Source organism: Clostridium sp. HCS.1 (assembly GCF_047900555.1).
Lineage (GTDB): Bacteria > Bacillota > Clostridia > Clostridiales > Clostridiaceae > Clostridium.
This window is the reverse complement of the sequence record NZ_CP170704.1, coordinates 653,700-769,042: the sequence shown is the minus strand read 5'-3', so window position 1 is coordinate 769,042 and position 115,343 is coordinate 653,700. Positions and strand designations below refer to the sequence as shown.

General features: G+C 27.5%; 98 protein-coding genes and 1 pseudogene (2 of these 99 cut by a window edge). 18 read left to right on the top strand and 81 right to left on the bottom strand.

Going from position 1 to position 115,343, the window contains the following annotated elements; all coding sequences use genetic code 11:
- From dprA to ACFYH6_RS03590, 7 genes are all read right to left on the bottom strand, one after another.
- On the bottom strand, positions 1–690 hold the 5' portion of the coding sequence (dprA, locus tag ACFYH6_RS03620) for a DNA-processing protein DprA (protein WP_416179056.1). The gene continues 393 nt to the left of window position 1, outside the view; 690 of the gene's 1,083 nt are visible here — the first part of the coding sequence; the start codon lies at positions 688–690; the stop codon falls past the left edge of the window.
- A 12-nt stretch (positions 691–702) separates the two neighbouring features.
- On the bottom strand, positions 703–2,250 hold the full coding sequence (locus ACFYH6_RS03615; RefSeq protein WP_416246473.1) for a YifB family Mg chelatase-like AAA ATPase: 1,548 nt from the start codon (positions 2,248–2,250) through the stop codon (positions 703–705).
- Positions 2,228–2,818: an REP-associated tyrosine transposase gene (locus ACFYH6_RS03610; protein WP_416179058.1), complete on the bottom strand. Its 591-nt coding sequence runs from the start codon at positions 2,816–2,818 to the stop codon at positions 2,228–2,230. Before ACFYH6_RS03610 ends, ACFYH6_RS03615 begins: the two co-directional genes overlap by 23 nt.
- Positions 2,819–2,838: 20 nt before the next feature.
- Positions 2,839–3,171, bottom strand: a complete 333-nt coding sequence (locus ACFYH6_RS03605; RefSeq protein WP_416179059.1) for a single-stranded DNA-binding protein — start codon at positions 3,169–3,171, stop codon at positions 2,839–2,841.
- A gap of 246 nt (positions 3,172–3,417) precedes the next feature.
- Positions 3,418–4,128: a Fic family protein gene (locus tag ACFYH6_RS03600; protein WP_416179060.1), complete on the bottom strand. Its 711-nt coding sequence runs from the start codon at positions 4,126–4,128 to the stop codon at positions 3,418–3,420.
- 233 nt (positions 4,129–4,361) lie between these two features.
- Positions 4,362–4,742, bottom strand: coding sequence for a hypothetical protein (locus ACFYH6_RS03595; protein ID WP_416179061.1), 381 nt, complete (start codon positions 4,740–4,742; stop codon positions 4,362–4,364).
- The gene (locus ACFYH6_RS03590) at positions 4,729–5,304 is read right to left on the bottom strand and encodes a hypothetical protein (RefSeq protein ID WP_416179062.1); all 576 of its coding nucleotides are present in this window, start codon (positions 5,302–5,304) and stop codon (positions 4,729–4,731) included. Before ACFYH6_RS03590 ends, ACFYH6_RS03595 begins: the two co-directional genes overlap by 14 nt.
- 175 nt (positions 5,305–5,479) lie before the next feature.
- Here ACFYH6_RS03590 and ACFYH6_RS03585 point away from each other — a divergent pair.
- Positions 5,480–6,022: pseudogene (locus tag ACFYH6_RS03585) on the top strand (IS3 family transposase); the annotation flags it as partial.
- 59 nt (positions 6,023–6,081) lie between these two features.
- On the opposite strand, the gene ACFYH6_RS03580 reads toward ACFYH6_RS03585, so the two are convergent.
- From ACFYH6_RS03580 to ACFYH6_RS03505, 16 genes are all read right to left on the bottom strand, one after another.
- The gene (locus ACFYH6_RS03580) at positions 6,082–7,527 is read right to left on the bottom strand and encodes a flippase (protein WP_416179063.1); all 1,446 of its coding nucleotides are present in this window, start codon (positions 7,525–7,527) and stop codon (positions 6,082–6,084) included.
- Between the two features lie 90 nt (positions 7,528–7,617).
- A complete protein-coding gene (locus ACFYH6_RS03575; protein ID WP_416179064.1) occupies positions 7,618–8,907 on the bottom strand; it encodes a nucleotide sugar dehydrogenase in 1,290 nt (429 codons plus the stop codon).
- Positions 8,908–8,970: 63 nt separating this feature from the next.
- The gene (locus ACFYH6_RS03570) at positions 8,971–10,239 is read right to left on the bottom strand and encodes an O-antigen ligase family protein (RefSeq protein ID WP_416179065.1); all 1,269 of its coding nucleotides are present in this window, start codon (positions 10,237–10,239) and stop codon (positions 8,971–8,973) included.
- The gene (locus ACFYH6_RS03565; RefSeq protein ID WP_416179066.1) at positions 10,223–11,137 is read right to left on the bottom strand and encodes a glycosyltransferase; all 915 of its coding nucleotides are present in this window, start codon (positions 11,135–11,137) and stop codon (positions 10,223–10,225) included. The genes ACFYH6_RS03570 and ACFYH6_RS03565 overlap by 17 nt, the downstream gene beginning before the upstream one ends.
- Positions 11,138–11,240: 103 nt before the next feature.
- A complete protein-coding gene (locus tag ACFYH6_RS03560) occupies positions 11,241–12,092 on the bottom strand; it encodes a glycosyltransferase family 2 protein (RefSeq protein WP_416179067.1) in 852 nt (283 codons plus the stop codon).
- Positions 12,093–12,118: 26 nt separating this feature from the next.
- Positions 12,119–13,123 (bottom strand): glycosyltransferase family 2 protein, encoded by a 1,005-nt coding sequence (locus ACFYH6_RS03555; RefSeq protein WP_416179068.1) that lies wholly within the window; start codon positions 13,121–13,123, stop codon positions 12,119–12,121.
- Between the two features lie 11 nt (positions 13,124–13,134).
- Positions 13,135–14,190, bottom strand: a complete 1,056-nt coding sequence (gene rfbB, locus ACFYH6_RS03550) for a dTDP-glucose 4,6-dehydratase (RefSeq protein ID WP_416179069.1) — start codon at positions 14,188–14,190, stop codon at positions 13,135–13,137.
- A gap of 32 nt (positions 14,191–14,222) precedes the next feature.
- On the bottom strand, positions 14,223–15,116 hold the full coding sequence (rfbD, locus tag ACFYH6_RS03545; RefSeq protein WP_416179070.1) for a dTDP-4-dehydrorhamnose reductase: 894 nt from the start codon (positions 15,114–15,116) through the stop codon (positions 14,223–14,225).
- Positions 15,117–15,127: 11 nt separating this feature from the next.
- Complete coding sequence (gene rfbC, locus ACFYH6_RS03540) at positions 15,128–15,694, bottom strand: dTDP-4-dehydrorhamnose 3,5-epimerase (protein WP_416179071.1); 567 nt, start codon at positions 15,692–15,694, stop codon at positions 15,128–15,130.
- On the bottom strand, positions 15,695–16,606 hold the full coding sequence (gene rfbA / locus ACFYH6_RS03535) for a glucose-1-phosphate thymidylyltransferase RfbA (protein WP_416179072.1): 912 nt from the start codon (positions 16,604–16,606) through the stop codon (positions 15,695–15,697).
- Positions 16,603–17,475, bottom strand: coding sequence for a glycosyltransferase (locus tag ACFYH6_RS03530; protein ID WP_416179073.1), 873 nt, complete (start codon positions 17,473–17,475; stop codon positions 16,603–16,605). Before ACFYH6_RS03530 ends, rfbA begins: the two co-directional genes overlap by 4 nt.
- 2 nt (positions 17,476–17,477) lie before the next feature.
- A complete protein-coding gene (locus ACFYH6_RS03525; RefSeq protein ID WP_416179074.1) occupies positions 17,478–18,143 on the bottom strand; it encodes a sugar transferase in 666 nt (221 codons plus the stop codon).
- Between the two features lie 28 nt (positions 18,144–18,171).
- Entirely contained in the window at positions 18,172–18,939 is a 768-nt protein-coding gene (locus tag ACFYH6_RS03520) for a tyrosine-protein phosphatase (RefSeq protein WP_416179075.1), read from the bottom strand.
- 344 nt (positions 18,940–19,283) lie between these two features.
- On the bottom strand, positions 19,284–19,937 hold the full coding sequence (locus tag ACFYH6_RS03515; RefSeq protein WP_416179076.1) for a CpsD/CapB family tyrosine-protein kinase: 654 nt from the start codon (positions 19,935–19,937) through the stop codon (positions 19,284–19,286).
- Between the two features lie 8 nt (positions 19,938–19,945).
- A complete protein-coding gene (locus tag ACFYH6_RS03510) occupies positions 19,946–20,623 on the bottom strand; it encodes a YveK family protein (RefSeq protein WP_416179077.1) in 678 nt (225 codons plus the stop codon).
- 354 nt (positions 20,624–20,977) lie between these two features.
- Positions 20,978–21,688: a CpsB/CapC family capsule biosynthesis tyrosine phosphatase gene (locus tag ACFYH6_RS03505; RefSeq protein ID WP_416179078.1), complete on the bottom strand. Its 711-nt coding sequence runs from the start codon at positions 21,686–21,688 to the stop codon at positions 20,978–20,980.
- Positions 21,689–22,026: 338 nt separating this feature from the next.
- Between ACFYH6_RS03505 and ACFYH6_RS03500 the strand changes: the two genes are divergently transcribed.
- Entirely contained in the window at positions 22,027–22,605 is a 579-nt protein-coding gene (locus ACFYH6_RS03500) for a sigma-70 family RNA polymerase sigma factor (RefSeq protein ID WP_416179079.1), read from the top strand.
- Positions 22,606–22,718: 113 nt separating this feature from the next.
- Here ACFYH6_RS03500 and ACFYH6_RS03495 read toward each other — a convergent pair whose 3' ends face one another.
- Both ACFYH6_RS03495 and ACFYH6_RS03490 read right to left on the bottom strand, forming a co-directional pair.
- Positions 22,719–24,020 (bottom strand): hypothetical protein, encoded by a 1,302-nt coding sequence (locus tag ACFYH6_RS03495; protein ID WP_416179080.1) that lies wholly within the window; start codon positions 24,018–24,020, stop codon positions 22,719–22,721.
- Positions 24,021–24,248: 228 nt separating this feature from the next.
- Positions 24,249–24,806 carry a sigma-70 family RNA polymerase sigma factor gene (locus ACFYH6_RS03490; protein WP_316343271.1) on the bottom strand — a complete coding sequence of 186 codons (558 nt, stop codon included), beginning with the start codon at positions 24,804–24,806 and terminating at the stop codon, positions 24,249–24,251.
- Positions 24,807–24,999: 193 nt separating this feature from the next.
- On the opposite strand from ACFYH6_RS03490, the gene ACFYH6_RS03485 reads away from it, so the two are divergent.
- On the top strand, positions 25,000–25,866 hold the full coding sequence (locus tag ACFYH6_RS03485; protein ID WP_416179081.1) for a Cof-type HAD-IIB family hydrolase: 867 nt from the start codon (positions 25,000–25,002) through the stop codon (positions 25,864–25,866).
- Positions 25,867–26,151: 285 nt separating this feature from the next.
- Here the strand turns inward: ACFYH6_RS03485 and ACFYH6_RS03480 are convergent, their stop codons facing one another.
- The 11 genes from ACFYH6_RS03480 to ACFYH6_RS03430 all read right to left on the bottom strand — a co-directional run bounded on the left by ACFYH6_RS03480 (position 26,152) and on the right by ACFYH6_RS03430 (position 41,788).
- Positions 26,152–27,093, bottom strand: a complete 942-nt coding sequence (locus ACFYH6_RS03480; protein ID WP_416179082.1) for a glycosyltransferase family 2 protein — start codon at positions 27,091–27,093, stop codon at positions 26,152–26,154.
- Positions 27,094–27,097: 4 nt separating this feature from the next.
- The gene (locus tag ACFYH6_RS03475) at positions 27,098–29,533 is read right to left on the bottom strand and encodes a YfhO family protein (protein ID WP_416179083.1); all 2,436 of its coding nucleotides are present in this window, start codon (positions 29,531–29,533) and stop codon (positions 27,098–27,100) included.
- 24 nt (positions 29,534–29,557) lie between these two features.
- Positions 29,558–29,935 carry a GtrA family protein gene (locus tag ACFYH6_RS03470; RefSeq protein ID WP_416179084.1) on the bottom strand — a complete coding sequence of 126 codons (378 nt, stop codon included), beginning with the start codon at positions 29,933–29,935 and terminating at the stop codon, positions 29,558–29,560.
- A gap of 129 nt (positions 29,936–30,064) precedes the next feature.
- Positions 30,065–31,660 (bottom strand): peptide chain release factor 3, encoded by a 1,596-nt coding sequence (locus ACFYH6_RS03465; RefSeq protein WP_316342617.1) that lies wholly within the window; start codon positions 31,658–31,660, stop codon positions 30,065–30,067.
- Between the two features lie 147 nt (positions 31,661–31,807).
- On the bottom strand, positions 31,808–34,222 hold the full coding sequence (locus tag ACFYH6_RS03460) for an O-antigen ligase family protein (RefSeq protein WP_416179085.1): 2,415 nt from the start codon (positions 34,220–34,222) through the stop codon (positions 31,808–31,810).
- A gap of 74 nt (positions 34,223–34,296) precedes the next feature.
- On the bottom strand, positions 34,297–36,420 hold the full coding sequence (locus ACFYH6_RS03455) for an LPXTG cell wall anchor domain-containing protein (protein WP_416179086.1): 2,124 nt from the start codon (positions 36,418–36,420) through the stop codon (positions 34,297–34,299).
- Positions 36,421–36,801: 381 nt separating this feature from the next.
- On the bottom strand, positions 36,802–38,058 hold the full coding sequence (locus tag ACFYH6_RS03450) for an MFS transporter (RefSeq protein WP_416179087.1): 1,257 nt from the start codon (positions 38,056–38,058) through the stop codon (positions 36,802–36,804).
- The gene (locus tag ACFYH6_RS03445; RefSeq protein WP_416179088.1) at positions 38,055–38,849 is read right to left on the bottom strand and encodes an ABC transporter ATP-binding protein; all 795 of its coding nucleotides are present in this window, start codon (positions 38,847–38,849) and stop codon (positions 38,055–38,057) included. Before ACFYH6_RS03445 ends, ACFYH6_RS03450 begins: the two co-directional genes overlap by 4 nt.
- 2 nt (positions 38,850–38,851) lie before the next feature.
- Entirely contained in the window at positions 38,852–39,859 is a 1,008-nt protein-coding gene (locus tag ACFYH6_RS03440) for a FecCD family ABC transporter permease (RefSeq protein ID WP_416179089.1), read from the bottom strand.
- Complete coding sequence (locus ACFYH6_RS03435) at positions 39,859–40,851, bottom strand: FecCD family ABC transporter permease (protein ID WP_416179090.1); 993 nt, start codon at positions 40,849–40,851, stop codon at positions 39,859–39,861. The genes ACFYH6_RS03440 and ACFYH6_RS03435 overlap by 1 nt, the downstream gene beginning before the upstream one ends.
- The gene (locus tag ACFYH6_RS03430) at positions 40,838–41,788 is read right to left on the bottom strand and encodes an iron-hydroxamate ABC transporter substrate-binding protein (protein WP_416179091.1); all 951 of its coding nucleotides are present in this window, start codon (positions 41,786–41,788) and stop codon (positions 40,838–40,840) included. The genes ACFYH6_RS03435 and ACFYH6_RS03430 overlap by 14 nt, the downstream gene beginning before the upstream one ends.
- 241 nt (positions 41,789–42,029) lie before the next feature.
- Between ACFYH6_RS03430 and ACFYH6_RS03425 the strand changes: the two genes are divergently transcribed.
- The 4 genes from ACFYH6_RS03425 (at position 42,030) to ACFYH6_RS03410 (ending at position 45,192) form a co-directional block, all read left to right on the top strand.
- The gene (locus ACFYH6_RS03425) at positions 42,030–43,034 is read left to right on the top strand and encodes a helix-turn-helix domain-containing protein (RefSeq protein WP_416179092.1); all 1,005 of its coding nucleotides are present in this window, start codon (positions 42,030–42,032) and stop codon (positions 43,032–43,034) included.
- A 76-nt stretch (positions 43,035–43,110) separates the two neighbouring features.
- Positions 43,111–43,668 carry a TetR/AcrR family transcriptional regulator gene (locus ACFYH6_RS03420; protein WP_416179093.1) on the top strand — a complete coding sequence of 186 codons (558 nt, stop codon included), beginning with the start codon at positions 43,111–43,113 and terminating at the stop codon, positions 43,666–43,668.
- Between the two features lie 25 nt (positions 43,669–43,693).
- Positions 43,694–44,539 carry an ABC transporter ATP-binding protein gene (locus tag ACFYH6_RS03415; protein WP_416179094.1) on the top strand — a complete coding sequence of 282 codons (846 nt, stop codon included), beginning with the start codon at positions 43,694–43,696 and terminating at the stop codon, positions 44,537–44,539.
- Positions 44,539–45,192 (top strand): ABC-2 transporter permease, encoded by a 654-nt coding sequence (locus ACFYH6_RS03410; protein WP_416179095.1) that lies wholly within the window; start codon positions 44,539–44,541, stop codon positions 45,190–45,192. The genes ACFYH6_RS03415 and ACFYH6_RS03410 overlap by 1 nt, the downstream gene beginning before the upstream one ends.
- Before the next feature lie 500 nt (positions 45,193–45,692).
- Here the strand turns inward: ACFYH6_RS03410 and ACFYH6_RS03405 are convergent, their stop codons facing one another.
- Positions 45,693–46,334 carry a histidine phosphatase family protein gene (locus ACFYH6_RS03405; protein WP_416179096.1) on the bottom strand — a complete coding sequence of 214 codons (642 nt, stop codon included), beginning with the start codon at positions 46,332–46,334 and terminating at the stop codon, positions 45,693–45,695.
- A 148-nt stretch (positions 46,335–46,482) separates the two neighbouring features.
- On the opposite strand from ACFYH6_RS03405, the gene ACFYH6_RS03400 reads away from it, so the two are divergent.
- Positions 46,483–46,881: an HI0074 family nucleotidyltransferase substrate-binding subunit gene (locus ACFYH6_RS03400; protein WP_416179097.1), complete on the top strand. Its 399-nt coding sequence runs from the start codon at positions 46,483–46,485 to the stop codon at positions 46,879–46,881.
- Positions 46,882–47,056: 175 nt separating this feature from the next.
- Here the strand turns inward: ACFYH6_RS03400 and ACFYH6_RS03395 are convergent, their stop codons facing one another.
- The 11 genes from ACFYH6_RS03395 to ACFYH6_RS03345 form a co-directional block, all read right to left on the bottom strand.
- On the bottom strand, positions 47,057–47,653 hold the full coding sequence (locus ACFYH6_RS03395; protein ID WP_416179098.1) for an AAA family ATPase: 597 nt from the start codon (positions 47,651–47,653) through the stop codon (positions 47,057–47,059).
- 447 nt (positions 47,654–48,100) lie between these two features.
- Entirely contained in the window at positions 48,101–49,687 is a 1,587-nt protein-coding gene (locus ACFYH6_RS03390) for a glycine betaine ABC transporter substrate-binding protein (protein WP_416179099.1), read from the bottom strand.
- Positions 49,687–50,814, bottom strand: a complete 1,128-nt coding sequence (locus tag ACFYH6_RS03385) for an ABC transporter ATP-binding protein (protein ID WP_416179100.1) — start codon at positions 50,812–50,814, stop codon at positions 49,687–49,689. The genes ACFYH6_RS03390 and ACFYH6_RS03385 overlap by 1 nt, the downstream gene beginning before the upstream one ends.
- Before the next feature lie 263 nt (positions 50,815–51,077).
- Entirely contained in the window at positions 51,078–51,470 is a 393-nt protein-coding gene (locus ACFYH6_RS03380) for a PTS sugar transporter subunit IIA (RefSeq protein ID WP_316342605.1), read from the bottom strand.
- A gap of 93 nt (positions 51,471–51,563) precedes the next feature.
- Positions 51,564–52,514 carry a class I mannose-6-phosphate isomerase gene (locus ACFYH6_RS03375; protein ID WP_416179101.1) on the bottom strand — a complete coding sequence of 317 codons (951 nt, stop codon included), beginning with the start codon at positions 52,512–52,514 and terminating at the stop codon, positions 51,564–51,566.
- A gap of 116 nt (positions 52,515–52,630) precedes the next feature.
- A complete protein-coding gene (locus ACFYH6_RS03370) occupies positions 52,631–53,473 on the bottom strand; it encodes a MurR/RpiR family transcriptional regulator (RefSeq protein WP_416179102.1) in 843 nt (280 codons plus the stop codon).
- 48 nt (positions 53,474–53,521) lie between these two features.
- Positions 53,522–55,348: a class I mannose-6-phosphate isomerase gene (locus tag ACFYH6_RS03365; RefSeq protein WP_416179103.1), complete on the bottom strand. Its 1,827-nt coding sequence runs from the start codon at positions 55,346–55,348 to the stop codon at positions 53,522–53,524.
- A gap of 27 nt (positions 55,349–55,375) precedes the next feature.
- Positions 55,376–56,971 (bottom strand): PTS system mannose/fructose/sorbose family transporter subunit IID, encoded by a 1,596-nt coding sequence (locus tag ACFYH6_RS03360; protein ID WP_416179104.1) that lies wholly within the window; start codon positions 56,969–56,971, stop codon positions 55,376–55,378.
- A gap of 15 nt (positions 56,972–56,986) precedes the next feature.
- On the bottom strand, positions 56,987–57,451 hold the full coding sequence (locus ACFYH6_RS03355; protein ID WP_416179105.1) for a PTS system mannose/fructose/N-acetylgalactosamine-transporter subunit IIB: 465 nt from the start codon (positions 57,449–57,451) through the stop codon (positions 56,987–56,989).
- Positions 57,452–57,902: 451 nt separating this feature from the next.
- Positions 57,903–58,808, bottom strand: coding sequence for a Gfo/Idh/MocA family protein (locus ACFYH6_RS03350; protein WP_416179106.1), 906 nt, complete (start codon positions 58,806–58,808; stop codon positions 57,903–57,905).
- Positions 58,809–59,021: 213 nt separating this feature from the next.
- Positions 59,022–59,825 (bottom strand): HAD family hydrolase, encoded by an 804-nt coding sequence (locus ACFYH6_RS03345; RefSeq protein ID WP_416179107.1) that lies wholly within the window; start codon positions 59,823–59,825, stop codon positions 59,022–59,024.
- Positions 59,826–60,069: 244 nt separating this feature from the next.
- Between ACFYH6_RS03345 and ACFYH6_RS03340 the strand changes: the two genes are divergently transcribed.
- Complete coding sequence (locus ACFYH6_RS03340; RefSeq protein WP_416179108.1) at positions 60,070–61,707, top strand: glycoside hydrolase family 43 protein; 1,638 nt, start codon at positions 60,070–60,072, stop codon at positions 61,705–61,707.
- A gap of 68 nt (positions 61,708–61,775) precedes the next feature.
- Here the strand turns inward: ACFYH6_RS03340 and ACFYH6_RS03335 are convergent, their stop codons facing one another.
- The 6 genes from ACFYH6_RS03335 to ACFYH6_RS03310 all read right to left on the bottom strand — a co-directional run bounded on the left by ACFYH6_RS03335 (position 61,776) and on the right by ACFYH6_RS03310 (position 70,110).
- Positions 61,776–63,446, bottom strand: a complete 1,671-nt coding sequence (locus tag ACFYH6_RS03335) for an ABC transporter substrate-binding protein (protein WP_416179109.1) — start codon at positions 63,444–63,446, stop codon at positions 61,776–61,778.
- A 287-nt stretch (positions 63,447–63,733) separates the two neighbouring features.
- Positions 63,734–64,564 carry a carbohydrate ABC transporter permease gene (locus ACFYH6_RS03330; protein WP_416179235.1) on the bottom strand — a complete coding sequence of 277 codons (831 nt, stop codon included), beginning with the start codon at positions 64,562–64,564 and terminating at the stop codon, positions 63,734–63,736.
- An 87-nt stretch (positions 64,565–64,651) separates the two neighbouring features.
- Positions 64,652–65,626, bottom strand: a complete 975-nt coding sequence (locus ACFYH6_RS03325; protein ID WP_416179110.1) for an ABC transporter permease — start codon at positions 65,624–65,626, stop codon at positions 64,652–64,654.
- Between the two features lie 267 nt (positions 65,627–65,893).
- A complete protein-coding gene (locus tag ACFYH6_RS03320; RefSeq protein WP_416179111.1) occupies positions 65,894–66,769 on the bottom strand; it encodes a DUF624 domain-containing protein in 876 nt (291 codons plus the stop codon).
- A gap of 13 nt (positions 66,770–66,782) precedes the next feature.
- Positions 66,783–68,315, bottom strand: a complete 1,533-nt coding sequence (locus tag ACFYH6_RS03315) for a response regulator transcription factor (RefSeq protein ID WP_416179112.1) — start codon at positions 68,313–68,315, stop codon at positions 66,783–66,785.
- Positions 68,308–70,110 carry a cache domain-containing sensor histidine kinase gene (locus tag ACFYH6_RS03310; protein ID WP_316342592.1) on the bottom strand — a complete coding sequence of 601 codons (1,803 nt, stop codon included), beginning with the start codon at positions 70,108–70,110 and terminating at the stop codon, positions 68,308–68,310. Before ACFYH6_RS03310 ends, ACFYH6_RS03315 begins: the two co-directional genes overlap by 8 nt.
- A gap of 179 nt (positions 70,111–70,289) precedes the next feature.
- On the opposite strand from ACFYH6_RS03310, the gene ACFYH6_RS03305 reads away from it, so the two are divergent.
- Positions 70,290–72,371: a beta-galactosidase gene (locus ACFYH6_RS03305; RefSeq protein WP_416179113.1), complete on the top strand. Its 2,082-nt coding sequence runs from the start codon at positions 70,290–70,292 to the stop codon at positions 72,369–72,371.
- Positions 72,372–72,913: 542 nt separating this feature from the next.
- Here ACFYH6_RS03305 and ACFYH6_RS03300 read toward each other — a convergent pair.
- From ACFYH6_RS03300 to yicI, 4 genes are all read right to left on the bottom strand, one after another.
- The gene (locus tag ACFYH6_RS03300) at positions 72,914–73,084 is read right to left on the bottom strand and encodes a hypothetical protein (protein ID WP_416179114.1); all 171 of its coding nucleotides are present in this window, start codon (positions 73,082–73,084) and stop codon (positions 72,914–72,916) included.
- 312 nt (positions 73,085–73,396) lie between these two features.
- Positions 73,397–75,943 carry a glycosyl hydrolase family 95 catalytic domain-containing protein gene (locus tag ACFYH6_RS03295; RefSeq protein ID WP_416179115.1) on the bottom strand — a complete coding sequence of 849 codons (2,547 nt, stop codon included), beginning with the start codon at positions 75,941–75,943 and terminating at the stop codon, positions 73,397–73,399.
- Positions 75,944–75,949: 6 nt separating this feature from the next.
- Entirely contained in the window at positions 75,950–78,073 is a 2,124-nt protein-coding gene (locus ACFYH6_RS03290) for a beta-glucosidase (RefSeq protein ID WP_416179116.1), read from the bottom strand.
- A gap of 64 nt (positions 78,074–78,137) precedes the next feature.
- Entirely contained in the window at positions 78,138–80,471 is a 2,334-nt protein-coding gene (gene yicI, locus ACFYH6_RS03285; protein WP_416179117.1) for an alpha-xylosidase, read from the bottom strand.
- Positions 80,472–80,707: 236 nt separating this feature from the next.
- Between yicI and ACFYH6_RS03280 the strand changes: the two genes are divergently transcribed.
- The 3 genes from ACFYH6_RS03280 (at position 80,708) to ACFYH6_RS03270 (ending at position 82,905) form a co-directional block, all read left to right on the top strand.
- Complete coding sequence (locus ACFYH6_RS03280; RefSeq protein WP_416179118.1) at positions 80,708–81,211, top strand: hypothetical protein; 504 nt, start codon at positions 80,708–80,710, stop codon at positions 81,209–81,211.
- Positions 81,211–82,236 (top strand): hypothetical protein, encoded by a 1,026-nt coding sequence (locus tag ACFYH6_RS03275; protein WP_416179119.1) that lies wholly within the window; start codon positions 81,211–81,213, stop codon positions 82,234–82,236. Before ACFYH6_RS03280 ends, ACFYH6_RS03275 begins: the two co-directional genes overlap by 1 nt.
- An 87-nt stretch (positions 82,237–82,323) precedes the next feature.
- Positions 82,324–82,905 (top strand): hypothetical protein, encoded by a 582-nt coding sequence (locus tag ACFYH6_RS03270; protein WP_416179120.1) that lies wholly within the window; start codon positions 82,324–82,326, stop codon positions 82,903–82,905.
- A gap of 31 nt (positions 82,906–82,936) precedes the next feature.
- On the opposite strand, the gene ACFYH6_RS03265 is transcribed toward ACFYH6_RS03270, so the two are convergent.
- From ACFYH6_RS03265 to ACFYH6_RS03230, 8 genes are all read right to left on the bottom strand, one after another.
- Positions 82,937–84,118 carry an MFS transporter gene (locus ACFYH6_RS03265; RefSeq protein ID WP_416179121.1) on the bottom strand — a complete coding sequence of 394 codons (1,182 nt, stop codon included), beginning with the start codon at positions 84,116–84,118 and terminating at the stop codon, positions 82,937–82,939.
- A gap of 6 nt (positions 84,119–84,124) precedes the next feature.
- Positions 84,125–85,717 (bottom strand): alpha-glucosidase, encoded by a 1,593-nt coding sequence (locus ACFYH6_RS03260; protein ID WP_416179122.1) that lies wholly within the window; start codon positions 85,715–85,717, stop codon positions 84,125–84,127.
- A gap of 11 nt (positions 85,718–85,728) precedes the next feature.
- Positions 85,729–86,646 carry a DUF1861 family protein gene (locus ACFYH6_RS03255; RefSeq protein ID WP_416179123.1) on the bottom strand — a complete coding sequence of 306 codons (918 nt, stop codon included), beginning with the start codon at positions 86,644–86,646 and terminating at the stop codon, positions 85,729–85,731.
- Between the two features lie 31 nt (positions 86,647–86,677).
- The gene (locus ACFYH6_RS03250) at positions 86,678–87,718 is read right to left on the bottom strand and encodes a LacI family DNA-binding transcriptional regulator (protein ID WP_416179124.1); all 1,041 of its coding nucleotides are present in this window, start codon (positions 87,716–87,718) and stop codon (positions 86,678–86,680) included.
- A 225-nt stretch (positions 87,719–87,943) separates the two neighbouring features.
- Complete coding sequence (locus tag ACFYH6_RS03245) at positions 87,944–89,029, bottom strand: glycoside hydrolase family 130 protein (protein WP_416179125.1); 1,086 nt, start codon at positions 89,027–89,029, stop codon at positions 87,944–87,946.
- 14 nt (positions 89,030–89,043) lie between these two features.
- Positions 89,044–89,871 (bottom strand): carbohydrate ABC transporter permease, encoded by an 828-nt coding sequence (locus tag ACFYH6_RS03240; protein ID WP_416179126.1) that lies wholly within the window; start codon positions 89,869–89,871, stop codon positions 89,044–89,046.
- A gap of 22 nt (positions 89,872–89,893) precedes the next feature.
- On the bottom strand, positions 89,894–90,790 hold the full coding sequence (locus ACFYH6_RS03235; RefSeq protein ID WP_416179127.1) for a carbohydrate ABC transporter permease: 897 nt from the start codon (positions 90,788–90,790) through the stop codon (positions 89,894–89,896).
- Positions 90,791–90,855: 65 nt separating this feature from the next.
- Entirely contained in the window at positions 90,856–92,241 is a 1,386-nt protein-coding gene (locus tag ACFYH6_RS03230; RefSeq protein ID WP_416179128.1) for an ABC transporter substrate-binding protein, read from the bottom strand.
- A gap of 659 nt (positions 92,242–92,900) precedes the next feature.
- Between ACFYH6_RS03230 and ACFYH6_RS03225 the strand changes: the two genes are divergently transcribed.
- Together ACFYH6_RS03225 and ACFYH6_RS03220 are read left to right on the top strand one after the other, a co-directional pair.
- A complete protein-coding gene (locus ACFYH6_RS03225) occupies positions 92,901–94,202 on the top strand; it encodes an NlpC/P60 family protein (protein WP_416179129.1) in 1,302 nt (433 codons plus the stop codon).
- Positions 94,203–94,368: 166 nt separating this feature from the next.
- Complete coding sequence (locus tag ACFYH6_RS03220; RefSeq protein ID WP_416179130.1) at positions 94,369–94,809, top strand: hypothetical protein; 441 nt, start codon at positions 94,369–94,371, stop codon at positions 94,807–94,809.
- Between the two features lie 204 nt (positions 94,810–95,013).
- Here ACFYH6_RS03220 and ACFYH6_RS03215 read toward each other — a convergent pair whose 3' ends face one another.
- The 7 genes from ACFYH6_RS03215 to ACFYH6_RS03185 all read right to left on the bottom strand — a co-directional run bounded on the left by ACFYH6_RS03215 (position 95,014) and on the right by ACFYH6_RS03185 (position 104,526).
- Positions 95,014–96,183, bottom strand: a complete 1,170-nt coding sequence (locus ACFYH6_RS03215; RefSeq protein ID WP_416179131.1) for a M20 metallopeptidase family protein — start codon at positions 96,181–96,183, stop codon at positions 95,014–95,016.
- Between the two features lie 69 nt (positions 96,184–96,252).
- Positions 96,253–97,074, bottom strand: a complete 822-nt coding sequence (locus tag ACFYH6_RS03210) for a MetQ/NlpA family ABC transporter substrate-binding protein (RefSeq protein WP_416179132.1) — start codon at positions 97,072–97,074, stop codon at positions 96,253–96,255.
- A gap of 111 nt (positions 97,075–97,185) precedes the next feature.
- On the bottom strand, positions 97,186–97,866 hold the full coding sequence (locus tag ACFYH6_RS03205; RefSeq protein ID WP_416179133.1) for a methionine ABC transporter permease: 681 nt from the start codon (positions 97,864–97,866) through the stop codon (positions 97,186–97,188).
- Positions 97,835–98,893 carry a methionine ABC transporter ATP-binding protein gene (locus ACFYH6_RS03200; RefSeq protein WP_416179134.1) on the bottom strand — a complete coding sequence of 353 codons (1,059 nt, stop codon included), beginning with the start codon at positions 98,891–98,893 and terminating at the stop codon, positions 97,835–97,837. Before ACFYH6_RS03200 ends, ACFYH6_RS03205 begins: the two co-directional genes overlap by 32 nt.
- Before the next feature lie 641 nt (positions 98,894–99,534).
- A complete protein-coding gene (locus ACFYH6_RS03195; protein ID WP_416179135.1) occupies positions 99,535–100,716 on the bottom strand; it encodes an MFS transporter in 1,182 nt (393 codons plus the stop codon).
- A gap of 297 nt (positions 100,717–101,013) precedes the next feature.
- On the bottom strand, positions 101,014–102,783 hold the full coding sequence (locus ACFYH6_RS03190; protein WP_416179136.1) for an ABC transporter ATP-binding protein: 1,770 nt from the start codon (positions 102,781–102,783) through the stop codon (positions 101,014–101,016).
- The gene (locus ACFYH6_RS03185) at positions 102,784–104,526 is read right to left on the bottom strand and encodes an ABC transporter ATP-binding protein (protein ID WP_416179137.1); all 1,743 of its coding nucleotides are present in this window, start codon (positions 104,524–104,526) and stop codon (positions 102,784–102,786) included.
- A gap of 206 nt (positions 104,527–104,732) precedes the next feature.
- Between ACFYH6_RS03185 and ACFYH6_RS03180 the strand changes: the two genes are divergently transcribed.
- Positions 104,733–105,590 carry an AraC family transcriptional regulator gene (locus ACFYH6_RS03180; protein ID WP_416179138.1) on the top strand — a complete coding sequence of 286 codons (858 nt, stop codon included), beginning with the start codon at positions 104,733–104,735 and terminating at the stop codon, positions 105,588–105,590.
- 359 nt (positions 105,591–105,949) lie between these two features.
- Here ACFYH6_RS03180 and ACFYH6_RS03175 read toward each other — a convergent pair whose 3' ends face one another.
- Entirely contained in the window at positions 105,950–106,939 is a 990-nt protein-coding gene (locus ACFYH6_RS03175) for a DUF4179 domain-containing protein (protein WP_416179139.1), read from the bottom strand.
- On the bottom strand, positions 106,932–107,498 hold the full coding sequence (locus ACFYH6_RS03170) for a sigma-70 family RNA polymerase sigma factor (RefSeq protein WP_416179140.1): 567 nt from the start codon (positions 107,496–107,498) through the stop codon (positions 106,932–106,934). Before ACFYH6_RS03170 ends, ACFYH6_RS03175 begins: the two co-directional genes overlap by 8 nt.
- A 450-nt stretch (positions 107,499–107,948) precedes the next feature.
- Here ACFYH6_RS03170 and ACFYH6_RS03165 point away from each other — a divergent pair, with 450 nt between their 5' ends.
- The gene (locus tag ACFYH6_RS03165) at positions 107,949–108,647 is read left to right on the top strand and encodes a hypothetical protein (protein ID WP_416179141.1); all 699 of its coding nucleotides are present in this window, start codon (positions 107,949–107,951) and stop codon (positions 108,645–108,647) included.
- A 230-nt stretch (positions 108,648–108,877) separates the two neighbouring features.
- Positions 108,878–109,408: a hypothetical protein gene (locus ACFYH6_RS03160; RefSeq protein WP_416179142.1), complete on the top strand. Its 531-nt coding sequence runs from the start codon at positions 108,878–108,880 to the stop codon at positions 109,406–109,408.
- Between the two features lie 110 nt (positions 109,409–109,518).
- Here ACFYH6_RS03160 and ACFYH6_RS03155 read toward each other — a convergent pair whose 3' ends face one another.
- The 6 genes from ACFYH6_RS03155 to ACFYH6_RS03130 form a co-directional block, all read right to left on the bottom strand.
- Entirely contained in the window at positions 109,519–109,722 is a 204-nt protein-coding gene (locus ACFYH6_RS03155; protein ID WP_416179143.1) for a hypothetical protein, read from the bottom strand.
- A gap of 362 nt (positions 109,723–110,084) precedes the next feature.
- Positions 110,085–110,978 carry an ROK family protein gene (locus ACFYH6_RS03150; RefSeq protein WP_416179144.1) on the bottom strand — a complete coding sequence of 298 codons (894 nt, stop codon included), beginning with the start codon at positions 110,976–110,978 and terminating at the stop codon, positions 110,085–110,087.
- Positions 110,979–111,009: 31 nt separating this feature from the next.
- Positions 111,010–112,002 carry an SGNH/GDSL hydrolase family protein gene (locus ACFYH6_RS03145; protein WP_416179145.1) on the bottom strand — a complete coding sequence of 331 codons (993 nt, stop codon included), beginning with the start codon at positions 112,000–112,002 and terminating at the stop codon, positions 111,010–111,012.
- 12 nt (positions 112,003–112,014) lie between these two features.
- Entirely contained in the window at positions 112,015–113,007 is a 993-nt protein-coding gene (gene mgrA / locus ACFYH6_RS03140) for an L-glyceraldehyde 3-phosphate reductase (protein ID WP_416179146.1), read from the bottom strand.
- A gap of 154 nt (positions 113,008–113,161) precedes the next feature.
- On the bottom strand, positions 113,162–115,039 hold the full coding sequence (locus tag ACFYH6_RS03135; RefSeq protein WP_416179147.1) for a beta-N-acetylhexosaminidase: 1,878 nt from the start codon (positions 115,037–115,039) through the stop codon (positions 113,162–113,164).
- Positions 115,040–115,170: 131 nt separating this feature from the next.
- On the bottom strand, positions 115,171–115,343 hold the 3' end of the coding sequence (locus tag ACFYH6_RS03130) for an alpha-mannosidase (RefSeq protein ID WP_416179148.1). Its footprint extends 2,959 nt past the window's final position; 173 of the gene's 3,132 nt are visible here — the last part of the coding sequence; its start codon lies off the right edge, out of view; its stop codon occupies positions 115,171–115,173.

The window sequence follows — 115,343 nt, the reverse complement described above, 5'->3', positions numbered from 1 at the left end:
TTCTACTATTAATATCTTTTCAGAAATAGCACTTATTAATCTATTTCTTTTAGGAAAATTATGATTTATAGGAGCTGTTCCTGGTGGATACTCAGAAATAACTAATCCATCCTCTATTATCATATCCATCAGTAAACTGTGTTCTCTTGGATAACATATATCTAGACCACAACCTAAAACTGCAACTGTATATCCATTTTCTCTTATTGCAGTTGTATGTGCATAACTATCTATTCCTTTTGCCATACCACTTATTACAGGAATATTATTTTTAACTAAAAACTTAGCTGCTTCTACTGTTACCTTCTTTCCATAGTCACTACATCTTCTTGTTCCAATTATTGAAACCCCATTTAAAGAGCTATTAATCTTTCCTTTATAGTAAATTAATATTGGCATATTATTATGTTTTTTAATGTTTTCAGGAAATTTATCATTATACATACTTATTATTTCTATATTCTTTTTATAACAGTTTTCTATTATTACCTTGCTTCCCTCTAGATCTTTATTACTAACAATATTACTTGATATAGCTTCTCCAACTCCTTCAATATATTTTAAATTTTCTTTTGAAGCTTTATAAATATTTTCCGGTGTCTTAAATTTACTTAATAATCTTTTAGATGTTACAGGTCCTATTCCATTTATTTGACTCAACCAAATCCAATATAAGTTTTCATCTATCATATAACCTCTTCTTTATACAACTATCATTTTAGATTCTTCATTATCTAAATCTCTACTCATAAGAGCTTTTAATATATCCTGTTTTCTTATATTTTTAGCTCCCTCAATATCAGCAAAAGTTCTAGCTACCTTTAAATACTTATAATAAGATCTTGCACTAAATTGAAATCTGTCATAAGCCATTTGAATAATATTTTTACATTCATTATCCAAAGTACAGAATTCTCTTATCATGGCTGGAGTCATTTCTGAATTAGAATTTATCTTTTCAATACTTTTATATCTTTCTCTTTGTACACGTCTAGCTTTTTCAACGATTTCTCTTAAATCACTAGAATTCTTCCCCTTTTTATATAGTGATAAATCCATAAAATCTACGGATTGTGCATATTTTTGAATATCTATCCTATCTAATATTGGCCCAGATAATTTTTGTCTATATTTCAAAACTTCGTAATCTGTACATCTACACTTACTTTCTCCATAATATCCACAAGGACAAGGATTCATAGCTGCAACAACCATAAAATTTGCTGGATATGTATTAGTACTCTTAACCCTAGATACAGTAACAATATTATCTTCCATAGGCTGCCTCAAAGCATCTAAAGTTCTTTTATTAAATTCTGCTATTTCATCAAGAAATAAAACTCCATTATGTGCTAGTGATATTTCCCCAGGCATAGCATTATTACCTCCACCTATTAAAGCATTCATTGATGCATTATGATGTGGAGCTCTAAATGGTCTTTGAGTTATTAAACTTCCTTTATTTTTTAGCAATCCTGCAACACTATAAATTTTTGTAACCTCTAAAGCTTCTTTCTCTGTCATATTAGGTAAAATTGTAGGTATTCTCTTTGCAATCATTGATTTTCCACATCCCGGTGAACCTGACATTATGATGTTATGCCCTCCAGCTGAAGCTATAACCATATACTCTATTACCGAATCTTGTCCTTGTACATCTTCAAAATCCAATAAATATTCTCTTGTTATTTTATGTTCTTCCTTATAATCATCTAATTTTATATTATACTTACTTTTATCTTCTAAAAAGTTTAATACATCTTTCAAATTATCAAAGGCAAAAACATTTATTCCACTTACTAATGCAGCTTCTAACAAATTATCCTTAGGCACAATTATATTGTTTATTCCATTTCTTTTTGCTTCTATAACCATTGGTAGCACCCCTGAACATGGCCTTAATTCTCCATTTAAAGATAACTCTCCTATAAATCCAAAGCTATTTACTTCATCAACCTGTATTTGTAATGTTTGAATTAAGATTCCTATAGCCATTCCTAAATCAAAGTGAGATCCACTCTTTTTAATATCTCCAGGTGCTAAATTAATAACTACCTTCATTTTAGGAAAATCATATTTTTCGTGATTTATCGCTGCTTCTAATCTTTGCCTAGCCTCTTTTACCGCTGCATCTCCAAGGCCTACTATAGTAACAGAAGGCTGACCATATATAGTATCACTTTCAATATTTACTACATAAGCATCAATTCCTGATATAGCAAAACTTTTAACTACTGATGCCAACTTCATTTTCCTCCTCAGATAAATTATTTTTTATTAAACTTTCTACAAAAGTTCTATATAATAATCTAGATTCTTCGCCCTTAAAATAATTTAATATTTTTTCATACTTTAGCGCTTTTTCTTCTTTTACTCCTATAGTAATACTATAGCTACTCCACTGATAATCTTCTGGTTTTTTAACCATCTTTGCTTTTATTGGATTTAAATGTATGTATCTACAGGTTTCTAAGAATTGTGAATCATTTTCAATCACTTCTGTATAATATCTATTTTGAAAAAGATATCCTATATATCTATATTTCTTATTAAATATCTTTGCATATAAGCTATGAATCCTTGATATAAATAAAGATATATGTTTTTCATTACATTTTATAAGTAAATGAACGTGATTATCCATTAAACAATATGCATAAACTTCAAAATCTCCATTATAAAATTCTATAGCTTCTTTTATTAAACCTAAATATATTTGAAAATCTTCTTCATCTCTAAAAATATCATTTCTATGATTTCCTCTAGCAGTTATATGTAAGACTATTCCTGGCCACCATTCTCTTTTTTTATAAGTCATACCTTAACTCCACTTAGTACTTAAATGACTTCTTCTTTTTTACTATCTAAAAACTGAAATTCATCTAAAATTACATTTAAACTATGTTTCTTTTCACCTTTACTATTTACATAATTTACATTATTCAATTTTCCTTCTACTGCTATTCTTCTTCCTTTAGATAAATACTTTGCTAGTATTTCTGCTTGCTTTCCAAAAGAAACCACATTTATAAAAATAGCTTCTTTCTCTTTATTTCTATAATCATTTATTGCTAAAGTAAACTGTACATAGCTTCCTTTTTCATCTAAATTACTATAGTTTTTCAATTCCAACTCCCTAACAACATTTCCAATTAAAGTTACTCTATTCATTATTTTTACCTCCAATTAATAATCTATCTAGATTATTAACAAGAACATACATTCTTATTCAATGATAAAATAAAAAAGGAGATAAATATTATATTCTTTGCGACCTCGCAGGCTCCAAGTCGCCAGAATATAATATCTATCTCCTCATATACTGAAGGAAAGGAATTTACAAAAAATTATTTACAGGGTAATATTTTTATAAATTCCTCGTATAATAAAAAACAGGTGACTTTTTACTTTCACCTGCTAAAACAATTTTTCATTCTCTTTTATAAAATCCTTTTGCATTTCTATATAATCAACTAATGGTTTTATATTATCAAATGTTGATTCTTCTAAGGCCCTTTTATATTCATCTGAAGATTCACCATTCATATATTTTAAATCTAACCTATTATCTAATAATTGTTTTAAATATATAAATCTGCCTATTCTACCATTCCCATCTTGAAATGGATGTATACATTCAAATTCAAAATGGAATTTTGCTATATCGTAAATTGTAACTTCCTTTAAACTATAAAAATTTTCTATAAGCGCATTTAACTTATCTTCAACTTCCCAAGGATTCGCAGTATCAAATTTAGCTCCAAGTATTCTATTTTGATATTTTTTAAATACTCCTGCTAATCCCATATCATACAATCTTGTTCTATACATTAAACTAGCATGCCATTCTTTTATCATTTCTAAAGTGAGATTTTCATCTATTTTATCTAATACCATATCAAAAGTATAGAAAGAATTAACAGTTTCTTGAACATCATCTAAAGTATGAACTCCCATTACTATATTTTTTTCAAATAAAAGTTGAAGTGCTTCTATTGTAAATGTACTTCCCTCTATTTTATTTGAATTATATATAAAATCGTATTTCAAAATTTCATTTAAAGAATTGTGAATTCCTTTTGTCTCCCTTAATACCCTTAAAAATCTATCATACTGTTCGCTCTCCATTTTTCTATATACACCTCATTACCTAATATATTTTCTTATATCTTCTATATTAAATTCCATTATATTTCTCACATTAAATATTAAGTTCTCTATTTATTATATCCTCTTTAAATTTTTTATAAAATAAAAACAGATGAATTTTTGCCTTCATCTGCTCTATTCTTGTTATGCAAAATATAATAAATACAAATTTAACTAAGAACTGATTTTTCCCGTGGTGCTTGTGAGGTGCTTTATATTCTTACTATTGAATTTAAATCAAAGTACACGTTTCTTAATCTAAAAGGACTTGGGTTAGTAAATAATAATTTTACTTTTTCAAAGTCACTTAATCTCCTATTATAGTAATATGGGAAGGTAAAACTTAATCTTTCATCCCTTATCCAATTTGGCACATCTAAATTATATATTTGTAGAAAATGATCAATTAAACTTACTGATATAATCACAAATTCTTTTTCTTTTTCATTTAATAAATCTATATTTACTTCTTCTTCATATAAACTATTAATGAAATCTTTATCTTTAAATTTTAAAATTTCCAACAATTGATTTATACTTGTATCTCTATCATTATAATTATAAAGTTCTTTTAAATACTTATTTCCAATCATAACCTAAATCCTCTCCTAAATACATAATGAATGTTCTTTGTCTTTCTCCTATTAATGATAAAGGTATATACTGAGAGACTATATTTATTAATTCCTCTTTTGTTTTAATATTTAAATCTTTACAAAGTATATAACAATCAACAAAATCTTTTGCAGGCTCTGGTCTTGCAGCTAATACTTTCATTGCTAATAATTGTTTAGCATTAGGCTTTAGAATTTGTAAATTTGAATATTGTTTAAATATCTCTTTTTCTTCTTTTATTATATACTTTAGAGGTTCTTTAATCTCTTCGTTAATCCAGTTATCTGATAAATTAAATACAAATTTTGTATCATCTAATATATTATTTAAAATACTTATGTTTATTTCACTAAATACACAGTCTATATCTCTTGTTGCTGGTCTATTATCATAAACCATTGTCATTACTGTTCCACCATAAATTGTTATTTCTAATTGTAATTGATTATCTCTTAACCTGCTATTTAAGTATTCAAAAATATCATTCAACTTTTCTTTATTAAGCAAACTAATATTAGAGAATAAATTTAAACTATCCAAACTTTTTTTCCTCCTACTAAATAACTCTATATCTATATTATACCCTAAAATATTAATCTTTTTATATTAACTTTTACCAAATAAAAAAACAGATGATTTTCCCTTTCATCTGCTTACACTATCTTATTCGCTAAACACAAATTTAACGAAGAATTTTTTTTGCCCGGGGGTGCTTGTGGGGTGCCTTGCATCCCACTTGGTTTTAAAACGTGATTTTAAGGTGGATAAGCCAAATTTAAAATGGGTAACGGATATTACAGAATTCAATCTGTTCGGTCAAAAAGTATATTTATCCCCTATTTTAGATTTGTTTAATGGAGAAATAGTAAGTTACAATATTGGATATAGACCAACTTTTGATTTAGTATCTAGTATGCTAACAAAAGCATTTGAAAATTTACCAAATAACACAAAACTAATACTTCATTCAGATCAAGGTTGGCATTATCAAATTAAGCCATATCAAAGGATGCTGAAGAAAAAAGGTATTACTCAAAGTATGTCAGGAAAAGGTAATTGCTTGGATAATGCTGTTATAGAAAATTTCTTTGGTCATTTGAAATCTGAGTTGCTATATTTACAAAAATTTCAGAGCTTAGAGCATTTTATTGAAGAACTTCATGAATATATTTATTATTACAATAATAATAGAATCAAAGCAAAGTTAAAAGGACTTAGTCCTGTAGAGTACAGAAATCAAGTCCTTCTAAATTATTAAACTTAATAATGTCTAACTTTTTGGGAGCAGTTCACTTGCATCCCACTTGCTACTTGCTCCTACTTTCTTAAAATTCTTCTATTTATTATGCTTAATACCATCTTTAACATTTCATTTTGCACCCTATCTTTTGTCATTGCAATTATACCAATATAAATTATCATACCAATTATAACTTGAATCAAGTTTGCTAATACCTTATTTTCAATTATATTCCCAATAGGCATTATTATCATTATCATTATTAATCCTGCTATAATATATTTAACTGTACTTAAGAGCATATTAGTAATCTTTAATTGTTTTCTTACTAAAATCAATTGAATTATACTTCCACTAAATTCAGCTACAATAAGTGATATAACTGCTCCTAACGCACCTAATTTAGGAATAACAATTATATTTGTTAATATACTTAGTACAGAGGATATTATAACTGATAAAGTATATTTATTTTCCTGCCTTGTAGCAACCAAATATTGAATTCCTATTATATTTGCCCAACTCACTGCAATTATTATTATAGAACTTATTGAAGCTAATTTTCCAACCTCAAAATATTCTTTTCCCAAAAACCAAGAAATTAAATTTTCAGAAACTCCCATTAACCCGAAAGCCATTGGTACTGAGATATATGAAATAAAAATGAATGCTTTTGATACAAAATTATTAATTTCTTCTTTTTTCCCATTTGAATTTAAATTAGATACTCTAGGCATCAATACTGTTCCTACTGAAGTTATTAATGCCAATACTATTCTCACTATTTTTTGTGAATAATCATAGAAAGAAACTTGATCTGTAGTTGAAAAAATTCCAATTAATGTTCTGGATAACACTGTATAAACCTGAGAAGATATTTGAGGTAAAAATAAAACTAATAATGGTATTAATGTTTTTTTCATTAATTTTATATCAATTTTAATATTATAAACATATTTAGGAACATATCTCCACATAACTAGCATTCCTAAAATACTAACTAAATTATTAATAAAAATATATAGCACTAAATCCTCTGAAGTTCTTACAAATAAAAATATTCCAATTAATCCACTTAATTTCACAATCATATTTCTTATAGACACTTTTTTAAAATCCTCGAGCCCCATAAAAAACCATGAAATATCCATTACGCTACTTATTAAAGCTAAACCTTGAACTAAATATATATTTCTATATTCTTTTATAAATATGAATGAAAAAAGTAAATATGCAACAACAGATAGTATTGTTGTTGTTAATTGAATTAAATATAAACTCCAAAAAGTCTCAGTTAATTTTTCTTTGCTATCTCTTACATAAGCAATTTGCCTATTTCCATACATTTGTATTCCTAATAAACCAAATAACATAAAATAAGTTACTATTGATGAAGTATATGCATTTAATCCTGTTTGATTTGGAGAAAATATTCTTGTTAAATATGGCATCGTAATTAACGGAACTATTAATAGCATTATTTGATATATAGTATTATATATATAATTTTTCAATATACTCATATTTAACTCCTTCTATCGACTAGCTATTTATTAATCTATAAATCCGACATTTAATAAATTATAAGATATAAAATATATTTATATAAAATTTTATAAAGACCAATATTTAATATCTTTCTCTACTAATTCAATCTTATTAAATATGCCCTTAATATCCACAAAAAGTTTCCCTTTATCTTGTGAATATAACTCAATCAAGTTTTCTAATTTTATACTTCTATATTCTGAATGAGAAACTGCTACTACTATTGCATCTAAATCGCTTAATTTATTTAATTTTACTAATTCTATTCCATACTCATTATAAACCTCGTCCCTGTCTGCAACTGGATCTGAAACTAGGCATTCTATATCATACTCTTTAAGATTATTTATAATATCTATAACTTTAGTATTTCTTACGTCAGGGCAATCTTCCTTAAAAGTTATACCTAAGATAGCAACCTTTGAACCTTTGACTTTTTTATCTAATTTGATCAAATTCTTTACTATATTATCAGCTACAAACTCTCCCATTCTATCATTAATTTTTCTTCCAGATAATATTACTTTAGAATCATATCCTACTTGAGATGCTTTATATGTTAAATAATATGGATCTACACCTATACAATGGCCTCCCACTAATCCTGGATTAAATTTAAGAAAATTCCACTTTGTTCCTGCTGCTTTAAGTACAGCTTGCGTATTAATTCCTAACTTATTAAAAATTATAGAAATCTCATTTACAAATGCTATATTTATATCTCTTTGTGAATTTTCAATAACTTTAGCTGCTTCAGCAACTTTTATACTTTCAGCTCTATAAACACCTGCTTCTATGATTAATTCATAGGTAGCTGCTATTATATCTAAACTTTCCTTATCCATCCCCGATACAATTTTAGTAATAGTAGTTAATCTATGAATTTTATCACCTGGATTTATTCTTTCTGGAGAGTAGCCTACTTTAAAATCTTGTCCACATTTTAATCCTGAAAATTTCTCTAATATAGCTACGCATACCTCTTCTGTTACACCTGGATAAACAGTTGATTCATAAACAACTATAGATCCCTTACTTAAATTTCTTCCAACAATTTCACTTGCTCCAATAACTGGTGATAAATCTGGCGTACAATCTTCTTTAACTGGAGTCGGTACTGCAATAATATGAAAATTACAATTTTTCAATTTACTTTCATCTCTTGTAAAATAAACTTTTGTATTTTTTATTGCTTCATCACCAACTTCATTAGTAACATCAATACCATTTTTATATTTTTCTATTTTTGACTCATTTACATCAAACCCAACAACTGGTATTTTTTTAGCAAACTCTATTGCTAATGGCATTCCTACATATCCTAATCCTACTACTGAAACTTTTATATCATTCATTTTATTACTCCTTTATTCAAATTCACGCCTGATATTATATTAAATTAGTCCCATTATAATAACTTATATTTCTTTATCCTTATAAAATTCATTGTTAAAAATTGCTAATATAAACGGTAAAAGTATTATCCTTTGTTTATCCATAACTATTAGTGTTCCAGAACTAAATACTAGAAAAATAAACATTCCAATTAACTCTATACAATAATTAATTCTTTTAGTTACTATTAATTTCTTTATTATCTTCATTAATTTCAAAATTAATGATATATATAATAATAATCCTAGTATTCCAAAAGAGGAATAATAACCAATTATTCCAACATCTGTAGTGCTATAAATACCATATTCACCTCTAGCAATATAAAATAGTTCACTATCTTGATTAGAACCTATAAACCCACTCCCAAAAACAATATTTTCACTACCTTTTTTTATAAAATACTCTATTGCTCCTTTTCTAGCAATTGTACTTATACTGTTATCTGTATCATTAAAAGTATTAATATATTCTTTTGTTATACTTAAATTTAAAATTACAATAATTACTGATACTAATAATAAAAAACTAATTAGCAATCTTTTTATATTTCGTCCATTTCTAAATATAAACATAATTATAATGCTAATAAAAATATAAACTATTAATGCACGTGTTTGAGAAACATATACTATATATATACATCCCAAAATTACATTTAGAATATCAATTATTTTATATAAATCTTTCTTTTCTTCTCTCTTATTCAATATCCTACCAGCAGATAAAATTATAGAAAAGCTTATTATTGTTGAAGGATAAGTTAACCTAATTCTTCCCAATCTACTTTCAATTCCATTAAGTGATAATTCAGATATTTTAACTATTAATAATCCATCACTATTATATAAAATTGATTGAACTATGAAAATTATTGATAATATAAGTGAGAATATTGTTATAATTCTTTTATAACTATCATCATTAAACTTTATGTCTAAATATACTAATATATAATATAACAAAATTATATAAAAGTAATAACTCATCCATATTGTATCCATAACCGTTTGTCCATACTGTGAATAATTAATATAGCTAAGAATAGTTTCAAAAAATACTAAAATTAAAAATAGAATTATATTATTTGAAAATAAAGTTTTATCTTTTATATACTTATATCTTCTTGTTATTAAAAAGAATATTATAGTAACTATAGTGATTATAAATATAATTATTTTCACATGATATGTATTATATTTATCTATAATATCTGGAAACTTAAATAAATAAAAAAATCTAGCTTCAAGTAATAAAATAAGTAATATAATCAGTTTATAAATTCTCTTCATTATTACTCCTCAATTTATTGGTTAACATTATTCTTTTTAATATAACCATAGATTCTTTTCCATTTTTCATAACAAATAATCTTTTTTTTATTTCATTATTTAGTACATAGTTAGTACTTACATCTTCTTTATGAAAAATTTTTATTTTAGGATCAAATATTATTTTATAGTTATTAATTTTGCATAAATAGAAAAGTATGTCTTCTTCTCCATACATATAAGTTTCTGGATAAAATGCATAATCAAGATTCATAATATATAATGGAGAAAATATAATACATGAACCATGTAATTGAACATTATCCATAACTTTATTTTCATATATAACATTTTCTTTTGTTTGAATATTGTTATTTTTACCCATTGTTTTTTTTATTCTTACTCCTAAGCTATGAATCTTAAAAATATCAATAATCTTATTTTTCAAATATTGCTTAGTATAAAATTGTATTAAATTTTCTACTTCTTCTAACTTCATTCCTTCAAGTCGTTGTGGATTTTGATGAATTCCGTCAGCAGATAATATATCTGGTCCTAATAAATAAAATCTACTTTCTTTATATTGTTCTATTATTAGATTTAAAAATTCCTTTTGTTCAATTATAGTGTCATTGTTTATAGCTACTATAAATTCTGCATTATATTTTTCTTTTGCAATCTTATACCCTATATTATTGCCTTTTGCAAATCCTAAATTTTTATTATTTATTATTATTTCTACTAAATCATTCAAAGTATATCTATTAATAAGCTTCTTTCCTGAGTCATTACTCGAATTATTATCAACTACTATAATATTATAATTATTATAATTAACATTATTTAATATTGATTCAACACATTCAACAGTATCTTTATAAGACATGTAATGTAATATAACAAAACATATTTTTTCCATATAACTTATTCCCTTTTCTTATTAAATATTTGAATATAAAAATTTACTTTTTATACTATAATTACAAATTAAAATCTATTATTAAAATCTTGTATGAATTTCACTAATTATGTATCCTTTTTAACAATGATTTGAAGTGAAATAATGATAATATATAATCTATTATAGACTTAATGCTTTTATTAGCTTTTATAGCTTCATAAAAATATTTATGATAGTCATTTGTTTCTAAGGAATATACCCCTATCCTACGATAATAACTTTCTAGAAGAACCTTATTACAAGAGATTTCCTCCATATTTTTCTTCAAAATAATTTTTAATGCTTGTGCTCCATCTAAAACCTTTTTAGATATACTATTTTCTTGAACATAAGCATTAACTAGAGGCTCATTCAAAAAATATACTTTGTATTTCTTTGATAACCTAATCATCAATTCCCAATCTTGAAATCTTGGCATACTAGAATCAAACATATTACTTTTAAAACATTCTTTTTTACCAAATATAGTTGGAGTTCCTATAAAGTTTTCTTTTAGCAACTCTTTATAAATATCTTCAGACTCAATATCTCGTCCTATATAAGTTACATTATCATTATAATATTTATTAAATCCTGAGCAAACTATATCTACTTTTTTATTCTTTAATATATTAATTTGCTTTTCTATCTTACCTTGGCACCAAATATCATCACTATCATGAAACGCAATATAATCATAACTACTTAAATTTATGCCAATATTTCTTGCATTGCATGCTCCAACAGATTTATTTAGTTTTTTATAAATTATTCTAGAATCATTTAATGATTTTACTATTTTCTCAGTACAATCACTGGAGTTATCATCAATTATTATTATTTCATTTATATAATCCCCTTGATTTATTACACTTACTATAGATTCTTTTAACGTATCTGCTCTGTTATATGTTGGAATAATTACACTTACCATAAAACTACACCTCTTAAAATAATTAATCACTTAATTATTTTTTCTATATCTGTTTTGAAATTTTGACTTTTTGATATCCTTATAAATTCTTCTCTTTTCCTAATAATTTTAAATTTTAACTTTCTCGCCTGGATATAATATTTAATATTAAATCTTTCATATATAAGCATATAAACTATTAATAAAATTTGTCTTTTTAAAATATACAATTTATATTTATTCAGAAAATCATTCACATTGTTTTTCCATAGCATCATTATATGATTTCTATTTGATATACCTCTTAGAAATTCTGATTGACTTTTTCTATTCCTTATAAAATTTAATATTCCGCCATTACTACTTCCTAATCCTCTACCATGATACGCTATTGCTTTAGGATAATACATATTTTTATATCCCGCTAAATTTAATCTCCAAGATAGGTCTATATCTTCCTTATATGCAAAAAAATCCTCATCAAAATATTCATCAAAAATCTTTACTTTTTCTAATGCACTTCTTCTATACATTGGTGCTGCACCACAGACACCGAAAACTTGTTCTATCTTATCATATTGACCTAAATCCTCTTCATTTTGTCCTCTGTCTACACATCTAGTACTTTTAAACATTATTATTCCTGTACTATCTATATAATTAAGTTTTTTATCATTTTTAAAATCATACTTTAGTAATTTTCCTGACAATGCTCCAATTCTTTCATCAGATTCTATAAATCCATACATTTTTTCTATAAAATCCTCTTCCATAATAATATCTGGATTTAAAATCATAACATATTTACCTTTTGATAATTTTATTCCTTGATTTGCTGCACCTGAATATCCATTATTAATACTATTACTAATTAGAATAATATTTTCATTAGAATATTCTTCTTGCATAAAATCATATGACCCATCTTTTGATTCATTATCAATAAAAATTATCTCTAGATTTTTATAAGTTTGATTTAAAATTGAGTTTAAACATCTTCTTAAATAAGATTTATTGTTATAATTTATTATTACTAAACTTATTAAATCCATATCGTAATTCCTTATTTATTTTCATACATTTTTTCATAATAATTTTTGTAACTACCTGATGTTACGTTATTTATCCATTTTTTATTATCTAAATACCACTTAATGGTTTTAACTATTCCAACTTCAAAAGTAGTTTCTGGATACCATCCAAGTTCTTCTTTTATCTTACTTGGGTCTATTCCATATCTTCTATCATGACCTTTTCTATCTTCAACAAATTTCTTTAAGTTCTCAGTTACTTTACTATCTACATTCTCATTTATATAATTAATAACTGTATCTACTATTTGGATATTAGTTCTTTCATTATGTCCACCAACATTATAAACTTCACCAAGTCTTCCATTATTAATAACCATATCTATTGCTTTAGCATGATCTTCAACATATAACCAGTCTCTTATATTAAGTCCATCACCATATATAGGTAGGTCCTTTAATTGAAGACAATTATTAATAAGAAGTGGTATTAATTTTTCTGGGAATTGGAATGGTCCGTAGTTATTAGAACATCTTGTTATATTAACTGGCATTTTATAAGTATCTCCATATGCCTTAACCATCATATCTGATCCAGCTTTACTTGCTGAATATGGGCTATGAGGATCTAATGGAGTAGTTTCCATAAAGTATCCTGTTTCTCCAAGTGAACCATATACTTCATCCGTTGAAACATGTAAGAACTTAACTCCTTCTTTCCATCCATCTTCAGTTTCCCATGCATTTTTCGCGCAGTTTAATAAGTTTACTGTACCTAAAACATTAGTCTTCGCAAATATTTCTGGTTCCTTTATACTTCTATCAACATGAGATTCAGCTGCAAAGTGAGCTACATAATCAATTTCATATTTTTCAAATAGTGAAGATACTAATTCTGCATCACATATATCTCCTTGAACAAATATATGTCTTGAATCTCCTTCAATACTCTTTAAATTCTCTAGATTACCTGCATAAGTTAATTTATCTAAGTTTATAATTCTTATATCTTTATATTTCTTAAGCATATATAAAACAAAGTTTGAGCCTATAAAACCGGCTCCACCAGTTACTAAATAAGTTTTCATACTTCTATCTCCATTTCAAATAAGTTATAATATTATTTTTCTATATTATTCATAAAAGTTATTAAGGCATCTCGCCAATCTCTCATCTCATCACCAACAGTGCATCTTAACATCATATTATCTAAAGATGAATACTCTGGTCTCTTAGCTGAATTTGGATACATATTCTTATATTCTTCTGAAGTACATGAATTTACTTTGCAATCTCTTCCAGAAAGATTCATTATTTCTGATGCAAAGTCATACCAACTACACTCGCCTTTTCCTGTACAGTGATATACTCCATACTCTTCAGTTTCTATAAGTTTTAATATGTGATATGCTAAATCATTAGCATTTGTTGGATTTCCAAGTTGATCATTTACTACGCTTAAAGACTCTTTTTGAGCTCCTAAGTTCATCATAGTATATACAAAGTTCTTTCCTACATAGCCATAAAGCCATGCTGTTCTTACTATATAATACTTTGAAGAAAACTCTCTAACATACTCTTCACCCTTAAGCTTAGTTTTTCCATAAACACTATATGGTGCTGTTAAATCAAATTCAGTTAAAGGTGTTTCACCAACTCCACTAAATACATAATCTGTTGAAACCTGAACTAATTTTGATCCTATTTCTTCAGAAGCAATTGCTAAATTTCTAGGTCCAATAGCATTTATTTTAAAAGCTAAATCTTGATTGCTTTCACAACCATCTACATTAGTTGCTGCTGCACAGTTTATAACTACATTTGGCTTAATTTCATTTAAAACTCTTTTAACATCTTCTAATTTAGTTATATCTAATTCTTCTACATCTAAAGCAAAAACTTCAGAGTTTTTTATATTTTCATTAACTTTTCCTATTTCAGCATCACCAGTTTTAATTATCCTTTGAAGCTCATTTCCTAATTGTCCCTTAGATCCTGTTATTAATATCTTCATAGAAATTCTCCTTACTTATATTCAAAAGGTAAATCTAATTCTTTTAAAGTTTTTTGTTTTTTATCTTTTTCTGATAAAAGAATTTCTTCAATTCCTTCTAATGGCCACTCTATTCCTACCTCTGGATCATTCCAAAGGAGCCCGCTATCATATTTTGGTGCATAAAAATCGGTGCATTTATAATTAAAAGTAGCTGTTTCTGAAACAACTAAAAAACCATGAGCAAAGCCTTCTGGAACATAAAATTGCTTTTTATTTTCAGAAGTTAATAAAACTCCTTCCCACATTCCGAAGGTAGGAGAGCCTTTTCTTAAGTCTACAGCAAAATCATAAACAGCTCCTTCAGTTACCCTAACAAGTTTTCCTTGAGTATGCTTAGTTTGGAAATGCATTCCTCTAAGCACTCCTTTTTTAGACTTAGATTCATTATCTTGTACAAAATCCATTGTTAAACCAGCTTCTTCAAAAGCTTTTTTATTATAACTTTCCATAAAATAGCCCCTATTATCTCCAAATACCTTAGGTTCTATTATGTATAAGTCTTTTATTTTTGTTTCTATGAAATTAAAATTACTCATTTACCTATACTCCCTTGTAGCTGCAACCTCTGATTTTATTTTTTCTAATTCATCAACAATATCAACTAGATACTTTCCATATCCAGTTTTCATTAATGGTTTTGCAAGTTGTATTACTTCTTCCGTGCTTATCCATTTTTGTCTATAAGCTATTTCTTCTAAGCAAGCTATATAAGTTCCTTGAGTATTTTGAACCGCTTCTACAAAATTAGATGCCTGTAACATTGATGCATGAGTTCCTGTATCAAGCCAAGCCATTCCACGCCCTAACAAATTAACTTTTAAATTTCCTTCTTCCATATACACTTTATTTAAATCAGTTATTTCAAGTTCTCCTCTATCTGATGGTGCTAATTCCTTAGCTTTTTTAACTACAGAATTATCATAGAAATAAAGTCCTGGAACTGCATATTTAGATTTTGGTTTTTCAGGTTTTTCCTCTAAAGAAAGCACATTATTATTTTCATCAAATTCAACTACTCCAAAGGATCTTGGATCTTGAACATAATATCCAAATATCATTGCCCCTTTTTCCAAAGATGCTGCTTCTTTTAAATGATTAGAAAAGCTTTGTCCATAAAATATATTATCTCCTAAAATCATAGCAACATTATCATCACCAATAAAATCTTCACCGATAATAAATGCTTCTGCTAAACCATTTGGTTGTTCTTGAATTGCATATTCAATTTTAATTCCTAATTCTGACCCATCCTTAAATAATTCTTTGAAATTAACTATATCTCTAGGTGTCGAAATAATCAGTATTTCTCTAATTCCAGCCAACATCAATATAGACATTGGATAATATATCATTGGCTTATCATATAATGGTACCATTTGCTTTGACATTGCCTTTGTTACTGGATATAACCTTGTTCCAGAACCACCAGCTAAAATAATTCCCTTCAAACTAAACTCTCCTCTCCACGTCCTTTATATTTACCAATTTTCATCCCTATAAATCTAGCAAAAAAGTTTAAAAATATCTTTGGTATTAAGAATACTCTCTTCTCTTCAACTATTCTTCTTAGAATATAAAATAATACATCAAACCCTCGCTCATTAGTCCCAAATTGATTTAAATAATCATTTTCTCTAAAGAATATTCCTATATCTTTATATCTACAAAAGGTTTCTTTAAAAGTTAACTCATGAGAATGTATAACTTCAGAATCTGATGCATATTTAATCTTATAATTATTCATGATTAATTTGTAAGCAAAATACATATCCTCATTTGTAGATAAGTTCTTACCATCATATCCATTTAAATCAATAAATGTTTTCTTTAATATTGCTGATGAAGCATCTGAGAAGAAAAATGCCATTAATCCTAATCTTTCTACATCTTTCTTTGCTACTACTCTCGATTCTTTAGGATAGTTAATCTCTCTTGTATATTTTTCAATGGTATGATTACCATATGCTATTTGCCTACTGAAACTTGCTTCACATTCTCCATTTTCTATTCCTTCAACTAAATTATATAGCCAAAGTTTATTGGATATTTTAATGTCTTGTGTAATAAATACTATAATTTCTCCAATGGCTTCTAAAGCTTCTCTCTCTCTAATAATGCTGTGGGAAAAACTACTCTTATCTATTTTTTTATAATTTATATTATTATTTATTAACTTTTTCTCTGTATTATCAGAACTATCTGTAAGAATAAACTTTATCTCTACTATATTTACATTTTCTTGTTGCTGTATTTTCTCATATAAATCTTCTATATAAGCTTCTGCATTATACAAAGGACATATTATAGAAATATTCATATTTACATTGCTCCTTCTTTTCTTATAACTGAAACCACAGTATCAAGTACAATTTTAAAATCCATAATTAATGATCTATTGTCTATATAATACATATCCATTTGAACTCTTTCATCATAAGTAGTATCACTTCTTCCATTGGCCTGCCAGTATCCAGTAACACCAGGTATTACAGAGAAAAATTTATCTGCATATTGTCCATATTTTATGACTTCATCTTCAACTATTGGTCTAGGTCCAACTAAGCTCATATCACCCTTAATAACATTTATTAATTGTGGTAATTCATCTATACTAGTTTTTCTTATAAAATTTCCTATTTTAGTTACCCTAGGATCATTTTCAAGTTTAAAATTTTCATAGTACTCTTTCTTTTGTTCTTCAGTAAATGTTTCAAAAATCTCTTTAGAATTTTCATGCATTGATCTAAATTTGTATAGATTAATATACTCTCTATTTTTTCCTAATCTTTTATGAGAATAAAAAGCTGGTCCCTTAGATTCTAATTTTATTAAAATAGCCACAATTAATAATACTGGGCTTAAAATTACTAATCCTATTGAAGACAAAACTATGTCTAAAAACCTTTTTAATAATCTATATATTGCACTGTCATCTTTAGATATGATCTCAATATTGCTTTCATCATCTAACTGAAGTCTTTCCATACTCATTCCCCCTTAACTCTCATAATTATTATTTAAATATTCCTAATAATCCCTTTTTCTCTTTTATTAAATTCCCCACAAATTTAATTTCTTTATTATCTAAAAGTTCTTCTCCTGATATTCTTAAGTAATTAAAATACTTTTTATTTATAGCTTTTAAAATTTCAATTCCCTCTACCATATTAGGATTTCTCTTTTCATCCCTATGGGCATCAGAACCAAAAAAGCTATAAATTCTATTCTTCAAGAAAAGCTCTGCTGTTTTCTTAACCTCTTTTCCAAACTCTCCAGTTATACTTCCTATATTCAATTGAAAAAGAAAACCTTCCCTAACAAACTCATTTATTAAAGAAGGATTTTTTATAAACTTAATATATCTTTCTGGATGTGCAATAACAGGCACAATTCCTTTTATCTGTAGCTCATATAAAATCTCAGTAACTTCTTTAATAGAAAAGCTTCTCATATTAAACTCAATTAGCATATATCTAGAATCATTAATTGTGCCAATAAGCTTATCTTCAAAGTTATCTAAAATTTTTTCATTAAAATAAACTTCTTGTCCACAATAAATCTCTAGGTCTAAATCAAGCTCTTTAACTAAAAGCTCTATATCTTTCTTTCTTTCCTTTACTTTAATATTAGGTACTTCATAATGTCCTGGCATGTAATGTGGTGTCAGCACTAATTTCTTAGTGCCACCCTCTACTGCCTGCCTTAACATATTAATTGTCATCTCCCTAGACTTAGAACCATCATCAATGGCCCAAATCAAATGAGAATGCAGATCTACCATAGCACCACCCACTCTTTCGTTTAATTTATATTTAATTTACACATTTTAAATTCTATTATTACCTAAATTTGATATATTTTTACTGTTAATACTTAAAACTATCCTTTAATCAATGAATAATTCATAATTGATAATGCACTTTAATTAATGCATAATTGATAATTGATAATGCATAATTGTTGAAATAATTCAGGCAAGCTGAATTATGAAAATTTCTAAATTCCAAAGGAATTTAATCCTTCATTCTTTCATGCTGATTTTGCTTCAGCAAAGAAGCTCTTCATTCTTTAATTTTACAAAACTCTGTAAGAGTTTTAACCTTAATTATGCATTGTGCATTGATGTTACTTTTCCCCGTAATAGTAGTAGTATTTATTTCTACTTACGTCTATTCCATTTAAAACTGTTCCTATAATATTTGCATTTACCTTTTTTAAGAGATTAACTGCATTTTCAACTGAATCTTTTTTTGTTCTTTCTGCTCTAACTACTAATATAGTTCCATCTGATTTAGTAGATAAAATTTGTGAATCTGTAACTGCTTGTACTGGTGGAGTATCTAAAATAATATAATCAAAGGTATCTTTTAAAGATTCTAATAGATTTTCCATTGCCTTTGATGAAAGCATTTCAGATGGATTTGGAGGTATTTTACCTGATGTAAGTAAAACTAAATTTTTATTATACCTATGCATAGCAGTTGCTAAATCCGATTTACCTATAATTACATCTGATAACCCAACTAGATTTGAAACCTTAAACTTTTTATGTAAGCTTGGCTTTCTTAAATCACAATCTATTAAAATAACTTTTTTATCTCCTTGAGCCATACATAAAGCTAAATTTCCTGATGTAGTAGATTTACCTTCTCCTGGCTCTGAGCTTGTTACAACTATTACTCTATATTCTTTATCAAAAGATGAGTACTGTATATTTGTTCTTAATGTTCTATAGCTTTCTGCTGCTATAGACTTAGGTTCCTTTTCAACTATAAACATAATTTCTCCTAAGACTCCTTTACTGTAGGTATTGATCCTATTACAGGAATTTGGAATTCTCTTTCTAATTGGTCCTTATTTTTAAAGGTATTATCTAAGAATTCTAATAAAAATGCTAATCCAACTCCAACCATTAATCCTAATAAAAAGGCTATTGCAATATTCATCTTTTTATTTGGACTAACTGGATTTTGGGGAAGTTCTACTTTTTCTATTACTTTTATATTCCCATTAGGAACTAATTCCTTAGAGGTTTTTATAAATTCATCTGAAACCCCTTCTATAATAGCCTTAGCTTCTTGCGGATTCCTACTCTTATATTTAATTTGTAATATTTGAGTATCTGCTACTGTTACTACTGTTAAATTATTTAAAACTTCATTAGCTTCTAAATTAATACTAGTCCCTCTTAATCCCCTAGAAATTAAATCTTTTGTTTTTATTGCTTCAGAATATGTCTTCATAAGTTTTTGATACATAAGTACATCATTTTGACTATAAGCTTGACTATCACTTTCATCCTTACCAATAAAAACTTTTGTACTTGCTTCATATTGAGGCTTGATTACAAAAAAACTTAATGCTGCTGATAATATTGTTGCTATTAATGTAATTGAAAGTATCATTAGCCACCTTTTTTTGAGAGCTTCAAATAACTCATCTAACCTTATCACTTGCTCTTCCAACTTTTTTCCTCCTATCAAATACTAATAATGTCCAATAAGCCTTAGTTAAAAAATTAAATATATAGTTTCATAGTTATATATATTTAATATGAACATTTTGTTCTATAATAATTACTATTGCTTTTAATTATATAAAACATTATATCACAATATTTTAATAATTTTTCAAAATTTATCGGCATAATGTGACAATTTAGCATTGTGTAACAATTAAAATTACTACTATTTCTATAAACAAGGTGATATTTAAATATAAATTTTAATTGAATTAACATTTGTATAATATTAACTAAATAAAAAATTTATTTTTTTTAATATATATATATTCTGATACTATAATTTTTTAGTTTTAGGCTAAAATCTTCCAAATATCTTCTTTTTAACCTTTATTCTTTTGCTAACTTCCCCATTTTTAGTTAATGCGAATAGTCCCTTTTTACTAATCCATTCAACCTCTTTGTTAATATACTCTTTCTTTACATCATCTTCAAAACCTATAAAGCTATAAACATCTTTTTTCTTTAAATCTTTAGCTGTTTTTAATACCTTTTTCCCATACTCCCCATTTATACTTCCTAAATCTAACTGTAATAAGCAATTTTCCTTTAATAATTTATTTATGTTTTTGCTATCATCTGTTATTTCTTTAATTTTTTCTGGTCCAAATATAATTGGAGTATAATCTCTTAGGTTAAATTCATATATGATTTCTACTAATTCTTTTATTGTATTGCTTTCATCTGGGCTTAATAAAACGTATTTATTATCATTTATACTGCCTATTTTCCCCTCAACAAAATCTTTAATATTATCAAAGTTGTCCCTTATTATATTTGCAGGATAAAGCTTTAAATTTAAGGCTTTTTCACTTAAATATAAATTTAAATCTTCTACTACTAATTTAACTTCCTCTATAGAACTTTTAGATTCTTCATCATAATAAAATGGAGCAATTATTAATCGTGTAATTCCATATTTACTTAGTCTTTCAACTTTTTCTAATAAATTAATTACATTAAATTCATTCTCCACGATTAATTCCTTTAAAATTAGGCTAGCAAACATAATATTTTCACCCCTGACTTTAATTTTTTCGGCAAAATTAATTATAGGACTTTTTTCCTAATTTGGCTAATATTTTCGTGCTACATTATTTTACATAAAAAATTCATATTTTACCATTTGTGAAAATTCTGTAAAGAAATAAAGACACACTTTGAAATATTAAGTTAATTTTAAGCATTTTTAATGAAGCTTTAATTCAAAATATATTCACTTTAAATTTTTACTTTGAAAAAGCCAGTAAAAATTTTTATTATGTCTAACTTTTTTTCATATAAATTCTCAATTCTAATTATAAATAGGTACTTACTTTATGAATAATATGTTAGGAGTGATAGCTTATGGAAGATCTAATAAGAAAAGCAAAAAATAATGATAATGCTGCAAAAGAAGAAATAATTAAGATGTACTATCCTTTAATAATTAAAGAAAGTAAAAAAGTATTTTTAAAAAATAGGACTTTTGAAGATTTAATTCAAATAGGAATTATCCATTTAATAAAAGCTATAAATCTATTTGATTTATCTAGACCTAGTAGTGGTTTTAGTTCATATGCCCTTTGGAGTATAAAAAATGGATATGTAAGTCTTATAAGAAGTGAAGCAAAGTATAATGATGAAATGAGTTTGAATTTACCTCTTTATAATGCTCCTGATATTGAGGTAGCTGATAGTATAATTGATGAATGTATAGATATAGAACAGGATGTTACTAATTCTATTGTTTATAGTGAAATTAATGCTGCCTTAGATAAACTTGACTATGAGGAAAGGGATATTATTAATTTTTTATATATTGAAAATGAAACTTCAAACCTTTCTCGGTATTCAAAGCTTAGGAATAAGGATTATTATTATTGTTCTTGTTTAAAGAAAAGGGCTTTAACTAAGCTTAAGATTATTTTAAAGGAGTATAATTAAGATTTAATATTTTAATTTGGGGTAAAAATATAAAGAGTAAAATTTCAGCTTCATGCTTAACTTTTACTCTTTATAAAATAAGGTTTAATTTAAAATATATTATTATTTTATGTCTATACTTTTTTCTTTAAAAGTTCCTCAATTTCATCTTTATTATATCTAGCATATTCTCTAATTACTTGTAAATTAACATAAAGTGGTACTGATATATTATCTTTTTTTAATAAATCCTCTATCTTGTTTATTAAATCATCAGCGCTATTTATTAAGTATTCTTCTCTATCGAAAACTTCTTTTTTATTTTGAGCAAAGGATATTAAATCTCTATTAACCTTAGTAAGTCCAACGAACTCTGATTTCCCACCTTTATTAATCCATCTGAAGGTTCCTAAAATCTTAGTTTCTCCAATTTCTTCTGGAGATTTGCATAATAATTTCCCTCCATTTTCTTCCCAAAGTTCCCTATTCATTGCATAAACTATAGTATCAGTAAAACTTTTTCCTCTAATATCTGACCAATCACATGAGCCACTTCCTGTTGGTACTAAAAGTCCAGCACTAGATTGAGCCACTCTATTTTGTGTCCAAATCACTAAATAATTATCACTAGTAATAGCTACTGTACTTATACCAATTTCGTTATTCATAACAGATGATGTAATATCCTTTAAATAATATTCATCATTCTTTTTTATTACTGGCATAAAATCTTCAGCTGATGCAATTAATTTATTATCTTCATTAGATCTTAATTCTTTTCCTGAAATTATATTAGTTAAATATGTATCGTAATACGTGCCTTTGTGACAATAAACCTTTTTCTCATTAGGATTTATCACTATATCTTTGGAAATACATAATTTTTTCTCATTAAAAAACATCTTTCCATAGAAATTAGAAAGCCTATAATTGAATTTTAAAAATGGAAGTAAATCCTCCTTATTTTCTTTTATAAACTTATTTATATTCCTCTCCATATTTCGAGATTCTAATAGTTCAAAATTTCCTTCTCTTATATAGTTATCTAAACTCTTGCTTCGAAGTACTCTTTCTTTTTTACCTGAAGGAAGATAGATATCTTCTATTATGTAATCACTAGTTAAGCTATTTTCTATTTTCACTTCATTATATATTTTTTCCTGAATATCTGACTTTATATATCCGTATCTTAAATCCATACTGTCTCTTATTTCTGAAATAATATTATATAAATCATATATAAATTTTATTATAGTTCCTAAGAGAACAAATATTATTGCTTTACCGTTGTTATTTTCAATAAATAACTCATCCCAACTGCTTATTAATGTATAAGTTGATGTAATGAATAGTAATAAATCTATTATAACTATTATTACTTCTATTCTCTTTATTTTAAATAAATATAAATTATAGTCTATAAAATTTTTCAGCATATTGTTCCCCCATTATTAAAATATTATTATTCTCCTTTTATTATAATTTCTTTCATTAACTTTCTCAATTTTTATTGATGAAAATGTAGATATTAAAAGGAAATTACTAACTCTATTTTTCATGATGAGCTCTTATATGCTTTAAATAAGCGTCATTAAAAAGATAAATATATTATAAGCTTTTCTAATTTATATTTAGAGCTGCATAAGCAGCTCTTTAATTACAAATTAGTTGTTACGTAAAGTATTTTTCAATTTTTTAATAATCTTTTCTTTAGCATATCTAGCATTATGATATTCTATATTCTTTTCTTCAGCGTATTCCTTTAGGGTTTTATTTTCAACATAAAGTTCCTTAAGTAAAAATCTCTCTTCTTCTTTTAATAAGCTTATAGCTATTTCTAAATCTTCTCTTCCTTCTTTTTTAATATAGTCTTCTTGTATATTGGTGTTCTCATCTACTATATCTTTAATGTCTATAAAGGTTGCAATCTCCTTGGATATTTTACCTTTAAAATACACTTTTTCAGCCTTATCTATTTCTTTATAAATAGTATTTCTTACTGTCTCTTTCACATAACTTGGAAATGAATTACTTAAAGATATATCAAACTTTTCTATAGCTTTAATTATTGCCAGCACAGCTAATTGTTTTATATCTTCATTTTCATAACCATAAATATAGAATCTCATAGCTGTATTATTAATAAGAGGTTGAAACTTTCTTAATATTTCTTCCAAGGCACCTTTGTCTCCTTGTTTTGCTTTAATGATTAAGTTTTCCATAATAATTGGGCAACAGCCCTTCCCCCTTTCTATATTTTCAATTTAATTATACCAAACATATGTTCTGCTATCTATTCTTTTTTATCGCAATTTTTGACATTAAATTAATATTTAAGGTTAGATTGGTTTTTATTTTTGTGTTTTTGGATTATACTAGTTGTAATGATAATTATTTTCTTTTGGAGGTATAGATTTGGAAAATAAAATTAAATTAATATGTATAGATATGGATGGGACATTATTAGATAGTAATCATGTAGTAAGTGAAAGAAATAAAGAAGCCCTAAGAAAAGCAAAGGACCTTGGTGTTACAATAGCAATCTCTACTGGGAGATTATTTTGTTCTGCTAAATACTATTCTGAGTTAATTGGTATAGATACTGCTGTGCTTGCTTCTAATGGAGCTTATATAAAGACTAATTATAAAGATGATACTGTAATAGAAACTCCTTTACCTATTGAAACTGCCCTTGAAATATATAATATAGTGAAAAAATATGGATTATCAGCAAATTTTAATAGTTGGGATACTCTTATTAGAGAAAATCAAATTCCTGAGACTCATGCTTATAGCATTATGAATAAAGATTTGCCAGAGGAAAAGAGAGTTAAATTCTTAATAGATGAACTTGACCTTCCTACTACTCTTAAAAACTTTAAAGGTACTATATTAAAAAGTATAGTTATTGAAGAAGATGAAAATAAGGATAATCTCTGGGCAGCTAAAAAGGAATTAAAGGAAACCTTTGGTGATAAGCTTCATATAGTTAGTTCTGGAAATGATAACTTTGAAGTTATTAATGGAACAATATCTAAGGGTAAAGCAGTTAAATACTTAGCAGAAACATTAAATTTGAAACCTAGTGAAGTTATGTGCTTAGGCGATTCAGAAAATGACCTATCTATGATTAAATACGCAGGCATTGGTGTTGCTATGGGCAATGGACTAGACATAGTTAAAGAACAAGCTGACTATGTAACAGACAGTAATAATAATTCTGGCGTTGCTAAAGCAATTGAGCACTTCGTGCTAATGAAGAATGAAGGATGTAAAATGTAAAATTATGGTGAAAACTCATTCTGAGTTTTTTTTAATGAAAGAATGAAGATTCTCTTTTGCTTACGCAAAATTGAAATGAAAGAATGAAAAAATTAAGGATTAAATTCCTTCGGAATTTATAATTTTTAACTCAGCTTGCCTGAGTTATTTCCTTAATTATGCATTATGCATTAATTGAAGTGCATAAAAAAACTCCCTTTCGGGAGTTTTCTCATTCATTCTTTAATTTTTTCATTCCAAAATTAAAGTTTATATATCTTTTCTCTATTACTTCTTATCTATTTTTCATTTTTTAATTTTATCTTTATTACTCTCCTTTATTATGTAATTTGGCCTTCCTTTTACTTGAATATATGTTCTTGCTAAGTACTCACCAATTATACCAAGAGCAACTAATTGGATTCCTCCTATAAATGTAATTAAACAAATAGTTGATGCATAGCCTGGAAGATCCTTTCCCAATATTAATGTCTGTAAAAATGTTACTAAAAAGTATAGAAAGCTTAGTAATGATATTCCTCCTCCAATTATTGATGATAATCTTAAAGGAGTTGTTGAAAATGATACTATTCCTTCTATTGCATATTTAAATAATCCAAAATATGACCACTTAGTTTCTCCTAAAGCCCTATCTTCACTTATATATTCTAACCAATATGTATCATATCCTACCCATTCAAATATCCCCTTGCTAAACCTATGATATTCACTTAATTCTAGAACTGAATCTACCATTTGTCTTGTCATAATTCTAAAGTCAGTTGAACCTTCAACTATAGGGATATCTGAAATCTTATTTAAAAATTTGAAAAATAGTTTTGAAAATAGGCCTCTAAATTTAGATTCACCATCTCTATCAATTCTTTTAGTTGCTACTGAGTCATAGCCTTCCTCTATTTTATTTATCATATCAATAATAAGTCTTGGTGGATGTTGAAGATCTGCATCCATTATTATGGCGTAGTCACCATCTGCATTTTTAAGACCTGCAAGTATGGCTGCTTCCTTCCCAAAATTTCTTGAAAATGAGATATATTTTATATCTTTGTATTTTATTGATAATTCTCTAAGAGTTTTTAGGGTATTGTCTTTACTTCCATCATTTATAAGAATATATTCAAATTCATAGTTTAATATCTTATTTGTTACCTTAGATGCTTCTATATAGAATAATTCAATCATTTCTTCTTCGTTGTAACAAGGAACTATTATACTAACCTTATTCAATTTATCACCTCTTTGTATTATTAAAAGTCTTATTAAATTTGAATTTGTATATAATTATTGAAATCAATGTTAAAAGAGATATTATAATTCCTATTGTTTTGTAATAAAAGTTGTAATTCATCTCTAAGATATGATTCCCAGCTTCAGTGGATATAGCCATAAATCCACCATTTACAATAATAGGATTAACCTTTTCCCCATCAACCTTTATCTTCCAATACTTATCATATACTACTGGAATTACTACATATCCATTATCCTTTGTATTAAAAGTTGATTGTAATCCATTTTTATCCTTTATAATATTATCTATATCTATAGAGTTCATATTATTAATGGATTTTTCTATATAACTTTCTTTAATACAAATTAATTCTAGCTTGTCTATATACTCTTTATCTATAGTTAGAATATCTCCATAATTAAGTCTTCCTATATAAAGTTCATTATAATCTAAATCATTTATATTAATATTAGGGAAATTTGAATCTTCTCCTATATGATTTCCATTTACTTTGAAAGGAATATATTCTATTTTAAATTCTTTTTTGCTTCTTACATAGTACTCCCCATACTCTTGTATAACAGTATCTGTATTTTCAAGAGGATAAATTGAATAATTATTGCTTAAAGCTTCATCTAATTGAATGTTTTCAGTATCTTCTTCTATTAGTAAATTACTATATAAAAGTATATCTTTTTCTATCATAGATGCTGGTAATTTTCCTTTTATTATTGAGTCTTCAGCAAAAAACTTTAACTGATTGTTATGTTCTACTTCAAAAATATAAAAGTCATATGCTTTATCTATTAATTTAGAATTATAATAAGGGCAATAATTATACGAGGAAACATAATATTTAGTTCCTACATATTGTGATATTATGTTTCTTCCCTTAAATTCTACTCTTACTTTATCCTTTACTGTATTACTAAATACATTACTAGTATTTAGGTAATTACCATTAATAAGAGAATGATATGCAGATACTCCATTTACTTCATTTGCAATATAAATGTTTTTTGACATTTCTCTTCCTCTTATTTCAATTCTAGCCTCTTTATCATATTTATTACTTATATAATTTAATACATTTGAATAGTTTTCTCTTGTTTCATTTTTTACTTTTGTTGTGTTTTTTAATACAATTGAATATTGCTGATTTACTTCTAATAATAAAAGTAAAGTTAATATAATAGTTAAAAACTTAAATTTTCTTTTAATGAATAGAATAGAAGATAAATAAGCAGCAATAAATAATAAATTTAACAGCTTTAAACCAATACTTATTTCTTTACTAAAGAATATAAATAATAAACTTAATATCAAAATAACACTAAAGCTAAATGTCATTTTACTATTCTTAATTTTTTCTTTTAAGAATAAGAATGTAAATATTGCTATATAAATATTTAAAAATATATTATACCTAAAATCTCCTCCAACTGGCATATAAGCAAAATTTAATAGGTAATTAAATCTTTCTATAATAATTGCAAGTATTAATATTCCAATATGAATAAAATATAACTTATTCTTTTTATTTTTACTAAAAATCAAAAATGAAATTAGGATTGGAATTCCTAGTAAGGTTACATAGGTATTACTACTTTGTTTGGTAGCACCAATATAATTTTGAGTTAACATTGAAAATATATTATATATATTGATACCAAAATTATTATTAACACCTGTTTCTTTTGCAGAAGATAGCATTATAACTGCTGCTGGAATTAAAACAAAGCTTGATAGTAGTACCCCTAAGATTGACTTCTTTATCATTATCCAGATAAATGATGGCAATCCCTTATTTTTACCATGAATAATAATGTATCTTATTACTGCATATATAGCTATATGTGGAACTAGTAAGGCTGCTAGATAATAATCAGTAACCAAAAATAAGAATAGGCTAATTATATATATTTTGCTGCCTTCATTTTTAATGATTTTTTCAATGCCCAATAAAACTAATGGTAAGAAAATAAAAGTATCTAGCCACATAATCTGTATAGCTCCATAGTTTAAAACATAGTAACTAGCAGCATAAATAATAGCTCCATACCATTTAAATTTATTTGAAGTAATCTTTTTAAAATAAATAGATGCAAAATAAATTAAAAATATAAATTTAATTGATATAAAAATTGGAAGAGCTATTTCTATCTTTATTGATCTTAATAAAAGCAATATAATATTAAATGGACTCATAAGATAGTATATAGCTAAGGCATACATATTATCTCCTAAGGCAATGCTCCAATTATAATTATATCCAATACCAAATAGACTTATATTACTACCATAGTACTGTAAAAAGTCTATTCCTTGATTGTATAAATCTCCATATAAAATTCCACCTTGAAGTAAATAGACTATATAGCTAAAACTAATTCCTATTATTATAGAAAGCATTATATCCTTAAGGTATTTCTTCAAAAATATCACCCTCCCAATTTTTCTTTATTTTGATAAAGCCTTTTTAACTAATAAAAAGTTTATCGGAATGCTTATACTGTAAACTAAAAATGGCGAAATTGCTTTATGGATACCCATGTAATTAAATATATTTAATAATATCATTTGTAATCCATAATTGAATCCATGAGCCAATAAGAACTTTACTCCCTTTTCTTTATTCGGATTAGTTTTGAATGTAAAGTAATTTGATAATATAAAGTTAAACATTAAGCTAACTATATATCCAAGTGTAAAGGCTATATTAGTTCCAATAAAATTATATCCAATAATATAAACTAAATATTGTATAGCTGTTGCTAATACACCTACTATTCCAAATCTAATTATTTCTCCAATTTGTTTTTTATTTAAGATTTTCAATTAAAATCCTCCATTTTCTTAATATATTCTTATACTGGTAAATACTATTTTATTATACATTACTTTTAAATAATTTTTAACAATAATAAAGAGATGACATATTATTTCCATGCCATCTCTTTAAATTTATTATTCGTCGCTTTTACCTACTCCTGAAAGTATTAATCCCTTGTTGTGGTCTAATGCCCAGTTAATACCCCAGTCGTTTTGGAATATAAGGATATTTCTATCTTTAAAGTCCTTAACTCTCTTTGCATCAGAAGTTAAGTTTAATTTGTCCATATCAACATCTTTATTTTCTATCCATCTTACATATCTAAATGGAAGTCTATCCATCTTTATATCAACATTGTATTCATTTTTTAGTCTGTATTCTAGAACTTCAAATTGAAGTACACCAACTACTCCAACTATTATTTCTTCCATACCTACGAAGGATTCTCTGAATACTTGAATTGCTCCCTCTTGTGCTATTTGAGTAACACCCTTTACGAATTGTTTTCTCTTCATAGTGTCTACTGGTCTAACTCTTGCAAAGTGTTCTGGTGCAAATGTAGGAATTCCTTCAAATTTGAATTTCTTTGATGGTGCACATAATGTATCTCCAATGGAGAATATACCTGGATCGAACACCCCAATTATATCTCCTGCATATGCCTCTTCTACTATTTCTCTATCTTGAGCCATAAATTGTTGTGGTTGAGAAAGCTTAATTTTCTTACCACCTTGCATATGATAAACATCTTCACCTTTTTGGAATTTTCCTGAGCAAATTCTCATAAAGGCAATTCTATCTCTATGTGCCTTATTCATATTTGCTTGGATTTTAAATACAAAGGCAGAGAAGTTCTTATCAAAGGGATCTATTTCTCCTATGCTTGAATTTCTTGGAAGTGGTGCTGTAGTCATATCTAAGAAATGTTCTAGGAATGGCTCTACACCAAAGTTAGTTAAAGCAGATCCAAAGAATACTGGTGTTAATTCTCCAGTTCTAACCTTTTCTAAGTCTAACTCATCTCCAGCTATATCTAAAAGCTCTATATCTTCCATTAATTTATCGTGAAGGGCATCCCCTAATATTTCTCTAAATCTTGGATCATCTACTGAACCTTCCACAGCATCTACTGCACTTTGTCCGTGATTTCCTGCTGAGAATGCAATAATTCTATTATTATCCCTTTCATAAACTCCTTTAAATTCCTTACCAGAACCTATTGGCCAGTTCATTGGGTATGTCTTTATTCCAAGTTCGTTTTCTATTTCTTCTAATAATTCAAATGGATCCTTAGCTTCTCTATCCATCTTATTTACAAATGTAAATATAGGCATTTCTCTAAGTGATGCAACATGGAATAGCTTTCTTGTTTGATCTTCTATACCCTTTGCTCCATCCACTACCATAACTGCACTATCTGCAGCCATAAGAGTTCTATATGTATCTTCTGAGAAGTCTTGGTGACCTGGTGTATCTAATATGTTAATACAGTGTCCTCTATAATTAAATTGCATTACTGATGAAGTAACTGAAATACCTCTTTGCTTTTCTATTTCCATCCAGTCAGATACTGCATGAGTTGAAGCCTTTCTAGCCTTTACTGAACCTGCAAGTCTTATAGCTCCTCCATATAATAAGAACTTTTCTGTTAATGTAGTTTTACCAGCATCTGGGTGGGATATAATAGCAAAGGTTCTTCTCTTTTCTATTTCACTTATATAATCTGCCAATGGCTTTTCCTCCTTGAATTTCAAATTAAATTTGCTTTAGTTAAATCTCTTTTCTCTAGTTATTCATTATACCCTAAACTAAGAAAATTTAAAATGAAAATTTATTCCCCTGGGGAATTCATTCCCCAGGGGTCCAATAATTTCCAACTACTCACTATAAACCCAATATTCAATAGCTTCTTCTAAAAATACACTTGATTTTACTTTTATAAACCCATCCCTTGGAGTATTATAAATTATATTTTCATTATCCTTGTAGTTATCATTATCCTTATTGCTATCTAAAACATTAAAATAGTTTACTCCATCTATAGTGTCTATTCCATATATAACCAAATAATGTCCTTCTGTTGTAAAACTTCCTGGTCTCATTAAAGCAATTGCCATATGTTTCCCATCACTTACTAACCTTTTTATTTTTGTTAATTCATTTCCTTCAAATTTTTGAACATCTAATTTGTAAGGTGACTCTTTCACAACTTCATCAAAAAATTCTACTTCTGTATTGTTATTGCAATATCCATTTTCAATAGAGTACTTTGCCATTTCTACTGGATTTATATCTTCCTCTTTAATTGTGGATTGAATCATTGCCATAGCTGTAACTCCACACCCTGTTTTTCCTAAAGGATTATCTAATGTTTTATAGGGATAGTTTGTCCATCTTTCATCATCTTGATTAAAATATTTAATTTCCTTTTGATATTTTCCATTTAATAATAAATTATAATCTATATTTTTACTTCTAATATCATCAATATTTTCTTGAAGCTGATTATTCATATATTTAGCTCTTTTATTTAGCTCCTCATAGTTAACATGATAAGTAATTTCTAAATTTTTAAGTTTGTATTCAGTATTTCTATCCCCAGTTTCACCATAAAGTTTCATTAAATAATCATAGAGTTTTATATATGCACCTGGATAAAATCTTTCTCTATCTACTACATTTTCAGCATATTTTAGAGCTGCTGCATTTTGCCCTAATGATTCATGTAAATAAGATAAATTCCATTCCACCATTGGATCATAAGGATTTATTTTTTTACTAGTTTCAAGTAGTTTTATTCCTTCCTTTAAGTAGTTCTCATCATTAGTTTTGTCATATAGATTCTTCTTAGCTTGAGCTCCATTAAAGTACCCCCTATAATCTCTATTAAAGGATATACTATTTGAAAAGCTAAAAATTTTATCTGCTAAATTTGTATTAACATCAATTAAGTAATTTCCTATTACTATACTTGACTCAAAAATTATAAAATAAATAGAAAGAGCTGACATACCTATATATAAATACTTACTTAAATTTATTCCTTCATTTTTATTAATTTCTTTAGATTCCTTACTTTTCTTTTTATCTAGCACTTCTATATCACCTAAAACTACTAACATAGCAAGAATTATTGGGAAGGTACTAAAGGATAAATCAAAATCTAATACTGAATGTAATAATATAGTTAAGTAAGCTAATATTAAATAATTTTTATCTTCATTTTTACTTTTAATTAATTTAAATAATCCTATCAGAATAACAGCTAAAAAGATTATTAAATTAATTATTCCAGTATCATAAGCTACTTGTAAATATGAATTATGTATATACTTAACATCATAAAAGGCTGTGGCATTATCAAATAGCTTATATTGAAACATATTTATTCCATTGCCAAATGGCTGCTTTATAATACTATTAATTGAATCTTCATAATAAACAAATCTTTCTTGAAGAGTTCCATTATTTAATGTAATATTTTTAAGTCTATTGAAGGTATTACTATGAAATAAAAGTCCTCCTATTATTATTAACACTGCTAAAGCATAATAAAGTTTGTCTTTAAACTTTAAATTTTTAATTAATATATAAAATATCAATACTAATGGTACTATGAATATTGCTATTAACTTTAAATTATCAAGAATTATATAAAGTATAGTTCCTAATGCAATTGGTTCTAAGGATAGTATTATCTTTTTATTGTTGTATTTCTTATCTCTATATACCTTATAAATTATATAAATGATAGATAGAATAAGTGTTGTTCTTGAACCTGTAAATAATAAACCTATAAATAAAATGGTTTCTATAATGTCTGTAAACTTATCTTCTTCTCTAAATTTATTTAAATAAAGACCAATTAATAGTAGTACTGCATAACTATTTGCATATCCAATATTTCCAAAAACTCTATATCCCTTATATAATCCATGATAACAAATATAAAATACACATATTCCAGACATTGATAAAAGTATATATTTTAGTATTTCATCTTTGTTTTTATCTTTTAAAATATATCCATAAATTAAATAGTAGATAGCCATATCTAAATATAAAAAGCTTCCTGAAATACTTTCAATATAAGGTGAAACAATTATTTGGGATATAAGTATTGAAATCCACATTATTATTAGGATTAAAAAGTACTTACTCTCTTTAATTTTATCTTTATTTTTAATAATGAAGCTACTTCCTACTAAAAACAAAATTAAGGATCCTAAGTTTTCTTTAAAAACTGAAGATAGTACTATAAAGGGTAATATTCCTATTATTATTTCAAACATAAACTGTCTCCTTATTTAAAAATCCATGCAATAGATTTATCTAAAGCATGGATTTATAATTATTCTACTTTAAATTAAGCATGTTTTCTTTTTCTAAAGAACATAGCTCCACCAATAGCTAACATTCCTACCGCTAAAACTAATATTGTAGTATTTGATACTCTTGCTCCTGTTTCAGGTAATTGTCCCTTTCCAGCTTCAGTTTTCTTATCTGTAGAAGTATTACTTCCATTAGTTCCTCCATTTGCTGGAGTTTCTCCATTCTTTGTTTCTGTCTTTTCTGCTATTACATACTTAGAGAAATGTGGAGTTTTGAAAGTTACTTCATTTCCATTAACTGAAGTTTCCATTTCTTCAAAAGCTTTAGTTGAGTCATTATAATAGTAAACTACTATTTTATCTTTATTTAATCCTTCTAAATCCTTATCTGTTAAATTAAGCTTAACTTCAACTAATCCTTCTTTAAAGTTATGGACATTTGTAGTTCCATCTTCCTTATTAATTATTAAATTGAAATCAAATACCTTATTAACTCCTTTGATATTTTTAACTATATCTGAATTCTCTATAATATCTAACTTAATAGTAACATCCTTAGCCCCTTCTAAAAGGCTCTTATCTATTGCTGATAATGGTAAATTAATTTTAACTCTATTATCTGTAACTATATTTAATGATCCATTTCCATTTTTAATAGCTTCTATGTCTTTAACTACAACTTCTATACTTTTAGTTCCTTCTGTAGTTTTTACAGCTATATCATTTTTATCATTCGGCTTAATTTTTGATACTTCTGTAACTACTTTGTCTTCTGAAGGCTTTGTACCACCATTATCATTCCCTGGATTTGTTGGAGTTACTGGAGTAGATGGTTCTTGTGGCTTTGGTGTTTCAGGATTAGTTTGTTCTTCATTTGTACTTTTTCTTATTATCATAAAACCTTGCATGGTACTAATAAAATAAGTATCTTGAGCAACTTCTTCTATAGATAAATCAACATCCTTACTTATATCGTAGAATTTACTTAATTCATTAGTAACATTTGTTACTCTTTTAATTCCTTCATTAGTAATTCTACTAATATATACTTTATCATTTTCTTTTTCCAATATCATTGGTACATTTGACTTTTTTAAAAATGATAATGAAGCTGCTAAACTATATAATTCTCCTGAAATTTTGTATTCCATACCTTCATGTTTGTATATTTTTAACTTTTTATTTGTAACATCATACACATAAAAAAGATCATCTATTTTTGTAGAACTCCAAGTTGGAAAGTCTATGATTTGATTAGTTATAATTTCATTATCTTTTACTTCTATTAATTTTTTATTCCCATTTTTTAAATATTGAAATAAAAACAATGATTCTTTACCTTTATAATCCATTTCAAAATATCTATTATCAAACTCTTGTGAATTTAAATATTCCTCAGTATAAACATTCTTATCAGTTATAAATCCTGCATAATACTTATAGCTATTAGTCATACTATCATATTCTTTAATCTTAAAGTCAAGTATATCATTTTTTATATTTAAATCCTTATTATATACTCCTCTTTCATACATTAAAATTTCTAGGTATCCTTTTTCATTAAAATATTTCACCCCATATGAAGCTGAATCATAATTTTTATCTGCTATTGTAAAATTATACTTGTCATTACTTTTATTAATTTTATCTAATGCGTTTCCAATTATCTCATCTCTATTTTCTTGAGAACCTTGTATTAATGTTGAGTATGTTCCATAATTATAAAAATCATCAAGATTATTATTTTCATAATTATTAAATTCCTTTTCAGTTATACTTTTAAACTTTAATGTTTCAAAATCAAACTCTTCATAATAACTATATCTTTCATTTGAGAAATATTGTATAGCAGCCTTTGATTTTTTATCAGATACAATTCTTACATAATTGACTCCCTTTTCAACTTTTAATGGTAACTCTTTTTCTCCCTCAACTAAAGATAAATTTATTTCTTCAGCATTAAAGCCTGGTTTTGTATATGCAACTAATACCTTATCCTTGTATAGTGCATTAGATCTTAAATAATAATCACTCTTTATAAAAGTAGAATATTCATTTTCTGCCGCATTAGCTACTATTTCTACTAAACCTGTTGGTAGTATCGATATAGCCATAAAGTAAGTTAAAACACTAGCCATAAATAATTTAAATTTTCTCATTTTACCCCTCCATAATATGTATTTTACATGGATAATTATATTATACATATTTTACAATTTCAACCATAAAATGAATTTATTTTACATATTATTCAAAGTTTTATAAATTAATTATATTTTCTTTAATAAACTTACATTATTTTAGCTAGTATATAAAAAAGCTCTGAGTAAACATAATTAACTAGAATTACGTTCAATCAGAGCTATAATATATTTACCCTAACTATTCTTCTTGCTTATTACTTTGATTCATTCTTTCATTTCGATTTTGCGAATGCAAAAGAGAATCTTCATTCTTTCATTTTCCAAAACTCCCTAAGGAGTTTTAACCATAATTATGCATTATGCACTACGCATTATCCATTGATTTTGCATTGTGCATTACGCATTATCCATTGAGCCTATTCCTCTAACGTTCCATTTAACAAAGAATAAAAGTCCAATGTTTGCTAGTACTGTCATAAACAATATTAGTCCTATTGGTACTCCAAGTTCTATAATTTGTCCAAATAATAATTGACCTGGAGCTACACTTATAGTTGCAACTGCTACTGAAAAGGCAGATACCCTCCCTAACATATCTTGTGGCACTTCCTTTTGTATAAAGGTTAGTGTTAAAACATTTGATAAGGATAATGAAAGCATAATTGCCATACCACCAAGGGCAAAAAGGGCAGCTAAGGCATAGTTACTAGCTTTAATGCTTGTTAAAGTGGACATTACTGTTATCCCTATTATCATTGGGAAGTATGTATAGTGGACTTTTTTCATGGAGAACATCTTTGGTTTTACTGTTATCCATAGTCCACCTAGTATCATTCCTAATACGCATATTCCTTCTACTATTCCATAAACTTGTGAAGGTAGTCCTAGGAATATATTTATAAAGTAAGGTGCAATTATTGACAGTATTGGCACCAAGAAAATATTACATAAGGCATAAGATGCTATAATTCCAAGTATAATTTTCTTTTCTTCCTTTAAATATATAAAGCTATGTTTCATATCTACAAAGGAGTTTTTTATAAAGCCTATAGATAAAACCTTTTGCTCCTTTGAATTGTTTTCCCTTTTAACATCTGGTATTTCTAAGAATAATTCCATTATTGCTGATAATAGGAAGCTTATAGCATTTATTATAACAATGGCTTTAATTCCTACTAATCCATATAATACTCCAGCAAATATTGGTCCAACAAAGTTTACTATTGACCCTACTTGATTTATTATTCCATTGGCAGAAGTAAGTTTATCTTTTTCTACAACTTGTGGTATTGATGCTGTTACCGCTGGTCCATATAAGGTATAGCAAATTGATAATATAAACATAACTGTAGCTACTATTAATTCATGGTCTCTACCTTGTAATAATATAAAGGCATAGCCTCCTATTAATATTGAGCAAAAGAAATCTAAATAAACCATTATCTTTTTTCTATTTATCTTATCTGATAGCATTCCTGCTATAGGTGCAAATAAAATATAAGGTATGGTTGATATTGCTAATATATTTGCAAAGGTAGCAGCACTACCTGTAAATTCTAATAAGTATAAGGACATACTAAATCTTTGTATTGCATTTCCAAATAGGGATATAATTTGCCCTATGACTATTATTATAAAGTTTTTATTTTTCATGCTTCCTCCCTAAGAAGTTCATAATCCATACATATTGGATATAGTCCATTTTCACTTTTTTGAAGGTTGGCTTCTATTCCGTAGATTTCTTTTAAATTTTCCTTATTAATTACCTCTAGTGGCATTCCTTCACAAATAATCTTACCCTTTTTAAGACCAATTATATTGTCTGCAAATCTGCAAGCATTATTAAGCTCATGTAAAACTATAACTACTGTAATATTTTTTTCTCTATTTAATTTTTGAAGTACTTCTAAAACTTCAAGTTGATAAGACATATCTAAATAAGTAGTTGGTTCATCAAGCATTATTATTTCTGTTTCTTGAGCTAAGGTCATGGCAATCCAAGCTCTTTGTCTTTGCCCACCTGATAAATTTTCAACTTCTCTATCTGCGAATTCAGAAAGTCCAGTTTCTTTTATTGCCCAGTCAATAATATCTTTGTCATGACTATTAAGTCCACCTATGATCTTTTGATGTGGGAATCTTCCATAGGCCACTAATTCTCTTACTGTAAGGCCACTTGGGCAAACTGGCCCCTGGGGAAGAAAAGCAACTTCTTTAGCTATGTTTTTTTCTTTTACCTTTTTTATATTTTTATTATTTATAAATATATCTCCACTTTTAGGCTTATTAATTCTAGCTATAGTCTTAAGTAAAGTTGATTTCCCGCATCCATTAGCTCCAATTATTATGCTGATTTTGCCCTTTGGAATTTTTAAATTCATATCTTCAATTATAATGTTGTTTTCATAAGCAACACTTAAATTATTTACACTAATAGCTTCCATAATTATTTCTCCTTCATCATTAAATAAATAAAATATGGTACTCCAAATATTGATACTGTTATCCCTACAGGAATTTCAATTGGTGAAAATAAGTTTCTTGAAACTGCATCTGCAAGAAGTACAATAATAACACTTATAATTGCTGAAATAGCAATAAAATTCTTATGGTAGGGACCTACTAATTTCCTTGCAATATGAGGGGAAATTAGTCCAAGAAAACCTATATTTCCTGCAAAAGCTGTAGCAGTTCCTGCTAAAATTACTGCAAAGCTTAAAAACTTTTTTCTTTCTCTTTCTATATTTAAACCTAGGGAGATAGCTAATTCATCTGAAAGGTTTAATACATCTAATTTTTTGTAATTTAATAAAACTAAGATAAACATGAAAGTTACTATTGGTATTATTACCTTTGCATAACTCCAGCCTGATCCCCAAAGACTTCCTGATGTCCAAACCAAAACTCTATTGTAATCTCCAACTCCACCTCTAAAAGTAAAGAAGGTAATAAAGGCATTTAGTCCAGCATTTAATCCTATACCTATAAGTAAAAGCCTCTTTGGTCTTATTCCATTTCTGCTTGATAGCATATATATTATAAATGAAGAAACTGCTGCTCCAATAATCGCCATAAGAGGTAATACAAATATAGAAAGCTGTCCAAGCTCTGAATAATAATTTCCTGTTTGATAAGTAATAAATATTACTGCTGCCACTGCTGCCCCAGCATTTATACCTATTATTCCTGTATCTGCTAAATCATTTTTAGTTATAGTTTGAAGTATTGCTCCTGCAGTTGATAATGCAATTGCAACAAAGGTACCAACTAATAATCTTGGAAGTCTAATACTTAAAATTGCTGTATTTTGAAGTCTTGTTCCATTTCCAAGAAGAGTTTTAATAACATCTAAAACTGATACCTTATATGTTCCCCAGCATAATGTAACTGCAAAAGAGATAACTAATAAAATTAATAAAATTATTAATGCTATTTTAAATTTCTTTTTTTTCATTATCCCCTCTCCCTTCTTGCAACTGCTATGAAAAATGGTATTCCAATTAAGGCTGTAAATACTCCAATTGGAGTTTCATATGGATCAAATAACATTCTTGCTGCAATATCTGCATAAGTTAATAAAACTGCACCAAGTAAAAAGGAACAAGGTATATTTCTTCTATAATCTTCTCCTAAGATTTTTCTAACTATTTGTGGCACAATAAGGCCTACAAAGGCAATGTTTTTACCTACTGCTACTGCTGCTGCAGACATAGGTATCATAACCATAAGAGTTGTAAATCTTATTTTTTCTGGCTTTTCACCAAGTCCAATGGCTACATCATCTCCAAGATTTAATATATTTATTTTAGGTGATAATAAAATTGCTATAATAAGTCCTATAATTCCTACAAAAAATACTAGTTTAAAATCTGCCCAACTAGCATTTCTAAATCCACCTGACACCCAAAATCCTATCATTTGAGATTGATTTGATAAAAGTCCAATTATTGTTGTTAAAGAAATAAAAAATGTACTCATAGCTGTACCAGCTAAAAGAATCTTTGCAATAGAATTATTATTTGCTTTTTTAGATATAAATCCTAAAACAATAATTCCTGTTATTAATGCTCCTATAAATGAAGCTATCATTACATTTTGTGTATTTATTGCAATTCCTGTTGCGTAAAATATTGCTATTACTAAAGTAGCTCCTTGGCTTACTCCTAAAATAGAAGGTTCAGCTATTGGATTTCTAGTAACTCCTTGAATCATTGCACCTGTTACTCCTAAAATTCCTCCTGTTAATAATACAGAAAGGGCTCTTGGTATTCTAACATCTCTAACTAGCATAAGTTCTAAGGTTTCACTATAATTAAAAATACTGTCAAAAATGTCTGAAAAACCAATATGAACTGATCCTAGCCTTACAGCTAGAACCAGTCCTCCTATTAAAAGTAACAAACTACATATTACAAATATTGCTGTATGTTTCTTACTTTGTTTCATTTAACATGTCACCTATTTCATCTACTAATAATTCTCTTCCAATTGAGCTATATCCTTGGTTAAAGTATGGTGATGATTCTAATATTACAACTTTTCCTTCTTTAACCGCAGGTAGGTTATTCCATATTGCATTGCTTTCTAATTGTGCTAAATCTTCTGCTGTTGCAATTGCAAATATATAATCTGCTTTAATTGATGCTAATCCTTCATAAGTTACTACTGGAAGGCTAATATCACTTTGTTCTGGCATTCCTTCTGGTTTCTTAAGTCCCATATCTTCATATAAAACACTACCAAATCCTGCTCCATCAAATACGAAGAATTGGCCACCACTTGCTAAGAATGAAAGATATGTAGTATCTTCACCATATTCTGATTTAATCTTTTCTCCAGCTGCCTTTGCCTTAGCTTCATAATCTGCTAACCATTTGTTTGCTGCATCTTCTTTATTAAATACTTTTGCAAAAGCCTTTACATCATCTTTCCAATTTAATGCTTCTAATTGAATCATAACTGTTGGAGCAATTTCACTTAATTGGTCATACATTTTTTCTTGAACTGTTGATATAACTATTAAGTCTGGGTTTAAGTTCATAACTGCTTCTACATCCATAGTATCTTGCATGCTATATCCTAATATTTCAGCGCCCTTTAATGTTTCTTCTAAATATGAAGGGAACTTAGTGTAATCATAAGCATCACTATTTGCTGTTCCTATAACTTTATATCCTAAAATTGATAAAATATCACTATTTCCACTTAAATCTACTATTCTTTGAGGCTCTGCTGGTATTTCCACTTCTCCTCTAACGTCTGTAACTGTTACTGTCTTTTCTGAAGTTTTCTCATTACTTGTACCACCATTAACTCCGCAACCAACTAGCATTACTGCTGTCATGCATGTAGCTACTAAAGTTTTTAATATATTTCTTTTCATATTATACCTCCATTAATTTTTATAATTATTTTCAACATTTCTCTTTGTCGTAATGAATTGTATATGATATTCATTCTCAATACAATATTTGCACCTAATTTAATAATTTTATCATCCACTATAATAAAAATATGTTATAATACTACATATTTTATTAATAATATTATTACCAACCTATATGTGAAAAATGTAAATTTAAAATTAGAATTTTATAGGCTTATTTTATAGAAAGGGTGCTACTATGATTTGTAAAACTACAAGGGAATTTCAAAATCAAGTTCTAGAAAAAATGACTTTTTCTCCATACCCCAGGGGAAGTTACACTATTTATAAGAATTTAAAAAGACCTGATTTAGGTTATTTTATTAAATATTCAAGGGAGGGCTACTATGACTTTGGTATTGGAGATTATACAATTCCAGAGAATTTCTCTCTTTCCTTTGATCATAAAGAAGAATTCATTAGGTTTGGAACTGTTTATACTGGGGAAACTAAATTTAAAATAGAAAATAATCCTGTTTCCTCCTTTACTCCTTCTTCCTTCTTTGTTGTAGAAAAAGGAATTAAAGGAAAGCAAGCATGGAAAAAAGGTCAACACCTTCACGGTGCAGAAATAACAATTTACAAGAAATATTTTGATGAAGTAATTAATCCAAACTTTAAGAACACTTTGGATTTTAATAATTTTATTGAAAATTATACTTATAGATATTTGCCTCTTGAAATAGCATCAATTATTCAAAATATAAGGAATCTAGCTCAATTTGATGAATTAACTCCTTTATATTTAGAGAGTAAAATTTTAGAATGTATTCATATAATCTCTAAAGAAGTACATTCCTCTCCAGAAAACACCTTCACCAATCAATTAAATTATGGTGATATAAAAATAGGAAAAAATAGATTTGTAAAATTAACAGCTTCTGATGCTAACGCCATCCAAAAAGCTTATGAAATATTAACTAAGGAGGCTTGTAACCCTCCTACTATATCAACCTTAAGTAAAATGGTTTTTCTTAACGAGCAAAAGTTAAAGGCAGGCTTTTCTGCAAAATATCATATGTCCATTAGTGAATATACTAATTCCATTAGAATGACCATAGCAGAAAATTTACTTTCTACAACAGAATTAAGTGTAGATGAAATTTCTAAGATGGTTGGCTACAATTATAGTGGAAACTTTGTAAAGATGTTTAAAAAGCTTCATGGGAAAACTCCCCTTGCCTTTAGAAAAGGAAAAAATTAGTTGAGATTTTTGTTTTTTAGAGTTAAAATAACATTAGATATATAACACTTGTTATATTATGAAAGGAGACTGTAGTATGCCACCTAAAATACAGGTAACAAAAGAAAAAATTATTCAAGCTTCTATAGATATTGTCCGTAAAAGTGGTATAAATTCATTAAATGCAAGGGCAATAGCTAAGGAATTAAAATGTTCTACTCAACCAATTTTCAGCAATTATTCTTCTATGGAGGAACTGAAAAAAGATGTGATTAATTCAGCTAAATCACTCTATAGCAAATATATAAAAGAAGGCTTTAATGACCCAAATTATCCAAAATACAAATCAAGTGGAATTTCATATATTAAATTTGCAAAAGAAGAAAAAGAACTCTTTAAGCTACTTTTTATGAGGGACCGTTCTAATGAAAAAATTGAAGATGAAAAAGAATCACTAGAAAAAATCATTAGTATTATTTCTTCAAATCTAAATATTAGCTATGATGATGCCTTTAACTTTCATATTAAAATGTGGCTATATTCCCACGGCATTGCCACTACGATTGCAACATCTTATCTAGATTGGGATTGGGATACTATTGATAAAATGCTTACAGAAGCTTATGTAGCAATGAAACATACATATCAAAAATAACACTATTTTATAGGGAGGATTATAAATGGAAAAGATATTAGTAGTAGAGAATCTCTGCAAAGAATATCCAAAGTTTAAGCTTAATAATGTATCTTTTTCTATGGATAAAGGATCAATTATGGGCTTTATAGGTAGAAATGGTGCTGGTAAAACAACAACTTTAAAATGCCTTTTAAATTTGGTTCATGAAGATTCTGGGAAAATACAATTCTTTGGTTTAAATTTTAATAATAGCGAAAAGGAAATTAAACAGCGTATTGGATATGCAGCAGGTGGGATTAATTATTATCAACGTAAAAAAATTAAAGATATTATTGCTATAACAAAATCCTTCTATCCTAATTGGGATGATAACTTATACCATAGTTACTTAAAAAGATTTTCCTTAGATGAAGAAAAAAAGCTAATAGAATTATCTGAAGGTATGAAGGTAAAATTTAATTTAGCAATTGCTCTTTCACATCATGCAGAACTTCTTATTTTGGACGAGCCTACTAGTGGTCTGGATCCTGTTTCTCGTGATGATTTATTAGAAGTATTTTTAGATTTAGCAGATGATGGGGTATCAATTTTATTTTCTACTCATATCACATCAGATTTAGATAAATGTGCAGATTCAATTACCTACATTCAAAATGGTGAAATAATTGCCTCTGATAAAATTACAAACTTTGTAAATAGTTATCGCTTATTGAATGTAACTAGTACAATTAGTGAAGAACAAAGGAAGGCTTTTATTGGTGTAAGTCGTAATAAAGATGGCTCTACTGCTTTAATAAAGGAATCTGATTCTAATAAATTTAAGGAATTCTCTCTTGCTATTCCTGATTTACAAACTATTATGATACATTTTGAAAAGGAGGTAAATTAATGAAAGAACTTTTATTTAAAGAAATGAAACTAACAGCATCACCTCTTTCTTATTTTTTTATTGCTTTTTCATTTATGACCTTTATACCAGGATATCCAATTCTTGTTGGAGCTTTCTTTGTATGTATGGGGATTTTTTATACCTTTCAATTTTCTCGTGAATATAATGATACCTTATATACAGCTCTTCTTCCTGTTCGTAAAAGTGATGTAGTAAAGGCAAAATATTTATTTTGTATAGGTATCCAAATTATTAGTTTTATTATAAATATTATAATAACAGCTATTCGTTTAACAGCTTTTAAAAACTCAACTGTTTATATAGAAAATCCTTTAATGAATGCAAACTTCGCATATCTTGGATATGTCTTAATTATATTTACTTTATTTAATTTTGTTTTCTTAACTGGATTTTTCAAAACAGCATATTATATTGGTAAGCCCTTTGTAATATATTGCATAGTTACTTTTATTGTAGTAGGCATAGGAGAAATTCTACATCATATACCTGGATTAGAACTTTTAAATTCAACAACTTCAGATGGATTCTCTATACAAATAATTGTATTTATCATAGGAATCCTTACTTATATAGTAGGAACTTATTTATCTTTTATTAAATCTAAAAAACTCTTCAATATTATTGATTTATAAAAAGCACTATACTAGTTATCTATTTAAAAGTTATATTGTTTTATTAAAAAAGATGACTTCTTGTAAATTCAGAAATCATCTTTTTTATTCTTCTTTTAAGTTCTAACCTTTCAATTATGTGATATTTCCATAACCTCACTATTGTATACCCTTCTGTTTTAAAATGTTGTTGGTATTTCATATCAATGTATCTATTAACAGCTTTATAATTAATAACAACAATTTTCTAAAACAGACTTATATACTCTTAAAGATTATATCTCTCATTTCATAACCATCTCATTATCATCACGGTCACCTGTATCTTTAAAGCCAACCTTTTCATAAATGTGAATTCCATGAGAAGTATCTATATCACAGGTTAAAATAACTTCCCCATTTTTTGAAATTCAGCTTACCTGAATTTCTTCATTCAATTTTAATATACTAAGATATAAATTATTTCTGTTTCGGCGACTTGGAGCGAAGCGACGGAGCAAGAAACAGATATAATTTATATTTTACTCACCCTCGTTATATTCTTTCTTAGAATACTTATGATGCTCCATACAAGCCACTAGTGGAATTTCATATCCATCCTCTGTAAAGTTTATTTCTGTAAGGCTTGTCTGTTTTATAAATGGAGGATCCCACAAAGTATCTATGTCCCTATTTTCTAATGCAGTTAAATATGATTTTAAAGTAATAGTATGAGTTACTATTAGAATTGTCTTTCCCTTTTCTTTTTCTAAAATCTCATTTATAGTCTTAAAGGACCTCTCTTTAACTTCATTAAAGGTTTCTCCCTTTCCTGTAGGGATATATTTTGATGGTACATTCCAAAAATTAAAGTGATTTTCTTTTGCCATAGATTTAATAGTTTCTTGATCCTGACCTTCCCAATCCCCAAAACTCATTTCCTTCAATCCATCATGACAAATTAAAGGAATATCTCTATCCCCTCTAATAATTTTAGCAGTATTAAAAGCCCTTCCTATAGGACTTGAATATATAACATCAATATGTAAATCCTTCATTCTTTCTTTTAGCCATATTGCTTGATTTTCTCCTAATTCAGTTAAAGGAGAATCTCCAAAGCCTTGCATTCTACCCTCTTCATTCCACTCTGTTTCACCATGTCTGGTTAAATATAATTTTGTCATATAGCCCTCCATAAATTCTTATTTCTTCTTATATTATACACGCTATAAGAAATACTTAATATTAAAATTTAAACTGCTTATTTAATTAATTATGTATATAATATTATATAAAAGTAGTATTTTTGTTAATAATATAGGAGGTGAAATTTTGCTTACTAATGTTGAATTTAAATATATGAATTTAAAGAAAGCATATACTAAGCTTAAAGAAGTTAGTGATATATATGATGGAAATAACGATATAATTAGAGATTCATTAATTCAAAGATTTGAATTTACTTATGAGCTAACCCATAAGACTTTAAAGGAATTTATGAAGTATTTAGGTGTTACTTTAGAAAACTCTTTTCCAAGAACAATATTTAAAAAAGCATATGTAAATAATTTAATCTCTGATGATAAAGTTTGGATTAATCTTTTAGAAGACAGAATCTCAACTTCTCACATGTATAATGAAAGTATAGCTGAAGAAATTGCAGATAGAATAAAAAATCAATATGTTGCTGCTATTAGGGAATTAATAGATAATTTAGAAAAACTATTATAATAAAGGTGTTATTAATATAGCACCTTTATTTATTATTATGTATTCATAATATTTTTGAAAAAGTCAGAAAATTATCAACAATAATTATTTTTTTATTCACAATTTTCTGTTAATAAAATTTGTTTTGTTGTTGATAAATTTCAAAAATTAAAAGGATTCCTATAATAGGAACCCCTTATTTAGCCATATCTAAATTAACATCTCTTTCGTCATCTTCATCTGTTAATTCAAGTATTTCTAAGATTTTTTCTGATCTTTCTTTAGTTGATCCTGTAATTAATTGATAATTAACATTTTCAGCTTCTAAGAAACTTAAGATAGCGTTGTCCACTGCTTGAGCAACTTCTTCATCTTGCCATCTTACTCCATCCTTAGTATAACCAAATTCTCTTGGTACAAAGAATATGTGATCGTATTTAGGTAAATCTCTTAATGCTAATATGTATAAATCCTTTAATATTTCAATTTCCTTTGGTGTTCTCTTTTTATCTCCAAGCATAAATCTTCCATATATATATGGAACAAAAGTTGCATAATCTGTAATTGCATAATCAAAGTCATTTAAGCTATCTTCAATGTGAAGTTGTCCTAAATATATTCCATATTGCTCTGCTATATTTTCAATCATTCCTTTATCTCTTAAATAGTCAGTGCTATATTCAGTTGCTACCCCAACATTTAAGTCTCTAATTTTCATTTCAACATAAAGTTGTTGTATTAATGTAGTCTTTCCACATCTTGGCCCACCTAAAATGGCAATTCTCTTTGGCATAGTAAACCCTCCAAAAAATTCTATCTAAAAAGTGAATTATTTTTCAAAACAGATATTAATTATATCAGTTATTGTAGATAAATTCAATGTATATTGTAGGCAATAAATAATAAGTAAGAGTGAATAAGTAAAAGTGAAGATATTGGGGCAAAGAAAAAGCTCCACTAATAAGCGGAACTTTTTCAATACACTTCAATTAATGAATAATGCATAATTGATAATGCATAATTGTTGAAATAATTCAGGCCAATTTTGCTTTAGCAAAGAGGCTTTTATTCTTTCATTTTTTCATTTCGATTTTGCTTTAGCAAAAGAGAATCTTCATTTTTTCATTTTCCAAAACTCTGTAAGAGTTTTCACCTTAATTTTACATTCTACATTCTTCATTTCCTTAAACTCCGAAGGAGTTTTCACCTTAATTATGCATTGTGCATTACGCATTATCCATTAATCTATAAGTCCTTCTGCTTTTAAGAATTCTACAACTACTGATTTTACGTCTCTTTTATTTATGTCTACTTCGTAGTTTAACTTTCTCATTTTTTCTTCTGTTAATCTATTATCTAAAAGTCCTATTGCTTCCCTTAATTCTGGGTATTTTTCTAAGGTATCTTCTCTTACTACTGTTACTGCATCGTATGGTGGAAAGAAACTTTTATCATCTTCTAGAACTTCTAAGTTGAACTTATCTATAAGTCCATCAGTAGTAAATGCATCAATAACTTGTGTTTCATTATTGGCAAGAGCTGAATATCTTAGCCCACCATCTATAGGTTTAACAGCTTTAAATTTCATATTATAGGCTTTTTCTAATCCTATTAATCCATCATCTCTGTTTGGGAATTCTATAGTTGGCCCAATTATTAATTGATCTGCTACTTTTGCTAAATCTGAAACTGTTTTTAAGTTATATTTTTCAGCTGTTTCTTTAGTTACAGCCATAGCATAAGTATTGTTAAAACCTAAGGGATTTAATACTTCTAATTTATAATCTTCTTTAAATCTTTCTTTTACTGTATTGTAAACTTCTTCTCTATTTGAATTAGGTTCTGTAATATTTAATATACTTACATATCCAGTTCCTAGGTATTCTGCATATAAATCTATTGCTCCTGATTTTATTGCATTAAAAGTAACTTGGCTACCACCTAAATTAAATTTTTCTTCTACATTTAAATCAGTATTAGCTTTAATTACTTCTGATAAAATATTTCCTAATATTAATTGCTCTGTATAATTCTTTGAAGCTACTACTACTGTTTTTTTATTATCAGTTATAAATTTCGGCACAATAATTACACCTAGTACTACTATAACTGCTATTGTTGATATAGCTGTTATAAATCTCTTTCTTTTTGGGGAACTTTTCTTTCTTTTTACTTTCATAGTTCCATCTGCCTTTTTAATTCCATTAGGCATAGTTGCATCTTCTATTTTTCCTGTTATAAAGTCTATTAATAATGCTAGTATAGCGGCTGGAATTGCACCAAATAATACTAAGTTATTATCTACAGTTTGGATTCCTGAATATACTAGATATCCTAGTCCACCTGCCCCTACAAAGGCTGCTATTGTCATAAGTCCTACAGCTGTAACTGCTGCCATTCTTATACCTGCCATAATTACTGGCATTGCTAAAGGTATTTTTATTAATCTTAGTGTTTGTCCATTTGTCATCCCCAAGCCCTTAGCTGCTTCTAAGGTATCTGGATTTATATTTGTTATTCCAGTATAAGTATTTTTAATTATTGGTAACATAGAATATAACACAACCATTGTGATAGCTGGTGTTGATCCTATTCCAATGAAGGGAATTAAAAATCCTAAGATAGCTAAACTTGGAATTGCTTGAGTTAAATTGGCAAATCCAATTACTGCATTAGCTATTTTTTTATTTCTTGTTATCATTATTCCTAAAGGAACTCCTATTACAACTGATATTAAAACTGCTATTACTGTTAATTCTATATGTTCTAATAAAAGAGAAATGATTTCTGATTTTTTTATCATTAATTGTTCAAAAAAGTTATTCATTAGTTATTTCCCTCCTTTTCAATGTATTGACTACTTAAAACTGAAATTAAACTACTTCTTGTAACAAGTCCTAATAATTTCCCTTGGTCATTACATACTGGTAAATATCCTCTCTTTAAGTTATTAAATACTTCTAATAATTCTGGTAATGCTATGTCTCCATTAATACATGTAGGATTTTTACTCATAATTTCTTCTACTAAAATATTTTTATTTTCTACTCTTTGAATATTTTCTAATGTTACATATCCTAATAATATTCCTTCTCTATTTATAGCAAGCAAGCTATCTACCTTATTTTCTCTCATAATTTGAGCTGCTTGAATAAGATTTCTCTTTGGATTAACAGTAATTGGTCTTGAAATCATAACATCTATTGCCTTTATCATTTCAGGTTTAGTCCAAATCTTGTTTTTACCAACAAATTCTTCAACATACTCACCAGAAGGATTTTTTAATATATTTTCTGGTGTATCATATTGAAGAATTTTACCATCCTTTAATATACAAATTTTATCTGCTAAGTTTAATGCCTCATCCATATCGTGAGTAACAAATACTATAGTCTTTTTATATTCCTTTTGAATATTAAATAATTCTTCCTGAAGTTCTGCTCTTGTTATTGGATCTAAAGCACTAAAAGGCTCGTCCATTAATATTATTTCTGCATCTGCTGCAAAGGCTCTGGCAACTCCTACTCTTTGTTGCTGTCCTCCACTTAATTCTGCTGGATATCTATCACTATATTTTTCTGGTTCTAATCCAACCATATTTAATAATTCCACTGTTTTTTTATCTATTTCCTCTTCTGATTTACCCATTAGCTTAGGAATTATTTCTATATTTTCTTTTACTGTCATATGAGGAAATAATCCTGTTTGTTGTATAACATATCCTATACTTCTTCTTAATTTAATTGGATCAATATCTTTAATGTTTTTACCATCTATTAAGATTTCTCCCGATGTAGTTTCTATTAACCTGTTTATCATTTTTAATAATGTTGTTTTACCACATCCACTGGAACCTATTAGAACAACTAAGTTTCCTTTATCAATTTTCAAATTAAAGTCCTCAAGAATTACACTATTCTTATAACTTTTCTTTACATTTATAAACTCTATCATATTAAACCTCCTTTTAAATACATAAAATCCCCTTTTTTTGTCAACAACTTTATTATATATTAAAGTTGTCAGTTAGTCAAAATTTTTTGAATTTTTTAAATTTAATTCTACTTAAAAAGAATAAATTTAGTAGTAATCTAGTTCTAATGTAGTATATTAAAAGTTTAAAATTAAAGAAAAAAACTCCCGTAGGAGTTTCTGAAATAAATGTATTTTTAGTATGTTATTTCAAAGTTGATAATTTTTTATTAACTAGTGAAGAACTATATTTCTGTGATGGAATCTTTGCCTGATTCTAATGCTAATGATACAAGTTTATTCAAGTCATTTTCAAATTCTAATGCTAATGATACTTCAATTAACATTGGCAAATTCATTCCAGTTATAATTTTTATATTTGTCTTTTTATTTTCATGAATATATTTATAACTTTCATTAAATGGAGTTCCGCTCCTAATATCTGTAAATATTAGTATTCCATCATAGTTATATTCATCATTCATTTTATCTAATTGCTTATGCAGTTCATTAATATAATCATTATCTTCTTGAAATTTTAAAACAAATATATTAGAATTATCTCCTGCTATCATCTTCATGCTATCTAATATTCCTTCACACATCTTGCCATGGGATGTTAATAATATTCCTATCAAACTTATCACTCCAAACATATGCTTTTGAATATTTTTAATAATAAAATTATTTTTACTCATGTATTCTTTTATTTCTTAAAATATCTTATATACTTATCCATGACATGCAATTATGTCCATCTTTCCTTCTAGGGTGAATTCATCACAATGTCTTGTTATCATAAAGCTTTCTCCCGCTTTTATCTTTATTCCATTAATAGTACCTTCTCCTGTAATAACAAAGCATCCACAAAAAGGTTTTTTCCTTGGAATTTTTCCCCTTCCCTCTACCTTATAAAGCCAAGCAGAATAATCTTCATTGTCTGCCATAAATCGTTCCTTAATAGATTCATATTGAGTAACTTTTTCTTGGAACTCTATATATTCATCTGGTATTAATATATTTTTCTTTGCTTTTTCAATATCTAATTTTCTTTTATTGCCATTACTATCTAAACGATCATAATCATAAATTCTGTATGTTATAGGACATGGATTAGAAATTTCTATAAAAAAGCTACCTTTTTGAATTGAATGAATAGTTCCTGCTTTTATAGCATAAAAAGATCCTGCTTCAATTGGATGTCTTATTAATAATTCTTCCCACAATTCTTTTTTTATGTAATCATCTAATTCCTCTAATGACTTAGCATTACATCCAAAAATAACAGTGTTGTTTGGAGTAGTTTCTTGAAAATACCAGCATTCTGATTTTCCATGTATTCCAAGATTTTTCATAGCCCAATCTTCACGAGGATGAACCTGAACACTTAAATTTTCTGATGCAAAACAGGCATTTAGTGATATAGACATCATATCATGGTATTTTCTTTCTTCTTTCTTTCCAAAATATAAAGGATCATTTTCATAGAGCCACTTCAAATTTTTCCCTGAATATTTGCCATTAGTTATTATACAGTCACTTCCAAATCCTCCTCCTAATGGGCATTTATTAATATCTAAATCTGGAGAAACATCAAGATTATATCGTCTAACTAATGTACCATCCCCCCAAATTGCTTCCATATTTAATGGAGGCTTTTTTAAAATTAATATTTCTTCCATTATACTCACCCATCTTCCAGATTAACTATTTAACTTTCATTAATTAATGAATTTGTATATCCAAAACTGAGTTCTAAATATTATTAAAATATCTTAGTATAATTTTTTTATAATTATTATTTTAATTTAGCTAATAATGATTGATATTGTTCTAAAAGTTCCTCTACTGAGTCTGTCTGCTTTTTTGCTAAACCAAGAAATAATATATCTATTATAAATAGTTGCCCATACCTTGAAAAAATTGGTGATAATCTTGTTGCATTAAGCTCTGTACTTGGAACTGCAAGTATTAAATCAGCCAATTCAGCAAGTTCACTATTTGAATTTCTAGTTATAGCAATACACTTTGCACCACTTTTTTTAGCTTCCCTAACTGCTAAATTTACTTCTTTAGTTTTTCCACTAAAGGAAACTGCAATTACAACATCATTAGAAGTTGCAATTCGAGAATTTAAAACTCCATAATTACTATCTGTATTATAGACACACAGTTTTTTTATACGCATTAGCTTTTGTATAAAATCAGAAATTATTATAGTAGAGGAGCCTATACCAAAGAAATATATAGCATGAGCATTATTAATTAATTCAATTGCATTTCTAAATTGATCTATTCCATTCACTTTATATACATCATTACAAATTTTCGAAATACTGTTCATTATGTTATTTGGCATCTCTTCAAATGAATTAGCCCAATTAAAGATTTCATTTGTCCTAGAATAAGCTTCCTTCTCAATATTAGCTGCTAATTCTATTTTTAATTGAGCAAAGGTTTTATCGCAGTATTTCTTTACAAATTTTGAAATTGATGCTGATGAAATATTCAATTCTTCTGCCATATCATGTATATTAGATTTTACAAACTCATCATTATTCTTCAATATATAGTCTGCAATAATTTTTTCTGTATTGGTCATTAAATCATAATTCTTCTTAATTAAAATTAGACTATTCACAAGACTCCTCTTTTCTTTTTTATACTATATTTTTAAAACTAAATGATTTTACTTTAACATAACCTTATGAACAACTATAGGCTGATATCCTTTATTTTCTATAACATATTCATGGATTGATGCTGGGACAATAATAATATCTAAGTATTTTTGATTATATTTGAAATCTGGATTTTCTTTAGAATAAATACTTGCTTTTTCCCCATCAACTAAAGTTAAAATAGTAAATTGATTATTATTTTTAAAGCTTACTTTATGACCTGTTTCTATCTCAACACGCTTTGTTTGATAATACATTAAATCTGTATTTCCCACAAGATATTCTTTATATCCAGTTCCTTCTTCAGTTAAAATAGGTTCAATTGCTATATTATTATTTACCCAGTTAGACCTTCTATTTCTATCTACTACTTTCTTACCATTAATCAAATGTATTGGTCTCTTATTTCCATCACTATCTAACCTATTATAATCATAAATTTTAAAAGTATATGATCCTATTGTTAGGCTACCTAGCTCTAGAATAAATTGATTTTGTCCTGATGAGTGTATAGTTCCTGCTGGAATCATTATTTGTCTACCTGGTGTAGATGGTATATTATTAATGTATTTCTTGTAATCAACATCCTTACCACTTATCTCTGATTCATGTGCCTTATTAAAGAACTCATCAATATTCGCATCTTCTTTGAATCCAACATAGGTCTTAGCATCATGACCAGTAGCAATTACATAATAGGCTTCATCCTGACTACCCTTATCATTATAATTAGCTTTAACAAATTCACCATTTGGATGTACTTGTATTGACATATTTCCATTACTATGAAATGTATCATCATAATTACATCTTATTGGGAAATATCCACCAAATCTTTCTGTACATTCTTTACCCATTATATCATAAGGATATTTGTTAAAAAATGTTGCAAAAGGGAATTCAAAGATATTATCCTTATATTCTACTAAAACACTTACTTCCATTGGAATCATATCAAAAATCCATGCTATATTATTGGCTTTAACATCTAAATTTCTAACTTTACGTATATATTCTCCTCCCCATACCCCTTCTAAATATACAGGTTTACATCTAAAAGGATATTTGCTAAGCTCTTTCAAAATTTCATTAAAAGCATCTTTTTCCAATAGCATTAATTTATTATCATGATCTCCACAAATATATTCGTCAATTTTATCTTCTTGTAATAGTTGTTTACGTAAATTAACTTCAAGTTCAAAATCTATATAGTAATTTCTTCTCATTAGTTCACTAAATGGCCTAGCATAATCATCTCCAATATTGGAATAATTACCTTCTCTAGCTCTTATTGCTGCTGTTTTGGGTGTTATATCTATATAAACTATCAAATCTGATACATCTTTGAAGGTATCAGATGCAGCTCCGTGTCCATATAATATTAGCACCTCATCTTTATTCATATTTATATAGTTTAAAGTATCTTTAACTTTTTCCTTTATAAATATATCATCAAAGGTTCCATCAAAAACTTTTCCGAACAAACATACTGGATCTTCATCTGACTTATTAGGCAAGTTTTCTTTAAACATATCCTCTAATTCTTCTTTATGTTTATATAGATTCTTCATATTGATTGGCTTATATTTATAACTGCCTTTAGCTAATATTTGTGTAATTAAATTAATACATAAATCAAAATTAGCACTAATATATCCATCAATCAAAACAAGGGCTTTATGTTTTTTATCCACTATACTATCTATAGAATTAACAATTTTTCTAGCTACCTCTATATTTCCATATCCAATACTTGAAGAATAATCGTTTATTATCTTAGGTCTATTAATGGCTGAATAATCATCATAATCTAAGGGCTTAAACATAAAACTCATTTTTCTTAATCACCTCATATTAAATATTTATAAAATATTAAAGAATGCGCCTAAAATACCTATGGCAAATGTTAATATTAAAGTTATATATAGTCCTTTCTTAGACCACTTTTTAATAATATAGTAGTATAAAAATACCATTGCATAAGGTAATAATTTAGGTAATAGTGAGTTTACTAAATCATCTAAAATTATTTCTTTTCCGCCAAAATTTAGTACTGTTGTTAAAGACATCTTTACATAATTTGTTACTAAACCAGCAGCAACCATTAATCCAACTATTGTTGAAGCATCAATAAGTTTTTGAATAACATTAGTTTGTTTAAGTTTCATAATAACATTTGTACCGAATTTATATCCATACATTGTTCCATAGTACTTAGTTAATATACATATTATTAAATTTGGTATGATAAAAACAAATGGTGCAATAGGATTACCATCAATAGCTAAAGAAGCTGCAAATGCTCCAGTAATTGTTACTACAACACCTTTGAAGAATGAATCTCCTAATCCTGCTAAAGGTCCCATTAATCCTGCTTTAGTAGCTGAAATAACTTGACCAGATATAGGTTGTCCTAATGCTCTTTGTTCTTCAAGAGCAATACTAACACCTACAACAAGGTTATTAGCCCATAAGTGAGAATTATAGAATTCAGTATTCCTAGCAACTGCTTCCTTTAAGTCATCACCTTTATATAATTTCTTTAAAGCTGGTAAAATTGTATAACAATAACCTAATCCTTGATACCTTTCATAATTTAAACATGCAGATAAAAGATATGAACGTCTATTTATTCTATTTAAATCTTTTTTAGTTAGTATAGTAGTTTGTTGTGGTGCTTGTTGTTTTTCTAAGGCTTCCTCTTCTACTGTTTCTTCTACTGTTTCTTCATTGTTCTTTCCTAAAATATTAATAGCTACAACTACAGCTATACTTAATATAGCTATTGCTAATATACTTAATCCTAAATATGCTGATAATACATATCCAATTGCAAAGAAACACCATAATTTTTTGAAATCCATCATCTTTAAAAGCATTGCCATTCCCATTGCTGGCATTATGCCTCCTGCAACACTAAGACCTCTCCTAATGAATTCTGGTAAAGCATTATATAAGCTTTCTACCCATGTTGCTCCAAAATAAGTTCCTAAAAATGCTGAAAATGTCCAAGTTAAGAATATACCTAAAATACACATATACAAATGAGAATTTACTGAGTCAATATTTCCCTCTTTAATTTTTCTATCAGCTCCATGAATGAATACTAAATTTAGATTATAGTCAAGAAGCAATACGAATTGAGCAAATACTCCTATCGGATATGCTAATGCAATACCTACTTCTGGTTTGCTACCACTAGCTATAGCCAACACTGTTGACATCATCCCTGCAAATTGTGCATTTGGTGGTACACTACCTCCAACTGGGAAAACTCCCATAAACATTAATTCAACAGTTCCTCCAACTATTAATCCTGTTCTTAAATCTCCCATCAACAATCCAATAAGAGGCCCTGCAAATACTGGACGGCTAATTTGAATATGACCATATCCTAAATTTTCAGTAAGTAAAAGTCCCATTACGATGGCTATTAACAAAGCTTGTACCAATGACATAATGAAATCCCCCTTTTATAATAAACTTAAAATATTTTTTTTAGATTCAGTTGGCAGCTTTTGTATTTCACATGTAATACCTCTATCAGTAATTTCTTTCAAGGCATTTACTTCTTCTTCTGAAAGGTAGACAGTTTTATATATTTCTTTTTTATCTGGCTTAAAATGAACGCTTCCAATATTTACTCTGTCTATTATCAATCCATTATTTAATAGAGATAGGATTGTAGTTGGACTTTTTACAATTAAAAATATCTTTCCTTTTATAGCATTAATTTTCTCTACTGCTGTTTTTTCATCAAAAACGTATAATTTTTTTCCTTTAGGGCATGCCATTTCTAGTAAGCTTTTTAGAATGCCATTACTTGCAGATTCATCATCAACTACTACAAATGTATCAAAATTAATTGATTTAGCCCAAGCAGTAATAACTTGTCCATGTAGCAATCTTTCCTCTACTCTAGTAAAGACAATACTCATATTTACCTCCTTTCTTGAAGATTGGCAATAAACATATAAATATTTATTGGCTCCCCTCATTTTTTAAATATATATAAAACTAGTTAAATAAGTAATTAACTAGTTTAGTATCTACTTATAAATGGTACTAAAAATTACGTTTTTGAAATCGTTTAACTTAATTATATTATATAATAAATTAAATTTATTTTCAATATTGTATTTGTAAACTTTATTTAATTAATATTCAGATGACTTAATCATTTTAAGTGCCAATTTAATGATAATATACCTCTTAATTAGTACTTCTGGAACTTATAATATCTATATCCTCATATACGTAAGGAAAGGAATTTATAAAATAAAAAAAGTAGCTAGTAATGATTTTATTCAAAACTAACTACTTGTTAATTAATTATATTTTTCTTTACTAGCTTTACTTAATTAATTAAAACTATTCTAGCCAAATTAACTAATTATTATTTATTTGGTTTACTATATATTCACATAATTTATGAGTTATTATTGAATCTTCAATTGATGGATTTGGTTCCTTACCCTCTTTTACTGAATCTAGGAAATGAGTAATTAAATCCTCAAAGCCCCTTTTGTAAAGAGTATTTTCCCAACCACCATAAGTTGTTTTCACTTTTCCTTTATTATTAATTTTAAAGAAATCTACTAAATCTTCCACTAAATATTTATTACCTTTTACCATGTATTCGATATTTTCTTCTGTTATACCAGCAGTTCTATTCATTACTCCAATAGCAGTTGTTTTATCTCCCTTAAATGTAACAACTACATTTTTTAGATTATTATTTTCCTTAGAGAAATTAACATCCATTTTCTTCACTTCATCATCCATTAAAAATCTTAAAGTATCAACAACATGTATAAAATCTTCTACAATAAATTTTCTGATATCACCAGGTGGATACTCTCTATTTTTCTCCATAATAATAATATCAGCCTTGCCCTTATTCTTAAGCTCCCTAACCTTTGGACAAAATCTCCTATTAAAACCAACCATAGCAATTAAATTATTTTTCTTAGCCAGCTCAGCTATTTCAACACTTGTCTTAAGATTATAGGTTAATGGCTTATCTATATATACATTAACACCCTTATTCAACAACTTTTTAGCTATTTCATAATGCCCATCAGCATGAGTGGAAATTATAGCAGCATCAAAATCTTCTTTTAATAAGTTATCTAATACATTATAAGCTCTGTCTATTTTATATTTATTAGATACCTCTTCTAAAACCTTTTTATTCCTAGTTGATATCAAAAGCTCAATATCCTCCATAGAAGATAAAATTGGTAAATAAGCTTTTTTAGCAATGGCGCCAAGGCCAATTATTGCAACTCTCATTTTAACCCCCCTCAAACTGCCTTACGGCAGTAATTAATAATGTAAAATGTAAAATTATTAATGAAAGAATTAAAGAATGAAGACTTCTTACTTTTTTAATCTTTTCATTATTTCATGCCAATTTTGCTTCAGCAAAGAGGCTCTTCATTTTTTCATTCACTAAAACTCCGCAGGAGTTTTTTCCTTAATTCTACATTCTTCATTCTTCATTGATTAAATTAAATTTAATCTTCTCAGTCCTTTTTCTATTCCTTCATTTTCTACATTTTCTGTGAAATCATAAGCATACTTTTTTAATCTCTCATGGTGGTCACCCATTGCAATTCCGTACTTTACAGCTTGGAACATCTCTATGTCGTTTTCACCATCACCAAAGGCATAGGCTTTATCTTTACTTATGTCTAATAAATTTAATAGGTGTTCAACTCCATATCCCTTTGAATATTTAGCTTTATATATTTCGAAAACTCCACCATTGCTTAAGTTTGACATAAAAGCATAATCTTTTTCTCTGAATTTTTCGAAAACTAAATTGAAGGAATTTTCATCATAGGATATAGCTATTATTTTGCTAACTTTAACAGTTTCTTTATCCCAATCTTCTTTGAAATTATTTTTATCTAAATTAGCTGCTTCTACAAAGCTTGATAGCTTTTCATCTTTCATATCTAAAACATAATTGCATTCTTGTCCCTCAAGCATATAAACTACATTATTTTCTTCTAGGAAATCTAATAATTCTTTAAGCTCCTTATTATCTAAAGTTTCATTAAATAAAATTTTATTATTTATTTCTAAATAGGCACCATTTGAAGCAACATATCCATTTAAACCTAAATCTAATATTGCTTTATGTACACAATTCATTGGTCTTCCTGTTGCTAATACAGTTAAATAGCCATTTTCTCTTAGCTTTTCTATAGCTAACTTTGTTGCTTTTGTTGGATCATATATCTTTTTTGTCCAATCTATTAGGGTTCCATCTACATCAAAAAATACTATTCCCTTATTATCCATCTTTTTCTCCTTTGCTATAATTTTACTTACTATTATTATATAATAGAAAAGAAAAAATAAAAGACCTTAAAATACCATTAGGTGGTAATTTAAAATATTAAATTTTCCTTGTATTTAAAGTGTATTTTTCACGCTTTTTTAACTTTTCAATTCACCATATAATTATCTTAATAATTTCATAAAGGATAATATTAAATATAAAAATTATTAAGATATACTAAGTAAAACTTTAAGAGGTGAAAATATGAATAAAGAAAAAAGGACTTTTAATAATCCTATTCTTCCTGGATTTTATCCAGATCCTTCAATATGTAGAGTTAATGATGACTATTACTTAATCACATCCTCTTTTGCATATTTCCCTGGTGTTCCAATATTCCATAGTAAAGATCTTGTTAATTGGGAACAAATTGGACACGTTCTAGATAGACCATCTCAACTTAAATTAGATGGAATTGGTATTTCTGGCGGAATATATGCTCCTACAATTAGATATCATCAAGGAGTATTCTATGTTATTACTACTAATATAGGTAATGGTGGTAATTTCATTGTAACTGCTACAGATCCTAAAGGCCCTTGGTCAGACCCCCATTGGATTAATGATACCCCTGGAATTGATCCTTCATTATTCTTTGATGATGATGGAAAGGTTTATTATACAGGTACAGCACAGGCTGTAGATGCTGTGGAATTTCATGAAAGTGAAATATATTGTCAAGAATTAGATTTAAAAACTATGCAGTTAGTTGGAGAAAGGTTTGGCCTTTGGAGAGGTGCCTTAAAAAATGCTAAATATCCAGAAGGACCACATATATATAAAATAGATAATTATTACTATCTTATGATTGCAGAAGGTGGCACAGAACATTTTCATGCTGTAACAATTGCTAGAAGTAAAAATGTTTTTGGACCTTATGAAGGTTATGAAGGAAATCCTATTTTAACTCATCGCCATCTTGGGAAAAAGTATCCTATTTCTAATCCTGGACATGCAGATTTAATTGAAACTCAAAATGGTGAATGGTGGATGGTGGCTCTTGCTTCTCGTCCTTATGGTGGATATTATAAAAATCTTGGCAGAGAAACCTTTCTAATTCCTGTAGAATGGGAGGATGGATGGCCTATTGTTAGTGCTGGAACTGGGAAAATAGAAAACACCTATGTTAGTCCTAATTTACCCTATTCCCCAGTAGAGAATTTATCTCTTAGAGATGATTTTGATAATGAAACTTTAAATTTCACTTGGAATTCTATTCGTACACCAAAGGATAAATTTTATAGTCTTAGTGAAAGACCTGGTTTTTTAAGATTAAAATTGAAACCTAAAAGATTAGTAGATATATTAGATTATGATACTTCTAATAGTTTATATGATCTTAATGAGCCACCAAGTTTTATTGGAAGGCGTCAACAACACATTAATTTTGAAGTAAATACTTTAATGGAATTTAATCCACAAAAGGATTTTGAAGTAGCTGGTCTTGCTTTAATACAAAATAATAATTTTCAATATAGACTTGAGTATTCCATTATTAATTCTGAAAAGGTAATAAGATTAGTAAAATCTATTTCTGAAAGCTATGAAGATAAAAATGGAGATTATAAAATTAAAAATATAGAAAGTACTGTAATAGAAAAAATCTTTGATTCAGATAGGATTTACTTAAAAATAAATGCCATTAACCAAAATTATAGTTTCTATTATGGTAACTCCATAAATAATATGAAGCTTTTAATTGATAATATTGATGGGCGCATATTAAGTTCAGATATAGCTGGAGGCTTTGTAGGAACATATATAGGAATCTTTGCTAGTAGTAATGGACATGCAACAAATAATATAGCTGATTTTGATTTGTTTGATTATAAAGTACTTTAAATTTAAAAAGAGGCTGTCTCAACAGCCTCAGATTAAAAATTTTATATTTTTAATTGTGCGTAAGCACACTACTTATTCCATAATTCTAATCTATCTTTAATTAATGCTGTCATTTGAGTATTTAATTTATCTATATCATAACTCTTTAGTGTATTAACTATTTCATCATAAGCTTTATCAAAATCTTCTGGTTTTCCTAATATAGCTTGAGTTATTGCTTGTTGAGTATAATCATCAGCTTTCTTTTGAATTATAGCTATATCACTATCACTTGGTATATTTAATTGCCATACTTGTCCATGGTTAGATATACCTAGTTCTTCAGCTGATGGGAATAAATCTGGCCAAGATTTTACACCATAAGCTGCTAATGTTTCTTTTTCAGCTTCTGTGTAATTTGCTATTTTATTTTCTAATGTATCTGGTGAATATGAGTCTCCATTTGCATCTAAAGCTCCAACACCTCTTTGTGGGAATGGATATACATACTTTCCTACTCCTGTTTTCTTAGAAAAATCAGCATCTGTATTTCTTTGTTCTTGAATTTCTGGTAGGAATTCTCTCTTTCCTTCTGCATTAACTTTATAGTGAGTTCCTTCTACTCCCCAGTTTAATAAAATTTGTGCTTCATCTGAAGCTAACCAATCTAAGAATTCAAAGGCTCTTTCTGGATCTTTATTGCTTGATGTAATTGCAACTCCCCAACCACCACTAAATCCATAATCTTTTAAGCTTTGAGCTTTATGCTTAGCTGGATCCATTACAACTGGAAGCTTAGCATATGTTAATTCATCTTTACCTTCTGCAATTAGACTTGTTACTGATGCTTGATAATCCCAATCTTCATCAGATAATCCAACTACTCTACCTGCAGCAATTTTAGCCTTATAAGTATCTTCCTTTTGAGTGAAGGATTCTGGATCTAGTAGTCCTTGAGCATTCATGCCATTTAACCATCTAAAATATTCTCTTGACTCATCAAGTGAGAATTTATATGTTGCTTCTCCAGTTTTATCATCTACAACAAATTGTCCATCATCAGGATAACCTGCAGTAAGGGTAGCCTTATTACCTACAGTTAGTAACCATCTCCAGTCACTAGCCATTAATGATAAGCCTATTCTTTTTTCTCCTGATTCTGTTGTAGGACTCTTTGCTAAATAATCTTTTAAAGCTTTTTCATAATCAGCTAAACTCTTTATTTCTGGATATCCAAGTTCTTTTAAAGCTTGGTGTTGAATTTGCATATTACCTGATGGTGCAAATACTTTATTTACAACTCCATAAGTACCTACTGTATATATTGATGGATTTTCATTACTATATCTTAATCTATTTAATTGATCTCCATATAATGCCTTTAAATTAGTTCCTTTTTCTTCGATATAATCATTTAAATCAATTACAGCTCCTGCATCAATTAACTTAGATGTATCTCCTTTTGCATAAATTAAATCTGGATACTCTCCTCCTGCTATCATAAGTGGAACTGCTTGTGTATCTCCTGCTACTGGATGTTCAAATTTCAATGTAACACCAGTTAACTCCGTAATCTTCTTAGCTACATCATCTGTAAAGGCAATATCCTCTGTTAAATCTGCTGAGAAAATAGTAAATGTTATAGGTTCCTTACTTCCTCCAGCTGTAGTTGAGCCATTGTCCTTTTTACCACAACCAACAAAAACTGATGTGGTAACTAAACCTGCCAATAATAAAGAAAATATTTTTTTCTTTTTCATATTTACCCTCCTAAAATTTAATTTACCCCAGGGGACCATATTTTTAGTCCCCAGGGGACCATATTTTTACAATTTATATAAACAAGGTTTCATAATATAACCCCAGAAACCTTATGTTTAACATATTATTTCAATTATTAATTTACCTTATCAAAAAAACCTTTATACTGTCTACATATTTTCAAATCATACGATACTTAATCAGCATATTCCCTAGCTATTCACTCTTCTCTATTCACTTTTCTCTATTCACTCTTCTCTATTTACTCTGCCCTATTCAATTTTACTTAGCTCTTAACTGCTCCTAATGTCATTCCTGAAACAAAATACTTTTGTACAAATGGATATACTAATAAAATTGGAATTGTTGCAACCATTGTTATTGCCATCTTTATTGATTCTGGATTTGACCTAGCTGTATTTTGTAAATTTGGATTATGAATATCTACTGTTGCTGCTGCATTATCCATTATTTTCATAAGTTCATATTGCAGAGTTGTTAAGCTATCATTTGTTCTTGCATATATATAAGTATCAAACCAGCTATTCCATTGACTAACAGCTATAAATAATGCAATAGTTGCTATAACTGGAAGACATAGCGGGAATACTATTTTTGTAAATACAGTCCAATCATTAGCACCATCTATTGATGCTGATTCATATAATGCTTCTGGAAGTCCATCCATAAAGGATCTTATAACGATAACATTAAATGCAGAAATTAATCCTGGTAAAATATAAACTGCAAAGTTATTTACTAGTCCTAATTGTCTTACTACTAGGTATTCTGGTATTAACCCTCCACCAACATACATTGTTATTACAAATAGCATAGTTACTAATTTATTAAAAATAAAGTCTCTTCTACTTAATGTGAAAGCTACCATTGTAGTTGCAATAACACCAGTTATTGTTCCAATTACAGTTCTTAACACTGAATTTACAAAGGCTCTTGGCAATTTAGTGCTACCGTTAAAAATTTCTTTATAGTTTTGAAGTGTAAATTCTCTTGGCCAAATATGAATTCCGCCCTTTACTGTATCTGTTGCGTCATTTAAAGAAATTGCTAACACATTTAAGAATGGATATAAGGTAATAACTACAATAAATAACATTATAAAGATTAATACTATATCAAAAGCTTCAGTTTCATTTTTCTTCTTTTTTAATTTCATACAAGTACCTCCTACATAGCCTTACTATTATTTTAGTAAGCCTCCCTCTCCATCATTAAATTTCTTTGAAATATTATTAGCTATAAATATAAGTACAATTCCTACAACTGATTTGAAGATACCAATTGCTGTACCAAAGGAATATCTAAACATTCCAATACCATAATCTAATGCATATTTATCAATTACTAAAGCCTTACTTGCTACTGTAGGATTGCTAAGTAAAATTTGCTTTTCAAATCCAATATTTAATAGATTTCCTATACTCATTATTAATAAAACTAATATTGTACTCTTTATTAATGGTAAGGTAATACTATACATTCTTCTAAATCTTCCTGCTCCGTCAACTTTAGCTGCATCATAAAGTTCTGGATCTATTGCTGTCATTGCTGCTAAGTATATAATGGCATTCCATCCCATTTCCTTCCACACATCTGAAACTGTAACTATTCCCCAAAACATATTTTGATTTTGTAAAAATTTAATTGGCTCTGAAATTATATTTAAATTCATTAATATCTCATTTACTACTCCTGTTTGAGATAAAATATTTGTTACTAAAGCAGCTGCAACAACCCAAGATATAAAATGAGGTAAATATGAAATAGTTTGTACCATCTTTTTGAATCTTGTATATCTAAGTTCATTTAATAATAATGCAAACAAAATTGCAGATGTTGTTCCAAATACTAATCCTAAAATACTCATTCCTAGAGTATTTTTTAAGGATTCATAAAATAGTGGTTCATTAAATAAATCTATAAAGTGCTTAAAACCTACCCAATCCTGTTCAAAAAAGGATAATTGTGGTTTATAGTTCTGAAAAGCCATACTCCATCCAAATAAAGGTAAGTACTTAAAAATAATTACCCAAACTACAAAGGGGAAGGACATTGCTATTAATACCCATTGCTTCTTTAAATTTTTCCACGTTAATTTCTTCTTTTTAATATTAATTTCTTTTTCTGTTATTAAGTCTGCATTCTTCATCAGCTGCATATTTATCCCTCCATTTTCTTAACCTTTACTTCAACTGTTAATAAAATAATAATATTTTCTATGGCCTCTTCATACCTATAAAAATGTATATGTTTTCATATAAAAATTAGAGAAAAATAAATTGAACATATGTAAGCTTGCTTATTCCGTCGTACCTCCAAGTCATGGCAAACTTACATATGTTCAATTACAAGCCAAAAAAGATAATGAAAAAACTCCCTTAGGAGTTTTCACAATAAATCTTTAATTTTTCCAATTCTTAATTGCTTAATTTTCTAATCCCTTCATTTTTTCATTTTTTAATTCTTTCATTTTTTCATTTTCCAAAGGTTCTATTTCTTCTATTACTTCAATTTCTTCTATTTCTATTACTTCTATTTCTTGGATTTCTTCTAGTTCTTCATTTTCTATATCTTCTGTTTCTAACTCTTCTGTTTCTATTTTTTTATTTTCTGTTAGATATTTATATTTCTCTTTTAAGTATTCTTCTGCTTCTATTAGTATATTTTTTTCTAAAAATAATATTAAATAAGCTAAGGCTATTGGTCCAAACAATACTCCAACTAAGGCTATTTTTAAGAATTTTATTGTAAATAAAGCTATTATTGTTACTGATAAAACAGTAAGTGGTATATAAAATTTCTTAAGAGTTAGCTTAATTGAAAGCCTAAATACATCCATGGTTTTAGCACTTATTCTAGCTATAATAGGAAAGACGTATATACTTATTGCTAGTGTAAATATAGCTATTCCTATAAAAATATATGAAACTATATTAATTCCAACCTTGAAAAAATATTCTATATCTAAATAACTCATTAAAAGTATGATACTAATTATGGTACTAGCAAAAATCCCTTGTAAAAAGTTTAATTTATAAAAATATAAAAAATCCTTATGGAACTCTGTTTCTTTACCTTTAATCAATCTGCCTAAAACTGAAAACACAGTGGAAATAGCTGGTCCAATTAATACTCCTAAAAATGATAATATGTAAATTGAAAGATTGCTACCAGCTAAAATGAAATAAAGTATAAATGGAGATATTGCTAGTAAAAAATATATATTAGTCATAAATATATATATAAGCTTCGTAGTTAAATAATATGTTCTATTGCTTTTTATACCTGAATTGTTACCCATATAAATAATCCCCCTACTTTGTTACTTCTTTTTGTTTTTTATAGTTTAATGGACTTACTCCCACATACTTTTTAAATTTACTATGAAAATAATCTATATTTTTATATCCAATTAGCTCACAAACTTCATAAACCTTTAAATTCTTTTCTAATAAAAGCTTTTTACCTTCATCTATTCTACGCTTGTCTAAATAAGTATTAAAGGATACCCCTGTATAATTTTTGAAAATCTTTCCTAAGTAAGCACTATTATAATTAAATATTTCTGCTAAGGTTTCTAGCTTTAAATCCTTATAATAGTTAGTATCTACATATTTAACTATTCTCTTAATAGAAGAATTATTGGAATTTATACTTATTTCCTTTGATATTTCCATTAAACCTTTTTTAAGTACATTTATTACATCTTCTAAGCTATCCCTCTTATATATTTCATCTATTATTTCTTCACATATATTTTTATTTTTAAATAAAAGGCTATAATCCTTTTTTAATTTATCGCTAAAATCCAAAAGACTTTTAGTGATAAGGACCTTTGATTCATTTTCCTTGTACCAATTATCTCTAATAAACTTTTTTAGTAAGCTAACATATTCATTAAAGCTTTCTAACTGGCCAATTTCTAAATAGGTATATATAGAATTTAAAATCTCCTTTTTATCTAGGTTGATATTTGCATTTTTATTATCCATTTGTGAATTTGATGCAACATCTAAAGTATTAAATAAAAATTTATGATTAGTTAGCTTTTTTGCACTTCTATAAGATGAATATATCTCCTCTATATCACTAACTTCTTCTCCTAAAGCAATGAAATTATTACTTTCTAATTCCTGATCTAATTTATTCTTTATTTTATTTAATAATTTATTTGCATAGTTTGAATTTATATTTCTAATAACTAAGGCTATTTTATCTTCTAGCTTTATAACATCAATATTTTCTTTTTCATCTAAATTATTAATTAATACTTCCTCAATTTTTAATATATTATCAAAATTATATTGATTTGAAGAATTACTAATTAGGGCAACTTGGACGGTTCCTTTGTGATTTAATACCTTATTCACATCTTCATATTCTTTAATTTCTTTATTTAATATAAGTTGTCCCAATAAATAATGTCTTAGTGCAGTCTTATTTTGCTCTAGATAGCTTTGACTTTTTTTCTCTTCTTCTATTTCTTTTTTTAGTTTAAGTACTATTTCTAGAAGCTCTTCTTCTTCAATAGGCTTTAATAAATAATCCTTAACCCCATACCTTATGGCTTTCTTTGCATAATCGAAATTTGAATAACCACTTATTATAATGAATTTTCCATTGACACCTTTGTTTCTTATATCCTTTAATATATCCAGTCCTTGCCTTCCTGGCATTTGAATATCTAATAATATAACATCTGGTTTTAATTCTAAAATTCTATCATAACCTTCATCTCCATTAGAAGCTTCACCACAAACTTCAAACCCATTTGCCTTCCAATCTATAATGTATTTTAATCCTTCTCTTACATAAGGCTCGTCATCAATTATCAATACCTTAAGCACTATTAATTTCTCCTTTCTTACTTGGTAATAAAATAATTACCTTAGTACCAATATCAAGTGAACTTAATATATATAACCCATATTCTTCTCCATAGAACATTTTTATTCTTTCATTAACATTGCTAATACCTATACTCTTTTTGTTATTATTCTGATAATTGTCTAGTTTTCCGTTTATATAATCTAATTTTTCTTTAGTAATCCCTACTCCATTATCTGAAATCTCAACTATTAGATAGCCAACTTCATCATAAATTGATACTTCTATTTTCCCTAATTTAGTACTAGACTCAAGGCCATGAACAAAAGCATTTTCTACTATTGGCTGAAGCAATAAAGGTAAAATTAAATATTCTTCTGGGTCTACTTCTAATCTAAAGTCATATTCAACCTTTCCCTTAAATCTTAAGCTTTGAATTTCTAAATAATTTTGAATCATATCTAGCTCTGACTTTAATGTAACTACTTCATTTGTCACCTCTAAATTTCTTCTCATTATCTTTCCTAACTTTTTAACTATATCTGCAAGCTCTCTATCTCCATTACAAAAAGCTCTCATTCTAATAGTTTCTAAGGTATTATATAAAAAGTGTGGATTTATTTGGCTTGCAAGCATTTTAAATTCTGCATCCTTTTGTTTAACAATAAGTTTCTTTTGCTCTATTTCTTTAACATAAACCTCATTAATAAGATTTTTAATGCTATCTACCATGGTATATAAATTTTTGTAAAGTCCAGCAATTTCATCATTTCCATCTATACTTTCCTTAATTTCAAAATTACCTTCTACCACCTTTGACATTTCTTCATTTAAAATTCCAAACCTTTTGGAAAATTGTTTTGAGAAGTAAAGTATAATTACTAATGATATTGTTATAGTTATAGAAATTATAGCTATACTTTTATTTACAGCATCTCTGGATTGAGCCATTATTTTATAAATAGGTACACTTACAATTACTTCAAAAATATTGTTAAAGGATTTATCCACCTTGAATTTATCTGAAATTGCATAACTATTTTTTGTGCTTACCTCTTCCTTTTTACTATTGTAATAGTCTACTTCATCTTGATTATATACAATTATAACCTTGCTACCTTCTTCATATTCTCCTGAAACTACTACAGTTCCATCTATTAAAATAGTAATTGGATAAGGTTGTTCAGAAATTAATTTTCTAAATTTTGATGTTTGAATACTTATTACTAATACTCCAATATGGCCATCAACATCTGAAGAAATATCTCTAATAAGTGATAGACTATAATCTTTAGATATTTCATCATATCTATATAGCCATGTTATTACTCCTTTATCTTCTCTTGCCTTTTTATACCAGGAGCTATTTCTTACCTCATTATTTACTTTTACTATATTAGAATTATCTAAAATGGAATCATTATCAACATAAAGCCTAATATTAGATAAATCATTATAATACCTTAAATAATTGCTTAGGATTGGATACTCATTATAAACCTTCACATTTTCTCCATAGCTTTCATACTTAGTTTTAACTATTTTATGTAAATTTTCATCTTGATATATCATATCTGATGTAGATGTTGCTAATCTTAAAGTTTCAATTAATCTTTGCTTTATTTGATTGGAATTAGCCCTTGCATCCTTCTTAGAATTTTCTATTACTATATCCCTCATATTAGTAGTTAAATAAACTCCAACTGTAAGAACAGTTACTGCAACTATTGTAAAATATACAATTAAAAGCTTAGTTCTTATTTTTAAATTATTTACTATAGCTCTAGTTATATTATTCTTATTAAAATTAAACATATCTTTATCTCCAAAAAGTATATATTATATTCATTTTAATTCAAGAAGCTAATTATGTAAATAATATCATCTTTTTAAATCACTAATTATATCTATATATTAAATGTAATTAATAGTGTATTTTAAAAAATTTTTTACCATTAAAATTTAATTATCTATATTGTATAAGGAGGTCTATTATGATTAGTAAAAAAACACCTTTTATTCTTTATGGTGGAGATTATAATCCAGATCAATGGCCAAAGGAAACTATAATAGAGGATATTGAATTTTTTAAGCTTGCTAATATAAATACTGTTACCCTACCTGTATTTAGTTGGGCTCTTTTACAGCCTGATGAAGATACCTATGACTTTCAATGGCTTGATGATATTCTAGATGTTTTAAAAGAAAATAATATTTATGTTTGTTTAGCTACATCAACAGTAGTTCAACCAACTTGGATGGCAAAAAAATATCCTGAAATATTACCAACGGATTTTCAAGGAAGAAAAAGAAAATTTGGAGGAAGAGCTAACTTCTGCCCAAATAGTGAAAAATATCGTGAGTTTTCTGTAAACCTTGCCACAAAGCTTGCTGAAAGATATAAAGATTACCCAAATATAATTGCTTGGCATATAAGTAATGAATATGCTAACTATTGTTATTGTGATCATTGTGAAAATAAATTTAAGGAATGGGTTGAAAATAAATATAAAACTATTGAAGAAGTTAATAAAGCTTGGAATATGAATTTCTGGGGACATACTCTTTATAGCTTTGATGAAATAGTTGCGCCTTCAGATTTAAGTGAAATGTGGAATGGATATGATAAGCAATGTACTACCTTCCAAGGTATGGCTATAGATTACAATAGATTTATGTCTGACTCAATTCTTCAATGTTACTTAGGAGAATATGAAGCTATAAAAGCTATAACTCCAGACATAAAGATTACAACTAACTTAATGGGAACTTTTAAGCCTTTAGATTATTTCAAATGGGCTAAGTATATGGATATAGTTTCTTGGGATAACTATCCTGGATTAAATGCAACTCCAAGTGATATTTCCTTCCGTCACGACTTAATGAGAAGTTTAAAAAAGGATGAGCCTTTTATGTTAATAGAGCAAACACCTAATCAACAAAATTGGCAGCCTTATAATAGTTCAAAACGCCCTGGTGTTATGAGACTTTGGAGTTATCAAGCCCTTGCTCATGGTGCTGATACAGTTATGTTCTTCCAAATGAGACAATCCATTGGTGCTTGTGAAAAATACCATGGTGCTGTTATTTCTCATGCAGGCCATGAAAATACTAGAATTTTTAAGGAATGTGCAGAACTTGGCGAAGAGCTTCAATCTCTAGGAGATACTATAATTGATTCAAAATATGATGCAAAGGTAGCAATAGTTTTTGATTGGGATAACTGGTGGGCAGTAGAATTCTCAAGTGGCCCATCTATTAGCCTTAGATATGTAGAACAAATAGAAAAGTATTATAAGGCATTCCATAACTTAAATATTGCAGTAGACTTTGTAGAGCCTAATGAAGATTTATCAAAGTACTCTGTTGTACTAGCTCCTGTTTTATATATGTTAAAAGAAGGTGTAGCTGATAATATTAAGAACTTTGTTTCAAAGGGTGGAACCTTTATCACTACTTACTTTAGTGGATATGTAAATGAAAGTGATTTAGTTCAACTTGGTGGATATCCAGCAGAATTAAGAGATATGCTTGGCCTATGGGTAGAAGAAATAGATGCTCTTCCACCAGAAGTTAACAATTCAATTAATTTTGTATCAAAATTAGATTCCATGAAGGATACTTATAATTGCAATATGGTTTTCGATATTATTAATATAGAAAGTGCTGAAATTCTTGCAGTTTATGGCTCTGATTTCTATAAGGATACGCCAGTCTTTACTTATAATAAGTATGGTGATGGATTAGCTTACTATATTTGCTCTAATCCTGAACAAGAATTTTTAAATGACTTTGCACTAAATCTAGCAAAGAAGAATAACTTATTATCAGGAATAAAACCTATAGATGGAATAGAAATTACAACAAGACATAAAGATAATTATTCATTAACATTTATTTTAAACCACAATGATAGTGAAGTTACTATAATGCTTGATGATAATAAAGAATATATTAATCTTTTAAGTGGTGTTAGTAATAGTAATGGTAATGATAATGATAATGGCACTGGTAATGAAATTATAAAGAATAAATTAGTGTTAAAAGCTAAGGATGTAGCAATACTAAAATTGTAAATTTTTGGTCCCCTGGGGATGATTTTTAAACTGTAAATTTTTGGTCCCCTGGGGTAGATTATTTTAGCTAATAACTTTTTTCATATACATCTCTTTAAATAGATAAAGGAGCTATCTTAAAATTAGTTTAAGTATGGCTCCTTTGGATTTTTTATTTATTGATTTTTTATTTATTGATTTTTTATTTATTGATTTTTTATTTATTGATTTTTTATTTATTGAAATTTCATTTTATATAGTAATGGATTCAAAGTTTTAATTGAATGTTCATTCATAAATTTGATGTTTATTTTTCATAAAAATTTGATATAATATAAGTAAGATTCTAAATCTTTGATTTAGTAAATCTAACTTATGCAAAGCTAAATAAGAACTTACTTATATTAGCTAAAGAATAAAGGATTCTATAGTAACAAGTTTCTAAGAATTTTAATAAGAAAAGCTTAGTGCTCTTAACACTAAGCAATCCTTAGAACGTTTTAGTTTTAGGGCTATTGGATTGATTTATTTAAATAAAAATATAATCAACTGAAAAAGCACAACTATTCTTGGTCGGATGGAGTGCTTTTTTCATTTGTCTTAAAATATAATTTAAAACATTTAATACCCACATTAAGTTCAAATTCTAAAAGTTTAGTTTTTAAACTTAAAGCTTTTAATATAATTATAAATAAAAATATTAATATAATTATTAAAGTAAGTATCATATCCAATACCACCCCCTTAAGCTATGATGAAAGTCAACAATAACCCAAGGCGGAAAACGTACAACCACCGTAGCCATCCTACTACGGCATTCAAAATATCACTTTAGAATTATACCATATTTAGGTATGACATACATATAAGAAATTAGTCGAAATTAATTTCTTATAACTTGAAATAATTATAGTTCTTAAATTGTTAGATATATTTTATATTCTAATTATCTAAATAACAATGTTATGAATTATACTAACTAAAATAAAAAAGATACTAATTACCCATTGATTTATAATTAGTATCTCTCTTCTTTAATATATTAATTAAATATTTATATTATTTACTTCTCCTACCTCTAATAAAAAACTTAACTCTTCTACCTCACTAGAATCTTCTAAATTTCTTCTATACTTAATATTGCAAGTGCCAGTAGCTATTGCTTTTATTTTAAGTTTGCTTAGCTTATTATCTTCCCAAGCTATATCTACTATAAAGCCACCTCTTGCCTTTAAGCCCTTAACTTCTCCAGTTTTCCATTCCTTTGGGATTGCTGGTAGGATTTCTATATATTCTGTATGGCTTTGAATTAGCATTTCTGCTATTCCTGCTGTTCCTCCAAAGTTTCCATCTATTTGAAATGGTGGATGAACACAAAATAAGTTTGGATATGTTAATTTACTTAATAAGGTTTTTAAATACTTATAAGCTAGCTCCGAATCCTTTAATCTTGCATAAAAGTTAATTATCCAAGCACAACTCCAGCCTGTATGTCCTCCCCCTTGTGTTAATCTTCTTGATAAAGTATTTTTACAGCCTTCTATTAAAGCTTCATTTTTATATTCTGTAATTTCTTTACCTGGATATAATCCAAAAAGATGAGAAATATGTCTATGTCCTGGTTCCTTTTCTTCAAAGTCTTTAAACCACTCTTGAATTCCACCGAATTTATTTATTTTATATTTTGGTAGTTTGTCCATAGCAGTTTTTATTTTTTCTCTAAAGTCTGCCTCTATATTTAATTCCTCACTTGCTTTTATTACATTAGTAAATAACTCTCTAATTATAGCTATATCCATAGTTGATGATTTACTAGCTGCACAAGGTCTTTTTTCATTATCTAAGAAATTATTTTCAGGGGATGTTGATGGACATGTATTTAAAATTCCATTCTCATCTTCCTTTAACCAGCTTAATAAAAATTCTGCTGATCCCTTTAACACAGGATAATATTCCTTTAAAAATTCCTTATCTCTAGTAAAATCATAGTGTTCAAAAATATGTTGGCATAGCCATGGTCCTCCCATTGGCCAATATCCCCATTCACAGTTTCCTAAAACTTTATTGGAATATCTCCAAATATCAGAATTATGATTAGCTGTCCAACCATTACAATTAAATTCTTCTCTTGCAGTTCTAATTCCTGAAGCACTAAGATCTTTAATCATATTTAGTAAGGGCTCATGACATTCTGGAAGATTACAAACCTCTGCTGGCCAATAATTCATTTCTGTATTTATATTTATAGTATAGTTACTACTCCAAGCTGGTTTTAAATCCTCATTCCATATTCCTTGAAGATTTGCTGGTTCACTACCACTTCTTGAGGAGGTAATTAAAAGATATCTTCCATAGTGAAAATATAAAGTTATTAATGATAAATCCTCTTCTCCACTTTTTAATCTTTCAAGTCTTTCATCAGTGGTAAGTAGTTCTTTATTTATCTTTATAGCTTGTCCATCGATATCTTTATATCCATTATTTGAGGCTTGTCCCTCGCTATCATTGTCTTTTTTATCTATAGCTTGTCCATCGCCATTATTATATTTCTCATCTATAGATTTTCCATCAATATATCTATATCCATTATCTGATGCTTTTCCCTCGCTATATTTATTTTCCTTACTTATAGCTTGTCCACTGCTATTCTCATATTTATTATCTACAGCAACCTCTTCTCCTAACTTAAAATCTACTCTAGAAAACAATTCAGTATATTCCCTTAAATGATTAGTAAATAATTCATTATAAGATAATTTACTTGCCTTATTTATAATTATTTTACTTAAGGCTTCTTCATTTCTTCCAAGGGAGCCTTGCATTACATTAAATTCTTCAAAATTAGTGCTAGCTGATAAAATTAAAACTACTTCAGTGGCATTCCTAACCTCTAATATTTCTTCATTTATATTAATATCACCATTAGTATTTTTAACTCTTAACCTTCCACAAAATTTTGTTCCTAACTTACCTTCTTCATCATAAATAATAGTTTTATTATCTGTATAACTAGGTAAATTATCTATTGGTGTTATACCTGTTAATTTAAGTCCTGCTTCTCCATCCTTATAAGATTTACTTTTTAATAAACTCTTTAGTCTTATATCAAAGTTAAGAGCTAACTCTTCCCTTGATGTTATCTTCATAACTAAAACCTTATCTTCTGCTGAAACAAAGGCTTCTCTTTTAATTTCTATATTTCCCACATTATATTTTACTGTTACTAAGGCCTTTTCTAAATCTAACTCCCTAGAATAATTACTAAAACTATTATCTTTATAATAAAAGTCTAATAATAAATCTCCTAGTGGTGCATAGGATTCTGTGTAGGAAGATAACATCTTTTCATTTATTATTTCTTGAGCTTCATAATATTTTTCATTATCTATTAAATTTCTTACTTCTTCTAAATAATTCTTACTACTATAATTAGTTTTATCCTTTGGAAAGCCTGTCCATAAAGTATCCTCATTTAAAGCTATTCTTTCATTAAATACTCTTCCTAATACCATAGCTCCTAAGGTTCCATTGCCAAGAGGAAGTCCATCTACCCATTTATCTGCTGGTTTTTTGTACCAAAGCTTCTTACTCATATTATCTTAAAATTCATAATCCCTTTCTAAATTTATTTCTTCCTTTAATAATATATTGTCTGAAGATGATCCAACTAAAATATTGAATCTTCCACTTTCTACAGTCCAAACTTTCTTTTCTTCATTATAAAAAGCGAAATCCTTCTTATTTAAATGTATTTTTACCCTCTTACTTTCATTCACTTCTAAATTAATTTTTTCAAAGCCCTTTAATTCTATATTAGGTCTCTTTAAAGTAGATTCTACATCATTTATATAAAGCTCTACCACTTCTGAGCCCTTCATTTTTCCTACATTAGTTAAGTCTAATGAAACTGTAACATCAATATCATTTTCTAATTCATTAACTTCTACTTTTAAATTATCATATTTAAAGTCTGTATAAGATAACCCATGTCCAAAAGCAAATAATGGTTTAACATCATAGGTTGAAAAATATCTATATCCTACAAATATATCTTCATCATATCTAACCTTTTCTCCACCTGGGAATTCCCCAAGACTATGAGCTGGTGAATCCTCTAATCTAACTGGAACAGTATAGGATAATTTTCCTGATGGATTAACATCTCCAAATATTACTTCTGCAAGAGCTTTTCCACCCTCCATTCCATTATAGGAAGTTTGGATAATTGCCTTTGCATCTAGCGCAAAGCTTGCCATATCTACTGGTGAACCTGTTGATATAACTAGAACAGTATTTTTATTAGCCTTTAATAATTCATTTATAACTTCATCTTGTTTATAAGGAAGTAACATATTTGTTTTATCATTACCTTCGCTATCTATATTTACTACATCATCATCCTTAGTTGACTGTAAGGCATTTTCATATAATTCAAAGTTTTCCTTAGTATGTTTTAGACCTCCAACAAATATTACTGCATCAGAGTTTTTAGCTAATTCTATTGCTTCTTTTAAAACTTCTTCTCTTTCTTCTTCATTATTAGTGTATCCTCTTGCATATTTTACTTCTGTATTTCCACCAAGCTTCATTTTTAATCCAAGAAGTGGAGTTATTTCATATAAAGACTTAATTTCTGCTGAACCTCCTCCTGATGAATGTCTTATATCTGCATTTTCACCTATAACTGCTATTTTCTTTAATTCCTTTTCTTTTAATGGAAGTATATTATCTTCATTCTTTAATAAAATTATTGATTCTCTAGCTATTTCTAAGGCTTTTTCTCTATTTTCATAGCTATTATATTCTCCCTTTTTTCTATTCTCAGAAAACATTTTCAATCTATACATTAGTCTTAAGATGTTTCTTATTTTATCGTCTATAACTTCTTCACTAACTATTCCCTTTTCTACAGCATGTATCATTGGGTTTGCAAAGAAATATTCATCAAAATTATAAGTTACAGACATTTCAATATCCATTCCTGCTTCTGCTGCCTCTTTAGTGTCATGAACTCCAGACCAATCTGATATTACCACTCCATCAAAGCCCCACTCTTCTCTTAGAATTTCTTTAAGAAGCTTTGGATTATGACAACAATATTGATCCCATATTTTATTGTAAGCACCCATTATAGAATAAGCATTACCTTCTTTTACTGCTGCTTCAAAGGCTGGAAAATATATTTCTCTAAGAGCTCTATCACTTACTATAACATCTACATTTAATCTTTCTGTTTCTTGATTATTAACTGCAAAATGTTTTACACAAACTGCTACATCATTTTCTTGAACACCCTTTATATATGGAACTGCCATTTCCTTTGTTAAATATGGATCTTCAGACATATATTCAAAATTTCTTCCACACAGAGGACTTCTAATTATATTTATTCCTGGAGCTAGTATTACATCTTTCCCCCTACCTCTTGCTTCATTTCCTAGGACATATCCCTCTTTATATGCAAGTTCCCTATTCCAAGTTGCTGCTAAGGAAGTATTACATGGAAGATATGAAACATAATCATCAGAATATCCATAAGGAACCCAACTATCATCTGGGAATTCATTTCTTACTCCCATTGGACCATCTGCCATTTTTAATGGTTTTATTCCAAGCCTTTCAACACCTTCTGTTCTAAAAAGTCCAGCACCATGTATCATTCCAATCTTTTCTTCTAATGTTAGGGATTTTATTATTTCTTCTATTTTATTTTCATTTATCATAAATTCTTCCTCCTTATTAATCTTATAGCCTCAGTAAACTTAAGGTAAACTGAGGCTAAATTTCTTATTTAAGAGTTATTGTTATTTTATTTGTATTAGGAGTTAATCTAATTCCATCTTTATCTTCTTTAGCTTCTGCACCTTCTACATTTTCTATATTAAATTCACCATTTATTAATATGCTGTAGCTTTCCTTAGCCTCTACATCAAAAGTAATAGTTTTATCTACCTTTAATGCTTTTGCTCTTAATACAACAGAAGCATTTTCACTTACCACTTCTACATAGGCTTCTTTATTATCTATTAAATTAAATACCTTTAATGTTACATCTTTTCCATAATCATAGTTTGGTACAGTATCAACTGCTCCAACTGGAATTATGCTATTTTCTTTTATCATCATTGGAATACTTAAATATCCATGATTTTCTCTAATCCATTTTCCACCTTCATATACTTTTCCAGTTATAAAGTTAGTCCACTTTCCTTCTGGTAAATAATATTCTGCTATTCCTTCTGAATTAAAAATTGGTGCCACTAAAATATTATCTCCAAGCATATATTGTCTATCTAAATATCTGCAAGTTGGGTCCTCTTGATTTTCTAATATCATAGATCTCATTACAGGAATACCCTTAGTTGATGCATCAAAAGAAGTTTTAAATAAATATGGCATTATGCTACATTTTAATTTTGTAAAGAATCTAACTACATCACAGGATTCTTCATCATAAAGCCATGGCACTCTATAAGATGTACTTCCATGTAATCTACTGTGTGATGATAGAAGTCCAAAGGCTGCCCATCTCTTATATACATCTGGTGTAGATGTGCTTTCAAAGCCTCCAATATCATGACTCCAGAAGCCAAAGCCTGACATACATAGTGATAATCCACCTCTTAAGCTTTCTGCCATTGATTCATAATCTGAAGTACAGTCTCCACCCCAATGTACAGGGAATTGTTGTCCACCTGCTGTTGCTGATCTTGCAAATAATACAGCTTCATTTTCTCCTTTAACTTCTTTTACAACATCAAATACTACTTTATTGTAGATTTGAGTATAGTAATTATGCATTTTTTCTGGATTTGAACCATCAAAATACTTACAGTTTGTTGGTATTCTTTCGCCAAAGTCTGTTTTAAAGCAATCTACTCCCATATCCATAAGAGCTTTTAATTTATCTCCATACCATTTGCAAGCATCTGGATTTGTAAAGTCTACAATAGCCATTCCAGGTTGCCACATATCATATTGCCATACATCACCATTTTTCTTTTTAATAAAGTATCCATTTTCTTTACCTTCAGCAAATAATGATGATTCTTGAGCAATATATGGGTTTATCCATACACAAATCTTTAATCCCTTTTCCTTTAATCTCTTTATCATTCCTATTGGATCTGGGAAAACTCTATCATCCCATTCAAAGTTACACCAATTAAAGTCCTTCATCCAGAAGCAATCAAAATGGAATACATGAAGTGGAATTTCTCTACTTGCCATTCCATCTACAAATTCATTAACTGTTTTCTCATCATAATTAGTTGTAAAGGAAGTTGTAAGCCATAATCCAAAGGACCAAGATGGTGGTAATGCTGGTTTTCCAGTTAAGCTAGTATAGTTTTCTAAAACTTCCTTCATATCATTTCCTGTAATTATATAGTAATCTAAACATTCACCTTGAACACTAAATTGTACCTTTGTAACAAGCTCTGAACCTACTTCAAAAGATACTCTTTCTGGGTGATTTACAAATACTCCATATCCCTTATTAGTTAAATAGAAGGGAATATTCTTATAGCTTTGCTCTGTACTTGTTCCACCATCTTCATTCCATATATCAATAGATTGTCCATTCTTAATAAAAGGAGTAAATCTTTCTCCTAATCCATATACAGCTTCTCCCACAGATAGGCTTAGCTGATCTCTCATATAGGCTTTAGTAACTTCTTCATCTAAGAATTTTTCTCCACCTTCTTTTAAATAAGCTGAGCTTCTATTAGCACTCTTAGTTAAATACTTATCTCCATTATAAAATTCCATTGAAAAGTTATTTTTATTTATCTTTACATTTAAATCCCCTGATTTAACTGTGATTAATTCTTCATTTTCCTCTGTTAATATACCTAGTTCTTCTTTCTTCACTTCAAAATGTGGTCCTAAATCTTCTGCTCCCATATAATGATAAGCTCTTATTCTAAGAACATTTTCAAGTGGTGATGAGATCTTATATGTTATAACAGGTCCCCCTAAAGTAGCTCCTCTATGATTAATTCTATTACATGGAGCATATATAGTTAAAACCTTTTCATTTTTATCAGTACTATATACTTCTTCTGGACTAAATCTTGTAATTCCATCTTTATTTAGCCAACATCCATTACTAAATTTCATAAATTCTCACATCCTTAATTCATTATTGTAAATTTACATTTTTTATCTCATTGTAATTATATATAATAATTAATTATTCTTATACCTAGTAAATTTCACCTATTTTATATTAATTTTTATTTATATTGTAAATATTTGGTCCCATGGGGTGCAATAATTTACATTTCTATAAATTCTTTATATAATGCACATTTTCCTGTATAATAAAGGAAATAAAATTATAAAGGAGAAACTAAATGTATTGCTATAAATTAACTAATACTGATGATTTTGAAATGACTTATAAAAAATATATAAAAAAATCCCTATTAAAGAATAGCTTAATTCTTGTTTGTATAGCTAATCTTGGTATACTTTTATTATACATTTTTGCATTAGTACCACTGAAATTACCAATGGAAATTTTTTCAGCCATAATTACCCTTTCTTTATTTTTAGAGTTTTTTATATTTGCCATATCCTACAGAAATGAATGTAAAAAATTATTAACTACTGTATCTAATGATGAAGTAGCTATATCCTTTGATGAAGAAGGAATTTATTTTGAAAGTTCTAATACCTTAAGACATATTAAATGGTCATCAGTAAGTAATGCTATTGTAAATGAAGATAGTTTAATACTTTATTATAAACTTATTGGACTGCCTGGAAACTTCTTTTTCTTAAAATTCTTTGATGTTGAAAGAGAAGTGTTAATTGAAGATATGGAAAAATATATTAAGGTAAGGAGGTTTAAATAATGAAATTTGAATTTAAACCCAGTGATTATAACCTAAGTTTCAGAGAGTATTTAGTATATATAAATAAAACCTCTCCAATTATTACCCTATATCTAAAGACTATTACAGCTCCTTTTTTAATATTAGCATTTTCCTTGATTACTTATATATTATCTCAAGAATATAGGTATCTTATCTATACAATTCCATTTATGGTTGTAATTTTTCTCATTTGCTTTTTATTATTTTTATTAATACTTAAATTAAGAAGAAGAAAAGCAATAAAAAATACTAAATTACTTTGTGATATTGAAAGTACTTTTTACTTTACTATAGAAGATGGTTATTTAATAAGAGAAAATGAATTTACTTTTCTTAAAACTAAGTTAAGTGAAGTTAAAAGTATTAAGCTTTTAAAGCATGGATTAATTTTATCCATTGAGAATGCTAAACTTTCACCCTTTATTCCAAAGGCTGCTTTACCTATTGCCTTAGAGGAATTTCTATCATTACTTATTAATGAAAATAGTTCTCTTATTGTATTAGATGAATTTAAAAGATTAAAGAAGAAATCCCAAAAATTATATACTATTTTTGTATTTACTATTTTATTATCCTTTATTTCAAGCTTTTTCATTGGAAAATATAACTTTAAAAGGTATCCTTTAATACCTAATAGTGATTTAATTAAACAAAATGACAATACTTATCTTTATGAAAATGAAGATATAGGAATTTCAATAAACTTTCCAAGTACTTGGGAAAATAAATTCGGTATTGAAGAAAAGCCTGATAGAATAAATGTATATTACCTTGCAAATGGAAAGCAAAGTCATGATACTACTTTATTATTTTCAATAAGAGGTTTAGGGGCTATTTTTGATAACCTTACTCTTAATGTTATTAAGACTGAAGGTATGTATATATTTATTGGTCCTACTAAAATAGACCTAAGAAATGGTTCAAAAGAGCACTTGGAATATATTGACCTCTATAAAGATATAGAAAAAATAAAAATTAAACAAAATAAATATTATCACATTTAATTAAATTTATAATTCAATGTGTCATATTATTCCTATTTATTAGTCCGTAATTGTATAATTAAAAAATATAAATTGCTGGGGGTAAAAATGAAAAAAGTATTGGTTTTAATTTTTATATTGAGTGCCTTAATTATTAGTGGATGTAGTCAAGGTGAAAATTTTACAATTGAATACGAAGAATTTACAGATGAACAAATGGAAGTATTATCGCTAATTGGAAATAGAGCATTTAAATATGACTTGAAAAACTTACCTACAGATAAAAGCTATGAACTAAATGTAGTATATGAAGTTTATAAAAATAAAGAAAAAGTAAAGGAAGAGAGTCTGTTGGGTATGGCATATGGACCAACAGAAGATAAGATAGAAGATCCTAATATAGCAATAAATATACAAGAAAATAAAATAAGAGTAATGTTTGGTGGGGTATATAGTACTTTAGAAATAGAAGAAAATATATTTAACTTAACAAATTATTATTTTAATGGAGCTAGAAAATTTAATATAGGAGATGAAGTGTATTTATTTCATAGTAATGATAGTGGGTACGGTTTCCCCATGGAAAGACTAGGATATTTATCAAAAGAAGAGTTAGATAGCTTAATTGAGAAAAATGAAGAGAATGTTTTTATAAAATTAGTGTGTGAAGAAATAAAAGGCAGTCCTTAGACTGCCTTTTTTATATTTAATTGATTTAAATTTATTTAATATATGATTTCTTATTTATTAGTTTACTTATTAATATAATTATTGCTATTAAGGCTAAAGATAAATAAACTGTGCCAAAGATTGTTATTCCAAATTTATAATATAGGCTCCCTGTTAATAAATTTAAAATACTTGGAAGTATTGTAGCTGAAAGTGAATTCAATAAGATGAAAGCTAAGAAATGTTGATGTGATGGAACTATATCTCCTACTATCTTATTTTGTATCTGTAGCACTACTCCAGTTACTATTCCATGTAACATTGTAATTAGTAATATTAAAATATAGGATTTAGTAAATATCATAGTTGTCCACCTAAATGCTAATATGATTAATGATATTAATAGAGCAATATCACTTTTCTTAAATAATTTTATTTTCTCATAAATCAATAGGAATATAACTTCAAAGATAACCATTATAAATGGTATTAATCCTATAATTGAATTTGGTACCTTTAAATCTATCAGCATAATTTGAATTCCGTATCCTGATGCTGCATTTTGAGTTCCCCAAATTATTGAAATTATTATTAAGTACTTTATGTAATTTTTATTTTTTATAAGAGTTCCAATGGAGGTAATAAGACTTTTCTCATCTCTTTTTATAGTTTCATTTTCTGTATTGTCTTCAGTAATATCTGGAATTTTAGTAATAATAAAAATACTTAGTCCTATTAATACAATTCCTACTAATATAGCTAAATACACACCTCCTAATTTAATTGCTATTGGTGATATTATTCCAGCTAGCCCATAACCTATAGTTGAACGAACTCTTATATTTCCATAAGACCCTTTATTAATCTTTGATATATTTAGTGTGTACTTATCATTTAAAGTACCACTAGGTTGAAGCAAAATTGTTCTTATCAAGTTAACAACAAAAAATATCATGAAGTTATTTGTTATTATTAGCATCATCATTGTAATTATATTAGATATATTTACAAACTTACTAAGTTTTATAACACTTTTATATTTATCTAATATGCTTTCCCAGGCGAAAAATATAGGAAGGACTATTAAAGGTGTTGTTCCAAGGATCAAGCTAATTTCTTTAACATTAAAGCCTTTTATACTACTTAAAAATAGTACAAAAATACTTCCAATAACATTAGACCCTAATGAAGAAACAAGAAGATAATTAGAAAATTTCTTAGAAAGATTCTCCATTAAAAACTAGCTCTTTAAACTTATTATAGTAAATTCATAAGGTCCTAAAATTAGCTTATTATCTTTTTTAGCCTTACCATATAATATTTCACCCATAGCTTCATCTTCATATATAGAATTACTGAAGTTTATTATTACTTTAATCCTTTTCTCATTAAGTTTCCTTTCAAAAGATAATACATCATTATCTAAAGAAATATCTTCATATCTTCCATATAATAAAACCTCATTATTGTATCTTAATTTAATTAAGTCTTTATAGATATTAAGTAAGCTATCACTATTATTTTCACAATAATCTACAGTTTCAATATCTTTCTTATCATCAATATTAATCCAAGGCTCTACTTCTGAAAATCCGTAATACTTACTATTATCCCACTGCATAGGACTTCTAGATTTATCTCTTGAACTTTTATTGGCACTTTCTAATGCCTCTTTCTCACTTTTTCCTTTATTTATTTCTATATTGTATTTTGTTATTCCTTGGATATCATTCATTTTGCTTATATCATTACAAAATAAATTTTTCATTCCAATTTCTTCGCCAAAGTACATAAAAGGAACTCCATAAGAGGTTAGTAAAAGGGCTGCCATAGCTCTTTCTATTCCATTATTATCTCCTTTTGGATTAAATCTAGATATACTTCTTTCCATATCATGGCTATTAAAAAATATAGTTGGAATTTGATCTTCTGAATATCTACTATCCATCTCACTAATTTCCTTATATATTTTTTCTGTTGAAAAACTATCCATGCTTCCTAAATTAAAATTAAAAACTACATCTAAAAGATCTTTTCCTGAGTAATCTATTAAATCATCTAAATCCTCTGAGCCAACCTCACCAACAAGAAAAGCATCTTCTTTTATATTTTTAATATCTTTTGCAAGATTTTTAATTATATCTAATATGCCTTTTTGATTCTTATCATATATATGAATTTGCTCTCCATTTTCATCATAAGGATTGTTATTTGATAAATCTTCTTTTACAGTTAGGAAATTAATAACATCAAATCTAAATCCATCAACTCCAAGGTCTAACCAATATTTTAGAACCTTTACCATCTCATTATAAACCTTAGGATTAGCCCAATTTAAATCTACTTGTTCCTTTGCAAAAGCATGATAATAATATTCTTTAGTTACATCATCATATTCCCATGCATCTCCTCCAAAAAATGATTCCCAATTGTTAGGCTTATCCTTTCTCCAAATATAGAAATCTCTTTTATCATTATCTTTAGAACTTCTTGACTCCTTAAACCATGGATGTTCACTGGAAGTATGATTAAGTACTATATCAACAATTATTTTTATATTTAAACTATGTGCCTTTTCTAAAAAATTTTTAAAATCTTCTAATGTACCATAATCCTTATCTACATTATAATAATCTGATATATCATATCCATTATCAACCTTAGGTGATGGATAAAATGGTGTTAGCCATATTCCTTTTATTCCAAGGTTATGTAAATATTCTAATTTTGAAGTTATTCCTTTAAAATCTCCTATGCCATCACTATTACCATCCTTAAAGCTTGGCATATAAATCTCATAAAAGACACTTTCCTTCCACCAAATTTCCTTCATAATTAGTCTCCTTAAATAAATGGATTATCTATTTCAATTAATTGAGCTTCTGCATCACTAATTCCAGCATAAAGTACTGCTCGATCTTCATTTAAAACTAATCCCCCACTGAAAACTACATCTTCTAAATCTGGTCTCTTTGCTTCTCCAGGTTTAAAATCTTTTCTTATTGCTATAAGCTTTTGATCCTTTACTTCTAATGTATTTATATCTAGCTTAAAAGTCATAGGATAATAATGTCTATTACCAGCATCATCAAAGCAAGCAATATGACCAAGTATTCCTAATGTTGAATGGTCTAAGGCTCTAGCTTCATTAGCTCCTCCCCATTCCTCATCTATAAATAAACTTTCAATAATGGGAGCATCATTTATAATGTCTATAGTTAAATCTTCTAGTTTATCTATTATTGTAAAACCAATTTTACCTCTTCCACCCTTTTCTCCTTGTGGTCTTGTAATTACTCCAATTTTTTTATTCATTAGTTGAACTAATCTTAAATCCTTCATTCCATCAGGACCAACAAAGAATTTTTCTAAAGAGGATATATTTTCTCCCTTATGAAAAACAGTTCTCCATTTTAAAGTGTTTTCTTTTTCTGGATCTGGAAATACTTCAACTCCTCCAATGATTAATTCATTGTCTACCCTAGTAAAAAATGGGTCTTGAAGTTTAAAACTTGGATATTCCTTAACTGGTTCCCATGTATTATCTTTTTTTTCAAAAAAGTAAACTGTAGAATCCTCACTATCTCTAGCCTCTACTCTACCAGCTTTAATAACTTTATCTTCATTAACAAAAGGAGCTGATATATTATAAACATCATTTTCTCCAACATTAACAAATTCTATTTTTTCTACATTATATATATTAATTTCACTATCTAAATACTTCTTTAATAATGTTGAACATGTTTCCTTAATATTCATATGTTTCTCCTCCAATAACTTCCCTAGTAAATTAAATGTTTTTGTTCCCTACTGAATCTCTTTCAACTATTTTTACACTAAGTATTGTTTTTTCATCAGGACAAGTCTTGTTATCTAATCTCCATATTAATCTATCTACTGCCTTTTTCCCCATAAAGTCTTTTTCAACCCTTACTGTTGTTAGCTTAGGTTCAATGAGAGAACCTAAAACTATATCATCAAATCCAACTACTGCTATATCTTTTGGAACTACATATCCAAGTTCCTTTAAAGCTGATATTAATGATATTGCAGCATTATCATTAGAGCAAACAAAAGCTTCAGGTAATACTTTTAAATTTTTCACCTTTTCTTTTATTGCTTCTAAATTCTTGTTTATTATATGTTCTTCGATTTCATATAATATAGAATTACTGTCTATAAATTCATTTAATTCCTTATAGGTTTTAAAATCTAAAAACTTTTTCATTGATTGTATAAATCCAAAATATCTTTCCTTTATACTTAGAGAATAATCTAAATCACCAAAAAAGCCTATATTCTTATAACCTCTCTCAATCAATAGCTTTGTAATATTAAAGCTTCCTAATTTATTATCAGTTAATATACTATCAGTGCTTTCTAATAAAGAAGTATGGTCAACTAAAACTACAGGTATCTTATAAGCTTTTAGCTTTATTAAGTAATCATCTTCTATATTTCCTATTACTATTATTCCGCAAACTTTTTTGCTTTCTATGCAGCTTGGGATACTATCCTCTGATTCATTTATAAGGCATGTAATAATATCATATCCCTTTCGCCTTGATTCTTCTCCAATACTTATCATAATCTTTCCATAGAAATTATTATCCTCAAAGTAATATTCCTTAATGATTACACAAATATTTTTGTTTGCAAAAGTTTTTACAAACTTAGGTGATTTATCTAAATATCCTAATTCCTCTGCCATATCTAGAACTTGTTTTCTAGTCTCCTCACTAACCCCTGCTTTACTATTTAAAGCTAATGATACTGCATTAATTGATATATTTAATTTTTCTGCTATATCCTTCATTGTTATTTTTGCCATACTCAATCTCCTAATAATCCCATCTTATATATTTATTTCTATTAATTAATTCTTTATTAAGTAGTATTAATCCTTTATTTAGGATTACCTTTCTGCATAATTTTCTATATTTTATTTCTACATCGTAAATATATTAAGAGCAGTGCTATAATAAATAACATATTGATTGCAACATAGCAAAATAATAATACCCAATACTTATGTTATTTATCTACTAATATTAATTTATTTTATAAGCTTATAAATCTCTTCAATTTCTATATCTGCTCTACAAACTTTATCATCTGCAGCACCGTAGAATATTTTTACTATTCCATCTTCATAAATACATCCACAGGTAAATACTACATTTCCAAAGAAGCCTTCTTTTTCATAATCTTCTTCTGGTTCTAATATTGGTTCTGTAGTTTTTCCTAATATTTTACTTGGATCATCTTTATCTAATAAAAATGCTCCTAAGCAATATCTATCATTTTCATCTGCTGCATGATAAATCTTAATCCATCCTTTTTCAGTTAAGAAAGGTACTGCACCTCCACCAACTCTTCCATTTTCCCAGGATTTTTCATTTGATACTCCATAGAAATGCTTTTGTTTTCCCCAATGTATTAAATCTAGAGACTCTGCAAGCCACATATCTGGCCCTCCAATTGCTGAAGGAACTGGTCTATTAAATGTCATATACTTTCCATTTATCTTTTCAGGGAATATTGTTACATCTTTGTTTTCAGGAGCAAATATAATTCCATGTCTTTCATAGCTTACAAAATCCTTTGTTGATACTAAGGATGTTGCTGCTCCATTTCTAGTAACTGAAGTATAATTTATATAATAAGTATCTTCTATTTTTGTTACTCTTGGATCTTCTATTCCCCATTCTTCTTCAGAGGCTATTGGTTTAATAAATGCTTCATCATCAATTGTAAAATTTTCTCCATCCTTTGATTTTGCTATTCTAATATGAGATAGTGATGTTAAATAAGCTATCTTTCTTGATCCCTTACTATCTACAGTCCATAAAGAACGTGAGTCTGAATAGTCATACTGTGTATCTCTCTTCTTATTAAAAGAAATAATATCTATAACATCTTTTCCATCTTTATTAACTACTACTGGTATCTTAACTTCGTCTTCATTATCTACTTTTACTGATTCTGCTACTCTACAAAGCAATATATATTCATCATTATATTTACATACTCCACAATTAAATACACCATCTACTTTAAAATCATCTCTGCTAGGCTTAACATCACTTGGCGTTATTAATGGATTTCTTTTACTTCTTTTAACTACTATCTTATTTGTCATATCTAATTCTCCTTTTACTTTAACATAAAGTTTATACCCTCTTTGAAATGTTTAGAGAAACATAAGAACATTATTACTATTGGTAATGTTAGTATTACTGATGCTGCATACATAGGACCTGGTAAATTTCCCATTGGCTTAAATTGTGTTGAAATTAATACATTTAATGTTTGCATATTTATCTTTGGTGATATCAGCATGTCCCACATAAGTTCTGACCATCTTGTCATAAATGTTGATAAAAATACTATAGTAGTAACTGACTTAGTTACTGGAAAGGCTATATGCCATAATATTTTAAGTTCTGAAGCTCCATCTATTCTTGCAGCTTCAAATACAGCATCTGGTAATGACTTAAGATAATTTATATACATAAATATCCCCCAAATTGATACTGATAATGGTAATATCATTCCTAAATATGTGTTTGATAATGGTTTTGAAATAATATATCTAGGAACAAGTAATATAATTACAGGGAAAAACATTTGAAATAGTAATGAATTCATTATAAACTTCTCGCCCCTAAAATTCTTCATCTTAGAAACTGAATAACCAACTAATAATCCAACTAATACTGAAACTATTGCTGTAGGAGCAGAAACTATAAATGAATTAAGTAATGCTTTTATCCACATACTTGCACTTGCTCCACCACTTCCCCCTAATAGATATTCATAACTTTTTAAGGTAAATGCATTTGGAATCATTACTTTATCTGTTTGTTCCCATGGTGCTAGTGATTGAATTATCATATAGAAGTATGGGAATAATGAAATTCCTAGTATTATAATAGTTGCTACTATTACTAAAATAGTTTTTATATTTAACTTTTTTTTCATAACTTATCCTCCAACTTAATATTTACATACCATACTTATTATTAATCTTTTCCATTATAAATGTGATTATCTTAATTGTTACAAAGATATGTACTGCATTAGCTATTGCAATAGCTGCTCCATATCCTGATTGGAAATTTGTAAATGAAGTATTATAAATTTCAAGTTGCCATGTAGTTGTTGATAAATTTGGCCCCCCACCAGTTAATAAATATGGCTCTGTAAAGATACCAAAAGCTAGACCAGCTGCTAAAACAACAACTGTTGTTAATGTTGGTATTATCATTGGTAAAGTTACGCTTATAAACTTTCTTAAACCAGTTACTCCATCTATTTTACATGCATCATGTACATCTTCTGAAATAGACTCTAATGCTGATAATATAAATAGTGCATAATAGCCTGACATCTTCCAAACTATTATTCCAACAACTATAATAAATGACCACTTTGGATCTCTAAACCAGTCAATGTTTATTCCTTTGTTTCTTAAGAAAACATTTAACGCAGAGTTATAACTAAAGAAATATCTAACTACTACTGATACAGCAACACCTGAAGTTAAGTAAGGTATAAAAAATAATACTGATGTGATTCCTTTTACCTTGTCTGGTAACTTATGAACTAAAAGTGCTATAACAATTGCTATTGCTACAGTAAAAAGAACAATAGGTATTAAATATTTAAATGAATTTATAAATGCTGCTTTAATTCTTGGATCTGTAAATAGTAATTTAAAGTTATCTAAACCTATGAAATTTTTATTCTTAGACATTAAGTTCCAGTCAGTCATAGACAACCCAAATGCCCAAAATAATGGTATTAAAAAGAAAATGATTGAATATGCTAAATATGGTATATTAAATAGCCACCCTAAAAATCCACCACTATTTTTTAAACTTTCTATTTTATTCTTCAATTAGTGCCACCCCTTTGTAAATAAAGCAAAGATAAAATTATTCATCTTTGCTTTACTTTAATAAACTATTCTAATCCACCAGCTTGTTTCATTGCTTCAAAAGCTTCATCAACATATTTTGTTGCATCATTTGCCTTTAAGCTATTTGATGATAATGTAGTTTCTAAATATTCAGCTAAACTCTTACCTAATGCTTCTTGTATTTGTGCCATTTTATCGTGTGGCATACATGGAATAGCATATTCTACTTGTTCAGCTAAAGCTTTTAATTCTGCATTTTCTTCTAAATACTTAGCGAACTCTTCATTTTTAACTAAGTCTCCTCTTACTGGTAACATAGTAGTAGCTTCTAACCATTCTAGGTCTGTTTTTGCTGAGTTTTCTTCGTTATATAACCATTTGATAAACTCAATTGCACCTTGATGAATTTCATCTGTAATATTGTCAGATTTATATAAAACTAAACCTTTTGCATCTGCATAGTTATAAGGTTTATCCCCTTCATTCTTCACTATCATTGGACCGTATGTATAATCTTCTCCATAAACTTTTCCACCTTCTCTTAAAGATTGAATTTCCCATGGAGCTGCTATTGTAAATAATACTTGTGGATTTTCTTCTGCCCATATGTTTGGTACTTCTGCTGTTAATAATGTATCTCCTAATGATCCAAAGAATTCAAATGATTCTTTTGCATATTCTTTATCTAAAACTAATTGATTTCCTTCTACCCATGGTTTTCCGCCACTAAATGATAAATAAATATTTTGGAAATCTGATGATCTATCCCACCATTGATCTGGTCTAATTAAAGAGTTTCTATAGAATACATGAGTAACTCCCATAGCTGACATCTTATCTTTATTTTCTTTAAACTTAGCAACCACATTATCAAATTCTGCTTTTGTTTCTGGTGCTTTATCAAATCCTAATTCTTTTAAAGCTTTTGTATTCCATTGTAATATCATTGGGTTAACATACATTGGAATTACATATTGACTTCCTTCAATTTCCCAACCTGGGATTACTGATTCTAATGCTCTATTTTTTACTATATCTTTAAACCACTCTTCATTTTCTAATGAGTAAACTGCTTCTGATTGTGCCAATGTTGTAGCAAATCCTCTATTTATATTTTCTGAGATTGCTGGTGCAGTTCCTGTTGCTAAGGCATTTTGTATTCCAGCTTCTGATGATGGTGTTTCAGGCATTTGTTGAACTTCAAGTTTTACAACCTTGTCACCTACTTTAGTGTTAGTTGCATTAAAGGCTTCTGCTTTGCTTGTCCAAAAATTATATTGAACTTTTTGAGGTGCTGTCCAAAAGTTAACTGTTATAGTATCTCCTGATGAAGCTCCACCATTATCCTTTCCACCTGAGCATCCCACTAATGAAGTTACCATCATTGTAGATAAAGCTAGTGCTGAAATAATCTTAGTAATTTTACTCATAAAAAAATCCTCCCTTAATTTATTAATTATTTTTCTTTTTTACAAACTTTAATTAATTTAACAAATACTTTAATTAATTTAACAAATACTTTAATTAATTTAACAAATACTTTAATTTCATAAATACATTATGGTAAAAGCTTTACAAAATCATTTTGTAAACCTTTCAATTATTATTTTAAATTCAATTTACTTTAATTACAATTGTAATTTACTTTAATTTTCAATTTTTATCTATTTATTATTAAATTAATTTTAAAGTTGATATCTTCTTTTTATATAAAGTACAGTTCATTAAAAATCATTGCTTTACTAAATTAGATTTTTTCATTGTAGTAAAGGGTAATAAGTGATAAACTATATGTATACAGAATTTTCACAATTTTATATATTCTTATGAAGTTAAATATTAAATCACAAAAAAATTATTGTATTTATATCTTACAGCTATGAATCTGCTAATATTGAATCATCTACAGTAGTTGAGACTTTGTTAGTAAAAATGCTAATGGAAATGAATATGTTGATTCTATATTAAAATAAAAGGCAGTCAATTGGCTGTCTTTGTCTTATTTACAGAATAAATTTCAATTTATAAAGATTACTATTAAATTAAAATACATTTAATCTATTATAAGTAAATAAAAGAGGGTGAAAAAATGAATCTCAAAGTAAGGATATCTTTAATCTTAATATTTGTTTTATTAATTACTACATTAGATAAAGTAGTTAGTGCAGATCCTCTACAGGATCAACTACAGGAATACAACCAAAGTATTGAAGAAGATACTTATAAATTAGGTACATATGAAGCCCAAGCAGAGGAATTAAGACTTGCTATTCAAGAGTTAGATAGCAAAATAGAAAATGCAATGTATAGACAAGCTGAAATTGAAGAAGAAATAACTATAATTAATAATTCTATACATGAAAGTAATCTGAAAATTCATCAATACACTGAAGAAATAGCAAAGAGAGAAGCTGATAAAAATGTATTTGTACGTAGTATGTACAAATTCGGGGAATTATCTTATATTGATGTTATTTTTAAATCTGATAATGTATTTGATGCAGCCTATAATTTTTATAATTACTCTGCTTTAGTTAATTCTAGTAAGAAGAATATAGAAGAATTAGATACCTTAAAAAAGGACTTAATAAGTGAAGAAGAAGCCTTGGAACTTAATAAGGCTGAATTAGAAAAGGCTAATAATGAAGCAAAATCAATAGTTGATGATATGACAGCTATGATGAATGAACAACAGGAAAAATTAAGTGAATTAAATGTAATTCACGCTAATTTATCAGATAAAATAGAAAGTGAAAAAGCAGCAGTTTCAAATATAACTTCTAAATTAGAAGAGCAAAGAATTCAAGCTGAACTTGAAAGACAAAGACAAGAAGAGGCAAGGAAACAGGCAGAAGAAGAAGCTAGAAGGCAAGAAGAAGCCAGAAAGCAAGCAGAGGAAGAAGCTAGAAGACAAGAGGAAGCTAACAGGCAAGAAAATTCTCAAAGTAGTTCTGAAAATAATTATGAAAGTGATTATGTTGAACCAAATAGAGGTAGTTATGAAGAAAGTGAAAGTACAAATTATCCAGTATCAAGTAGTTATTCTGCCTCTGAAATTGTAGCTTATGCTAGTCAATTCCAAGGTGTTCCATATGTTTGGGGTGGTACAAGCCCTAGTGGATTTGATTGCTCTGGCTTAGTTCAATATTGCTATGGACAATTTGGATATTATATTCCAAGAGTATCTCAAGACCAACAAAATTTTGGAACAGATGTAAGTTTATCTGAACTTAGAACAGGAGATTTAGTATTTTGGGGAAGACCAGCTACTCATGTGGCTTTCTATATAGATGGAGGTTATATTCTTCATGCCCCTAATACAGGAGATGTTGTAAGAATACAACCTATAAATTTAAACAGTATAACATCTGCCAAAAGAATTATTAATTAATTTCCAATTTTATTTAATTAATAAAAATTCAAAAGTTTCATTATTTCAGCAACTCTATAACCTACAATGGTAAAAACTTTTAATAAGTGATTAAAATATTACTTATGTATATTAAATAGCTACTCAATATAAAAATGTGTGAAATGAAAGAAAGGAGTGAAAAAAAATGAAAAAAATAGTTATAATTAGTCTTTGTTTTGCTTTGATAACAACACTATTTATTGGATGTAGTTCCTCTAAAACAAGTAATGATAATAATACCACTGAAAAGCAAATACCTGATTTGACTGGTGAATGGAAACAAGAAAATAGTAAATCTGATGATTCTTATCAGTCTGCAACAATAATTGGTGATACTATTACAATTTATTGGGTAAGTGATAATGGTGAAACAAAATCACTTTATTGGGCTGGCTCTTTTATAGCTCCAACAACTGCTGACGAACCTTATTCATGGGATTCAGAGAATGACCACAGTAAAACTGATAGTTCTTTGCTTGCTTCTAGTGATGATACTAAAACTATGACATATGAAAATGGTGTATTAAGTTATGAAGCTTCAGCAATGGGTACCACTACTAAGATTAAGCTTAAAAAACAACAATAATTATAAATAATAATTATAAATAATAATTATAAATAATAATTATTATAATTACATATACTAAGTATAACTTCATTATATAATAGCACCTCTACCAAATAGGGATGATATGCTGCTGTCGCAACAATACTTGTAATATATTGTTGGCAGCATTTTTTTCCAGTTTTTTGGACCCCAGGGGAATTAACTCCCCTGGGGTCCAATTTTTTACAGTAGCTTGCTTAATACATAGTCTACTTCTATATTGGTTGTTATAAGTAGTCCTTCTTCGTCTACATCGAATAAATGATTATGATGCTCAGCTGCAGTATTTGAGTTACCTGAATTCCTAGTTCCTACATGAATATATGTGCCTGGAACCTCTAATAAAAATTCTGCAAAATCATCTGCTCCTAATCTCTTTGGAGAATTAGTTATTACATTATCTTCACCAACTATATTATTTGCTATAGTTGCTACTTCTTCACTAACTTTTTCATCATTTATAAGTGGTGATGCATAATCTTTAAATTCTACTGAAACCTCTGCTCCATATATTTCTCCTATGGATTTTGCTATCTTCTCTACATTTTTATTAGTCTTTTCCCTTGTTTCAAAGGAGAATGTTCTTGTTGTTCCTTCTAATACAACTTCTTCTGCTACTGCATTATAAATTGTTCCCCCAGTAATTGTACCGACACCTACTACAACTGTATCAACAGGGTCTGTTTGTCTACTTACTATTGATTGCAAATTAATAACTATTTGGCTTGCAATATATAAGGCATCTATTGATAAATGTGGTACAGATACATGTCCTCCTTTTCCCTTAACTTTTATTTTAAAATAATCACAAGAAGCTGCTATAGGTCCACTTGTTACTGATACTTGTCCAACATCTAAATGAGAGGATACATGTGCTCCTAGTATTTCTTCTACCCCATCTAATGCTCCCTCTTTTATAAATATCTTAGCACCTTGTCCAATTTCTTCTGCTTGTTGGAAAAATAGTCTTACTTCCCCATTTAGTTCATTCGCTCTCTCTTTTAATATCTTTGCAGCTCCAAGAAGACTAGAAGTATGAGCATCATGACCACAAGCATGATGATATCCTTCATTTTGTGATTTATATTCTACATCCTTATCATCTGGAACTTTAAGAGCATCAATATCAGCTCTTAAAGCTATTACTTTATTTGATTCACTATTACCTTTTATTATTCCTAAAACCCCTGTTTCTCCTACTCTCTTATGTGGAATATTTAATTTATCTAATTCTTCTTCAATTCTTTTTGCTGTTTTATATTCTTTTAAACTAACCTCGGGATGTTTATGAAATTCTCTTCTTAGAGAAATAATATAATCTTTTTCTTTTAATACATAATCTTTTATACTCATTAAATTTGCCCCCTTCTGTTTCTATTAATATTTTTACTTATAATCCTATTACTGTTGCTATATATAACACTATTTCCAAGTTGGTAAATAAGCACCCTTATATTGCTCTTTTATTACCTTTGCCACTTCATCAGATCTATATGCATCTACAACTTTTTTATAAGTTTCATTATCTTTATCCTCTGTTCTTGCAACAATTACATTAATATATGGATTATCACTACCTTCATTTGCTTTTTCTAAATAAATGGCATCCTCATTTGGATTAAATCCTGCATCAACAGCGTGTCCACCATTTATAAATGCTGCTGCTACATCATCTAATAATCTTGGAGTTTGAGCTGCTTCTACTTCTACAAATTTAATATTCTTAGGATTTTCAGTAATATCACTTAAAGTTGGTGTATATCCTGCTGACTCCTTTACCTTTATAATCCCTGCAGTTTCTAATACTTTAAGAGACCTTCCTCCATTAGTTGCATCACTTGGTATTGCAATTGAATCTCCCTCTTTTAACTCCTCTAAAGATTTTATTTTATTAGAATATAATCCAAGAGGAGCTATTATTGTTTCTCCTATAACTGATAAATCAAGATTTCTATCTTTAATATCTTGATTTAAATATGCATAGTGCTGGAAGGAATTTAAATCTATTTCTTTATCTGCTAAGGCTTGATTAGGCTGTGTATAATCTGAAAAAGTTACAAGCTCTAGTTTTATACCTTCTTCCCCAAGTTTCTTTATTACAGGCTCCCATTGATCTGTATTTTCACCAACTACCCCAACTTTAACAACATTACTATCATTATTAGCTTCCTTTGCCCCACAGCCTGCTAATGATAATACTAATACTCCTGATAATAAAATACTTAATAATTTCTTTGTTTTCATATTTCAAATCTCCTTTTCATTTATTGCTTATTTTTTATTGCTTATTTTTTATTACTTATTGCTTTTTAACTATTTACTCCCCAAACTTCTTACCTCTTACCTATTACTTAACTAATGTGTTGTTTTTTTAATTATTATATTTCCTGCCCCCTGAATTATATTTACAAAAATAAGTAGTATTATCACAGTTACAAAGGTAATATCTATTTGATATCTTTGATAACCATATCTTATAGCTAAATCACCAAGACCCCCGCCCCCTACTGATCCTGCCATAGCTGTTAGCCCTACTAAACTTACAAAGGTTATAGTGGTTGCTCTTACTATATTAGGTATACTTTCTTTTAAATAAACTCTAAAAATTATTTCAAAGGGTGATGATCCCATGGACTCTGCTGCTTCTATTATCCCCTTATCAACTTCTGATAAAGCACTTTCTATCTGCCTTGCAAAGAAGGGGATAGTTCCTAATACTAGTGGTACAAAAGAACCCTTTGTTCCAATGGCAGTTCCTACTAATAATCTTGTTAATGGAATTGCTGCTGCTAGTAAAATGATAAAGGGAATAGATCTTGTAATGTTTATTATTTTTTCTAGCACATAATATATAGCTTTATTTTCTAATATATTTCCTTTCTTTGTTACAACTAAAACTACCCCTAATAAAATTCCTATAAAAAAGGAGATAGCCCCTGCCACTAAAATCATAATTAAAGTTTCCAAAGTAGCATTATAAATTTCTGGTAGCTTTGTTATTGCATTAGGCAATAATTTTTGTACTAATTCTGCCATCCTTAATTACCTCCACTTCTACTTTATTTTCTTTAAGATAAGCTATAACCTTATTAACTTGTGCTTCTTCTCCTCTAATGATTACTATAAGGCCTCCAAGCGGCATGTCTTGAATTATTTCTATATTTCCAAAGATAATGCTTGTATCTACATTGAATTCCCTAGATACTATTGAAATTATTGGTTCACTTGTACTATTTTCTAAATATTTTAGTTTTAATATTTTTTCATTTTCCTTTATATCTACCACTGAAGATTCTTCTTTAATTAAGTCATAAATATTAGTTAATAATGAAGTACTGTCTATAAAGTTCTTTGTTATCTTTTCCTTTGGTTCTGAGAAGATTTTAAATATATTTCCTTCTTCAACAACTCTTCCATTTTCCATTACAGCAGCTCTTGTACATATTTCCTTAACCACTTGCATTTCATGAGTTATTATCACTATTGTTATTCCAAATTTTTTATTTACTTCTTTTAAAAGTCTTAATATTGATTTTGTAGTTTGAGGGTCTAAAGCACTAGTTGCTTCATCACAAAGTAAAACCTTTGGATCATTTGCTAAAGCCCTTGCAATTCCTACTCTTTGCTTTTGTCCCCCACTTAGCTCTGAAGGATATACCTTTGCTTTATCTTCTAATTCAACTAATTTTAATAAATCATTAACCTTTTTATTTATCTCTTCCTTTGAGTATCCCTTTCCCTTAAGTGGATAAGCTATATTTTCAAATACAGTTCTAGACCTCATAAGATTAAAATGTTGAAATATCATTCCTATCTTCTTTCTTTCTTCCCTAAGCTCCTTATTTGATAAAGTTCCAAGGTCCTTTCCATCAACAATTACTTCTCCATTAGTTGGCTTTTCCAAAAAATTAATGCATCTTACTAATGTAGATTTCCCAGCTCCACTAAAGCCAATAATTCCATAAATCTCGCCTTTTTTAATGTTTAGTGTTACATCCTTTAACGCTTCTACTTCCCCAGCTTTACTACTATAAGTTTTGTTTAGATTTTTTAATAAGATCATAATTTCCCTCCTTTTATAAAAAAATGTATAGAAAATGAGATAGATGTTATATTCTACGCGACCTCGCAAGCTCAAAGTCGCTAGAATATAACATCTATCTCCTTGAGCACTAAAGGAAAGGAATTTACAAAAAATTATACCTAGGGTAATATTTTTATAAATTCCTGTAAAATAAAAAAACTGCCTTCCTAAAAAATAAGAAAGCAGTGTAATATACACATGTTTAATTCAAATCTTTCAGACGCAGTAGTCACTGCAGGAATAGTACTAATGCATAATGCATAATTGATAATGCGTAATTGTTGAAATAATTCAGGCAAGCTGAATTATGAAAATTATACATTATTCCCTTCGCTTTATTAACTTTGCATAACCATTGAAATGCTTTAGGTAATATGAATAATGAAACAAATAAATTCCGTTAAAATTTACTTCTTCATTCTTTAATTCTTTCATTCTTTCATCTATTAAAATAAATTCTGAAAGAATTTACACCTTAATTAAGCATTAAGCATTATGCATTATCAATTCTGCGATAGCACTTTAGACTTCCTTGGGCCAGTCCCTCCGTCTTTCATGATTGAATATTTAATTATTAATATACATTTTATATATCCATTTTGATTTTGTCAATATAATTTTTATTGTAATTTTCTTTTTTTAAATAAATTAGTTCCTAATAATCCTAAAGCTATAATGGATAAAATTAAATATACTAATCCAAATACTTTTATTCCATAATTACTATATAACTCTCCTGTAGTTAGATTTAAAACACTTGGTAAAATAGTAGCAGAAAGTGAATTCATTAATATAAATGCTATAATATGCTGCTCTTGAGGTACAATGTTACCAACTATTTTATTTTGTATTTGCAATACTATTCCTGTTACTATTCCATGAAGCATTGTTATAATTAATATTACTATATAAGAATTTGTAAAAATCATTATTGCCCATCTAACTATAAGTACTATTAGTGATATCAATAATGCTATATCCGTTCTTTCAAAGAATTTAATTTTCTCATAAGTTAATAAGATAATAACTTCAAATATTACCATCATAAATGGAATAAGACTTATAACTGCATCTGATATTTTTAAATCTATTAACATTATTTGAATTCCATACCCAGCAGCAGCATTTTGAGTCCCCCAAATAATTGAGATTATTATTAAATACTTTAAGTATTTTTTATTTTTTAATAACTGCAATATAGATTTTAAAAGTCCTTTTTTATCTTTTCTGCTTCTTTCTGTTTCTTCTATAAGGTCTTCTTCATCTTCTGAAAGTTTATTAAGTAAAAAAATACTAAGTATTATTAAACTACTTCCCACTATTATGGCTAAATAAATACCTCCAAGCTTTATTGCTATTGGTGCTATTATTCCTGCAAGGCCAAATCCAATAGTTAACATCACTCTAATTTTTCCATAAGAACCTTCATTAGATTTTGATATATTTAATAAATACTTATCATTTAATGTTCCTCCAGGCTGAAGTAAAATACTTCTTACTAGATTAATTATAAAAAATAAAACAAAATTATTTATTAAAGTTAACATAATCATAGTAACTACATTGGACAGATTAATGAATTTACTAATCTTAGTTACATCCTTATATTTATCTAGTATACTTCCCCAAATTAAAAATAAAGGAAGTACTATTAATGGTGTTGTTCCTACAATAAAACTAATTTGCTTTGCATCAAAGCCCTTTATAAAACTTAGAAATATTACAAAAACACTTCCAATAATATTAGCTCCTAGTGAAGAAACAAGAAGATATTTTGAAAACTTCTTAGAAAGAGAGTCCATACAAATCCTCCTTTTTATAAATACTCAGTTATTAGTATCAGCTTTTATAATTTAAAAATTCATTTAACTAAATATTTATAAAACCTACAGGCTGATTTTCATCCATCTTTCCTGCCACTGGTATACATTCTACTAATCTTAATCTACTAATATTAATCTACTAATATTAATCTACTATTCATAATATTTTCTTCCATAAAACAAAAAAACTGTAAGAAGATTTAATCTCCCTACAGTTTTATTTTACATTTTATTACATATAATCCTTATTCTGTTCCCCAGGGGAATATAGGGGGGTTATACCTCTAAATATTGTGATTTATATAGATTATAATATAATCCTTCTTTCTTTAGTAGCTCTTTATGAGTACCTTCTTCTAGGATGTTTTTATCTCCTATAAACATTATTTTATCTGAGTTAACTATAGTTGATAGTCTATGGGCTATTACAAAGGATGTTCTTCCCTTTAGTAGTTCTTCTATTCCTTTTTGTAACAAAGCTTCTGTTTCTGTATCTATACTTGCTGTTGCTTCATCTAAAATTAGTATTCTAGGATTTGATAGTAGTACTCTTGCAAAGGATATAAGTTGCTTTTGTCCCACTGATAATCCTGTTCCTTGCTCATTTAATTTAGTGTAATATCCATCATTAAATTCCTTTATAAAGTCATCTGCTCTAACTATCTTAGCTGCTTCTATTACTTCTTCATCAGTAGCATCTAACCTACCATATCTTATGTTTTCCATTATAGTTCCAGAGAAAACAAAGGGATCTTGAAGCATAACACCTATTTCTTTTCTTAAAGATTTTAAGGTTACATCATTTATATTTATTCCATCAACTAGAATTTCTCCAGACTTTATTCTATAAAATCTTGAAAGCAAATTAACTATTGTGGTTTTTCCTGCCCCTGTTGGCCCAACTAAGGCTATTTTTTCACCAGCTTTAATGTTCATATTTATATTTTCTAAAATAGGAATATCTTTTTCATATTCAAAATGCACATTTTTGAATTCTACATTACCATTAACATCTTTAAGCTCTATAGCATCACTTGCATCATACTCTGGTTCTTCGTCCATAGCTTCAAATATTCTTTCTAAGTAAGCCATTGCATTAATTAAGGTATTATAGAAATTTCCTATATTCATTATTGGAGCCCAGAATATCCATACATATGAAATAAAAGCTGCTATTAATCCTAAAGAAACTGAATCTCTAAATACTAAGATTCCAAAAATATAAATTAAAGATATTGATGTTACTGAAATAATATCTATACTTGGCCAAATTAGAAAATTAAATCTAACTGCCTTCATCCAGGAATCACTATTTTCAAAGCATAGTTCCTTAAAGGTATCCATACTTTCTCTTTTTCTTGAGAAGGATTGTGTTACTCTTACCCCATTTATACTTTCATGAATATAAGCATTTAAGTTTGATTGCTTTGCACTTAATCTTTGGAAAGCCCTTCTTTGTGCATTTTTTATAGACATCATCACTATCATAAGTATAGGAATACCAATTAAAGTAACTAAGGTTAACTTTATACTTAGGAATGACATAAATACTATTGCCAAAACTAAAGTAACCATATCTGCAATTAAATTTACAAAACCATTAGATAATATATCACTAAGTGAGTTAATATAGTTAACTACCCTTACTAATATTTTTCCATGAGGTCTTGAATCATAATAATTAAAAGGAACAAATTGTAGATTCTTAAATAAATCATATCTCATATCTACTAATATATTTTGTCCAACATTTCCCATAGTGGACATTCTATGCTTCATAATTATTGCTATAGTTATAAATATCATTATATATAAAACTGAAATCAATGCTAAATTCTTAATATCCTTATTTGGTATAAAGTTATCTAATGCTGATTTAATTATTACTGGTCCTAATAAGGCAAGTGAACTTGAAATTAACATTAAAATAACTGAAGTAGTTATTTTAGTTTTATAAGGTTTCATGTATTTTAGTAATCTTTTTAAATAGCCTAAATTAAAGCCCGTTTCTAATTCTTCATCTACATCATATTTATTTCTAGCCATTTATACCCCTCCAATCCTTATATCTAAATTGCCATATTGAGTATAAAATATATTTGAATAGTATCCACCCTTTTGTACTAACTCCTCATGAGTGCCTCTTTCTACTATTTCTCCATTATCTAATACTAAAATTAAGTCAGCTTGCTTTAATGAGGAAATTCTATGGGCAATTATAAATGTAGTTTTCTTTTCCTTCATATTCTTTAACTCATATTGTATTTTCTTTTCTGTTTCCATATCAACAGCAGAAGTTACATCATCTAGTACAAAGATTGTAGCATTTTTCATCATTGCCCTTGCTAATGACACTCTTTGTTTTTGTCCTCCTGAAAGTCCTACTCCTCTTTCCCCTACTATAGTTTCATAACCTTCATCAAGTCTCTTTATAAAATCATGAGCCTGTGCCTTTTTAGAAACCTTCTTTATTTCAGAAAAACTTGCCTTTGGATTACTAAAGGCTATATTATCTTTAATTGTATCTGAAAATAAGAATATGTCTTGCATAGCTGTTGCAATATTTCCTCTTAAAATATCCAAGTCTATATCCTTTATATTAATTCCATCAATATAAATATCACCTTCTGTGGCATCATAAAATCTTGAAAGTAAATTAATTATAAGAGATTTACCTGAACCTGTATGTCCAACTAAGCCAACTGTTTGTCCTGCTTTAACCTTAAAGGAAATATTATTTATAACCTTTCTACCTTCTAAGGTTAAACTTACATTTTTAAATTCTATATTACCTTCAAACTTGTTAACATTATAAACATTGTTCTTATTTATTATGCTACTTTCTGTATTTAGTAATTCCATAATTTTAGCTGAAGATGCTATAAATCTTTGAGCATCATTAATTAAATATCCACACATTCTCATTGGGTTATTTAATGCCCATAGTAAGCTACTAAAAATAATAAGCTCTCCAAAAGTTATCTTTCCTAATGAAACTAAAATTCCACCAACTAGAATCATAATTACAGAAAGGCTATTAGATAAGAACTCAAGCTTTGGGATATATTTTTTAGTAACTCTTATAGTATCCAAGTTTCTATTTTTATAATTCTCATTTTCTTTAGTGAATTTATTAATTTCAAACTCTTCTCTTCCAAAGGCTCTTACCACTCTATTACCACTTATATTTTCTTGAACCACTGAATTTAACCTTGAATAAGCTTCTCTTATATTATAGAAGGTTGGTGAAATTTCCTTACTCATTTTAAAAGTTAAGAATCCAATCATTGGTGCAATTAAAAGCATAAATAAAGTTAAAATGTAATTTACATACATCATTGAAATAATAGCAAAACTAAAAGTTGTTATAGCTGATAAAATATTATAAACAACCCAAGCAATAAAATGTCTTATGGCATCAGTGTCTCCTGTCATTCTTGCCATAAGATCCCCAGTCTTTACTCTACTATAGAAATTAACATCTAAATTTAAGAGCTTATCATATAAATCTGTTCTTATTTTAAATAGAACATCTTGTGAAATGTGTTCCAAAATCATTTGATAGCTAAAGGTTATAATTCCCTTAACAGCTACAATAGATATCATTATTGAAACAAGAGGAATAAGTAATGATGTTTCACCATTGCCAAAAACCTTATCAATAATTCTACCAGTAATAAATGGATTTACCATATTAATTGCCGAAGTAATTAATACCAAGAATAATGCAAAGAAATATTTAAACTTGTGTTTTTTTAAATAACTAAATATCCATTTTATGCTATCCATAATCAAGCCTCCTTTATATTGTTTATTTATAATTTGTATTTTTAATAATTAAGTATCTTTTAAAAATATCAATAATATATTTCTTCTTATATTATTTATTTCTATGTAAGATTATAGCTAAGTTATTGAAAATAAAAATGTATTATATTAAACTTTAAATGTATATTATTATACATTTAAAAGTAACATTTATGAAGGGTATCGATATGAGTAAAATATATACAAACATAGACAATTATAATCCTCAAATTCTTTTTGTAATAGATGGATCTTGTTCCCCTGAAATTCCTACTCCAGAAACTAATTATCACTGTCATAATGACTTTGTTGAGCTTTCCTTTATAACTTCTGGCTCAGTAGATTATTTAATTGAAGGTGAAAAATATACTTTGAGGAAAGGACAAGTTTTAGTATCTAACCCAGGAGTTTATCATAGAGAACTTTTCGATTCTAATACTAGATGCAGAGAACTTCATATTGGAGTAACTAATTTAAACTTATTTAGTAACTCTAAAAAGGACTATATTGATGTTGGAGATAAAAATGTATTAACCTTTGTGAAATACAAGGATGATATTATAAAGACTTGCTTAGAAATAGTTGAAGAACAAAAATATTATAATAATAGTTCTCCCTTTATGTTAAAGGCTCTAGTAATGAAATTATTAATCCTTTTACATAGGGAAATAAACGAAGAATCTCCTAATTCTGATTCCCATGAATTTTCCTTTAAATCTCGTGAGAAAAAAGAATTAGTTGAAGGAATAACTAAATACTTAAATGAGAATTATGTACAAGATATATCCTTATATACACTTTCAAAAAATATGTATTTAAGTCCTGTTTATATATCTAAGATTTTTAAAGAAGTAATGGGTGATTCCCCTATTAATTATTTAATACAAATAAGGCTTACAAAATCAAAGGAATTATTAGAGGACACAAAGCTTTCAATAAAAACTATAGCAAAGATGGTGGGGTATGATGATCCTTATTATTTCAGTAAGCTTTATAAAAAATATTATGGAGTTTCTCCAAACAAAACAAGAAACAACTTAAGATAATGCATAATGCATAATGGGTAATGCATAATTAAGGTGAAAACTCCTTTCGGAGTTTTGCAAAATGAAAGAATTAAAAATATCTTTGCTGAAGCAAATCGAAATGAAAAAATGAAAGAATAAAGGAATAAATACCTTTGGAATTTATATTTAATTTCAACTGATATTTTTGATTTTCTTCCCATAAAAAATACTCCCTTCATAGTAATAACAGTTTTATTATTTTAACTGTCTACTATAAAGGGAGCATATCAAATTCCTGGGCTTTAGTTAGTTATATATTAAATCTATTTTCTATATTGTAATCATAATTTATAATGTTTTAATTAAATAAATTCATTATATTTTTGATATTACTAAAATCATTTTATATTAACTTCCTTTTCAAATAGTAATTTATCTTTAGAAGAATTGCTGTAGATACTAATTATTAATTCATCACCTTCCAAATTAATTTTAGTAAATATAGTTTCAGATGAAGTTTCACCCCATTTTCCTTCTTTTGGATTAAGGCTATTTCCATATTTATCAGTAACTCTTACCTCATATGAACCAGGGTCTGCTCCAGTTTGATGAAAAGTTGTTACATTTACTTCAAAAGGAGTAATAATAACCTCTCCAATACCATATCCATCATTATTAGTAGAATTTATTTCAATACTCTTAGATAAGTTTTCTTCTTTATTTACTTTAGCTTTAAATCCCCAATCTCCTACTCTCATCAATTCAGCTCTATCATCACCGACGTTAGGGAAACATCTAAATAAGTTAATTAATATTTCAAACTCAAAAGAATCTGGTATTGGAGCATTTAATAAGCTTAAATTGTATTTTTCTACACCTTTAAATGTATTATCATCTGTAAATATACCTTCAAGACCAGATATTCCTGAAGAGTCTGGCTTCTCATCTGTGAAGCTTAACTTTTCATTATGCTCATATAAGAGTTGTCTTTCATTAATTGGTATTTCTTTTGTTCTAAAAGGAGTATCACTTTTTACAATATATGATGCATATAGATATTTACCATCAAATATAATATCTTCTAGTGTTACTTCAACACCATTATTTTTTATTGTTTCATTTATAGTTCCATAGTTAACACCTTTTCCAGCATTAATTATCCTGTTCTGCAAATGCTGAAATACTTTTTCTAATGGTGGTATTACACTTGCAATAGTTGGCTTAGTGACACCTAATATAATAAAACAAGTTAATCCAGCAGCTATTATGGCTGAAACCTTCTTAGTTCTTTTTTTATTTTTCAATTTATATGCTTTGTTAAATGAATCTTCTATAAATTCGTCTATATTATCAGGTATTTTTATATTATTAAAATCTTTTTTATTCATCTAAATAATCCTCCTTTAATATCCTTTTTAATGAAGCTTTTGCTCTAGTAAGATATGTTTTAACTGTATTTTCAGGAAGACTCATTATTTCAGAAATATCCTTAATCTTCATATCATTAAAATACTTCATTATTATTACAGTTTTATAATTTTCTTTAAGCAAATCAACTGCATTATATAAATCTATTTTTTCTTCTATGGAAACACCTGAAATAGGTTGTATTACACTATGTTCTTCTCCCAATTGTTCCCTTTTAGAATTAATTTTGTTCATATCAATAGCTACGTTTATTAATACTCTAGTTATCCAGGTTTTAAAGTAACTTGGATTTTTTAGCTTATTAATATTAAAAACTCCTTTTACTATTGTCTCTTGCAGTATTTCTAAAGCCTTTTCTTCATCTTTTACATACATATATGCTATTTTATATAAATCAACTTTATATTTTTTAAAAATGTAAATAAAAGAGTTCTTATCTCCATTTATAGCTTTTTTTACAAGCATATTTTCATCAAAAGTAGTGATTACATTATCCTTTACATTTAAAATATTATCCATATTTCCCTCCCTAGCATCGATGCTTTCACTTATTAGACTTTTTGAAACTAATTAATGTTTCAAAAATTTTATTATTTATATAAAATAATCATTTTTTTTTTAATTCAATGATATATGGTTATGTATAATAATATCGTAAAATAATATATTAAAAAAAGGACCGATATATTGGTCCTTTTAGTTCGTAATAGTTTAAAAATTATTCTTTCCTATTTCTTTTAATTTTCTAAATCTTAGCTTTTAGTATTTGTAATTTTTTATTCAAGTCCAATTTGACTTTATTTTTTATTATTCATCTATACCTCCTAACATTTTATATTACATATATAAAGAATGTTTTTAGGTATACTTTGTAAACTATTGTATTGAAAATAAACTAATTAATATGTATAATTTATCTAAAGTAAATTTATGGAAATGCGAAATGGTATGAAGATAGGAAAATTTCTAATGCTTTTGGTATTAAGCTCAATATTATTTGGATGTCAAAAAGCAGATACTGTTAGCATTATTGAAAGCAGAGTTAATACTGAGCAAAGAAATGAAATTAATGAGGATATGAAAAATATTATAGCTAAAAAGAATGAAATTAATATTGATGATAATTCTAAGAGTATTATTGATTTAGAATTAAGAAATAACTCATTAGTAAAAGAGTATTCTCAGTCAATTAGATTAGTTAAAGATTTTTCAATAAGTAGTTCATTAGAATTAATATTCGAAGAACCAATACAACATAGAATTAGTAGAATGGGTCATTATGTTAATAGATCAGCCTTATTACAAGAGTTGCAATTATCTGGTGCAGAAACAGTAAGTTACTTTACTAATGAAGACATATTAAATTCAGAATTAAGTATTGTAGAAGAAGATTCTACTTATTCACATATAGTTTATAAAGCATCAATTACAAATATAAATGAGAATTTTAATTTTAAAGAATCTAAGTTAAATGAATTTAGAAGTTTGTTAATAGAAAATAGTGAATTAAGTTTTGATACAGTAGATAAATATATTAAAGATATAATTAATAATAGGATAGACAGAGATAAAGTATTTTTTAATAAGATAGATGATGATAGATATGAAACAATCAGGATAGAAAATAATAATTGCTATTATAAACTGATATACAATCCAAAGATTTAAAAAATTTTATTATAAGTATTAATAATTATGTGTTAGTAAATTAATATAAAAAGATAGTATATTTAGAATATATTTTATTAATAATGTCAAATAAATAACTTGTATGTTATATATTTTTTTTAGTAAGAATGTAGATAAATTTAAAAGTTTTAATTCTTTATATGCATTTAAAATATTTATTAAAAAATAAATAAATTTATTATGATATACTGAATATAGGAGCTGATCTTATGGAAATTAAATACAAGAATACAGTTGAAGATGTTGAATTTTTGTTAAATTATTTTAGTTTAAGGTTTTTTAAATATTATTTTTATCCATTATACTTTATTTGTATTGCAATACTTTTCTCTAGTGGAATATATTCTTCTTATAAAAAAAATACTATATTATATTTTTTTACTAATTCTGTAGCACTAACAATAATTGTACCGTATGTCCTAATTAAATTAGAACCTAGATTAAAAAAATATGTTATAAAGAGAAAAGCAATAAAAAAATTTAATAGTAAAAAGTATTTTTCAATAGAAAAATATTTAAATATAGATAATAATTTAATTGCTGTAACATATGATAATACAAGTTTAGAGATAAAGTTAAACAAAGATATTATTATTGATGTACTCGAAGATTATATAATAATAATATCTCTAAAAGAAATAGGATATAAGAAAAAATTAATAATTCCTACCAATGTATTTAAAAGTGAAGAAGAAAAAGAAGAATTTATTAAGCAATTAAAATTAAATATTAATAATTAAAAGTAAGGCTCTGTTTTTAAAAAATGTTGATAGTATATATGCTTAATTTAAAAGACCAGTAAAATCACTGGTCTTTAGTTCGTAATAGTTTAAGGATATTAATCAATAATTTATTTTCCACAGTATTCTTTTATTGTATCAATTATTGTATATGTACAGTAAATTATAGTTGATATAATAGATAATCCTATTATTGCGAGTGCTGCATCTTTCCCATTAAATCTAAATAGTTCAATGAACATAAAAAGAAATCCCAAAATAATTACTATTCCAAATAAAAATGATTTTATAAGATTTTTATAAATTTTATTCATATTTATCCCCTTCTTTTAATTCTAATACCTACGCACTTAAAAATACACTTATGTAAAATATATATTTTATTATACACTTTCTTGGAATATAATTCCATGAACAACAAAAATAATATACCTATATTGAAAAAATAACTATTAACATTCAAATTAAATAGATTCAAAAATTAATAAATAAAAGAATAAATAAAAAAACTCCTTTCGGAGTTTTAGAAAATGAAAAATTAAGAGCTTCTTTGCTCAATCAAAATCAGCATGAAAGAATTAAATAATTAATGATTAAATCCCTTTGGAATTTATAGATTTCATAACTCAGCTTATCTGAGTTATTTCTTAAATTATGCATTATCAATTATGCATTCCTAATTCACTAAAAACCCTGCTCCTCTAAGACCTGCATCATCACCTATTTCTGCAATTCTTATATCTACAGCTTCTTTATTAATTACTTTTTCTCTTACCTTTTCTTTAATTACTTCAATAAGATTATTATTAAATAAAATAACAGAGCCTCCAAGTACTATTACTTCTGGATCTACAACTGAAATTATATTAGATATTCCCTTTGATAGATTTTCACAAAGTTCATTAATTATACTTTTAACTACTTGGTTATCTTCATTGTATAGTTCAAAAACCTCTGGAGTATCTACTACTCTTGCTAATTTCTCACTGGCTATTCTTGAAATATTAGGTCCACTGCATTGACCTTCTAATCCACCTTGCACTAATCCAGAATGACTATATTTATCTTCATTAATAATTAAATTACAGATTTCCCCTGCAAAGCTATTAGCTCCATTAATAATTTTATTATCTATTATTAATGCTCCTCCAACTCCTGTTGAAACAGTAATATAAAATACACTATCAGCGTCCTTGGCTGCTCCTATCCTAGCCTCTGCAAGACCAGCAACATTAGCATCATTATTAACTTCTGTTTTTAAGGAAGTATTATCTTCAATAAACTTCTTTACATTGAAATTATCCCAACCTCTTAAATTAGGAGCCTTTAATATAGTTCCTGTTTTAATATTTAGGGGGCCTGGGCATCCTACTCCTACTCCTCTTATTCCTTTTGTCATCCATTGTTCATTTATATAATTAGTAATTTTACTTAAATTATATTCTGATCCCTTTTCTACTTCATTCTTAATTTTAATCTTATGAACTATGTTTCTTTCTTCATCTAATAGAGCTGCTCTAATATTAGTTCCCCCAATATCTATTGCTACTATAAACTTATACCCTTCCATAGTTACCCCTCTTAATTATTAATTTTCATTTTTATTGTAAAATTTCTTTAATCTTTTCTACTAATTCATCAGCCATAATATTATGAGTTTTTTGACTTGGATGATATGCTTGTCCATATCCATTTTCCTCTTTTTGATGACTATGCTCTAAGAAAAATATGTCCTTATCTCCCATGGAATTGTAATGTTCAACTACATTATTCTTAACATAATCCCTTATATCATTTAAGGCTTTTCCTTCCATAACTGGACCTATAGCGCATATTATCTTTACTTTTTCATAGTAATTTCTAATTCTATCTATTAATATTCTATAACCATCTACAAAGCTCTCTTTAGTTGGAGGATGTTCATTAAAATCATTCGTTCCTAAATTAATTACTACAATATCAGGAACATAACTAGAGAAATCCCATTTCTTATTTGTATTTTTATTAGTTATCCATTCTATTCTTTCAGGCAATGGCATAGGTGAATCATCATAGTTTCTCACTAATCCAAGTCCTGACCAACTAGTTAAGTTAAGCTCTGCATTAAGTTCTCTTGAAGCTATAGCTCCATAAGATAAATAGCTATTTGCATCAATAGAATTATATTCTGCAAATTCATTTTCTGATTCATTTCCATAGCCACAGCTTATAGAATCACCAAAAATCTCTATCTTTAAAGGCTTTTCCTTAGGTGGATTTAGTATTTCCCCATTAAAAATTTCAAATCCATAAAAGCTTGTAGTTCCTACAAAAGCTTCTGTTCTCTTAACTAGTTCTAAAGTGTGCTCACCATACTCTATATCTTCTACTAATTTATAAAGTTTTCTTTCTCTAACTTGAAAGCAATTGTTATAAATCTCTCCATCTAAAACTACTAAAAAATAATCTTCCCCATCTGATTCCATATCTGCATAAACCTTATTTCCTATAAAATTTATACTTAATGAAGTCTTAGCCCAGCCAAATTCAATTTTTTCTTCATTAGAAAAATCAAATCTTCCTGAATACTTTATTTCATTTCTAGATAATATCATTACATCTTACCCCTATTTTAAGATTTCCTCTATTTTATTTAACTCTTCATCTGAGAAATTTAAATTCTCAATTATTTTTACATTATCTAATATTTGTTCTGGCTTACTTGCTCCAATTAATACAGTATTAACAATATCTTTTCTTATAACCCAAGCTAATGCCATTTCTGCTAGAGTTTGTCCTCTTCCTTCTGCTAATTCATTTAGTTTTCTTATTTTATTTAATTTTTCTTCTGTTATATCCTTTTCATGTAAGAATCTACTACTTACTTTCTTAGCTCTTGAATCTTCTGGAATTCCATGAAGATACTTATTAGTAAGAAGTCCTTGTGCTAATGGTGAAAAGGCTATTGAACCAATACCTTCTTCCTTATGAACAGTATGTAGTCCTTCTTCTTCACTCCATCTATTAAACATACTGTAACTAAATTGATGAATTAGACATGGTGTTCCATTTGCTTTTAATATTTTTGATGCTTCCTTTAATTCCTCTGGGTGATAATTAGATAATCCTATATATAAGGCTTTTCCTTGCTTAACTATATCAGTTAATGCTCCCATAGTTTCTTCAAGCGGTGTATCCTTGTCTGGTCTATGATGATAAAAAATATCTACGTAATCTAAATTCATTCTCTTTAAACTTTGATCTAAGCTTGATATTAAATACTTTCTTGATCCACCATTTCCATAAGGTCCAGCCCACATCTCATATCCAGCTTTAGTAGAAATAATCATTTCATCTCTATAAGACTTTAAGTTATCATTTAATATTCTTCCAAAGTTTTCTTCAGCAGCTCCTGGAATAGGTCCATAATTATTAGCTAAATCAAAATGAGTTATACCATTATTAAAGGCTTCAAAAATTATATCCTTTTGATTTTCAATTGGATCTACTGACCCAAAGTTATGCCATAGTCCTAGTGCAACCCTTGGCAGATATAATCCACTATTCCCACACTTTATATACTTCATCTTGTGGTATCTATCCTCTTTAATATTTTCCATAATTCTTTCCTCCCATTAATATTTATTATCATGTAGATAATTAAATTTTTTTCTTTTTCTCAATAATTTTTTCTTTTATATAATGGAGTTAGTTTATTTTTATCCTAAATCTCCTTATATACAATTATAAATACATATATATTTATTGTCCATATTATATATATCTTAAATAACTACAAGTGTATTTAATTACATCTTTTATCCTATATAATTCACTTTCCTTATTTGTTTCTCTCCATATATTTGAATAATCATAAAACCATTCTTCAAAGGCTTCAGCTAGTTCTTTATAATTAGCATTTCCCAAATTATACTCATTCTTATATAATTCATTATTTATTATTGCTACCATTATTTTATTTATTAATAATATTCCTCTAGCTGCAATTATAAACTCCTGAATTATCTTCTTTGATTCTATGTCCTTAATCCCATAAGATAAATATTGTAATCTTTCCTTTATTTTATATACTTTCTCCTGCTTCTCTTTTAGTTCACTGACATTTGCTTTTTTCATCTTCTTTATTAAGTTATCCTTTATAGGTTCATTTGTATTAAATTTTTCCTTCCATACAACTAAATCTTCCCAGGTAAAATCCTGATACTTCCCTAAATCTGATAACAATGTAACTAAAGTTCCACTATTATCTTGAAACTCTGAAACAGATATATCTTCATACATTTTATTAAAATCTTTTTCTATTTCTGGATTCCAAGATAATGCTGCTCCATATATCATAGCTGGAATAGAACTAGATAATAAATTAATATTTCCAAAGTCTCCCCAATTTGTGTTTAAAACTCCTATTGCCTTATATTTCACTCCATAGGAAACCATTCTATATATATTCTCAAAGGCATTGTCCATTAGATTCATTAAATGATTCCACCCTGCTACTCCAGGACATACATATTGTTTTCTACCACTTTCATAAATTGTTTTTGTATCCTTCTCTTCAACACCACACCAATAATTCCAATTTAGGCAAATTACATCTTTATCTATAGTATCAATTAAATCTGGATGCCCTAATATTACATCTCCCCAAAACATTACTTCTTTACCATATTCCTTTACAATAGAAATAACTTTATTTAGAAAATCAACATAAAGCTTCCCAGTTCCTAATTTTTCAGCTTCCTTACGACTTTTCCCCTTGCCTAAATCAAAGGTTTCATCACAACATATATTAAATTTATTAGATGAAAACAATGGTATATATTGTTCTAACATGTTTCTAATTAATTTTATACTATCTTCATCACTTACATTTAATGTATGATGAGCCATCCTATCTATAAAAGAGAAGTCACACTCTTCTTTTTCTGTTAATTCTAATTCGCATAATCTTTTAAAGGATTTAGTTTTTAAAACTTCATATAAATGTCCAAAGGTTGCTATTGATGGTATAAGTTCTACATGTCTTTTTCTACAATATTTATCTAATAAAAGTATTTCTTCAGGAGTTAGTGGGTCTTTATCTATCCAAACTTCGCTCATGCCTTTAAATGCAAAGGTATGTTCAATATATAATTGAAGTTCATTTATCTTATAAAATGCTGCCTTATCTACTAATTTCATTAATGTCTCTAACTTAGGTACCTTTCCCCTAGTAATATCATGATAAAATCCTCTATGATTAAAATAAGGCTTATCCTCAATTATTACTCCAGGCAAACTATATCCATATTCTCTTATTATTTGTATTAATGTCTGAATTCCATAAAATAATCCTTTATCACTAGAGGCATTTATTTCAATCCTATGTTTTTTTATTATTAGTTTATACTCTTCATCTCCCATTGAAAGACTTTTCCTTAGCAATATAAACTTATTATAAATACTATAATTAGAAGCCTTAGTTATATTTATTTTGAATCCAAAGCTCTTATTTATTTCCTCTTTCAATAATATTGCAGAATTTAAATCATCAAAAGAACAGTTATAATCTAAGATTATATTAGTTTCTCTTTTTAATTTAAAAATTTCCTCAATATATTTTATACTTCTAGGTACTGGAATTATATTCATTTATACTCCTCCTACTTAATTAAAATAAATATATATTTTATCCTTATTTTTATAAGATTTATTTAATATTAAAGGTAATAAAATATCTTAATTTATGAAAATCTCGATATATTATTACCTTATAACTTTAATTATCTAAGCTTAACTTTAAATGTTTTTATTTCAAAAGGATTAATCATAAAATTAATAGTATTTCCATTTATCTTTACATCTTGCACATCATTTTCTAATAAATTGCACTCTACAGCCTTTTCTATATCCCTAAAGAAGGTTAAATCAACATTTGATTTTTTATTATGGAATT

Coding starts and splice junctions, on each gene's coding strand:
- ACFYH6_RS03615 (WP_416246473.1), bottom strand. CDS start 2,250: ATGAAGTTGGCATCAGTAGTTAAAAGTTTTGCTATATCAGGAATTGAT.
- ACFYH6_RS03225 (WP_416179129.1), top strand. CDS start 92,901: ATGAATCTCAAAGTAAGGATATCTTTAATCTTAATATTTGTTTTATTA.
- ACFYH6_RS03460 (WP_416179085.1), bottom strand. CDS start 34,222: ATGTTTGAAATAATAATAGGAATATTACCCTTTATAGTACTATCTTCA.
- ACFYH6_RS03495 (WP_416179080.1), bottom strand. CDS start 24,020: ATGCTGAAAAATTTTATAGACTATAATTTATATTTATTTAAAATAAAG.
- ACFYH6_RS03580 (WP_416179063.1), bottom strand. CDS start 7,527: ATGAGTATATTGAAAAATTATATATATAATACTATATATCAAATAATG.
- ACFYH6_RS03280 (WP_416179118.1), top strand. CDS start 80,708: ATGTATTGCTATAAATTAACTAATACTGATGATTTTGAAATGACTTAT.
- ACFYH6_RS03605 (WP_416179059.1), bottom strand. CDS start 3,171: ATGAATAGAGTAACTTTAATTGGAAATGTTGTTAGGGAGTTGGAATTG.
- ACFYH6_RS03305 (WP_416179113.1), top strand. CDS start 70,290: ATGATTAGTAAAAAAACACCTTTTATTCTTTATGGTGGAGATTATAAT.
- ACFYH6_RS03295 (WP_416179115.1), bottom strand. CDS start 75,943: ATGAGTAAGAAGCTTTGGTACAAAAAACCAGCAGATAAATGGGTAGAT.
- ACFYH6_RS03610 (WP_416179058.1), bottom strand. CDS start 2,818: ATGACTTATAAAAAAAGAGAATGGTGGCCAGGAATAGTCTTACATATA.
- ACFYH6_RS03445 (WP_416179088.1), bottom strand. CDS start 38,849: ATGGAAGCTATTAGTGTAAATAATTTAAGTGTTGCTTATGAAAACAAC.
- ACFYH6_RS03260 (WP_416179122.1), bottom strand. CDS start 85,717: ATGAAGGAAATTTGGTGGAAGGAAAGTGTCTTTTATGAGATTTATATG.
- ACFYH6_RS03375 (WP_416179101.1), bottom strand. CDS start 52,514: ATGGAAGAAATATTAATTTTAAAAAAGCCTCCATTAAATATGGAAGCA.
- ACFYH6_RS03500 (WP_416179079.1), top strand. CDS start 22,027: ATGGAAGATCTAATAAGAAAAGCAAAAAATAATGATAATGCTGCAAAA.
- ACFYH6_RS03150 (WP_416179144.1), bottom strand. CDS start 110,978: ATGGAAGGGTATAAGTTTATAGTAGCAATAGATATTGGGGGAACTAAT.
- ACFYH6_RS03560 (WP_416179067.1), bottom strand. CDS start 12,092: ATGGTAAGTGTAATTATTCCAACATATAACAGAGCAGATACGTTAAAA.
- ACFYH6_RS03335 (WP_416179109.1), bottom strand. CDS start 63,446: ATGAAAAAGAAAAAAATATTTTCTTTATTATTGGCAGGTTTAGTTACC.
- ACFYH6_RS03210 (WP_416179132.1), bottom strand. CDS start 97,074: ATGAAAACAAAGAAATTATTAAGTATTTTATTATCAGGAGTATTAGTA.
- ACFYH6_RS03320 (WP_416179111.1), bottom strand. CDS start 66,769: ATGGGTAACAATTCAGGTATAAAAAGCAATAGAACATATTATTTAACT.
- ACFYH6_RS03360 (WP_416179104.1), bottom strand. CDS start 56,971: ATGTCATTGGTACAAGCTTTGTTAATAGCCATCGTAATGGGACTTTTA.
- ACFYH6_RS03185 (WP_416179137.1), bottom strand. CDS start 104,526: ATGGATAGCATAAAATGGATATTTAGTTATTTAAAAAAACACAAGTTT.
- ACFYH6_RS03420 (WP_416179093.1), top strand. CDS start 43,111: ATGCCACCTAAAATACAGGTAACAAAAGAAAAAATTATTCAAGCTTCT.
- ACFYH6_RS03525 (WP_416179074.1), bottom strand. CDS start 18,143: ATGGAAAGACTTCAGTTAGATGATGAAAGCAATATTGAGATCATATCT.
- ACFYH6_RS03395 (WP_416179098.1), bottom strand. CDS start 47,653: ATGCCAAAGAGAATTGCCATTTTAGGTGGGCCAAGATGTGGAAAGACT.
- ACFYH6_RS03135 (WP_416179147.1), bottom strand. CDS start 115,039: ATGAATATAATTCCAGTACCTAGAAGTATAAAATATATTGAGGAAATT.
- ACFYH6_RS03570 (WP_416179065.1), bottom strand. CDS start 10,239: ATGAAGAGAATTTATAAACTGATTATATTACTTATTTTATTACTTGAA.
- ACFYH6_RS03355 (WP_416179105.1), bottom strand. CDS start 57,451: ATGAGTATTGTCTTTACTAGAGTAGAGGAAAGATTGCTACATGGACAA.
- ACFYH6_RS03450 (WP_416179087.1), bottom strand. CDS start 38,058: ATGAAAAATAAAAACTTTATAATAATAGTCATAGGGCAAATTATATCC.
- ACFYH6_RS03145 (WP_416179145.1), bottom strand. CDS start 112,002: ATGATATTATCTAGAAATGAAATAAAGTATTCAGGAAGATTTGATTTT.
- ACFYH6_RS03440 (WP_416179089.1), bottom strand. CDS start 39,859: ATGAAAAAAAAGAAATTTAAAATAGCATTAATAATTTTATTAATTTTA.
- ACFYH6_RS03245 (WP_416179125.1), bottom strand. CDS start 89,029: ATGACAAATAAGATAGTAGTTAAAAGAAGTAAAAGAAATCCATTAATA.
- ACFYH6_RS03175 (WP_416179139.1), bottom strand. CDS start 106,939: ATGAATAAAAAAGATTTTAATAATATAAAAATACCTGATAATATAGAC.
- ACFYH6_RS03240 (WP_416179126.1), bottom strand. CDS start 89,871: ATGAAAAAAAAGTTAAATATAAAAACTATTTTAGTAATAGTAGCAACT.
- ACFYH6_RS03340 (WP_416179108.1), top strand. CDS start 60,070: ATGAATAAAGAAAAAAGGACTTTTAATAATCCTATTCTTCCTGGATTT.
- ACFYH6_RS03155 (WP_416179143.1), bottom strand. CDS start 109,722: ATGAATAAAATTTATAAAAATCTTATAAAATCATTTTTATTTGGAATA.
- ACFYH6_RS03410 (WP_416179095.1), top strand. CDS start 44,539: ATGAAAGAACTTTTATTTAAAGAAATGAAACTAACAGCATCACCTCTT.
- ACFYH6_RS03265 (WP_416179121.1), bottom strand. CDS start 84,118: ATGGAGAATCTTTCTAAGAAATTTTCTAATTATCTTCTTGTTTCTTCA.
- ACFYH6_RS03415 (WP_416179094.1), top strand. CDS start 43,694: ATGGAAAAGATATTAGTAGTAGAGAATCTCTGCAAAGAATATCCAAAG.
- ACFYH6_RS03220 (WP_416179130.1), top strand. CDS start 94,369: ATGAAAAAAATAGTTATAATTAGTCTTTGTTTTGCTTTGATAACAACA.
- ACFYH6_RS03490 (WP_316343271.1), bottom strand. CDS start 24,806: ATGGAAAACTTAATCATTAAAGCAAAACAAGGAGACAAAGGTGCCTTG.
- ACFYH6_RS03170 (WP_416179140.1), bottom strand. CDS start 107,498: ATGGATAATATTTTAAATGTAAAGGATAATGTAATCACTACTTTTGAT.
- ACFYH6_RS03365 (WP_416179103.1), bottom strand. CDS start 55,348: ATGAGTTTTATGTTTAAGCCCTTAGATTATGATGATTATTCAGCCATT.
- ACFYH6_RS03600 (WP_416179060.1), bottom strand. CDS start 4,128: ATGGAGAGCGAACAGTATGATAGATTTTTAAGGGTATTAAGGGAGACA.
- ACFYH6_RS03190 (WP_416179136.1), bottom strand. CDS start 102,783: ATGGCTAGAAATAAATATGATGTAGATGAAGAATTAGAAACGGGCTTT.
- ACFYH6_RS03330 (WP_416179235.1), bottom strand. CDS start 64,564: ATGTTATTTATTGTAGTTATTACCTTATATCCATTCTTAAATGTGTTA.
- ACFYH6_RS03230 (WP_416179128.1), bottom strand. CDS start 92,241: ATGAGTAAAATTACTAAGATTATTTCAGCACTAGCTTTATCTACAATG.
- ACFYH6_RS03595 (WP_416179061.1), bottom strand. CDS start 4,742: ATGATTGGAAATAAGTATTTAAAAGAACTTTATAATTATAATGATAGA.
- ACFYH6_RS03275 (WP_416179119.1), top strand. CDS start 81,211: ATGAAATTTGAATTTAAACCCAGTGATTATAACCTAAGTTTCAGAGAG.
- ACFYH6_RS03385 (WP_416179100.1), bottom strand. CDS start 50,814: ATGATAGAGTTTATAAATGTAAAGAAAAGTTATAAGAATAGTGTAATT.
- ACFYH6_RS03505 (WP_416179078.1), bottom strand. CDS start 21,688: ATGTTTGCTAGCCTAATTTTAAAGGAATTAATCGTGGAGAATGAATTT.
- ACFYH6_RS03530 (WP_416179073.1), bottom strand. CDS start 17,475: ATGAATATTTCTATAATATGTCCTTTGTATAATGCAGAAGCTTATATA.
- ACFYH6_RS03555 (WP_416179068.1), bottom strand. CDS start 13,123: ATGGATTTAATAAGTTTAGTAATAATAAATTATAACAATAAATCTTAT.
- ACFYH6_RS03455 (WP_416179086.1), bottom strand. CDS start 36,420: ATGAGAAAATTTAAATTATTTATGGCTAGTGTTTTAACTTACTTTATG.
- mgrA (WP_416179146.1), bottom strand. CDS start 113,007: ATGGAAAATATTAAAGAGGATAGATACCACAAGATGAAGTATATAAAG.
- ACFYH6_RS03405 (WP_416179096.1), bottom strand. CDS start 46,334: ATGACAAAATTATATTTAACCAGACATGGTGAAACAGAGTGGAATGAA.
- ACFYH6_RS03205 (WP_416179133.1), bottom strand. CDS start 97,866: ATGGCAGAATTAGTACAAAAATTATTGCCTAATGCAATAACAAAGCTA.
- rfbD (WP_416179070.1), bottom strand. CDS start 15,116: ATGAAGATATTAATAACAGGATCTAAGGGACAATTAGGAAATGAGCTT.
- ACFYH6_RS03435 (WP_416179090.1), bottom strand. CDS start 40,851: ATGAAACAAAGTAAGAAACATACAGCAATATTTGTAATATGTAGTTTG.
- ACFYH6_RS03180 (WP_416179138.1), top strand. CDS start 104,733: ATGAGTAAAATATATACAAACATAGACAATTATAATCCTCAAATTCTT.
- yicI (WP_416179117.1), bottom strand. CDS start 80,471: ATGAAATTTAGTAATGGATGTTGGCTAAATAAAGATGGAATTACAAGA.
- ACFYH6_RS03575 (WP_416179064.1), bottom strand. CDS start 8,907: ATGAATGATATAAAAGTTTCAGTAGTAGGATTAGGATATGTAGGAATG.
- ACFYH6_RS03310 (WP_316342592.1), bottom strand. CDS start 70,110: ATGTTTAATTTTAATAAGAATAATATAACTAGAGCTATAGTAAATAAT.
- ACFYH6_RS03345 (WP_416179107.1), bottom strand. CDS start 59,825: ATGGATAATAAGGGAATAGTATTTTTTGATGTAGATGGAACCCTAATA.
- ACFYH6_RS03520 (WP_416179075.1), bottom strand. CDS start 18,939: ATGGTAGATCTGCATTCTCATTTGATTTGGGCCATTGATGATGGTTCT.
- ACFYH6_RS03425 (WP_416179092.1), top strand. CDS start 42,030: ATGATTTGTAAAACTACAAGGGAATTTCAAAATCAAGTTCTAGAAAAA.
- ACFYH6_RS03160 (WP_416179142.1), top strand. CDS start 108,878: ATGGAAATTAAATACAAGAATACAGTTGAAGATGTTGAATTTTTGTTA.
- ACFYH6_RS03515 (WP_416179076.1), bottom strand. CDS start 19,937: ATGTTTATAGTTGAAAAGGAACCTAAGTCTATAGCAGCAGAAAGCTAT.
- ACFYH6_RS03215 (WP_416179131.1), bottom strand. CDS start 96,183: ATGAGTATAAAAGATTATGTATTAAAAGAAAAAGATTATATTATTTCT.
- ACFYH6_RS03325 (WP_416179110.1), bottom strand. CDS start 65,626: ATGCAGCTGATGAAGAATGCAGACTTAATAACAGAAAAAGAAATTAAT.
- ACFYH6_RS03255 (WP_416179123.1), bottom strand. CDS start 86,646: ATGAATATTAAGGAAACATGTTCAACATTATTAAAGAAGTATTTAGAT.
- ACFYH6_RS03290 (WP_416179116.1), bottom strand. CDS start 78,073: ATGATAAATGAAAATAAAATAGAAGAAATAATAAAATCCCTAACATTA.
- rfbB (WP_416179069.1), bottom strand. CDS start 14,190: ATGAAAACTTATTTAGTAACTGGTGGAGCCGGTTTTATAGGCTCAAAC.
- ACFYH6_RS03165 (WP_416179141.1), top strand. CDS start 107,949: ATGCTTTTGGTATTAAGCTCAATATTATTTGGATGTCAAAAAGCAGAT.
- ACFYH6_RS03195 (WP_416179135.1), bottom strand. CDS start 100,716: ATGGACTCTCTTTCTAAGAAGTTTTCAAAATATCTTCTTGTTTCTTCA.
- rfbC (WP_416179071.1), bottom strand. CDS start 15,694: ATGAGTAATTTTAATTTCATAGAAACAAAAATAAAAGACTTATACATA.
- ACFYH6_RS03430 (WP_416179091.1), bottom strand. CDS start 41,788: ATGAAAAGAAATATATTAAAAACTTTAGTAGCTACATGCATGACAGCA.
- ACFYH6_RS03565 (WP_416179066.1), bottom strand. CDS start 11,137: ATGGAAAAAATATGTTTTGTTATATTACATTACATGTCTTATAAAGAT.
- ACFYH6_RS03390 (WP_416179099.1), bottom strand. CDS start 49,687: ATGAATAACTTTTTTGAACAATTAATGATAAAAAAATCAGAAATCATT.
- ACFYH6_RS03350 (WP_416179106.1), bottom strand. CDS start 58,808: ATGAGAGTTGCAATAATTGGCCTTGGCGCCATTGCTAAAAAAGCTTAT.
- ACFYH6_RS03200 (WP_416179134.1), bottom strand. CDS start 98,893: ATGATCTTATTAAAAAATCTAAACAAAACTTATAGTAGTAAAGCTGGG.
- ACFYH6_RS03250 (WP_416179124.1), bottom strand. CDS start 87,718: ATGGCAAAAATAACAATGAAGGATATAGCAGAAAAATTAAATATATCA.
- ACFYH6_RS03270 (WP_416179120.1), top strand. CDS start 82,324: ATGAAAAAAGTATTGGTTTTAATTTTTATATTGAGTGCCTTAATTATT.